This window comes from Muricoccus pecuniae, assembly GCF_014199205.1.
Lineage (GTDB): Bacteria > Pseudomonadota > Alphaproteobacteria > Acetobacterales > Acetobacteraceae > Roseomonas > Roseomonas pecuniae.
Genome location: NZ_JACIJD010000010.1, coordinates 54,717 through 165,851, shown reverse-complemented (window position 1 = coordinate 165,851; position 111,135 = coordinate 54,717). Strand labels below are relative to the sequence as shown.

At 68.6% G+C, this 111,135-nt stretch carries 119 protein-coding genes and 2 tRNA genes (2 of these 121 running past the window's edge); 47 read left to right on the top strand and 74 right to left on the bottom strand.

What is annotated here, in order from left to right; all coding sequences use genetic code 11:
* The 4 genes in view from FHS87_RS12710 to FHS87_RS12695 are tightly spaced (at most 42 nt apart) and all read right to left on the bottom strand, a layout consistent with a single transcriptional unit that may run on beyond the window.
* A protein-coding gene (locus tag FHS87_RS12710; RefSeq protein ID WP_184518739.1) for a GNAT family N-acetyltransferase crosses the window boundary here: on the bottom strand, positions 1–782 show its 5' portion. 370 nt of this gene lie to the left of the window's left edge; 782 of the gene's 1,152 nt are visible here — the first part of the coding sequence; its start codon is at positions 780–782; its stop codon lies beyond the left edge, outside the window.
* 42 nt (positions 783–824) lie between these two features.
* Complete coding sequence (locus tag FHS87_RS12705; protein ID WP_184518737.1) at positions 825–1,211, bottom strand: nuclear transport factor 2 family protein; 387 nt, start codon at positions 1,209–1,211, stop codon at positions 825–827.
* Positions 1,208–1,684: a RidA family protein gene (locus FHS87_RS12700; protein WP_184518734.1), complete on the bottom strand. Its 477-nt coding sequence runs from the start codon at positions 1,682–1,684 to the stop codon at positions 1,208–1,210. Before FHS87_RS12700 ends, FHS87_RS12705 begins: the two co-directional genes overlap by 4 nt.
* A 3-nt stretch (positions 1,685–1,687) precedes the next feature.
* Positions 1,688–3,211 (bottom strand): TSCPD domain-containing protein, encoded by a 1,524-nt coding sequence (locus FHS87_RS12695; RefSeq protein WP_184518731.1) that lies wholly within the window; start codon positions 3,209–3,211, stop codon positions 1,688–1,690.
* A 167-nt stretch (positions 3,212–3,378) separates the two neighbouring features.
* On the opposite strand from FHS87_RS12695, the gene FHS87_RS12690 reads away from it, so the two are divergent.
* The 6 genes from FHS87_RS12690 (at position 3,379) to FHS87_RS12665 (ending at position 7,557) form a co-directional block, all read left to right on the top strand.
* Positions 3,379–3,735, top strand: coding sequence for an NADH:ubiquinone oxidoreductase subunit NDUFA12 (locus FHS87_RS12690; protein WP_184518728.1), 357 nt, complete (start codon positions 3,379–3,381; stop codon positions 3,733–3,735).
* Positions 3,736–3,763: 28 nt separating this feature from the next.
* The gene (mlaD, locus tag FHS87_RS12685) at positions 3,764–4,351 is read left to right on the top strand and encodes an outer membrane lipid asymmetry maintenance protein MlaD (RefSeq protein ID WP_184518725.1); all 588 of its coding nucleotides are present in this window, start codon (positions 3,764–3,766) and stop codon (positions 4,349–4,351) included.
* Positions 4,348–4,575, top strand: a complete 228-nt coding sequence (locus FHS87_RS12680) for a hypothetical protein (protein ID WP_184518722.1) — start codon at positions 4,348–4,350, stop codon at positions 4,573–4,575. Before mlaD ends, FHS87_RS12680 begins: the two co-directional genes overlap by 4 nt.
* On the top strand, positions 4,572–4,982 hold the full coding sequence (locus FHS87_RS12675) for a DUF2155 domain-containing protein (RefSeq protein WP_184518719.1): 411 nt from the start codon (positions 4,572–4,574) through the stop codon (positions 4,980–4,982). Before FHS87_RS12680 ends, FHS87_RS12675 begins: the two co-directional genes overlap by 4 nt.
* A gap of 46 nt (positions 4,983–5,028) precedes the next feature.
* Positions 5,029–5,787: a trehalose-phosphatase gene (otsB, locus tag FHS87_RS12670; RefSeq protein WP_246418363.1), complete on the top strand. Its 759-nt coding sequence runs from the start codon at positions 5,029–5,031 to the stop codon at positions 5,785–5,787.
* A gap of 237 nt (positions 5,788–6,024) precedes the next feature.
* Positions 6,025–7,557 carry an alpha,alpha-trehalose-phosphate synthase (UDP-forming) gene (locus tag FHS87_RS12665; protein WP_184518716.1) on the top strand — a complete coding sequence of 511 codons (1,533 nt, stop codon included), beginning with the start codon at positions 6,025–6,027 and terminating at the stop codon, positions 7,555–7,557.
* Here FHS87_RS12665 and aat read toward each other — a convergent pair.
* The 4 genes from aat to aroQ all read right to left on the bottom strand — a co-directional run bounded on the left by aat (position 7,443) and on the right by aroQ (position 10,521).
* Entirely contained in the window at positions 7,443–8,111 is a 669-nt protein-coding gene (aat, locus tag FHS87_RS12660; RefSeq protein WP_184518714.1) for a leucyl/phenylalanyl-tRNA--protein transferase, read from the bottom strand. The two genes, FHS87_RS12665 and aat, sit on opposite strands and share 115 nt — an antisense overlap.
* Before the next feature lie 103 nt (positions 8,112–8,214).
* Positions 8,215–9,588, bottom strand: coding sequence for an acetyl-CoA carboxylase biotin carboxylase subunit (accC, locus tag FHS87_RS12655; protein WP_184518711.1), 1,374 nt, complete (start codon positions 9,586–9,588; stop codon positions 8,215–8,217).
* Between the two features lie 7 nt (positions 9,589–9,595).
* Positions 9,596–10,069, bottom strand: coding sequence for an acetyl-CoA carboxylase biotin carboxyl carrier protein (gene accB, locus FHS87_RS12650; protein ID WP_184518708.1), 474 nt, complete (start codon positions 10,067–10,069; stop codon positions 9,596–9,598).
* Positions 10,066–10,521, bottom strand: a complete 456-nt coding sequence (gene aroQ / locus FHS87_RS12645) for a type II 3-dehydroquinate dehydratase (RefSeq protein ID WP_184518705.1) — start codon at positions 10,519–10,521, stop codon at positions 10,066–10,068. Before aroQ ends, accB begins: the two co-directional genes overlap by 4 nt.
* A 162-nt stretch (positions 10,522–10,683) precedes the next feature.
* On the opposite strand from aroQ, the gene FHS87_RS12640 reads away from it, so the two are divergent.
* From FHS87_RS12640 to FHS87_RS12630, 3 genes are all read left to right on the top strand, one after another.
* The gene (locus FHS87_RS12640; protein WP_184518702.1) at positions 10,684–10,974 is read left to right on the top strand and encodes a hypothetical protein; all 291 of its coding nucleotides are present in this window, start codon (positions 10,684–10,686) and stop codon (positions 10,972–10,974) included.
* A gap of 100 nt (positions 10,975–11,074) precedes the next feature.
* Positions 11,075–11,287 carry a sulfur carrier protein ThiS gene (gene thiS, locus FHS87_RS12635; protein WP_246418362.1) on the top strand — a complete coding sequence of 71 codons (213 nt, stop codon included), beginning with the start codon at positions 11,075–11,077 and terminating at the stop codon, positions 11,285–11,287.
* A gap of 4 nt (positions 11,288–11,291) precedes the next feature.
* Positions 11,292–12,101 carry a thiazole synthase gene (locus FHS87_RS12630; RefSeq protein WP_184518695.1) on the top strand — a complete coding sequence of 270 codons (810 nt, stop codon included), beginning with the start codon at positions 11,292–11,294 and terminating at the stop codon, positions 12,099–12,101.
* A gap of 13 nt (positions 12,102–12,114) precedes the next feature.
* Here the strand turns inward: FHS87_RS12630 and FHS87_RS12625 are convergent, their stop codons facing one another.
* The 4 genes from FHS87_RS12625 to FHS87_RS12610 form a co-directional block, all read right to left on the bottom strand.
* A complete protein-coding gene (locus FHS87_RS12625) occupies positions 12,115–12,498 on the bottom strand; it encodes a hypothetical protein (RefSeq protein ID WP_184518692.1) in 384 nt (127 codons plus the stop codon).
* A gap of 70 nt (positions 12,499–12,568) precedes the next feature.
* Positions 12,569–13,867: a leucine-rich repeat-containing protein kinase family protein gene (locus FHS87_RS12620; protein WP_221299853.1), complete on the bottom strand. Its 1,299-nt coding sequence runs from the start codon at positions 13,865–13,867 to the stop codon at positions 12,569–12,571.
* Between the two features lie 88 nt (positions 13,868–13,955).
* Complete coding sequence (locus FHS87_RS12615; RefSeq protein ID WP_184518686.1) at positions 13,956–15,536, bottom strand: DHA2 family efflux MFS transporter permease subunit; 1,581 nt, start codon at positions 15,534–15,536, stop codon at positions 13,956–13,958.
* 11 nt (positions 15,537–15,547) lie between these two features.
* A complete protein-coding gene (locus tag FHS87_RS12610; RefSeq protein WP_184518683.1) occupies positions 15,548–16,693 on the bottom strand; it encodes an HlyD family secretion protein in 1,146 nt (381 codons plus the stop codon).
* A 117-nt stretch (positions 16,694–16,810) separates the two neighbouring features.
* Between FHS87_RS12610 and FHS87_RS12605 the strand changes: the two genes are divergently transcribed.
* From FHS87_RS12605 to FHS87_RS12590, 4 genes are all read left to right on the top strand, one after another.
* Positions 16,811–17,440 carry a TetR/AcrR family transcriptional regulator gene (locus tag FHS87_RS12605; RefSeq protein WP_246418361.1) on the top strand — a complete coding sequence of 210 codons (630 nt, stop codon included), beginning with the start codon at positions 16,811–16,813 and terminating at the stop codon, positions 17,438–17,440.
* Positions 17,441–17,786: 346 nt separating this feature from the next.
* Positions 17,787–18,917, top strand: a complete 1,131-nt coding sequence (locus tag FHS87_RS12600; RefSeq protein ID WP_184518680.1) for a type III PLP-dependent enzyme — start codon at positions 17,787–17,789, stop codon at positions 18,915–18,917.
* Positions 18,918–19,080: 163 nt separating this feature from the next.
* A complete protein-coding gene (locus FHS87_RS12595) occupies positions 19,081–19,650 on the top strand; it encodes a DedA family protein (protein ID WP_184518678.1) in 570 nt (189 codons plus the stop codon).
* 164 nt (positions 19,651–19,814) lie between these two features.
* Positions 19,815–20,279, top strand: coding sequence for an Lrp/AsnC family transcriptional regulator (locus FHS87_RS12590; RefSeq protein ID WP_184518675.1), 465 nt, complete (start codon positions 19,815–19,817; stop codon positions 20,277–20,279).
* Between the two features lie 39 nt (positions 20,280–20,318).
* Here FHS87_RS12590 and FHS87_RS12585 read toward each other — a convergent pair whose 3' ends face one another.
* On the bottom strand, positions 20,319–21,938 hold the full coding sequence (locus FHS87_RS12585) for an ABC transporter substrate-binding protein (RefSeq protein WP_312861982.1): 1,620 nt from the start codon (positions 21,936–21,938) through the stop codon (positions 20,319–20,321).
* A 107-nt stretch (positions 21,939–22,045) separates the two neighbouring features.
* Here FHS87_RS12585 and FHS87_RS12580 point away from each other — a divergent pair, with 107 nt between their 5' ends.
* From FHS87_RS12580 to FHS87_RS12555, 6 genes are all read left to right on the top strand, one after another.
* Positions 22,046–23,629: an ABC transporter substrate-binding protein gene (locus FHS87_RS12580; RefSeq protein ID WP_184518673.1), complete on the top strand. Its 1,584-nt coding sequence runs from the start codon at positions 22,046–22,048 to the stop codon at positions 23,627–23,629.
* A gap of 124 nt (positions 23,630–23,753) precedes the next feature.
* Positions 23,754–24,725 carry an ABC transporter permease gene (locus FHS87_RS12575; protein ID WP_184518670.1) on the top strand — a complete coding sequence of 324 codons (972 nt, stop codon included), beginning with the start codon at positions 23,754–23,756 and terminating at the stop codon, positions 24,723–24,725.
* Positions 24,725–25,645: an ABC transporter permease gene (locus FHS87_RS12570; protein ID WP_184518667.1), complete on the top strand. Its 921-nt coding sequence runs from the start codon at positions 24,725–24,727 to the stop codon at positions 25,643–25,645. The genes FHS87_RS12575 and FHS87_RS12570 overlap by 1 nt, the downstream gene beginning before the upstream one ends.
* A gap of 1 nt (position 25,646) precedes the next feature.
* A complete protein-coding gene (locus FHS87_RS12565) occupies positions 25,647–26,657 on the top strand; it encodes an ABC transporter ATP-binding protein (protein ID WP_184518665.1) in 1,011 nt (336 codons plus the stop codon).
* A gap of 50 nt (positions 26,658–26,707) precedes the next feature.
* Positions 26,708–27,715, top strand: a complete 1,008-nt coding sequence (locus tag FHS87_RS12560; RefSeq protein ID WP_184518793.1) for an ABC transporter ATP-binding protein — start codon at positions 26,708–26,710, stop codon at positions 27,713–27,715.
* Positions 27,716–27,838: 123 nt separating this feature from the next.
* On the top strand, positions 27,839–28,222 hold the full coding sequence (locus FHS87_RS12555; protein ID WP_184518662.1) for a VOC family protein: 384 nt from the start codon (positions 27,839–27,841) through the stop codon (positions 28,220–28,222).
* Positions 28,223–29,299: 1,077 nt separating this feature from the next.
* Here FHS87_RS12555 and FHS87_RS24475 read toward each other — a convergent pair.
* From FHS87_RS24475 to FHS87_RS12540, 3 genes are all read right to left on the bottom strand, one after another.
* Positions 29,300–30,589 (bottom strand): OmpA family protein, encoded by a 1,290-nt coding sequence (locus FHS87_RS24475; RefSeq protein ID WP_184518659.1) that lies wholly within the window; start codon positions 30,587–30,589, stop codon positions 29,300–29,302.
* Positions 30,552–31,610, bottom strand: a complete 1,059-nt coding sequence (locus tag FHS87_RS12545) for a hypothetical protein (RefSeq protein WP_184518656.1) — start codon at positions 31,608–31,610, stop codon at positions 30,552–30,554. The genes FHS87_RS24475 and FHS87_RS12545 overlap by 38 nt, the downstream gene beginning before the upstream one ends.
* Before the next feature lie 88 nt (positions 31,611–31,698).
* The gene (locus FHS87_RS12540) at positions 31,699–32,178 is read right to left on the bottom strand and encodes an Lrp/AsnC family transcriptional regulator (RefSeq protein WP_246418360.1); all 480 of its coding nucleotides are present in this window, start codon (positions 32,176–32,178) and stop codon (positions 31,699–31,701) included.
* 200 nt (positions 32,179–32,378) lie between these two features.
* Between FHS87_RS12540 and trxB the strand changes: the two genes are divergently transcribed.
* From trxB to FHS87_RS12525, 3 genes are all read left to right on the top strand, one after another.
* Positions 32,379–33,368, top strand: coding sequence for a thioredoxin-disulfide reductase (gene trxB / locus FHS87_RS12535; RefSeq protein WP_312861981.1), 990 nt, complete (start codon positions 32,379–32,381; stop codon positions 33,366–33,368).
* On the top strand, positions 33,368–34,258 hold the full coding sequence (locus FHS87_RS12530) for a LysR family transcriptional regulator (RefSeq protein WP_184518648.1): 891 nt from the start codon (positions 33,368–33,370) through the stop codon (positions 34,256–34,258). Before trxB ends, FHS87_RS12530 begins: the two co-directional genes overlap by 1 nt.
* A gap of 313 nt (positions 34,259–34,571) precedes the next feature.
* Complete coding sequence (locus FHS87_RS12525; protein ID WP_184518645.1) at positions 34,572–34,949, top strand: DUF6481 family protein; 378 nt, start codon at positions 34,572–34,574, stop codon at positions 34,947–34,949.
* A 193-nt stretch (positions 34,950–35,142) separates the two neighbouring features.
* On the opposite strand, the gene FHS87_RS12520 is transcribed toward FHS87_RS12525, so the two are convergent.
* Entirely contained in the window at positions 35,143–36,120 is a 978-nt protein-coding gene (locus FHS87_RS12520; RefSeq protein ID WP_184518642.1) for a Bug family tripartite tricarboxylate transporter substrate binding protein, read from the bottom strand.
* 148 nt (positions 36,121–36,268) lie between these two features.
* Here FHS87_RS12520 and FHS87_RS12515 point away from each other — a divergent pair, with 148 nt between their 5' ends.
* Complete coding sequence (locus FHS87_RS12515; RefSeq protein WP_184518639.1) at positions 36,269–37,153, top strand: alpha/beta fold hydrolase; 885 nt, start codon at positions 36,269–36,271, stop codon at positions 37,151–37,153.
* On the opposite strand, the gene FHS87_RS12510 is transcribed toward FHS87_RS12515, so the two are convergent.
* Positions 37,143–37,970, bottom strand: a complete 828-nt coding sequence (locus tag FHS87_RS12510) for an NAD kinase (protein WP_184518636.1) — start codon at positions 37,968–37,970, stop codon at positions 37,143–37,145. The genes FHS87_RS12515 and FHS87_RS12510 overlap by 11 nt on opposite strands.
* Complete coding sequence (locus FHS87_RS12505; RefSeq protein WP_184518633.1) at positions 37,967–38,839, bottom strand: carbon-nitrogen hydrolase family protein; 873 nt, start codon at positions 38,837–38,839, stop codon at positions 37,967–37,969. Before FHS87_RS12505 ends, FHS87_RS12510 begins: the two co-directional genes overlap by 4 nt.
* A 122-nt stretch (positions 38,840–38,961) precedes the next feature.
* On the opposite strand from FHS87_RS12505, the gene FHS87_RS12500 reads away from it, so the two are divergent.
* Positions 38,962–39,945 carry a Bug family tripartite tricarboxylate transporter substrate binding protein gene (locus FHS87_RS12500; protein ID WP_184518630.1) on the top strand — a complete coding sequence of 328 codons (984 nt, stop codon included), beginning with the start codon at positions 38,962–38,964 and terminating at the stop codon, positions 39,943–39,945.
* Between the two features lie 5 nt (positions 39,946–39,950).
* Here FHS87_RS12500 and FHS87_RS12495 read toward each other — a convergent pair whose 3' ends face one another.
* The 44 genes from FHS87_RS12495 to FHS87_RS12280 all read right to left on the bottom strand — a co-directional run bounded on the left by FHS87_RS12495 (position 39,951) and on the right by FHS87_RS12280 (position 72,904).
* On the bottom strand, positions 39,951–40,136 hold the full coding sequence (locus tag FHS87_RS12495; RefSeq protein WP_184518627.1) for a hypothetical protein: 186 nt from the start codon (positions 40,134–40,136) through the stop codon (positions 39,951–39,953).
* Positions 40,137–40,194: 58 nt separating this feature from the next.
* A complete protein-coding gene (locus FHS87_RS12490) occupies positions 40,195–40,560 on the bottom strand; it encodes a hypothetical protein (RefSeq protein ID WP_184518624.1) in 366 nt (121 codons plus the stop codon).
* Between the two features lie 113 nt (positions 40,561–40,673).
* Positions 40,674–41,099 (bottom strand): 50S ribosomal protein L17, encoded by a 426-nt coding sequence (gene rplQ, locus FHS87_RS12485; protein ID WP_184518620.1) that lies wholly within the window; start codon positions 41,097–41,099, stop codon positions 40,674–40,676.
* A 30-nt stretch (positions 41,100–41,129) separates the two neighbouring features.
* Complete coding sequence (locus tag FHS87_RS12480; protein WP_246418359.1) at positions 41,130–42,143, bottom strand: DNA-directed RNA polymerase subunit alpha; 1,014 nt, start codon at positions 42,141–42,143, stop codon at positions 41,130–41,132.
* A gap of 25 nt (positions 42,144–42,168) precedes the next feature.
* A complete protein-coding gene (gene rpsK / locus FHS87_RS12475; protein WP_043835425.1) occupies positions 42,169–42,567 on the bottom strand; it encodes a 30S ribosomal protein S11 in 399 nt (132 codons plus the stop codon).
* A gap of 1 nt (position 42,568) precedes the next feature.
* Positions 42,569–42,946, bottom strand: coding sequence for a 30S ribosomal protein S13 (gene rpsM, locus FHS87_RS12470; protein WP_184518614.1), 378 nt, complete (start codon positions 42,944–42,946; stop codon positions 42,569–42,571).
* A gap of 187 nt (positions 42,947–43,133) precedes the next feature.
* The gene (locus FHS87_RS12465; RefSeq protein ID WP_184518612.1) at positions 43,134–43,784 is read right to left on the bottom strand and encodes an adenylate kinase; all 651 of its coding nucleotides are present in this window, start codon (positions 43,782–43,784) and stop codon (positions 43,134–43,136) included.
* Positions 43,781–45,169, bottom strand: a complete 1,389-nt coding sequence (secY, locus tag FHS87_RS12460; protein ID WP_184518608.1) for a preprotein translocase subunit SecY — start codon at positions 45,167–45,169, stop codon at positions 43,781–43,783. The genes FHS87_RS12465 and secY overlap by 4 nt, the downstream gene beginning before the upstream one ends.
* Positions 45,170–45,263: 94 nt before the next feature.
* Positions 45,264–45,752 carry a 50S ribosomal protein L15 gene (rplO, locus tag FHS87_RS12455; protein WP_184518605.1) on the bottom strand — a complete coding sequence of 163 codons (489 nt, stop codon included), beginning with the start codon at positions 45,750–45,752 and terminating at the stop codon, positions 45,264–45,266.
* A gap of 4 nt (positions 45,753–45,756) precedes the next feature.
* Entirely contained in the window at positions 45,757–45,945 is a 189-nt protein-coding gene (gene rpmD, locus FHS87_RS12450) for a 50S ribosomal protein L30 (protein ID WP_184518602.1), read from the bottom strand.
* Entirely contained in the window at positions 45,938–46,585 is a 648-nt protein-coding gene (gene rpsE, locus FHS87_RS12445) for a 30S ribosomal protein S5 (protein ID WP_184518599.1), read from the bottom strand. The genes rpmD and rpsE overlap by 8 nt, the downstream gene beginning before the upstream one ends.
* 13 nt (positions 46,586–46,598) lie before the next feature.
* Positions 46,599–46,961, bottom strand: coding sequence for a 50S ribosomal protein L18 (gene rplR, locus FHS87_RS12440; RefSeq protein ID WP_184518596.1), 363 nt, complete (start codon positions 46,959–46,961; stop codon positions 46,599–46,601).
* Positions 46,961–47,494: a 50S ribosomal protein L6 gene (gene rplF, locus FHS87_RS12435; RefSeq protein WP_184518593.1), complete on the bottom strand. Its 534-nt coding sequence runs from the start codon at positions 47,492–47,494 to the stop codon at positions 46,961–46,963. The genes rplR and rplF overlap by 1 nt, the downstream gene beginning before the upstream one ends.
* A gap of 16 nt (positions 47,495–47,510) precedes the next feature.
* Positions 47,511–47,909 carry a 30S ribosomal protein S8 gene (gene rpsH / locus FHS87_RS12430; RefSeq protein ID WP_184518591.1) on the bottom strand — a complete coding sequence of 133 codons (399 nt, stop codon included), beginning with the start codon at positions 47,907–47,909 and terminating at the stop codon, positions 47,511–47,513.
* 11 nt (positions 47,910–47,920) lie between these two features.
* On the bottom strand, positions 47,921–48,226 hold the full coding sequence (gene rpsN, locus FHS87_RS12425) for a 30S ribosomal protein S14 (protein ID WP_073130852.1): 306 nt from the start codon (positions 48,224–48,226) through the stop codon (positions 47,921–47,923).
* A gap of 51 nt (positions 48,227–48,277) precedes the next feature.
* Positions 48,278–48,841: a 50S ribosomal protein L5 gene (gene rplE, locus FHS87_RS12420; protein WP_184518589.1), complete on the bottom strand. Its 564-nt coding sequence runs from the start codon at positions 48,839–48,841 to the stop codon at positions 48,278–48,280.
* Entirely contained in the window at positions 48,838–49,152 is a 315-nt protein-coding gene (gene rplX / locus FHS87_RS12415) for a 50S ribosomal protein L24 (protein ID WP_184518587.1), read from the bottom strand. Before rplX ends, rplE begins: the two co-directional genes overlap by 4 nt.
* Positions 49,152–49,520 carry a 50S ribosomal protein L14 gene (gene rplN / locus FHS87_RS12410; protein WP_073130847.1) on the bottom strand — a complete coding sequence of 123 codons (369 nt, stop codon included), beginning with the start codon at positions 49,518–49,520 and terminating at the stop codon, positions 49,152–49,154. Before rplN ends, rplX begins: the two co-directional genes overlap by 1 nt.
* Entirely contained in the window at positions 49,517–49,822 is a 306-nt protein-coding gene (gene rpsQ / locus FHS87_RS12405; protein WP_184518585.1) for a 30S ribosomal protein S17, read from the bottom strand. The genes rplN and rpsQ overlap by 4 nt, the downstream gene beginning before the upstream one ends.
* Positions 49,823–49,838: 16 nt before the next feature.
* The gene (gene rpmC, locus FHS87_RS12400; protein WP_073130843.1) at positions 49,839–50,045 is read right to left on the bottom strand and encodes a 50S ribosomal protein L29; all 207 of its coding nucleotides are present in this window, start codon (positions 50,043–50,045) and stop codon (positions 49,839–49,841) included.
* A 5-nt stretch (positions 50,046–50,050) separates the two neighbouring features.
* Entirely contained in the window at positions 50,051–50,473 is a 423-nt protein-coding gene (gene rplP / locus FHS87_RS12395; protein WP_073130842.1) for a 50S ribosomal protein L16, read from the bottom strand.
* Positions 50,474–50,497: 24 nt separating this feature from the next.
* On the bottom strand, positions 50,498–51,178 hold the full coding sequence (gene rpsC, locus FHS87_RS12390) for a 30S ribosomal protein S3 (protein ID WP_184518583.1): 681 nt from the start codon (positions 51,176–51,178) through the stop codon (positions 50,498–50,500).
* Between the two features lies 1 nt (position 51,179).
* Positions 51,180–51,578 (bottom strand): 50S ribosomal protein L22, encoded by a 399-nt coding sequence (rplV, locus tag FHS87_RS12385; RefSeq protein ID WP_073130838.1) that lies wholly within the window; start codon positions 51,576–51,578, stop codon positions 51,180–51,182.
* A gap of 4 nt (positions 51,579–51,582) precedes the next feature.
* Positions 51,583–51,861, bottom strand: a complete 279-nt coding sequence (gene rpsS, locus FHS87_RS12380) for a 30S ribosomal protein S19 (protein ID WP_073130835.1) — start codon at positions 51,859–51,861, stop codon at positions 51,583–51,585.
* 5 nt (positions 51,862–51,866) lie between these two features.
* Positions 51,867–52,703: a 50S ribosomal protein L2 gene (gene rplB, locus FHS87_RS12375; RefSeq protein ID WP_184518581.1), complete on the bottom strand. Its 837-nt coding sequence runs from the start codon at positions 52,701–52,703 to the stop codon at positions 51,867–51,869.
* Positions 52,704–52,706: 3 nt separating this feature from the next.
* Positions 52,707–53,003: a 50S ribosomal protein L23 gene (locus FHS87_RS12370; RefSeq protein WP_456306616.1), complete on the bottom strand. Its 297-nt coding sequence runs from the start codon at positions 53,001–53,003 to the stop codon at positions 52,707–52,709.
* A 26-nt stretch (positions 53,004–53,029) separates the two neighbouring features.
* Positions 53,030–53,650 (bottom strand): 50S ribosomal protein L4, encoded by a 621-nt coding sequence (gene rplD / locus FHS87_RS12365; protein ID WP_184518579.1) that lies wholly within the window; start codon positions 53,648–53,650, stop codon positions 53,030–53,032.
* Between the two features lie 10 nt (positions 53,651–53,660).
* Entirely contained in the window at positions 53,661–54,347 is a 687-nt protein-coding gene (gene rplC, locus FHS87_RS12360; protein ID WP_184518576.1) for a 50S ribosomal protein L3, read from the bottom strand.
* 20 nt (positions 54,348–54,367) lie between these two features.
* The gene (gene rpsJ, locus FHS87_RS12355; protein ID WP_043835383.1) at positions 54,368–54,682 is read right to left on the bottom strand and encodes a 30S ribosomal protein S10; all 315 of its coding nucleotides are present in this window, start codon (positions 54,680–54,682) and stop codon (positions 54,368–54,370) included.
* A gap of 5 nt (positions 54,683–54,687) precedes the next feature.
* Positions 54,688–55,875, bottom strand: a complete 1,188-nt coding sequence (gene tuf / locus FHS87_RS12350; RefSeq protein ID WP_184518542.1) for an elongation factor Tu — start codon at positions 55,873–55,875, stop codon at positions 54,688–54,690.
* 34 nt (positions 55,876–55,909) lie between these two features.
* A complete protein-coding gene (gene rpsG, locus FHS87_RS12345; RefSeq protein WP_184518573.1) occupies positions 55,910–56,386 on the bottom strand; it encodes a 30S ribosomal protein S7 in 477 nt (158 codons plus the stop codon).
* A gap of 11 nt (positions 56,387–56,397) precedes the next feature.
* Positions 56,398–56,769 carry a 30S ribosomal protein S12 gene (gene rpsL, locus FHS87_RS12340; RefSeq protein WP_073139794.1) on the bottom strand — a complete coding sequence of 124 codons (372 nt, stop codon included), beginning with the start codon at positions 56,767–56,769 and terminating at the stop codon, positions 56,398–56,400.
* Positions 56,770–57,123: 354 nt separating this feature from the next.
* Positions 57,124–61,362, bottom strand: coding sequence for a DNA-directed RNA polymerase subunit beta' (gene rpoC / locus FHS87_RS12335; protein WP_184518570.1), 4,239 nt, complete (start codon positions 61,360–61,362; stop codon positions 57,124–57,126).
* A gap of 100 nt (positions 61,363–61,462) precedes the next feature.
* Positions 61,463–65,656, bottom strand: a complete 4,194-nt coding sequence (rpoB, locus tag FHS87_RS12330) for a DNA-directed RNA polymerase subunit beta (protein ID WP_184518567.1) — start codon at positions 65,654–65,656, stop codon at positions 61,463–61,465.
* Between the two features lie 197 nt (positions 65,657–65,853).
* Positions 65,854–66,237 (bottom strand): 50S ribosomal protein L7/L12, encoded by a 384-nt coding sequence (gene rplL / locus FHS87_RS12325; protein WP_184518564.1) that lies wholly within the window; start codon positions 66,235–66,237, stop codon positions 65,854–65,856.
* 84 nt (positions 66,238–66,321) lie between these two features.
* Positions 66,322–66,873 (bottom strand): 50S ribosomal protein L10, encoded by a 552-nt coding sequence (gene rplJ, locus FHS87_RS12320; protein WP_184518561.1) that lies wholly within the window; start codon positions 66,871–66,873, stop codon positions 66,322–66,324.
* Positions 66,874–67,190: 317 nt separating this feature from the next.
* Entirely contained in the window at positions 67,191–67,886 is a 696-nt protein-coding gene (rplA, locus tag FHS87_RS12315; protein ID WP_184518558.1) for a 50S ribosomal protein L1, read from the bottom strand.
* Between the two features lie 3 nt (positions 67,887–67,889).
* On the bottom strand, positions 67,890–68,324 hold the full coding sequence (gene rplK / locus FHS87_RS12310; protein ID WP_184518556.1) for a 50S ribosomal protein L11: 435 nt from the start codon (positions 68,322–68,324) through the stop codon (positions 67,890–67,892).
* Positions 68,325–68,563: 239 nt separating this feature from the next.
* Positions 68,564–69,331: a (S)-ureidoglycine aminohydrolase gene (gene allE / locus FHS87_RS12305; RefSeq protein WP_184518554.1), complete on the bottom strand. Its 768-nt coding sequence runs from the start codon at positions 69,329–69,331 to the stop codon at positions 68,564–68,566.
* Between the two features lie 101 nt (positions 69,332–69,432).
* Positions 69,433–69,969 (bottom strand): transcription termination/antitermination protein NusG, encoded by a 537-nt coding sequence (gene nusG, locus FHS87_RS12300; protein WP_184518552.1) that lies wholly within the window; start codon positions 69,967–69,969, stop codon positions 69,433–69,435.
* 88 nt (positions 69,970–70,057) lie between these two features.
* Positions 70,058–70,252, bottom strand: coding sequence for a preprotein translocase subunit SecE (secE, locus tag FHS87_RS12295; protein ID WP_184518550.1), 195 nt, complete (start codon positions 70,250–70,252; stop codon positions 70,058–70,060).
* A gap of 105 nt (positions 70,253–70,357) precedes the next feature.
* A tRNA-Trp gene (locus FHS87_RS12290) sits at positions 70,358–70,434 on the bottom strand.
* A gap of 106 nt (positions 70,435–70,540) precedes the next feature.
* The gene (locus tag FHS87_RS12285; protein WP_184518548.1) at positions 70,541–70,972 is read right to left on the bottom strand and encodes an RDD family protein; all 432 of its coding nucleotides are present in this window, start codon (positions 70,970–70,972) and stop codon (positions 70,541–70,543) included.
* 84 nt (positions 70,973–71,056) lie between these two features.
* Positions 71,057–72,904: an ABC transporter ATP-binding protein gene (locus FHS87_RS12280; protein ID WP_184518546.1), complete on the bottom strand. Its 1,848-nt coding sequence runs from the start codon at positions 72,902–72,904 to the stop codon at positions 71,057–71,059.
* A 242-nt stretch (positions 72,905–73,146) separates the two neighbouring features.
* Between FHS87_RS12280 and FHS87_RS12275 the strand changes: the two genes are divergently transcribed.
* Complete coding sequence (locus FHS87_RS12275; RefSeq protein ID WP_184518544.1) at positions 73,147–74,208, top strand: glycosyltransferase family 4 protein; 1,062 nt, start codon at positions 73,147–73,149, stop codon at positions 74,206–74,208.
* 205 nt (positions 74,209–74,413) lie between these two features.
* On the opposite strand, the gene tuf (FHS87_RS12270) is transcribed toward FHS87_RS12275, so the two are convergent.
* Positions 74,414–75,601: an elongation factor Tu gene (tuf, locus tag FHS87_RS12270; RefSeq protein WP_184518542.1), complete on the bottom strand. Its 1,188-nt coding sequence runs from the start codon at positions 75,599–75,601 to the stop codon at positions 74,414–74,416.
* A gap of 390 nt (positions 75,602–75,991) precedes the next feature.
* Between tuf (FHS87_RS12270) and FHS87_RS12265 the strand changes: the two genes are divergently transcribed.
* A tRNA-Gly gene (locus tag FHS87_RS12265) sits at positions 75,992–76,066 on the top strand.
* Positions 76,067–77,812: 1,746 nt separating this feature from the next.
* Here FHS87_RS12265 and FHS87_RS12260 read toward each other — a convergent pair.
* Positions 77,813–78,118 (bottom strand): helix-turn-helix domain-containing protein, encoded by a 306-nt coding sequence (locus FHS87_RS12260; protein ID WP_184518540.1) that lies wholly within the window; start codon positions 78,116–78,118, stop codon positions 77,813–77,815.
* A 220-nt stretch (positions 78,119–78,338) separates the two neighbouring features.
* Here FHS87_RS12260 and FHS87_RS12255 point away from each other — a divergent pair, with 220 nt between their 5' ends.
* From FHS87_RS12255 to FHS87_RS12235, 5 genes are all read left to right on the top strand, one after another.
* Positions 78,339–78,818, top strand: coding sequence for a hypothetical protein (locus FHS87_RS12255; RefSeq protein WP_184518538.1), 480 nt, complete (start codon positions 78,339–78,341; stop codon positions 78,816–78,818).
* The gene (locus FHS87_RS12250; protein WP_184518537.1) at positions 78,818–80,107 is read left to right on the top strand and encodes a hypothetical protein; all 1,290 of its coding nucleotides are present in this window, start codon (positions 78,818–78,820) and stop codon (positions 80,105–80,107) included. The genes FHS87_RS12255 and FHS87_RS12250 overlap by 1 nt, the downstream gene beginning before the upstream one ends.
* A gap of 123 nt (positions 80,108–80,230) precedes the next feature.
* Positions 80,231–80,515: a hypothetical protein gene (locus tag FHS87_RS12245; protein ID WP_184518535.1), complete on the top strand. Its 285-nt coding sequence runs from the start codon at positions 80,231–80,233 to the stop codon at positions 80,513–80,515.
* A gap of 151 nt (positions 80,516–80,666) precedes the next feature.
* Positions 80,667–81,461 (top strand): HAD domain-containing protein, encoded by a 795-nt coding sequence (locus FHS87_RS12240; RefSeq protein ID WP_184518533.1) that lies wholly within the window; start codon positions 80,667–80,669, stop codon positions 81,459–81,461.
* The gene (locus tag FHS87_RS12235) at positions 81,458–81,817 is read left to right on the top strand and encodes a hypothetical protein (RefSeq protein ID WP_184518531.1); all 360 of its coding nucleotides are present in this window, start codon (positions 81,458–81,460) and stop codon (positions 81,815–81,817) included. The genes FHS87_RS12240 and FHS87_RS12235 overlap by 4 nt, the downstream gene beginning before the upstream one ends.
* A gap of 134 nt (positions 81,818–81,951) precedes the next feature.
* Here the strand turns inward: FHS87_RS12235 and FHS87_RS12230 are convergent, their stop codons facing one another.
* The gene (locus tag FHS87_RS12230; RefSeq protein WP_184518529.1) at positions 81,952–82,161 is read right to left on the bottom strand and encodes a hypothetical protein; all 210 of its coding nucleotides are present in this window, start codon (positions 82,159–82,161) and stop codon (positions 81,952–81,954) included.
* Positions 82,162–82,530: 369 nt separating this feature from the next.
* Between FHS87_RS12230 and FHS87_RS12225 the strand changes: the two genes are divergently transcribed.
* The 6 genes from FHS87_RS12225 (at position 82,531) to FHS87_RS12200 (ending at position 94,135) form a co-directional block, all read left to right on the top strand.
* The gene (locus FHS87_RS12225; RefSeq protein ID WP_184518527.1) at positions 82,531–84,624 is read left to right on the top strand and encodes a DUF2235 domain-containing protein; all 2,094 of its coding nucleotides are present in this window, start codon (positions 82,531–82,533) and stop codon (positions 84,622–84,624) included.
* A gap of 98 nt (positions 84,625–84,722) precedes the next feature.
* Positions 84,723–86,453 carry a class I SAM-dependent methyltransferase gene (locus FHS87_RS12220; RefSeq protein ID WP_184518524.1) on the top strand — a complete coding sequence of 577 codons (1,731 nt, stop codon included), beginning with the start codon at positions 84,723–84,725 and terminating at the stop codon, positions 86,451–86,453.
* A 297-nt stretch (positions 86,454–86,750) separates the two neighbouring features.
* A complete protein-coding gene (locus tag FHS87_RS12215; RefSeq protein ID WP_184518521.1) occupies positions 86,751–87,200 on the top strand; it encodes a hypothetical protein in 450 nt (149 codons plus the stop codon).
* A 1-nt stretch (position 87,201) separates the two neighbouring features.
* Positions 87,202–89,949 carry a KGGVGR-motif variant AAA ATPase gene (locus FHS87_RS12210; protein ID WP_184518518.1) on the top strand — a complete coding sequence of 916 codons (2,748 nt, stop codon included), beginning with the start codon at positions 87,202–87,204 and terminating at the stop codon, positions 89,947–89,949.
* A gap of 620 nt (positions 89,950–90,569) precedes the next feature.
* The gene (locus tag FHS87_RS12205) at positions 90,570–90,791 is read left to right on the top strand and encodes a hypothetical protein (protein ID WP_184518515.1); all 222 of its coding nucleotides are present in this window, start codon (positions 90,570–90,572) and stop codon (positions 90,789–90,791) included.
* On the top strand, positions 90,791–94,135 hold the full coding sequence (locus tag FHS87_RS12200; protein ID WP_184518512.1) for an error-prone DNA polymerase: 3,345 nt from the start codon (positions 90,791–90,793) through the stop codon (positions 94,133–94,135). Before FHS87_RS12205 ends, FHS87_RS12200 begins: the two co-directional genes overlap by 1 nt.
* Before the next feature lie 155 nt (positions 94,136–94,290).
* Here FHS87_RS12200 and FHS87_RS12195 read toward each other — a convergent pair whose 3' ends face one another.
* The 3 genes from FHS87_RS12195 to cueR form a co-directional block, all read right to left on the bottom strand.
* Complete coding sequence (locus FHS87_RS12195; protein ID WP_184518510.1) at positions 94,291–94,827, bottom strand: hypothetical protein; 537 nt, start codon at positions 94,825–94,827, stop codon at positions 94,291–94,293.
* Between the two features lie 248 nt (positions 94,828–95,075).
* Positions 95,076–95,543 (bottom strand): DUF411 domain-containing protein, encoded by a 468-nt coding sequence (locus FHS87_RS12190; protein WP_184518507.1) that lies wholly within the window; start codon positions 95,541–95,543, stop codon positions 95,076–95,078.
* Positions 95,540–96,028, bottom strand: a complete 489-nt coding sequence (gene cueR / locus FHS87_RS12185) for a Cu(I)-responsive transcriptional regulator (RefSeq protein WP_184518504.1) — start codon at positions 96,026–96,028, stop codon at positions 95,540–95,542. Before cueR ends, FHS87_RS12190 begins: the two co-directional genes overlap by 4 nt.
* A gap of 185 nt (positions 96,029–96,213) precedes the next feature.
* Here cueR and FHS87_RS12180 point away from each other — a divergent pair, with 185 nt between their 5' ends.
* Complete coding sequence (locus FHS87_RS12180; RefSeq protein ID WP_184518501.1) at positions 96,214–98,616, top strand: heavy metal translocating P-type ATPase; 2,403 nt, start codon at positions 96,214–96,216, stop codon at positions 98,614–98,616.
* A 65-nt stretch (positions 98,617–98,681) separates the two neighbouring features.
* Here FHS87_RS12180 and FHS87_RS12175 read toward each other — a convergent pair whose 3' ends face one another.
* A complete protein-coding gene (locus tag FHS87_RS12175) occupies positions 98,682–99,146 on the bottom strand; it encodes a hypothetical protein (protein ID WP_184518500.1) in 465 nt (154 codons plus the stop codon).
* Positions 99,147–99,372: 226 nt separating this feature from the next.
* Here FHS87_RS12175 and FHS87_RS23765 point away from each other — a divergent pair, with 226 nt between their 5' ends.
* The 4 genes from FHS87_RS23765 to FHS87_RS12155 are packed head-to-tail and all read left to right on the top strand — an operon-like array spanning position 99,373 to position 104,390.
* The gene (locus FHS87_RS23765) at positions 99,373–101,739 is read left to right on the top strand and encodes a multicopper oxidase domain-containing protein (protein ID WP_246418356.1); all 2,367 of its coding nucleotides are present in this window, start codon (positions 99,373–99,375) and stop codon (positions 101,737–101,739) included.
* 20 nt (positions 101,740–101,759) lie between these two features.
* Positions 101,760–102,533, top strand: a complete 774-nt coding sequence (locus FHS87_RS12165; RefSeq protein ID WP_312861979.1) for a copper resistance protein B — start codon at positions 101,760–101,762, stop codon at positions 102,531–102,533.
* A 58-nt stretch (positions 102,534–102,591) separates the two neighbouring features.
* A complete protein-coding gene (locus tag FHS87_RS12160; protein WP_312861978.1) occupies positions 102,592–103,071 on the top strand; it encodes a response regulator transcription factor in 480 nt (159 codons plus the stop codon).
* On the top strand, positions 103,068–104,390 hold the full coding sequence (locus FHS87_RS12155) for an ATP-binding protein (protein WP_312861977.1): 1,323 nt from the start codon (positions 103,068–103,070) through the stop codon (positions 104,388–104,390). The genes FHS87_RS12160 and FHS87_RS12155 overlap by 4 nt, the downstream gene beginning before the upstream one ends.
* A 371-nt stretch (positions 104,391–104,761) precedes the next feature.
* Here the strand turns inward: FHS87_RS12155 and chrA are convergent, their stop codons facing one another.
* Positions 104,762–106,141: a chromate efflux transporter gene (gene chrA / locus FHS87_RS12150; protein ID WP_184518491.1), complete on the bottom strand. Its 1,380-nt coding sequence runs from the start codon at positions 106,139–106,141 to the stop codon at positions 104,762–104,764.
* Positions 106,138–106,974 carry a chromate resistance protein ChrB domain-containing protein gene (locus FHS87_RS12145; RefSeq protein WP_184518488.1) on the bottom strand — a complete coding sequence of 279 codons (837 nt, stop codon included), beginning with the start codon at positions 106,972–106,974 and terminating at the stop codon, positions 106,138–106,140. Before FHS87_RS12145 ends, chrA begins: the two co-directional genes overlap by 4 nt.
* A 350-nt stretch (positions 106,975–107,324) precedes the next feature.
* Here FHS87_RS12145 and phaP point away from each other — a divergent pair, with 350 nt between their 5' ends.
* From phaP to FHS87_RS12120, 5 genes are all read left to right on the top strand, one after another.
* Positions 107,325–107,732 carry a phasin family protein gene (phaP, locus tag FHS87_RS12140; RefSeq protein WP_184518486.1) on the top strand — a complete coding sequence of 136 codons (408 nt, stop codon included), beginning with the start codon at positions 107,325–107,327 and terminating at the stop codon, positions 107,730–107,732.
* 331 nt (positions 107,733–108,063) lie between these two features.
* The gene (locus FHS87_RS12135) at positions 108,064–108,441 is read left to right on the top strand and encodes a response regulator transcription factor (protein WP_184518483.1); all 378 of its coding nucleotides are present in this window, start codon (positions 108,064–108,066) and stop codon (positions 108,439–108,441) included.
* Between the two features lie 266 nt (positions 108,442–108,707).
* A complete protein-coding gene (locus FHS87_RS12130) occupies positions 108,708–108,914 on the top strand; it encodes a heavy-metal-associated domain-containing protein (RefSeq protein ID WP_184518480.1) in 207 nt (68 codons plus the stop codon).
* Positions 108,915–109,058: 144 nt separating this feature from the next.
* Entirely contained in the window at positions 109,059–109,436 is a 378-nt protein-coding gene (locus FHS87_RS12125; RefSeq protein ID WP_184518477.1) for a copper resistance CopC family protein, read from the top strand.
* Entirely contained in the window at positions 109,433–110,320 is an 888-nt protein-coding gene (locus FHS87_RS12120; RefSeq protein ID WP_184518474.1) for a copper resistance D family protein, read from the top strand. The genes FHS87_RS12125 and FHS87_RS12120 overlap by 4 nt, the downstream gene beginning before the upstream one ends.
* Positions 110,321–110,413: 93 nt before the next feature.
* On the opposite strand, the gene FHS87_RS12115 is transcribed toward FHS87_RS12120, so the two are convergent.
* Both FHS87_RS12115 and FHS87_RS12110 read right to left on the bottom strand, forming a co-directional pair.
* Complete coding sequence (locus FHS87_RS12115; protein WP_184518471.1) at positions 110,414–110,935, bottom strand: hypothetical protein; 522 nt, start codon at positions 110,933–110,935, stop codon at positions 110,414–110,416.
* Positions 110,932–111,135: the end of a DUF3644 domain-containing protein gene (locus FHS87_RS12110; protein WP_184518469.1), read on the bottom strand. It continues 525 nt past the right edge of the window; 204 of the gene's 729 nt are visible here — the last part of the coding sequence; its start codon lies beyond the right edge, outside the window — the gene reads right to left on this strand; it ends in the stop codon at positions 110,932–110,934. Before FHS87_RS12110 ends, FHS87_RS12115 begins: the two co-directional genes overlap by 4 nt.

The following is a 111,135-nucleotide window of genomic DNA, read 5'->3' as shown; positions in this document are numbered from 1 at the left end:
ACGACGCGGTCGCCCATGCGCTCGCCCATCAGCGGCCAGAAGCGCGCGGTGAGATAGGCGCTGCCCCACTTGCGGTCGGTGGTGCTGCGATAGAACTTGTGGAAGCGCCGCCAGATCTCCGGCGTGATCTCGGCGCCGCGCAGGGTCCGCAGGGTCAGCCCCGCGGATTGCGCGTCCCGCCGCTCGCGACGGATGGCCTTGCGCTTGCGCGAGGCGAGGGCGCCGAGGAATTCGTCGAAGCTCTCATAGCCCTCGTTGGTCCAGTGGTACTGCACGCCCAGGCGCTGCAGCCAGCCGGCCTCGCCCAGCGCCTCCCACTCCTCCCGCGTGCAGAAGGTGACGTGGCAGGAGGAGAGCTTCAGCGCCTCCGTCGCCTGCGCCAGCCCTTGCGCGAGGGCGGAATGCGGCACGCCGGTTCCCGGGCGGACCATCAGCCGCGGGCCGGGCACGGGGGAGAAGGGCACGGCCACCTGGAATTTCGGGTAGTAGTCGCCGCCGGCATTCTCGAAGGCCCGCGCCCAGGCGTGGTCGAAGACGTACTCGCCGTAGGAATGGCCCTTCACATAGGCGGGCGCGACGGCGACCAGCGCGCCGGAGGCGTCGCGCAGCGCGAGGTGCTGCGGCAGCCAGCCCGTGCGCGGCCCCGTGCAGCCGGATTCCTCCAGCGCGAGGAGGAAGGCGTGGGAGGTGAAGGGATTCGCCGTCTCGTCGCAGGCGTCCCACTCCTCCGCAGGGATGTCCGCGATGCGGGGATGCAGCGAGAGAGTCAGCTCAGAAGGCATGGTGGCGCATGTGCGGCGCGCGGCGCGCGATGCAAGCGGTGCTCAGCCCTGCACCAGGGGCGCGAAGGCGCCGAAATCCGCCACGGCCTCGACCGCCGCGATGGCGCCGTCCCGCACGGTCCAGACATGGAGGAAGGGCACGCGGCCACTGCGGCCCGCAGCATCGCGCGCGTCATAGGCGCCGGAAGCGAGGAGCCGGCCATCCGTGAGCGGGACGAAGCCATCCACCGCGATCCGCCAGTGCGGGAAATGGCGGCGGAGAGTGGGGAAGAACTCCTTCTCCACCTCGGCTCGGCCGCGCCATTCCGTGCGCGGCACGGGGTAGCCGGGGGAGACGCGCCAGAATACGTCCTCGGCAAGGAGGGAGTGGTCGCCGCTCCCCATCCAGCGGCGGATGAGGGCCTCGGCCCCCTCCTCCCCCGCCGTCACGCGATCTCGAACACGGCCTCCACCTCCACCGCCGCGTCACCGGGCAGGGAGGGGACGCCGATGGTGCTGCGGGCGTGGCGGCCGGCATCGTCGAAGACGGCGACCGCCAGGTCGGAGGCGCCGTTCATCACCTGCGCGTGCTGGGTGAATTCCGGCACGGCGGCGATGAAGCCGCCGAGGCGCACCACGCGCGCCACGCGGTCGAGGCTGCCGAGCATCGCCTGGGCCTGGGCGAGGACGTTGATGAAGCAGAGCTGCGCGGCCCTCTGGCCGATCTCCACCTGCACCGTGGCGCCGAGCTTGCCGGTATAGGCGATCTTGCCCTCCCGCATCGGCACCTGGCCGGAGACGAAGAGGAGGTTCCCCGTGATCACGGCGGGCACGTAATTGGCGATGGGCTTCGCGGCCTCGGGCAGGGTCACGCCGAGTTCCGCCAGCCGGGCGGCGATCCGCCCCTGATCGGCCTGGGCCATGCGCTAGCCCACCAGCCTGAGCGCGCGGCGGCGCGCGGCGGGCGCCGGGGCCGAGGGAAGGTCCGGCAGGAGCGGGAGCTGCTGCGCGGCGGTGCCGAGATGGTCGGCGCCGCACTCCTCCTCCGTCGGGTCGGGCAGGACCCGGCCGCCCAGGTGATCCAGCGCGAGGCGGCGGAAAGCCCAGTCGAGCACGGAGGAGGCGCGGTGGATGGCCGGGTCGCCCTCCACGGTGCCGGCCGGGCCGAAGCGGGTATAGGCGAAGGACTGGACGTACTCGTCCAGCTTCACCCCGGCGGCGAGGCCGACCGTCACGGAATGGCAGAGCGCGTCCACCATCGCGCGGAAGGCAGCGCCGTCCTTGGTGAGGGAGAGGGAGATCTCCTCCAACCCAGAGGCGCCCTCCATCGTCCGCAGCGTCACGCGGTGGCCGCCGATCGTCACCTTCCATACGGCGCCGCGGCCGTGGCCGGGCTGGGCGACGGGGCGCGGCTTCGGCGCGGGGCGCGGGGCCTCGGCGGGCGCGGCCACGGCCGGGGCGGCGTGCAGCCAGGGGCGGAGGATCGACTCCATCCCCGCCCGGGCCTCCGGGCCGCGGGGGGCGAGGAGGCGGGCGGCATCCGGCCCTGCGCGCAGCGCGGCAAGGGTCGGCATCTCGGCCACCCCGCCATCCGGCGTCGAGACGAGGCGCGTGGGCGCGGGAGCCGGGGCGAATCCACCGGTCTCGGCACCGAGCAGCGCCTCCACCGCGTCCGGCGCGGAGATGGCAAGAATGGCGGTGTGGCGCAGGCCCGGCGCCCCGGCGGCGCCGTCCAGCGCGGCACGGGCGGCCTCGGCGAGGCCGGGCACGGGGGTCGATTCGGGGGGCTGCGGCCAGATGAGCGCGACGGGCTCGCGCGCCCCCAGGCTCTCCGCCAGGTCGCCCGAGGCGGCCTCGCCGGCGCCGCGCGTGAGGGCGGCGATGGCGGCGGCCACCGAGCGCGCCTCGGCGGATTCGTAGTCCAGGCCCAGCCCCGCGAGCAGCCCGGCGAGGTCGGCGAAGCCGAGTCGCAGCCGCGTCGCCTTCGCCCCGCCCATGATCTCCAGGGCCGCCACGCCAAGCCGAACCGCGGCGGCGTAGCCGGTCGAGTCGAAGCCGTCGCCGTCGAGGAAGGCGGGGAGGTTCAGGACGAAGCGGGACTCGGCCTTGGGGTCGTTCGCCCAGGTCCCAGCGCCCGGCGCGCCGCGGCGGGCGAGGAGAAGGGCACGCAGCGCCGCGGCGAATCGCTCGGCGGCCCCGGCATCGGCGAGCACGCCGAGCTTGCGGCCGCGCGCGGCGAGGCGGCGAATCCAGCCCTCGGCGAGGCGGGGCAGCGCCACCGGCCCCTCCCCCGGCGCCAGCGCGGCCAGGGCCTCGGCGGCCCCTTCGTCCCAGTCGGCGGGGAGCGCGACGGGGCGGGGATCGGCGTCGGGATCGGCGGCGGCGCGGGTGCGGCGCAGGGCCACATCCTCCCACACGGTGTTCCGGATCGTGCCGTCGCTGCGCGTCATGGGGCGAACATAAGCCCGGCCGGCCCGGGGGTGAAGCCGCCATGTGGTGGCCAGGGCCTTCCGGGGCCACAAGATCGGGTATCCGGCCCGGCGGCTTTCAAGCGCGGCCGGGGCGTGGCATATGCAGCCCCCAATTCCCTTCCGCCCGCATCGGCAGGAGCCCTTCCATGTCCGCCATGCAGCGCTGGCTCTCCGGCCTTTCCGGCCGCAGGATCGGCACCGATTCCTCCGGCAACGTCTATTTCGAGAGCCGGCGCGACTACATGAACTACGGCCGCAAGCGCCGCTGGGTCGTCTATGCCGGCGAGCCGGACCCGAGCGGGGTGCCGCCGGAATGGCATGGCTGGCTGCACTTCACCGTCGATTCCCCGCTGGAGGCCGGCAAGCGCCTGCCCTGGATGAAGCCGCACCAGGGCAACCTGACGGGCACGCCCAAGGCCTATCGCCCGCAGGGCCACGACCTCGCGGGCGGCCAGCGCATGCCGACGGCGGGCGACTACGAAGCCTGGACCCCCGGTTCCTGATGCGGGTCCATTTTCCGGGGCAGGTCGCGTGAGGGAACGCAGTATCGCGGAGATCGCGGCGGGGGCACTGGTGCTCGTCGCGGCCGTCATCTTCCTTGCCTATGCCGTGACGAATTCGGGCCGCTCGGGCGGCGGCAGCGGGCTGCGCCTGACCGCGCGCTTCGACCGGGTGGACGGGCTCGCGCAGGGCGCCGATGTCCGGATCGCCGGCGTGAAGGTGGGCAGCGTGACGGGGCAGCGGATCGACCCGCAGACCTTCCTCGCCGTGCTGACGATGGATGTCGATTCCACCCTGAAGCTGCCGGATGACAGCTCCGCCGAGATCACCTCGGAGAGTCTGCTGGGTGGGAAATACGTCGCCCTCGTGCCCGGCGGCAGCGACCGGAACCTGGCGAGCGGGGGGGAGGTGAAGATCACCCAGTCCGCCGTCAGCCTGGAGAGCCTGCTCGGCCGCTTCATCTTCTCCGTCACCGAGCTGGCGGGGAACAAGAGCAACGAGAACGCCACCTCCGCGCCCGCTACCGCATCCCCCGGCGGGCCGGCCGCCCCGCGCCCCGGCGCGGCGGCACCCCGGGCGCCCGCCCAGCCCGCCGCTCCGGCGGGCCGGCCGCGTTGAGCGGGGGCGACCTCGCCCCGCCCGAGCGCTGGCCGGGCGCGGACGGCCAGCCCGTCTCCTGCCGGGAGAAGCTGAAGATGCTGGCGGAGAACCATGCCGAGGTCGCGCAGGTGCTGCGCGACACCTTCGAGGACGCGGTGCTGATGGGGGTGGACGAGGCGGCGATGCGGCGCGTGCTGACCGACCTCGTCGCCGCCCTGCCGAGCCCGCGCCGCCCCTCATGAGGCGCCCCTTCCCCAACCGGCTGGCCCGGATCGCCCTGCTGGCGGCGCTGCTCCCCCTCCCCGCCCTCGCCCAGGCGCCCGGCCAGGACTCCGTGGGCGAGGCGGCCTGGGTGCGCAAGCGCACCGCCCAGCTCCAGGCGCTCGACAAGGTGACGGCCCGGATCACCGTGCTGGACGCGACGGTGAACCAGCCCGTGCGCTTCGGCAGCCTCACCATCACCGTGCTCGCCTGCAACGCCCGCCCGCCCGACGAGGTGCCGGACGCCGCCGCCTTCATCGAGGTGCGGGACACGGTCGGCTCGCCGAACGCGCCGCCCGCCTTCCGTGGCTGGATGCTGGCAAATGCGCCGGCCGCGCATATGCTGGAGCATCCGGTCTACGATCTCCGGATCCTCGATTGCCGCTGAGCGCGGCCGCGGGACCTGGTGGGACAGGGCGTGGAAAGGAGGCGCGATGACAGAGCTCCCCGATTCGGGCGTCGCCCTGGCCGGCCCGCCGGTGCCGGGCCCCGATGCCGCCTTCTTCCTCGACCTCGACGGCACGCTGCTGGAGATCGCGGCGCGCCCCGATGCGGTGGTGGTGCCGCCGGAGCTGCCGGAACTTCTCTCCCGCCTTCAGGAGGCGCTCGGCGGCGCCGTAGCGGTGGTGACGGGGCGCGGCCTGGCCATCGCGCGCGGCTATACGGGGGTGCCGAGCCTGCCCATCGGGGCGGAGCACGGCGCCGTGCTGGACCCTTCCCTGCCCGGGGCCGTGCCGCTTCCCGTGCCGCCGCCCGATTGGCGCCGCGCCGCCGACGAGTGGGCGGCCGCCCGCCCCGGCACGCTGGCAGAGCACAAGACGCACGGGCTGGTGCTGCATTTCCGCCAGCGCCCCGAGGCGCAGGCCGAAGCGCTCGCCCTGCTGGAGGAACTGCTGCGCGGGGACGGGCACGGCTTCCACATCGTCCCCGCCCATGCCGCGGCGGAGCTGCGCCCGGTGGGGGCGGACAAGGGTGGCGCCGTGCGGCGGCTGATGGCGGTGCCGCCCTTCGCCGGCCGCCGGCCGATCTTCATCGGCGACGACGTGACCGATGAGGACGGCATGGCGGCCTGCGCCGAGTATGGCGGCCACGGGCTGCGGGTGCCGGACGACTTCGCGGGGCGCCCGGCCCTCGTGCGCGCCTGGCTCTCGCGGGTGGCCGCCACCCTCTCGGACCGGGAGGGGCGACGCTGACGCGCCCCCCGGCCCGCGCGGGGCTCCGGCGGGAAACCGGCCGTGAGCCGGTGGGTTCTTCGATGATGGCAAAAGAGGGATGAGCCGGACCGGGGAAAGCGGCGACAAGGGAGCGAGCGGGCATCGGCCGCGGCCCGGCTTGTCCGCGGTTATTGCGGTCGAAAGCCCGCCCACGCCCCATATGGGGCGGGCGGGGCACGGCCGCGCAGCAGATCCGGCCAGCGGGGAGAGAGAGTAGTGGGTCGCCTCGTCATCGTATCGAACCGTGTCCCCGTACCGAAGCGGGGCGAGGCGCCGGCGGCGGGCGGGCTGGCCGTGGCGCTGAAGGACGCCTTCAGCAGCCGCGGCGGCCTCTGGTTCGGCTGGAGCGGAACCGCCTCGGAGGAGCCGGCGGACCTCGTGCGCCACGCGCGGCGGGCAGGCGTGGACTACGCCGTGATCGACCTCTCCAAGACGGCCTATGACGGCTTCTACGCCGGCTACGCCAATTCCGCGCTCTGGCCCATGTTCCACTTCCGCCTGGGGCTGCTGAGCTATGACCGCGACCAGGCGGAGTGCTACCGCATCGTCAACCGGCGCTATGCCGACAAGCTGATGCCGCTGCTGCGCCCGGACGACACGATCTGGGTGCATGACTACCAGATGATCCCGCTGGGGGCGGAGCTGCGCGCGCGCGGCTCGCGCCACCGTATCGGCTACTTCCACCACATCCCCTTCCCGCCCTGGGCCGTCTTCTCCGCCATGCCGGGCGCGGAGGACCTGATCCGCGACCTCCTCGCCTACGATCTCGTCGGCGTGCAGACGCATCGCGACCATGTCGGGCTGATGGACTGCATGGCCCAGGGCACGGGGATGAAGGTGCGGCCCGAGGGTGAGGTGCGGCTGCGCGGCCGGCGCATCAAGCTGCGCAGCTTCCCCATCGCCATCGCGACGGACGAGTTCGGCCAGCTCGCCGCGCGCAGCGTCTCCTCCCCCGAGGCGAAGCGCTTCGCCTCGAGCCTCGCCGGCCGGTCCCTCGTGATCGGGGCGGAGCGGCTGGACTACACCAAGGGCCTGCCCGAGCGGCTGCGGGCCTTCAGCGCGCTGCTGGAGCGCTTCCCCGAGCGCCGGAGCTGCGTGACCTACCTCCAGATCGCGGCCCGCTCGCGCGAGGACGTCGAGACCTACAAGGACCTCAAGCGCGAGATCGAGACGCTGGCCGGGCGGATCAACGGCGACTACTCCGAGGCCGACTGGACGCCGGTACGCTATGTCGGCCGCGCCGTGCCGCGCGACACCCTCGCGGGCTACTACCGCATGGCGCAGGTCGGGCTCGTGACGCCGCTGCGGGACGGGATGAACCTCGTGGCCAAGGAGTACGTGGCCGCCCAGGACCCCGCCGATCCCGGCGTGCTCGTCCTCTCCCGCTTCGCCGGCGCCGCGGAGGCAATGACCGAGGCGCTGCTGGTCAACCCGCTGGACGCGGTGGGCATGGCGGAGGCGATGGACACCGCCCTGGCCATGCCGCTGGAGGAGCGGCGGGAGCGCCACGGCGCCATGCTCCGGCGCCTGCGCGAGAACAGCGTCGAGGACTGGGCAAGGCGCTTCCTCGACGTGCTGGAGGGCAAGGAGGGGGCCGAGGTTCAGCCCTCCCGCGCCGCCGCCCTCGCGATCCCTCAGCCCCGGCTGATCTCGCGCAGCGCCTCCACCTCCTCCGAGAGCGCCTCGGGGGAGAGAACGGGCAGCCAGGTCGCCGCGCGGTCCACGGCCTGGGCGAGGCGCAGGCGGTAGTCGGCCTGGGGGATCTCCTCCGCGCCGAAGCGCGCGAGGTGGTCGTTCAGGAACTGGGTGTCGAGCAGGGTGAAGCCTCCACGCCGCAGCCGTGCGACGAGATGGACGAGCGCCACCTTCGAGGCGTCATCGGCGCGGGCGAACATGCTCTCCCCGAAGAAGGCAGCACCGATCCGGATGCCGTAGAGCCCGCCCACCAGTGCCCCCTCCCGCCGCACCTCGATGGAGTGGGCGTTGCCCATGCGGTGCAGCACGTTGAAGAGACCCTCGATCTCCTCGTTGATCCAGCTGTCCTCGCGCCCCGGGGCGGGGGCGGCGCAGGCGGCGAGCACGCCGGGGAAGTCGGTATCCGCCGTCACCTCGAAGGCGCCGGAGAGCACCGTGCGACGCAGGCGGCGCGGCAGGTGGAACCCGTCCAGCGGCAGCACCCCCCGCAGCTTCGGGTCCAGCCAGTAGAGCTGGCGGGAACGGCGGCCCTCGGCCATGGGGAAGAGGCCGGCGCGGTAGGCGCGGAGGACGAGGTCGGGAGTGATGGGCAGCGCGCGGCGGCTCATGCGGGGGCCGGCGGCGCGGGCAGGTTCGTGCAGATCCGCATGGGCGGAGGATAGGCCCATCCCCGGCGCGGCGCCAACCGGCGCCCCACCGGGGAGGCCGGCGTCACTCCGCCGGCAGGTGACGCGCGACGAAGCGCTCGAGCCAGTGGATGGTGTAGTCGCCCTCGCCGAACTCCGGATCGTCCATGATGAGCTGGTGCAGCGGGATGGTCGTGCGGATGCCGTCCACCACCATTTCCGTCAGCGCGCGGCGGCAGCGGGCGATGGCCTCGGCCCGGTTGGAACCGTGGACGATCAGCTTCGCGACGAGGCTGTCGTAGTGCGGCGGCACGGCGTATCCCGCGTAGAGCGCGCTGTCCACGCGCACGCCCAGCCCGCCCGGCGCGTGATAGGCGTTCACCCGGCCGGGGCTGGGCGCGAAGGTGACGGGGTCCTCGGCCGTGATGCGGCACTCGATGGCATGGCCGTTGAAGCGAATGTCGCCCTGCTCGTAGCCGAGCGGCTCGCCGGCGGCGACGCGGATCTGCTCGCGCACGAGGTCCACGCCGCAGACCATCTCCGTCACGGGATGCTCCACCTGCAGGCGGGTGTTCATCTCGATGAAGGCGAACTGCTCGTCCTGGTAGAGGAACTCCAGCGTGCCGGCGCCGCGGTAGCCGAGCTGCTTCAGCGCCTTGGTCACCGTCTCGCCCAGCGCGTCGCGCGCGGCGGCGGTCAGCACGGGGCTGCCGGCCTCCTCCACCAGCTTCTGGTGGCGGCGCTGGAGGGAGCAGTCGCGCTCGCCGAAATGCACGACGTTGCCGTGGGTGTCGGCCAGGACCTGCATCTCGATGTGGCGGGGCCGGTCGAGATACTTCTCCATGTAGACGCTGTCGTCGCCGAAGGCGGCCTTCGCCTCGGTGCGGGCGACGCGCCAGGCATCCTCCAGCTCGTCCGCGTTGTGGGCGACCTTCATGCCGCGCCCGCCGCCGCCGGCGGCGGCCTTGATGAGCACGGGGTACTTGATCCCCTCCGCGACCTCCCGCGCCTCCTCCAGCGAGGCGAGCGCGCCGGGCGAGCCGGGGACGAGGGGCACGCCGAGGCGGCGCATCGCGTCCTTGGCGGCGATCTTGTCGCCCATGATGCGGATGTGCTCGGCCGTCGGGCCGATGAAGGCGAGGCCGTGGGCCTCCACCATCTCCGCGAAGCGCGCGTTCTCCGAGAGGAAGCCGTAGCCGGGATGGATCGCCTCGGCGCCCGTGATCGTGGCGGCCGAGAGGATGGCGGCGGCGTTGAGGTAGGAATCGCGCGCCGAGGGCGGGCCGATGCAGACGGATTCGTCGGCCAGCCGCACATGCATCGCCGTGTCGTCGGCGGTGGAGTGCACGGCCACCGTGCGGATGCCCATCTCCTGGCAGGCCCGGTGGATGCGGAGCGCGATCTCGCCCCGGTTGGCGATCAGGACTTTGCTGAAGGCGGGCTTGCTGAAACCGGACACCGGGCGGCTACTCGATGACCAGCAGGGGTTCGCCGAACTCCACCGGCATCCCGCTGTCGACGAGGATGCGCGTGACCGTGCCGGCCTTGGGCGCCTTGATCTGGTTAAAGGTCTTCATCGCCTCGATGAGCAGCACCGTCTGGCCCTGGGCCACGCGGCCGCCGATGGTGATGAAGGGCGCCGCGCCCGGCTCGGGCGAGAGATAGGCGACGCCGACCATGGGCGAGGTGACCGCGCCGGGGGTGGCGGCGGTGACCTCGTCGCTCGCGGCCGGCGCGGCGGGAGCGGCCGCGGCCGGGACGGCGGCGGGCGCCACCGGGGCCGGGGCGGAGACGGCCTGCACCACCTGCTGCGCGGGCATGCTGCGGGCCACGCGGATGCGGCTCTCGTTCTCGACCAGCTCGATCTCGGTCAGGTCGGTTTCGCGAAGGATCTTGGCCAGGGCGCGGATCGCGTCCGGGTCGAAGGAGAGGCCACTCATGCCGTGTCGTCCTGACCGATGATGCCGGCGATCGCGCGCAGCGCCAGGGCATAGCCCCCGACCCCGAGCCCGCAGATCACGCCCACCGCCGCGCGGGAGACGTAGGAGAGATGCCGGAAGGCCTCCCGCCGGTGAATGTTGGTGATATGGACCTCGATCACCGGCAGGTCCACCGCCAGCAGCGCGTCCATCAGCGCGATGGAGGTGTGGGAGTATCCCGCCGGGTTGATGATGATGCCGGCGGCGCTGCCGCGTGCCTCCTGCACCCAGGAGATCAGCTCGCCCTCCAGGTTCGTCTGGCGGAAGTCGATCGCGAGCCCGAGTTCCTCGGCCGCCTCGGCGCAGAGGGCCTCGACGTCGTCCAGCGTCGCGGTGCCGTACTTCTCCGGCTCCCGCGTGCCGAGCAGGTTCAGGTTGGGGCCGTTGAAGACGGCGATCAGCGGGGGTTCCAAGGGCTCTGTTCCGGTCCGCCCGGGATCGGCCCGGGTTCCTGGCCGGGCGGGCTAGCATGGGCCGAGGCCCGCACGCAAACCCGCCCCTCCCCGTGCGCCTCTCCCGCCGCAACCCGCCCTCCGGCTGCCGGGTTCAAGACCGGAACCGGCGAGGAGGCAGCCATGACGAAGAAGACCGACCACGGGAGCGACGACGACCGCGTCACCGGCCGGGGCACGGTGAAGGGCCAGCACCTGGACCCCGACGCCAACGTGCCCGAGGGTGGCGAGGCCGAGGCGCCGAAGCACGGCCATAGCGCCATGAAGGGCGCGACCTCCACCGCCGAGGACGTGGCCGCGGGCACGGGCGGCACCAGCCATGCAACCGTCGGCAAGCGCGAGCAGGAACAGGCGGCGGCGGCCGGCGCGGAGAAGACGCAAACCGGCCGCGGGCACCGCAAGCACGAGGACTGAGGGGCGCGTCCCTCCGGCCCGGCCGGAGGGGCATCCCCTGGTCACCGTTGAGGGGGTGCCCCTTCAACCCGGCCCCGGTGCGTGCCACATGCGCCGGACCATGCATGGATCCATCCGCATCACCGTGAACGGGGAGGCCCGCGACCTGCCGGCCTCCCTTCCCCTGTCCGACTTCCTGGCCGGCGCCGGGCTCGATACGCGCAAGGTGGCGGTGGAGCGGAACGAGGAGATCGTTCCCCGCTCCGCCTATGCGACGACGCGGCTGGAGCCGGGGGACGCGCTGGAGATCGTGCATTTCATCGGGGGAGGCTGAGGCCATGGACGGGGCGATCACCGCCGGCGACGATTCCTGGGAGGTTGCCGGGCACCGCTTCCGCTCCCGCCTCGTGGTTGGGACCGGACGCTACAAGAGCCTGGAGGAGACGGCCGCGGCCATCGAGGCCTCGGGCGCGGAGATGGTGACGGTCGCGGTGCGGCGCGTGAACCTCTCCGATCCCGCCGCGCCGATGCTGCAGGATTTCGTGCCGCCCAGCCGATACACCTACCTGCCCAACACCGCCGGCTGCCACACGGCGCGGGACGCCGTGCGGACGCTCCGCCTCGCGCGCGAGGCCGGGGGATGGAACCTGGTGAAGCTGGAGGTCCTCGGCCCCCCGCCCTTCCTCTACCCCGACATGCCCGCGACCTTCGAGGCGGCGGAGGCCCTCATCAAGGACGGCTTCCAGGTGATGGTCTACTGCGCGGACGACCCGCTGGCGGCCAAGCGCCTGGAGGAGATGGGCTGCGTGGCGGTCATGCCGCTCGGCGCCCCGATCGGCTCCGGCCTCGGCCTGTCCAACCCCTTCATGCTGCGCTCCATCATCGAGAACGCGCGGGTTCCCGTGCTGGTGGATGCCGGAATCGGCACGGCGAGCGAGGCGGCGCAGGCAATGGAATTGGGCTGCACCGCGGTGCTGCTCAACTCCGCCATCGCCCATTCGAAGGACCCCGTCCGCATGGCCCGCGCCATGAGGGCGGGGGTGGAGGCGGGGCGGCACGCCTACCTTGCCGGCCGGATGCCGCGGAACTACGCGGCCGACGCATCCAGCCCGATGAGCGGGCTGATCCGCCCGGGGCCCGCGGCCTGACGGGAGGGAGCCCTCAGTCCCAGTAGGAGGGCAGGCCGCGATAGCGGCTCCTGCTCAGCCGGCTCGCGCAGAGGATGTCGAGGAGCGTCACCCCGGCCACCGCGGCGATGGCGAGCTTCACGTTCGCCCGCTCCTGCCGCCCGAAGGAGGGCGTGCCGATCAGCGTCGCGAGGTCCAGGGCATCGCCGCCGACCCGGGCCCAGAGGAGCGGGGCGGAGGTGGGGGCGGCGAGGATGGCGACGCCGTTCGCCACCTCCCTCACCCCGAAGGCCTGGAACAGCTTCGTGCGCCCGGTCATGCCGAGGTTCCGAGCAAGACCGCGGCCGGCGAGGATTTCCACCAGCCCGAGGCCGATGCTGAACACGCCCAGGAAACGGGCCAGGCGGATGGCACTCATTCGTCGATCCTCTCCCACGGCACTCGGCCGCCCGGGTTAACGCGCGAGAGAGGGGAATGGCTGGGCGCCGTCAGCCGGAGCCGCGGAGAACTTCCAGCACCTCCCCCATGAGGGGGCGTTCCGCCGGCGCAGCGGCGCAGCGGCGCTGCAGCTCGGCCAGCGCCACGGACGGTGCGCCGGCGCAGCGCTCCAGCAGCTCGCCGAGCAGCAGGCCCCAGGCCCGGACCTCGACGCGGCGGAATGCATTCCCCTCCGCGCCGGGGGGCAGAAAGGAGGCGGCGCCGAAATCCGACAGCACGCCGTCGCCGGCGCGGCCGTCCCACAGGATGTTGTGCGCGTAGAGATCGCCGTGCAGCAGCCCGCGCCCGTGCAGATGCGCGACCGCCCCGGCGATTCCGCCCGCCAGGCGAAGGGCGGCTTCGGGCTCCAGTCGCAGGGACGGGTCGTAAATGTCGCGGCTGCAGCTCTCGAGGCTCGGCGGGCCGGCGAGAACGCGCCAGTCCGGGGGCAGGAGCGGCATCAGCAGCCCGTCCAGCCCCTCGGGATGGCCGGACAGGCGGCCCAGTGCGCCGGTCAGTCCCGGATGCTCGCCGGCGGCGAGAAGCGCGGCCATCTCCCGCTCGGGCAGGCCGTCGCTCGTCATTGCGCCCTTGAAGAGCTTCAGCGCCACGGGCCGGGGTGTTGCACCGGAACCCCTCCGCCAGAGCGCCCGGTGAACGCGGCCCGAGGCCCCCTCCCCCAGCACGGGCCCGGCCTCCAGGGCTTCCCAGGGAACGGCTTCGGTCACCGGCGGGGCACCGGTGTCGAAGGGATTGCCGGACCAGGCGATCCAGGCGAGGCGGGGCAGCTCCGCCAGCCAGGGCGGCAGGCCGTCGAGGCCGTTCGCCGAGAGGCGGATGAGTTCGAGGCCACTCGCGCCGGCGAGGCTGGCGGGCAGCTCGCGCAACCGGTTGCCCGCCAGCATCAGCTTCTGAAGCAGCGGCCGCTCGCCCAGCGCGGCGGGCAGGCTCTCCAGCCGGTTGTCGGTCAGGGTGAGCCAGCGCAGGGCGGGGGGCAGGGCTTCGGCCGGAAGCTCGCGGAGCCCGCTGCCCCGGATGCCGATCTGCGAGAGGGCGGGCAGCTCCCCCAGCACCGGGGGCAGGCGCGCCATCGGGTTGCCGGAGAGGAAGAGGGCGCGCAGGCGGCGCAGGCGGCCGAGTTCCGGGTGAAGGTCGGACAGGGCGTTGCCGCCGAGGTCCAGCACCTCCAGCGTCTCCGCGAGGCCGAGGATCTCGGGTGGAAAGACTGTCAGGCCGAGGCCGGGGAGGCGCAGCTCGCGCAGCCCGGACAGCTCGCCCCGGCGGAGGGCGTCGAGGGTGGCGGCGCTCACGCCGGTCCGCGCGCGTGGCCAGGGATCGGGCGGGTCATGCGGCGGCATAGGGGCCCGACGCCCGGCGGCGCAAGGCCCCTGCCCGGCCCTAATGCGCCGCGCCGCCGCCTGCCCCGGGCTTCGGGGCCTTCACCAGCAGTACCAGCGGCACCGCCAGGGCGAAGAGCGCGGCGATCACCACGAGCACGTCGTTGTAGGAAAGGATCAGCGCCTCCCGCGCGATCAGGCCGGAGACGCGCGCCAGCGCCGCATGGTCCGCCGCCTCGCCCAGCCGGCCGGAGAGGGCGGAGGCCATGCCCTCGATCGTCTGCGAGACGCCGGGGCGCGCCCAGTTCGCCGCCTCGGCCAGGTGCAGCCGGTGCGCCGCGGAGCGCTCGATCACCAGCGTGTTGATCATGGCCAGCCCGACCGCGCCGCCGAGGTTGCGCATGAGGTTGAACAGGCCGGAGGCGTTCTTGATCATCGCCGGCGGCAGCGTGCCGAGCGCCACCTGGTTCACCGGCACCATGGCGAACATCGTGCCCACGCCACGCAGCGAGAGCGGCAGCCACAGCTCCGCGAAGGAGGACTGGGCCGTGAGGCGCGAGGTCATCCACATCGCGAGCGCCGTGGTCGCGAGGCCGAAGCCGAGCAGGATGCGGAGGTCCAGCACGCGGCTGAGCCGCCCCACCACGGGCGCGGCGAGGAACATGGCGAGGCCGGTGACGAACATCGTCTCGCCGATCTGCAGCGAGTTGTAGCCGCGGATGCGCCCGAGGAAGAGCGGCACGAGATAGACCGCGCCGTAGAGGCCGATGCCGACGAGGAAGGCAAAGACGCTGCCGAAGGCGAAGTTCGCGTTGCCGAAGGCGCGCAGCTCCACGATCGGGTCCTGCCGGCTGAAGGCGCGCCAGAAGAAGACGACGCCGCCGACGAGGCAGGCGGCGGCGAGGGTGGCGATGGTGGGGTCGTCCAGCCAGTCCCAGCGCGGCCCCTCCTCCATCACGTATTCCAGGCTGCCGAGGAAGACGGCCATGGCCACCAGCCCCCACCAGTCGAAGCGCGAGAAGAGGCGCGCGTCGCCGCGGTCGATGTCCATCGTGTTCCAGACGACGACCGCGATGAAGGCGCCGATCGGCACGTTGATGAGGAAGAGCCAGTGCCAGGACAGGCTCTCCGTCAGGTAGCCGCCCAGTGTCGGGCCGATGGTGGGCGCGAGCGTCGCGGTGAGGCCGATGAGAACGGAGACGCCCGCGCTGCGCGGCCCCTTGAACAGGAGGAAGGCGGTGGCGAAGACCGTCGGGATCATCGCGCCGCCGAGGAAGCCCTGCATCGCCCGCGCCGCGATCATCACCGGCAGGGAGGAGGCGGTGGCGCAAAGCAGCGAGAAGACGGTGAAGCCCGCGGCCGAGATGGTGAAAAGGACGCGGGTCGAGAGCAGGCGCGAGAGGAAGCCCGAGAGCGGGATCATGACGATCTCCGCGATCAGGTAGGAGGTCTGCACCCAGGAGGCCTCGTCCGGGCTGGCCGCGAGGCCGGCCTGGATGTCGGAGATGCTGGCCGAGACGATCTGGATGTCCAGGATCGCCATGAACATGCCGAGCACCATCGTCATGAAGCCGAGGAAGTGCTTCGTGGAGACGCCCTCCCCGGCGGCTGGCATGGCGGGGGCGGCCGTGCTGGCGGACATGGCGCCCCCGGTCAGCGGTGGCCCGCCATCGCGGCGGCGGCACCGAGGAGGGAGCGCGGGGCGTGCGGGTCGTCGCGCGTGTCCACCTCCGCCTCGACCGAGAGGCCGGGGCGCAGCCGGGCCACGTCCTGCCCGGCCTCGATGGCGATCCGCACGGGCACGCGCTGGACGATCTTGGTGAAGTTGCCCGTCGCGTTCTCCGGGGGCAGGAGGGAGAACTGGGCGCCGGTCGCGGGAGAGAGGCTCTCCACGCGGCCGTGCAGCACCCCGCCCGCATCGACCGAGAGCTCGACCGGCTGGCCCTCGCGGATCCGGCGGAGCTGCGTCTCCTTGAAGTTCGCGGTCACGTAGAGCCGGTCGGCCGTGGGGGAGACGGCGATGAGGTTCTGCCCGGCCCGGACATGCTGGCCGAGCTGCGCCGCGCGGTTGCCGGCGATGCCGGCGAAGGGCGCACGAATGACGGTGTGCTCGAGGTTGGACTCGGCCAGGGCGAGGCTCGCCCACGCCGAATCGCGCCGCGCCACGGCGGAGCGGGACTGGGCCACCAGCACGGGAAGGGCGCCGCGGGCCGATTCCAGCCCGGCCTGGGCGGCGGTGACGGCGGCCTCGGCCTTGCGGCGCGCGGCCAGGGTGCGGTCCACCGCCTCGCGCGTGCCGTAGCCGCCGGAGGCGAGGGTGCCCGCGCGCCCGGCATCGGCCACGGCGCGGACCCACTCGGCCTCGGCCTCGGCGATCCCTGCCTCGGCGGAGGCCACCTGGGCGCGTGCCTGGGCGGCCTGGGCCTCCAGGGTCGCGATATTCGCCTCGGCCTCGGCCAGGGCGGCGGCCGCGGCGTCGCGCCGGGCCTGCCAGTCGCGGCGGTCCAGCTCGATCAGCGGCTGCCCGGCTTCCACCACCTGGTTGTCGGCAACGAGGATGCGCTCGACATCGCCCTCGATCCGGGAGGAGAGCACGGCGATGTCGCCGCCGACATAAGCGTTATCAGTGGATTCCATGAAGCGGCCGACAGTCCAGTACCAGCCGCCGCCAACCGCGCCCCCGGCGAGGGCGAGCAGCGCGGCCAGGGGCAGGACGCGGCGGATGCGCGAGCGGCGGGGCTTGGCGGGGCCGCTGGCCCGCGTCTCGGTCTCGGGAATGGCTGGGGTCCGGGCGTTCATGCGTGACTGAACCGTTCAGTTCAGTCGCTAGATGGGGCGCTCTCTGCCGATTGTCCATGGAAAACTGAACCGTTCAGTATCAAATACAGGCGGTCATACCCGGAGCGCCGCAGAACCTTGTCCCTCGCCCTCTCCCCTTCCGAGACCTCGCCGAAGCGCGCCGCCATTCTTGCGGCAGGCGCGCGCCTGTTCATGGGCGTGGGCTATGCCAGCGTCTCGATGGACGCGGTCGCGAAGGAGGCCGGGGTCTCGAAGGCGACGGTCTACGCGCATTTCTCCGGCAAGGAGGCGCTGTTCGGCGCCATCGTGGGGGACCGCTGCGCCGCTATCGCAGGCCAGGCGGAGGAGCTGGCCGCCCATGCCAGTTCCACGGACGCCGCGCTGCGCGAGGTCGGGCGCCTCTGGATGCGCTTCCTGCTCCATCCCGACAGCATGGCCATCCACCGCACCGTGATCGCGGAATGCGCCCGCTTCCCCGACCTCGCCCGCGCCTTCTACGAGGCCGGCCCCGGCACGGGCCGTGCCTGGCTCGCCCGGCGCATGGGGGAGGAGCAGCGGCGAGGCCGGCTGCGGGCCGATGCCGATCCGCTGACTGCGGCGGACCACCTCTTGGGCCTCCTGCGGGGCGAGCTGTACCTCCGCACCGTGCTGGGCGGTCCCACGCCGGAGGAGGCGGCAATCGGGGCGGCGGTCGATCAGGCGGTGGACGTGTTCCTCCGGGCCTACCGCGAGCCCGCCGCGCCGTAATCCCCCCGGCGCCCAGGGGTTTCGGCCGCGCTTTCGGCGGGCTGGACCTCGCTTCCTCAGGCAGCTTTCCGGCCCTTTACAGAGCTCACGAAAAAAATCGGGGCCCGCCCCGCGATGGGCCTTGCACCCCCGGTTCGCGGGGGCTATCTGCCGCCTCAGACGCAGTACGCACGTGCCTCTGGCCCGCAAGGTTACGCAACGACGTCAAGCGTTCTGGCAACCCCTGACGGAGAGATCCGCTCAGGCCCTCACTTGGTCGCTGGTTCGTTCGACCGTTCGTCAACCTTGGCAGGGCCGCTCCGCTTGAGGCGGACGCCTTGCCGCCTCTTATGGGGAGGGTGGTGCGATGACCCCGAAGATCGCGCAGTTCCTGGCGGATGTGCAGCCGGCGACGCCGTGCCTGGTGCTCGACGTGGATCGCGTCGAGCAAAACTACCGGCGCTTGCAGTCGGCCCTGCCGCTCGCCCGCATCTACTACGCCGTGAAGGCGAACCCGGCTCCCCAGATCCTGGAGCGGCTGGTCGGCCTCGGCTCCTGCTTCGACGCGGCCTCCTGGGAGGAGGTCTCGGCGGTGCTCGATGCCGGCGCGGCGGCGGAAGCCGTCTCCTACGGCAACACGGTGAAGAAGGAGAGCGCCATCCGGGCCGCCTATGCGCGCGGCGTGCGGATGTTCGCCTTCGACTCCGAGGGAGAGCTGGAGAAGCTGGCGCGCTCCGCGCCGGGCAGCCGCGTCTACTGCCGCATCCTGGTGGGCAATGACGGCGCCGAGTGGCCGCTGTCGCGCAAGTTCGGCTGCGAGGTCGAGATGGCGCGGGAGCTGATGGTCAAGGCGGGCGAGATGGGCCTCGATCCCTTCGGCCTCTCCTTCCATGTCGGCAGCCAGCAGACCAACACGGCGGCCTACGAGGCGGCGATCGCGAAGGTCGGCATGCTCTTCACGGACCTCAAGGAGGCCGGGGTGAACGTGCGGATGGTCAATCTCGGCGGCGGCTATCCCGTGCGCTACCGCGCCGAGGTGCCGGAGATCGACGCCTTCGGCGACGCCATCATGGGCGCCATGGCGAAGCACTTCGGCAACGCCCTGCCCGACATCGTGGTGGAGCCCGGGCGCTTCATCGCGGCGGATGCGGCGGTGGTCTCGGCCGAGGTGGTGCTCGTCTCCCGCAAGGCGAAGGACGATCCGGTGCGCTGGGTGTACCTGGACATCGGGCGCTTCGGCGGGCTGGCGGAGACGGAGGGCGAGGCGATCAAGTACGCCTTCCGCACGCCGCATGACGGCGCCGAGGAGGGGCCGGTGACGATCGCGGGCCCGACCTGCGACAGCACCGACACCCTCTACGAGAAGTCGAACTACCGCCTGCCGGAGAAGCTCCAGCCCGGCGACCGGATCGAGATCCTCTCTGCCGGGGCCTATGTGACCACCTATGCCAGCCAGGGCTTCAACGGCTTCGCCCCTCTGGCCGAGCACTACATCTGACGCATGGACAGGGGGCGCTCCCGGGCGCCCCCTCTTTTTTTGCGCGAAACGTCGAGATCATTTTCCCTAATGGCGTGCATCTCCTATCCTGCAACGCAGAATCGATTTTTCTTTCTTAACCATGACCGCTCAGTAATACTGCCGCAAAAGACCGGGGGCTGGCGTGGCAGAGTTCTGGGCTGATTGGGGCGCGGCTGCCTATCTGCTGGCAGCCCTCTGGGCGTTCTTTGAGGGCGAAACCTTCGTGCTGGCCGCCTCGGCCATCGGGGCCATGACGGGCGCCGTGGATCCCTGGATCCTGATGGTGTCGGTCTGGGTCGGCTCCTTCCTGGGAGACCAGACCTGGTTCACCCTCGGCCGCCGCTACGGACCCCGGGTGATGAAGCGCTTCCCCCAGGCCGAGGCGAAGATGGCCAGCGCCACCGCCATGCTGCTCCAGTACGGCACGCTCTTCGTGCTGAGCTTCCGCTTCCTCTACGGCATCCGCAACGTGGCGGCCGCGGCCTGCGGGCTCGCCGGCATGGGGCGGCTGCGCTTCGCGGTTCTGAACTTCATCGCGGCGGGTGTATGGGCCGGCAGCTTCGTGGCCGCGGGCTGGTATCTCGGCGCGCTCATCGGGCCGGAGCGGCTGTTCCACGCCATCGCGGGCGGGGCGCTGCTGATCCTGGCGGTGGTGCTCTTCCGCCGCTTCTACCGCCGCCGTCGCCTGGCCCGGACGGTGCCGGTTCTCTAGCCTGTCCGGGCGCTGCGGGTCGGGTGGCCCGCCTCATGGGGGGGCCCTGCCCGGTGCCGGGTTCCCCGATCAAGATGCCCCCTTCCCTCTCCACCCCCGGGGCAGCGGGCGTTTTTCGCGCCGGGCCGATTTCGGCTCCGCGCGATCCGCTCTAGGCTGCATCCATGGACGAGATTGACCGCAATATCCTGATCGCCGTACAGCAGGACGGCGCGGCGGGGCTGTCGGAGCTGTCCAAGGTCGCCGGCCTCTCGGTATCCGCCACGGCCGAACGGGTGAAGCGGCTGGAGGAGCGGGGAACGATTCGCGGCTGGCACGCGGCCCTGGACCCTGCGGCGGTCGGCTGTGCCCTCCTGGCCTTCGTGATGGTGGGGCTGCGCCCCGGGCGCGACGACGGCGCCTTCCGCAAGGCCATGCGCCGCGCCGATGCCGTGCTGGAATGCCACGCCGTCAGCGGGCCCTGGGACTACATGCTCAAGCTGCGCCTGCCCGACCTGACCGGGCTGGAGCGCTTCGTGGCCGAGGAGATCCGGGGGCAGACCGGGGTCGAGCGCACCGAGGTCGTGGTCGCGCTCGCCTCCGCCAAGGAGACGATGATCCTCCCCGTCGCCGAGGCGGACGAGGAGTAGCCACCCCCGGGAGGCGCACCTCCCGGGGAGGGTGGTGCCTCAGGCGCCCGGCTTGGCTTCCATCGCCACGCTGCGCTCATCGGCACGGGCGTTGTAGTCGAGGCCGCGCCTCACGGCCCAGACATTGACGAGCTGCATGATGGGGATGAAGGCCAGGTCGTCCATGGACATCTTCACGCCCTGCTGGAGCAGCTTCTCGCGATCCCCATCGTCGAGGGTGGAGGTGGCGCGGGCGATCAGCTCGTCCAGCTGAGGGTTGGAGTAGCGGCCATTGTTGTTGGCCCCCAGCCGGTTCTGCGGATCGAAGGTGCTGAGGATGTTCACCAGCGTATATGCCGCCTCGCCGGTGGTGCTGGCCCAGCCGAGCAGGCGGATGTCGAACTCCTGCCGGGCGTTGCGGGCGGAGAAGCTGGCCCAGGGAGCCGCCTCGACCGAGGTCTGGACGCCGATGCGCGTCCACATCTGCCCGATCGCCTGGATGATCCGGGAGTCGTTGGGATAGCGGTCGTTCGGGCCATGCAGCGTGAGCTTCAGCCCCTGGGGGAAGCCGGCCTCGGCGAGCAAGGCCTTGGCGCGGTCAGGGTTGAAGGCCTCCGGCTTGACGTCCGGGTTGTAGCTGTAGGTGCCAGGGGCCAGCCACTGGCCCGTAGGCTGGGCCGTGCCTTCCATGACCTGGCGGCACAGCGCGTCGCGGTTGATGGCCATGGAGAGCGCCTGCCGGAAGCGCAGGTCGCGGAAGGGGTTCTTCGCCAGCTTCTGGCCGTTGAGGTCCGTCACGAAGTTCGGCGCACCATCCCGCGAGAAGTCGGGAAGGAGATAGATGACGCGCAGGCCCTGGACGTCCACCACCTTCACGCGGTTGTCGCGGCGCAGGCGGGCAATGTCACTGGTGGGAACCTGATCGATCATGTCGATGTCGCCAGCGAGCAGGGCCGCGACGCGGCCGCTGTCATTGCCGAGGAACCGGTAGGAAACCCGGGCCCAGGGCTGCTTGGGACCGAACCAGTCGTCGTTGCGGACGAGCTCGGTGCGGTCGCCGGGGGTGTAGGAGGCGAGCTTGTAGGGGCCGGTGCCGATGGCGGCCTTGCCGGAGTTGTAGTCCTCCGTCGCCGTGCCGTTCACGTGCTTGGCAATGATGGCGACCGCCGCGAGGTCGGTCGGGACCAGCGGGGCCGGGCGCTCGGTGTGGAAGCGGACCGTCAGGGGGTCCACGATCTCCACGCGCTTGATGGAGCGGACGAAACCGCCGAAGCCGCCGGGAGAGTTGGGGACGTTGGGGGTGCGCTCGATCGTGAAGGCAACGTCCTCGGCGGTGAAGTCGCGGCCGTCGTGCCACTTTACGCCGGGGCGGAGCTTGAACTCCCACACCGTCTCGGACACCGGGGTCCAGCTGGTGGCGAGGCCGGGCTGCAGGCGGGCCTGGGCGTCGCGCTCGACCAAGCGGTCGAAGATGTGCATCGCCAGGCCGTTGTTCGGCGAGGCATTGTAGAAATGCGGGTCGGCAGAGGTGACAGCCCCTCCGATGCCGATGCGAAGCGTCCCATCGGCCGGCACGGCGGCCGTCTGCGCCTCGGCGACGAGAGGGGCAAAGCCGCCGCTGATGGCCGCCATGGCGGCGGAAGCCGTCACGAAGAGGCGGCGGGTCGTGGACACAGTCACGTGAAACTCTCCCGTTTGTAATCCTGCTGCCGGGCAACCTAGCGATGGCGGGGGCAGACTGCTAGAAGGGGCCTGGGGAAGGCGCCATCGGGAAAACCGGGGGACGAATGAAGAAGCTTGTTTCGGCGGCCGCAACGGCTGCCTTTTCGGCGTTGATCGGGGCCGGGGCATTGCCCGCGGGCGCGCAGACCCTGAACCTCGCCGTGGGTGCGCCGGTCACCTCGCTAGACCCGCATTACCACGCGCTGTCGCCGAACTATGCCGTGGCTGACATGCTGTTCGACAGCCTCACCGCCTTCGATGCGCGGGCGCGGGTCCAGCCGCGGCTGGCCGAGAGCTGGAAGCCGGTGGGGGAGAATGTCTGGGAGTTCAAGCTCCGCCCCAACGTCACCTTCCACAACGGCAACGCCTTCACCGCCGAGGACGTGGCCTTCACCATCGCCCGCGTGCCGACGGTGCCGAACAGCCCCTCCTCCTACGGCATCTACACCCGCGCCATCCAGCGCGTGGAGGTGGTGGACCCGCTGACCGTGCGGTTCCACACGAACGGCGCCTACCCGCTCCTGCCCGTCGATCTCGGGCAGATCCAGATGCTCGACAGCGAGACCCATGCGAACCCGCTGACCGAGGAGTTCAACTCCGGCAAGCTGGCGATCGGCACCGGCCCCTTCCGCATGGTGAGCTACCGCAGCGGCGACCGCATCGAGTACGTGCGCAACGACGCCTATTTCGGTGACAAGCCGCACTGGCAGCGCGTGAACTACCGCATGATCACGAACGACGCCGCGCGCACCGCGGCGCTGCTCTCGGGCGATGTGGACTTCATCGACCAGGTGCCGACGAGCGACATCACCAAGCTGCGCGGCGACCAGCGCGTGCAGCTCAGCGAGGCGGACGGGCTGCGCCTCATCTTCCTGGCGCTCGACCACGCGCATGAGGGCAACTCGCCCCTCATCACCGACAATGACGGCAAGCCGCTCGGCCACAACCCGCTGCGCGACGTCCGGGTGCGCCGGGCGCTCTCCATGGCGATCGACCGGCAGGCCATCACCGACCGGGTGATGGAAGGCGCCTCCCTGCCTTCCGCGCAGCTCCTGCCGCCAACGGCCTTCGGTGCCCTGCCCGACCGCCAGGCCGGGCGCCCGGATCCCGAGGGCGCCAGGCGGCTGCTCGCGGCGGCCGGCTATCCGCAGGGCTTCCGGATCCAGCTCAACGGCCCCAACGACCGCTACATGAACGATGCCCGGATCATCCAGGCGATCGGGCAGATGTGGACGCGCATCGGGGTTCGTACGGCAGTGGAGGGGCAGCCCTGGGCGACCTTCGTGGGGCGTGCCGGGCGGCAGGAGCTCTCGGCGATGCTGGTGGGCTGGGGAACCTCCTCCGGCGAGCCGACCAGCCCGCTGCGCTCGCTGCTGGCGACCGTGACCCCGGCGCGGGGCTGGGGCGGCTCCAACCGCGGCCGCTACAGCAACCCCGCCATGGACGCGAAGCTGGACGAGGGGCTGCGAACGCTGGACGATGCCAAGCGCGAGGCGCTGCTGCGCGAGGCGACCACCATTGCCATGGACGATGTCGGGATCATCCCGATCCACATCCAGAAGAATATCTGGGCCATGCGCCGCGGCCTGCAGCACGAGGCCCGTGCGGACGAGCTGACGCGGGCGCAGGACATCCGGCCGGCGCCTTGAGCGCCGGCATCACGGTCCGAAGGCAGGGGAGAGCCATGAGGTTGCCGCTGCCGGCCGTCGCCCCCGTATCCAATGTCCAGCCACGGCGCCGCGTGATTGGCGTCGCGGCTGAGGGAACTGAGAGATGAGCGTCTATCTTCTGCGCCGCCTGATCCAGGCGGCCCTGGTCATGCTGGCCATGTCGGTGATCGTCTTCATCGGGGTCTACGCCATCGGCGACCCCGTGGAGATCCTCATCTCCCCCGATGCCGACCAGGCGGAGCGCGCCCGCGCCATCGCCGCGCTCGGCCTGGATAAGCCGCTCTGGGAGCAGTACCTCTCCTTCCTCGGCAACGCGCTGCGCGGCGACCTCGGCCGCTCCTTCGTGTTCAACGAGCCCGCGCTGAAGCTCATCGGCCAGCGCGCGCCCGCCACGCTGGAACTCGCCTTCGCGGCGATGATCCTGGCGATCCTCATCGGCCTGCCGCTCGGCCTTTATGCCGGGCTGCGGCCGGACGGCTTCGGGGCGAAGGCGATCATGGCCGGCTCCATTCTCGGCTTCTCCCTGCCGACCTTCTGGGTGGGGCTGATGCTCATCATGGTCTTCGCCGTGCAGCTGGGCTGGCTGCCCAGCACCGGGCGCGGCGAGACGGTGGATATCCTCGGCCTCCGCTGGTCCTTCCTCACGGCGGACGGGCTGGCGCATATGGCCATGCCGGCGCTGAACCTCGCCCTGTTCAAGATCAGCCTCGTCATCCGCCTCACCCGCGCCGGGGTGCGCGAGACGATGCTGATGGACTTCGTGAAGTTCGCGCGCGCCAAGGGGCTGGCGCCCAGCCGCATCATCGGCGTCCATGTCTTCAAGAACATCCTCATCCCCGTGGTGACAGTGACGGGGCTGGAGCTTGGCTCGACGATTGCATTCTCGGTGGTGACGGAGAGCGTCTTCGCCTGGCCGGGGATGGGCAAGCTGATCATCGACAGCATCAACGTGCTCGACCGGCCCGTGATCGTCGCCTACCTCATGAGCATCGTGCTGATGTTCATCGTCATCAACCTCGTCGTGGACCTCCTCTACTCCGTCCTCGATCCCCGCGTGCGGCTGGAGAGCAAGTGATGAGCGTCACCACCGCCACCCCCACGCCCGACAAGGCGCCGCGCGTCGAGACGCCGCTGCAGCGCTTCATCTCGGAATTCGCCGAGAGCAAGCTCGCGCTGGGCGCCCTCATCGTCTTTCTCTGCATCGTGCTGATCGCGCTCTTCGCGCCGCTCATCGCGCCGCAGAACCCCTATGACCTCGCCCAGCTCGACATCATGGACGGGCGGCTGGAGCCGGGCTCGCGCAACGGCGACGACACCATGACCTTCTGGCTCGGCACGGACGACCAGGGGCGCGACATGCTCTCGGGCATCATGTACGGGCTGCGGATCAGCCTGATGGTGGGCGCGGGCTCGGCCATCGTCGCGGCGGTCGTGGGCGCCTCGCTCGGCATGCTCGCCGCCTATGCCGGCGGGAAGACCGACACGGTCATCATGCGGCTGGTGGACCTCCAGCTCTCCTTCCCGACCATCCTCTCGGCGCTGATGATCCTCGCCTTCCTCGGCAAGGGGATCATGAACGTCGTCATCGCGCTGATCGTCGTGGAATGGGCCTACTACGCTCGCACCGTGCGAGGCACGGCGCTGGTGGAGCGCAGGCGGGAGTATATCGAGGCCGCCCAGTGCCTCGCCCTGCCGACGCGGCGGATCATCTTCCGCCACCTCCTGCCGAACTGCATGCCGCCGCTGATCGTGGTGGCGACCATCCAGATCGCGCGCGCCATCGCGCTGGAGGCCACCCTCTCCTTCCTCGGCCTTGGCGTGCCGATCACGGAGCCCTCCCTCGGCCTGCTGATCGCGAATGGCTACGAGTACATGCTCTCGGGCAAGTACTGGATCTCCTTCTATCCCGGCATCGCGCTGCTGGTGACCATCGTGTCGATCAATCTGGTGGGCGACCACCTGCGCGACGTCCTCAACCCGCGGCTGAAGAAGTAACGTGGAACCGAGCATCCCCGCCTCGGCGGCACCCCCCACCCTGCAGGTGCGGAACCTGCAGACGAGCTTCTTCACCCGCGCCGGCGTGGTGAAGGCGGTCAACGACGTCTCCTTCAACGTGGGCCGCGGCAAGGTGCTGGGGCTGGTGGGGGAGTCCGGCTCAGGCAAGACCGTGACGGGCTTCTCCATCATGCGCCTGGTGGACGAGCCCGGCCGGATCACCGGCGGCGAGATCCTGTTCGGCGGACGGGACCTCGTGAAGGCGTCCGAGGAGGAGATGCGCGACCTCCGGGGCAACCGGATCGCCATGATCTTCCAGGACCCGATGATGACGCTGAACCCGGTCCTGCGCATCGACACGCAGATGATCGAGACGATGCAGGCGCACCGGAGGATCAGCCACGAGGACGCCCGCCAGCGCGCCCGCGACACGCTGGGCATGGTGGGCATCCCCTCTCCCGACGAGCGGCTGAAGGCCTATCCGCACCAGTTCTCCGGCGGCATGCGGCAGCGCGTGGCCATCGCCATCGCCCTGCTGCACGAGCCCGAGCTGATCGTGGCGGACGAGCCGACCACGGCGCTCGACGTGACGATCCAGGGGCAGATCCTGGCCGAGGTGCAGAAGCTGGCGGCAAACACGGGCACCTCGATCATCTGGATCACCCACGACCTCTCGGTGGTGGCCGGCCTCGCGGACGACATCGCCGTGATGTATGCGGGCCGCATCGCCGAGTACGGCTCGGTGGCCGACGTGCTGGACCACCCGCTGCATCCCTACACCGTCGGGCTGCTGGGCTCCGTGCCCAGCCGCAACAGGCGGGGCGAGCCGCTGCGGCAGATCCCGGGGATGACGCCCTCCCTCCTCAGCCTGCCGCCGGGATGCCCGTTCCAGAACCGCTGCCCCCGCTCGGCCGATGTCTGCCGGCAGGACCCACCCATGGCCGAGATCATGCCCGCCCATGAGGCGCGCTGCTTCCGGCCGCATCTCGAGAAGGCGGAGGTGGCCGCGTGAGCGCGACGATCGAGAAGCCCGCGGTGCCCGCGCAGGCGGCCGGCGAGAAGATGATCGAGGTGGTGGGGGTCTCCCGCCGCTTTTCCAAGAAGCTGGACATCGCCGGCAAGATCCTCGCCAAGCTCGGCGCGCCCATCCGTGAGGAGGTGGTGCATGCCGTGGACAAGGTGGACCTGACGATCCGCAAGGGCGAGGTCGTCGGGCTGGTCGGTGAGTCCGGCTGTGGCAAGTCCACGCTGGGCCGGATGGTGGCGGGCATCCTGCCGCCCTCCGACGGCACGATCCTGTGGAAGGGCAAGGACCGCACCGGCATGGGCGGGAAGGAGGCGCGGGCGGCGATGCTGCAGGCGCAGATGATCTTCCAGGACCCCATGTCCTCCCTCAACCCGCGGCTGAAGGTGGCCGAGATCATCGGCGAGGCGCCGCTGGTCCACGGGCTGACCTCCCGCGCCGAGCTGGCCCGCTACGTGGACGAGCAGATGCGGCGCGCCGGGCTCGATCCGGCCTTCAAGGCCCGCTACCCCCACCAGTTCTCGGGCGGGCAGCGGCAGCGCATCGGCATCGCGCGGGCGCTGGCCGTGCAGCCGGAATTCCTCGTCTGCGACGAGTCCGTCGCGGCGCTCGACGTGTCGATCCAGGCGCAGATCCTGAACCTGTTCATGGCGCTGCGGCGGGAGCTGAACCTCACCTACCTCTTCATCTCGCACGACCTCGGCGTGGTGGAGCATCTCAGCGACCGCGTCGTGATCATGTATCTCGGCCGCGTGGTGGAGGAGGCGCCGACGGAAACCGTCTTTGCCCGCGCCAACCATCCCTACACGCAGTCGCTGCTGGCCGCGGTGCCGCGGATCGAGGCGCGGAAGAAGGCCTTCGCCACGGTGAAGGGGGAGATCCCCTCCCCCCTCAACCCGCCCTCGGGCTGCCACTTCCACCCCCGCTGCCCCCACGCCTTCGACCGCTGCCGGGTTGAGATCCCGGCGCTGCAGGAGGTGGCGCCGGGGCACAAGAGCCGGTGCCACCTGAACGACCTGCCGAACCACGGGGGACAGCCGGTATGACGAGGTTGGCGCTGGCCGTGGCCGCGCTCCTCGCCCTCGCGGCCTGCGAGAGGGCGGAGGGCTCGCGCGGGGTTTATGTGGGTGGTAGTGGCGGGGTGAACGTCACTCGCTGAGAGGCCATCCGTGACCCGATTCGCCTTCGACCACGTGCATCTCCGCAGCCCCGATCCGGACGCGACCGGGGCCTGGTTCGTGGACCATTTCGAGGCGAAGCACCTCCGCCGCCAGGAGGGGCCGGCGAGCCTGCGCGTGGTGGTGGATCTCGGCGGGCTGCACCTGTTCATCGACCGCGTGCCGGAGAGCACCCCATCCGTTCCCCCCGCGCCCTTTCAGGGGATCGAGCACCTGGCGCTGGCGGTGACGGGAATCGACGCAATCGTCGAGGAGCTGCGCGGCAAGGGCGTGCGGATCGTGATGGAGCCGAACAACCCGAACCCGACGACGCGCATCGCCTTCGTCGAGGGCCCGGAGAATGTCCGGGTGGAGCTGCTGGAGCGCTCCACTTAGAGTTCGGGATGCTTTGTTGAGATGCTCACGAAGGTTCGGCGAGGAGCGTGAGGTTGTATGATCGCCAAGGGCGGTATCGACCGCAACTAGAGCGGCGGCTTGGCGCGTAGCCGGTGCGAAACCGGGGAGTCCTGGCTGGGTCTGAGGCACGGCGCCGAGCCCGGGGTGCGAGCGGGTGTGGAGCACCACGGTCAGCTCGGGCCAGGCACGCTGACGGTGCCCCTCTCCCTTGGCCCGACGCTGGCCGAAATGGGCGCTGACGTGCCGGGTTCTCGAGGCCGGTCGCATCCACGGCCGTCACCGGTGCAGCATCGGTCCGGCCGCAGGCCCGGACATGCCGGACCATAGCGGCCTGAACTCCGAGTAAAGCCCCCTAGCCTCAGCATGGGCCAGGGACGAATAGTGCGGCACCTTGGTCAGCACTAGGGTACGTCCCAGCCCCAACCACTCGGTGACGAGCGCTACCACGCCCCGGTAGTCTGTCCGCAGGAACTGCCGCAGGACCAGGAGTGCGAAGAGCTTCGGCTGGGTGTAGTCCTTCGGCGAGTACTGTGAATCCCATAACCCGGCAGCGCTGCCCGGCCCGCAGACAGGGCTCCCGCACCGCCCGCACGGCCGACTTCGGCATCCTCCTTATCGACTATATGCGGGCACGCATCGAAAAGCGTCCGAACACGTTACGGCTCGTCAGGGTTTTAACAGAGCAAAGTGGGCTCTAATCGGGCGGACGGGCCTCCCGGGCGCATACGGACAGGCGGCCCGATCGGGCTCCGGAGGCAGGAAAAGGGCCGCCCTGGGGACACCGGTACCGGGCCCAGGCCTGGACTCGGTGACCCGATCGTCGAGGCTGGTGGTGCAGGCTCCGGAAGAGTTAGCCCGGCGGACACTCGGGCGAGGCAGATCTGTGGCAGGCTTTCACCGGCGCGATTTCGATCTGCCTGGGCAGCCGGCATTCCTACCCGTCCGCGCAGCAACGCGGGGCGAGCAGGAGTTATCGTGCCGAAGCTGTAGCGTGGCGGGGAGACCTGCCGCAGCGCGTTATCCCGGGTGCGCGGCGCGATCTCCCGCGCCGGTGGATCAGAGTCGGTCCGCCACCCTCATGGGGCAAGCCGAGGGCTCGAACTCCACGCGGCGGTCCAGCGCGTCCGTCACGTCGTCCTTGCCCGTGCCGATCAGTGGCCGGGAGGCGCCCAGCCCGGCCGCCTCCGTGCGCGGGCGCAGGACGGCGCGCTCGGCCACCAGCCCGCTGCGCACGGCCTCGGCCCGCCCGGCCGAGAGGCGCTGGTTGACCGACGAGGCGCCCGTCGGGCTCGCATGGCCGGTGATGGCGAGGCAGACGTCGCGCGGCGCGGCGCGGCGGGCGATCTGGCGGATCCACATGGGATAGTCGCCGCTGATGTCCCTGCTCGGCGCGAAGCGTGTCGTGCCCGGCTGGAAGAGAAACTTCACTGCCAGCTTGCCGCGGTCCAGCCCGTGATCGACGACGGCGCCGAAGGCCTCCTCCGCCTCCCGGCGCCGGCCAAGCGCCCGGTTGCTGAGATAGAGGCCGTTCCGCACGCGGAGCTGGTCCCCGCCGGGCCGGCGGGAAGCGGCGTCGTAGGAGGCGAGGGCCATGGGGTAGTTCCCCTCCTCATAGGCCCTCGTCCCGTCGGAGATCAGTGCCTGGGCCTCCAGCGCGGCGAGATAGGCGGGGTCGATCGGATCGCCCGGATTGCCCGCGCAGGTCCTGAGATAGGCGGCGGTGACGCCGTCCGATGTCCAGGCCGGGCTGTCGGCGTAGAAAGGGGCCGGGGTCGTGTCGATCTCCGGCCCGCGCACCCAGGCCGTCTCATGCGCCACCACCTTCCCCGTGCGGAGATCGCCCAGCACCGCCCAGATCCGGTAGGTCTGCGGCCGCGGCTCCCGCGCGGGCGGGATGATCCCGGCGCCGTCCACCCCCGTGATCGAGCCCAGCAGGATGAGGGGCCTCTCCTCGAGGGCGGCCGTGTTGAAGGGCCGCAGCCGGAACTCGGGGTAGCGCTCCCGCACCACCGCCCCGATCCGCTGCTCCATGCGGCGGGTCGTGGCGGACTGCTCCCCCGTCGCGCGGTCGATCAGCGGATCGACGACGAGGGAGTAGCCGCCCGGGCCCTCCGGCGGCGCGATGCGCGCGCGGTCGAAGAGCGCGACCGTCATGCTCAGCACGGCCTCGTCGAGGCTCTGCGCCGTGCGCGGCGGCTCCGGCGCGCCCGCCACCCGCATGGGAAGGGAGGCAGCATCCTGCGGCCCCTGCGGGCCGGAACAGCCGGCCAGGACGAGCAAGAAGCCGATGGCCGCCGCGGCGGCGCCCTTAGCGGCAGCCATCGCGGAGAAAGCGTTGATCGGCACGGGATGGCTCCTCGCCAAGCTGGATGCGGAGGGTGATGATCTGGCAGCGGCGCTGGGCCACAGCGGCCGCGGCGGCCTGGCGGATATTCGGCGAGCCGCGCGCGGGGGCGGCTTCCTGCGCCTCGCGCGTGGCCTGGGCGGGGGCGCGCTGCGCCGGCGCTGCGGGCGGAGAAGCCGGCACGGCCGCGCGGCCGGCCGGCGCCAGGGCGGCGAGCGTCTCGTTTGCCGGTGCCTGCGGAGCAATCGGCATGGCGCCTGCCGGCGGGGCCGGCGGCGGCAGAGGCAGGGCGGCGAGGATGCCGGGGAGGGCCACGCCTTCCGGGGGTGCGGGCGGCGGCAAGGGAAGCGAGGCCGAAGGACCGGCGATCACCTCCCCCGTAGGCGGCGCGGGAGATGGCCTGAGCAGGGCGGCGAGTGTGCCGGCGGGCACGGCCCCCTCCGGCGGTGCGGGCGGCGGCATGGGCAAGGCGGCGAGCGGACCGGTGGGCACCGCTCCCTCCGGCGGAGCGGGCGGCGGTATGGGAAGGGCAGCAAGCAGCCCGCTGGGTGCCGCGCCCTCCGGCGGAGCGGGGGGCGGCAGGGGAAGCGCCGCGATGAGGGGCAGGTCTTCGGAGGACGGCCCCTCCTGCGCCTCCTGCTCGGCCCTCTGCCGGGCGGAGGCGCGGAGCTGGGCCTCCAGCCGGTCCAGCTCCGCATCCAGCTCCGCGGCCTTGCGGAGCAGGCTGTCCACGTCGTCACCGGAGGTGGGCACCTCCTCCAGGAAGGCTTCCGCGGGCGCGGCGGGAGGTGGGAGGGCCTCGGCCATGACCGCTGCCGGCGGCGCGGCGGCGGTGCGCTCGGCCGGCGCCTCGCCCGATGCCACCTGCTGGCGCAGGACGCGGCTCTCCAGCGCGGGCTGCACGGCGGTCCAGGCAGCAACGCCCAGCGTCGCGGCCAGGCCGAGGGCCAGGCCGGGCAGGATCACGCGCTGTGTCACGCCCCGCAGGTTGGGCGTTTCATGGTCCGGCAGGCCGGCGGACATTCGTTCCCCTCCTGGGAATGACCGGCCCTAAGTGTTTATCCGCTCTCCCGCATGCAGCCGCTTCACGAAACAGTTTACCGGGGAAGCGCTACCCCTCGACCGGCACGCCCGCCTCGTCCTTGGAGGTCCGGATGGTCTGGAGGGTACGGACATGCATGACCGTCGCGGCGCCCGTCAGGCGGTTCGTCAATTCGTTCTCATGCGCGGGGTTCCGGGCGACGAGGCGCAGCAGGAAGTCCCCGCCGCCGCGGATCATGTGGCACTCCCGCACCTCCGGCCAGTCGCGCACCATGGCCTCGAAGGCCTCCAGCACGGGGAGCTTCTGGCTTTCCAGCCCGACCACGGCGAAGAAGGTGATCTCCCAGCCCAGGGCAGTGGGATCCACATCGGCGTGGTAGCCGCGGATCACCCCGGTCTCCTCCAGCCGGCGCACGCGGCGGAGGCAGGGCGGCGCGGAGAGGCCGACGCGGGCCGCCAGCGCCACGTTCGTCATGCGCCCATCGGCCTGTAGCTCGCGCAGGATATCCCGATCGGTCGCGTCGAGGGCGGCGGGGCCGAGGTCTTTCAAGGTCTGGTCTTCTCTCGGGCCATTCGCGGCCGGCCCCCCTGGCGTGCCGGTCCATCCCCCGCCACTATCCCCGTCCGTGCTGCCCTCATCAAGGGCTGCCCGCCGGGCCCTCCTCTGGCCCTGCTTCCGGGGGTGGTGCATCCGGTCCAATGCACCGATATGGTGTGCCGGCGATTCTGCACTGCACTCAGGACATGGACGTGGCCGAGACCCACCGCACGCGACTGCTGATCCTCGGGGCCGGACCGGCCGGCTACACCGCCGCCATCTATGCGGCCCGCGCAGGGCTCGAGCCAATCCTCGTTGCCGGGCTGCAGCCGGGAGGGCAGCTCACCATCACCACCGATGTGGAGAACTACCCCGGCTTCGCCAGCGCGGTGCAGGGGCCGTGGCTGATGGACCAGATGCGCGCCCAGGCCGAGCATGTCGGCACCCGCATCATCGGGGACGTCATCACCTCCGTGGAACTCGGCGCGCGGCCCTTCCGCGCCCTGGGCGATTCGGGGGACAGCTACGAGGCTTCCGCCATGGTGATCGCCACCGGCGCCCAGGCGCGCTGGCTCGGCATCCCCGGGGAGAAGGAGCTCTCGGGCTTCGGCGTCTCCGCCTGCGCCACCTGCGACGGCTTCTTCTTCCGGGGCAAGGAGGTGGCGGTGATCGGCGGCGGCAACTCGGCAGTGGAGGAGGCCCTCTACCTCGCCGGGCTGGCGAGCAAGGTGACGTTGATCCACCGGCGGGACAGCCTGCGGGCCGAGCGCATCATGCAGGAGCGGCTGTTCGGGCACCCCAAGGTCTCGATCATCTGGAACACGGTGGTGGAGGAGGCGCTGGCGACCGAGGGGCAGTTCCGCTCGCTCCGCGCGCTGAAGCTGCGGGACCTCGTGGGGGGCGGCCATTACGAGATGCCGGTTGACGGCATGTTCGTCGCCATCGGCCACGACCCCGCCACCGCCCTCTTCCGCGACCAGCTCGCCACCGACGAGGACGGCTACATCGTGACGGAGCCGGGATCGGCGCGCACCAGCATCCCCGGGATCTTCGCCGCGGGGGACGTGCAGGACCGGATCTACCGCCAGGCCGTCACGGCGGCCGGCTCCGGCTGCATGGCCGCGCTGGACGCGGAGAAGTGGCTCGCCCACATCCCGGACGATGCCCCCTCCCCCGCCGCCTATGACGCGGTGAGCGTCTGATGCCGCTCGACTGGGACAAGCTTCGCGTCTTCCACGCGGTGGCCGAGGCGGGGTCCTTCACCCATGCCGGCGACACGCTGAACCTCAGCCAATCCGCCGTCTCCCGCCAGATCCAGGCGCTGGAGGAGAGCCTCGCGGTGCCGCTCTTCCACCGCCACGCCCGGGGTCTGATCCTGACGGAGCAGGGCGAGACGCTGAACAAGACCGTGCGCGAAGTCTTCGCCAAGCTCGCCATGACCGAGGCGCTGCTGACCGAGAGCCGGGAGCGCGCGGCCGGCCGGCTGAAGGTGACGACGACGACCGGCTTCGGCTCCACCTGGCTCGCCCCTCGGCTGGAGCGGTTCCTCGCCCTGCACCCCGAGGTGACCGTCACCCTCCTGCTGGACGACACGGAGCTGGACCTCGCCATGCGCGAGGCCGACCTCGCCATCCGCATGCACCCGCCCCGCCAGCCGGACCTGATCCAGCGCCACATCGCGACCTTCGGCTGGAAGGTGGTGGGATCGGCGGACTACCTCCGCAACGCGGGCATCCCGCAGCGGGCGGAGGACCTGGATGCCCACCGGCTGATCATCTACGGCGACTACCACCCGCCCGTGGAGGACATAAATTGGCTCGTCGAGGCCGGCCGGCGCCCGGGTTCGCCGCGGCGAGCGGCTGTGGAGGTGAACTCCCTGCCGGCCATGCTGCGCGCGGTGCGCTCAGGCCTCGGGCTGGCCGCGCTGCCGGACTATATGGGCGAGGACCTGAACGAATTGGTCACCGTCCTGCCTGAGCTAAACACCCCCAAGATCGAGGCCTTCTTCGTCTATCCCGAGGAGATGCGGAGCTCGAAGCGCGTGGCGGTGTTCCGCGACTTCCTCGTGGCGGAACTCGCCGGGGGCGGCTAATCGCCTGGGAGAGCCGATCCATGCGGGTGCTGCATGGCGGATGGATGTTCTTGGCACGCCGCGCGCGGCGGGGCCGGGCTACCCTCCGTTTCGTTCGGTGATTCACTGGATGGGGTCCCAGGATCCCGCGTCTCCCAGACGTGAAGCCTCCCTGTAAGCACTTGCCCGGAAGGCCTGCGGCATGAGGCCGTGGCTTTCCGGGCTTTCTTTTTCGCCCGGGCGGTGCCACCTGACGCCCATCGCGTGACGCGGCCCGCCCCGGATTCCCAGCGACCGGAACAGGACCGGTACCGGACCCCAGCAGAGAGCAACGATGCGAACCCTCAAGGGCACCGACTTCAACGACCGCAGCAAGAATTCCCTGGAAGCGAAGAAGGCTCTCCTCGAGCGCTTCAAGTCGCGCCCGGCCTCCGATGACCCGACCGTGGTCGCCCGCCAGGAGGAGCGCCGCCAGATCATCCAGGCCCGGGAGGCCCGCGAGGCCGAGCGCCGGCGCCTCAAGGAGGAGGAGAAGGCGCGCCAGGAAGCCGAGCGCCTGCGCCTCATCGCCGAGGAGGAGGCCCGCCAGGCCGAGCTCGCCCGCCAGGCCGCCGAGGCTGCCGAGCGCGCCAAGCAGGAACTGATCGAAGCGAAGCTGGAGCGCGACCGCCGCTACGCCGCCCGCAAGGCCCGGACGAAGGGGCGCAAGTAGCCCTTTCCAGCCCTCCGGCCTTCTGAGCGCCGTCGGTTCCGCGAGGGACCGGCGGCGTTCGCGTTTCCGGGCCCCTGGCCCCTGCCCTGCGCGCCGGAACGGAGGGCGGCAGCGCGTTTCGGTGCAGCCCCGCCCCGGAGATCGCCCCTGCGTCTCGCGGTCGGAGCCATGCCCGGGAGGGACCTGTCCGCCCCTACTCGGCCTTCACCTTCGCGACGCGGATCACCTCGGCCCAGCGCTCGATGTCCTGGCGCAGGAAGGCGCCCATGGTCTCGGCATCCCGAAGGTTCACCGTCATCCCGACCTCGGTGGTCCTGGCCCGCACCGGCTCCCGCGCCATGGCGGCGAGGGCGAGCTCCCGCAACCGGGCCAGGGCGGGCGGGGGCACGGCGGCTGGGGCGAAGAGGCCGAACCAGGCATCCGCCTCCACCCCGGCCACCCCGGCCTCGGCCAGGGTCGGCAGCTCCGGCAGATGGGGCGAGCGGTTCGGGGAGGCGACGGCCAGGGCGCGCAGCCCGCCCGACTGCACCTGGGACAGGATCGTCGGGGCCGTAGCGAAGCTCGCCTGCACATGGCCGCCCAGCAGGTCGTTCAGCATGGGCGAGGAACCTCGATAGGGCACATGCACCATCTCCACGCCCGTCCTCGCGCGGAACAGCTCCAGCGTCAGATGCGAGGCCGAGCCCTGGCCGGTGGAGGCGCAGGTGATGGAGCCCGGCCGGGCGCGGAGCAGCGCGAGCAGCTCCGGCACGCTGGCGGCCGGAACATCGGGGCGCAGGACGAGGATGTGCTGCAGGTCGGCCAGTCCCGCGACCGGCGCGAAGTCCCGCACGGGGTGGTAGCCGCCGCCATCGGGGAGAAGCGAGATGTTGGTGGCGTGGGTCTGGTTGGAGGCGAGCACGATCTGCGTGCCATCCGCCGGCCCCGTCGCCACGCGGCGCGCCCCGATCGACCCTCCCCCACCCGCGACATTCTCCACCACGACGGGGGAGTTGAGGTCCCTGGCCATCTCGCCCGCCACCAGCCGCGCGAGCACGTCGGTCGGCCCGCCGGCGGGATAGGGCACCACGAGGACGATCGGGCGGCCGGGAGACCAGGGCGCCTGGGCCCGCGCGGCGAGAGGCGCGGCCAGGGCGGCTGGCAGGGCGAGCGCGTGGCGGCGCGTGATCATGCGATGGACCTCCCTTCCCCTTCACGGCGGCAGCCCGCGCTGGGAAGCTTCAGGGATGCCACGGATCTGCCGTCCGAGGAATGGCGGGCGGGCTGACGGATGCCGCGCCGCGTCGCAGAGTGGCGGCGGCAAGGGAACGGGAGCGAGCATGTTCTTCGAGGGCTTCACGCTGGAAACCCGGGAGGCGAACGGGGTGGCGCTGCGCCTCCGCCGCGCCGGGAGCGGCCCGCCCCTTCTGCTTCTCCACGGGAACCCGCAAACCCATGCGATGTGGCACCGCGTGGCCCCATCCCTCGCGCGCCGCTTCACCGTGATCCTGCCGGATCTCCGCGGCTACGGCTTCAGCGGCAAGCCGGGCGTCTCGCCGGGAAGCGAGGCCTTCAGCAAGCGAGCCATGGCGGCGGACATGGCCGCGCTGATGGAGGGGCTGGGCTATGCGCGCTTCGGCGTGGTCAGCCACGACCGTGGGGCACGCGTGGCGCACCGGCTGGCCCTCGATCACGCGGAGCGGGTGGAACGGCTCTGCGTGATGGACATCGTGCCCACCCTCGCCCATTTCGATCGGACGGATACCGCCTTCGCCCTGGGCTACTATCACTGGTTCCTCCTGGCCCAGCCCTATCCCCTCCCCGAGCGGCTGATCCGGCGGGACGTGGAGGACTGGTTCCGGTTGCACACCGCGCGCGAGCCGAAGGATGACGGGTTCTTCCACCCCGAGGCCCGCGCCGACTACATCGCCGCCCTGCACCAGGACGGCACGGTGGAGTCCATCTGCGAGGACTACCGGGCGGCGGCGGGAATCGACCTAGAGCACGACCGCGCCTCCCGCCGCGCCGGGGAGCGCCTGCGCTGCCCGTTGCTCGTCCTCTGGGGTTCAAAGGGGAAGATCGGAAAGTGGTACGAGCCGCTCACCCTCTGGCGCGACTACGCGGACGGCACCATCGCGGGCGGTCCGGTGAACAGCGGCCACTACCTCGCCGAGGAAGCGCCGGAGGAGGTGCTGGCGGCGCTGGAGGGCTTTCTCACACCGTGAACTGCTCGGCGAGGATGCGCTCGGGCAGGCCGTGGTCGGGATCGAAGAGCATGGTCAGCCGGAGGCGCCGGCTCTCGCAGATCTCCACGCGGCGGACGTCGCGCACCTCCGTGTAGTCCGCCACGGCGGCAACGGGGCGCTTCGCGGCCTCCAGGATCTCGAAGGCGACGGCGGCGTTGCCCGGCAGCAGCGCGCCGCGCCAGCGCCGGGGGCGGAAGGCGGAGATCGGCGTCATCGCCAGGAGATTGGTGCCGAGCGGGATGATCGGCCCGTGGGCGGAGAGGTTATAGGCCGTGCTCCCCGCCGGGGTGGCGACGAGGATGCCGTCGCAGACCAGCTCCGCCATCCGCTCCTTGCCGTCCACGAGGATGCGGATCTTGGCGGCCTGCCGCGTCTCGCGCAGGAGCGAGACCTCGTTGATGGCCAGCGCCTCGTGCACCTGCCCCGCCGCGTCGGTGGCGCGCATCAGCAGGGGCTGTAGCAGCGCGGCCTGGGCGGAGCGCAGCCGTTCCGGCAGCCCTTCCTCCCGATAGGCATTCATCAGGAAGCCGACGCTGCCCCGGTTCATCCCGTAGATCGGCAGGTTGCGGCCGAGGAAGCGGTGCTGGGTCTCCAGCATCGCCCCGTCGCCGCCGAGCGCCACGATGACGGCCGCCTCATCCTCGGGCGCGTCGCCATAGAGGGAGACGAGGCGCGCGCGGGCCGCGCCGGCCTCCTCGGTCGTGGCGGCCACGAAGCTGATGCGGCCGGCGAGATCCTCCGGCAGCTCGCGCACGGCGTCCGGGTCGGGCGCACTGCCGAGAAGAGCGGCTGTCATGCCGGCACCCGGCCGCCCGCGGGCGTGTCGCCGGCGAAGGGCAGGCGGCGGTGCTCCAGCACGGGCATGTCCCGGCGCACGCGCTCGGTGACCGCCCGGTCGATGCGCGCGCTCGCCCAGCCCGTGCCGTCCGAGCACCTGGCCACGACATGCCCCCAGGGATCGCAGATGAGGGAATGGCCATAGGTGTGGCGCGGCCCCTTCGGCTCCATGTGCTGGCCCCAGCAGGCGGGGGCGGCGAACCAGCACTGGGTCTCGATCGCGCGGGCGCGGATCAGCACTTCCCAGTGGTCCTTCCCGGTCTGGAGGGTGAAGGCGGCGGGCAGGAAGATCAGCTCCGCCCCGGCCTGGCGAAGGGAGAGGAAGAGCTCGGGAAAGCGGACATCGTAGCAGATGGCGAGGCCGGACACCGTCTCTCCCGTGCGGGCGGTGACGATCGCGCTCCCGCCGTCATAAGTGGCACTCTCGCGATAGCCCGTGCCGTCGGGCGCCGTGATGTCGAACAGGTGGATCTTGCTGTAGCGGGCCAGCTCCCGCCCGTCCGGGGCGAAGAGAAGGCTCGTGTTGCGCAACCGCTCTCCCGCCAGCTCCCCGATGCTGCCGCCATGGACATGGACCCGGTTGGCCACCGCCATGGAGCGGAGCATCTCATAGGCCTCGCCCCCGTGCGCGTTCGACCCCGGCTCGGGCAGCCTCTCCGCCGCCGCGACCTTCGTGGCGCGGTCCCCGCCGAGGCAGGTCCATATCTCGGGGAAGGCGATGATGTCGGGGCGGTCGGAAGCGAGAGCGGCTTCCGCCAGCCGCGTGGCCTGGGCGATGTTGGCGGCCTTGTCGGCACCGGGGTTCATCTGCACGACAGTGACGCGCATTCGGGGCTCCGGGACTGGGGCGTGCATCAAGCGCTTCCCGGGGGAAGGCCGCAAGCGCGGGCCTTGACGAGGCGGGCGGCGGGCGGCCTCCATCCGGCAACGGAACCGGGGAGGGTCGGCCGATGCTTCATCGTCGCGCAGTGCTGGGAGGGGCGGGGCTGGGAATCGCGGGCGCGCTCGCCGCGCCGGGCATCTCGCGGGCCCAGGGAGGCTGGCCCAGCCGCCCGATCCGGCTGATCGTCGCCTTCGCGGCCGGCGGCGCCGCGGACAGCGTCGCCCGCGTGGTGGCCCCGCGCCTGGGCGAGCGGCTCGGGCAGAACGTGGTGGTGGAGAACCGCACGGGTGGCAGCGGCTCCAATGGCGGGGCCGCCGTGGCCCAGGCAGCGCCCGACGGCCACACCCTGCTTTGGGACGCCTCCTCCCACGTGGTGAATCCAAGCCTCCTGCGCGGCCTCTCCTTCGACTACGCGACCGCCTTCCTGCCCGTCACCCTCGCCGCGACCTTCCCGCAGGTGCTGGCCGTGAAGTCCGAGAGCCCGGCGCGCAGCCTGGCCGAGTTCATCGCCATGGCGAAGGCGCAGCCCGGCGCGCTGAACATCGGCACGCAGGGCAACGCCACGGCCGGCCATCTCGCCCTCGCCCAGTTCGGGCGGCTTGCCGGGATCGAGCTGACCCACGCGCCCTATCGCGGCGGGGCGGATGCCGCCCGCGATCTCGCCGCCGGCGTGCTGGACGGCGCCTTCATCACCGCCCTGTCGGCCGGACCGGTCGCGGATGGCGGGCGGGCGCGTCTGCTCGCGGTGGCGACCGAGACGCGGATCGCCTCCCGCCCCGGCCTGCCGACCTTCGCCGAGGCCGGTCTCCCCGGGCTGACCATCACCGAGTGGTGCGCCCTTTTCGCTCCCGCGGGGACGCCGGCAAGCGTCGCCGAGCGGCTGCACGGTGCGATGTCCGCCACCCTCGCCGAGCCAGAGGTCAAGGCACGGCTGGACCAGCTCGTTGCCCTCCCTGTCGGCTCCGCGCCGGATGAGTTCGCGCGCTTTATCCGCGACGGGCGCGCGACCATGGCCACCCTGGTGCGGGAGGCGAATATCCGGGTGGAATAGGCGGGTCAGGCCCGGCCGTCCGGCGGGCCGCCCCCGAGCCCCGCCCTCCCCAGCACGGCCGTGACGATCGCGGCCAGGAGCGCCAGACCCGCAACCACGATGAGGGCCAGAGAGAAGCCGAGTTGCAGCACCCGCGCCAGCAGCGCGAGCAGGGCAAAGAGAACGGCAAGGCCGAGCGCCCAGCGCATCATCACGGAGTTCCTCCCGGTTCAGGCGGCAAACGGCGGGAGAACGGGGGCGTTGCGGGCGCTACTCGGCTCGGAATGAGCGAAGGTCGGGCTTCACGGCGAGCACCGCCCGGGCCAGCGGGCCGGGCCAGGGAGCGCCGCGGGTGGGAACGGTGAGGCTCGCGACACCCTCATCCAGCAGGAGAAGGTAGAAGCGCTCGGTCTCGCTGTCATAGCCAAGGAACAGGCCGTCCCGCGCGCAATCCGCCCCGTCGCAGGTCCAGCCATAGACGTAACGATCCTCCGCGACCTGGAGCGACCCCGGATCAGCGGCGCGGAGATGCCGCAACACATAGGTCTGCCGGCCGCGCGTGACAGACCGGAAGCCGATCGACAGGTCCGGATGCCTCGCGAGCGTCGCGACGGACTGCCCCGCCAGGGTCAGCACAGAGGGCTCTGCCGGCGCCTGCGCCCGGGCCGGCGAGACGATGAGGGCCACGAAAAGCAGAAGGGCGAGTGGTCTCCCACCCGCCCTTCTCCGATCGCTACGACCAGGCGTGATCACGCCTCAGCCGTCTCGGCCTCCGCAACCTCGGGCTTGGGCCCGCTGTCGAGACCCTTGGCCGCCACATCGCGCTCGACCAGCTCGATCACCGCCATCTGCGCCGCATCGCCGTAGCGGATGCCGGCGCGGAGTACGCGGGTGTAGCCGCCGGTGCGCGCGGCGTAGCGCGGCGCCAGCGTGTCGAACAGCTTGCGGACCACCGCCTCGTCGCGGATCTGCGCGGCCGCCTGACGGCGGGCATGCAGGTCACCGCGCTTGCCGAGCGTGATGATGCGCTCGACATAAGGGCGAAGCTCCTTCGCCTTCGGCAGCGTGGTCGTGATCTGCTCGTGCTTGAGCAGGCTGGTCGCCATGTTGCGGAACATGGAGATCCGGTGGGCGGAGGTGACGCCGAGCTTCCGGCCCGAAACCCCGTGACGCATCTGACTACTCGTCCTTCCTTACGCAGCCGCTCAGAACGGCTCGTCGACCTTGCGGGCCAGGTCCTCGATGTTCTCGGGCGGCCAGCCCGGGACGTTCATGCCGAGCTGAAGACCCATGGAGGTGAGGACCTCCTTGATCTCGTTCAGCGACTTGCGGCCGAAATTCGGCGTGCGCAGCATCTCCTGCTCGGACTTCTGAACGAGATCGCCGATATAGACGATGTTGTCGTTCTTCAGGCAGTTCGCCGAGCGGACGGAGAGCTCGAGCTCGTCCACCTTGCGGAGCAGGTTGCGGTTGAACGGCAGGTCGTCCTCGACCTCGGCGGCACGCGCCTCGCGCGGCTCGTCGAAGTTGATGAAGAGCTGGAGCTGGTCCTGCAGGATGCGGGCGGCCAGGGCCACCGCGTCATCCGGCGTGACCGTGCCGTCCGTCTCCACCGTGAGCACGAGCTTGTCGTAGTCCGTGCGCTGGCCGACGCGGGTGGGCTCCACCCGATAGGCCACGCGGCGCACGGGGGAGTAGATCGCGTCGACGGGGATGAGGCCGATTGGCGCATCCTCGGGACGGTTCTCCGCCGCGGGGACATAGCCCTTGCCGGTCGCCACCGTCAGCTCAGCATTCAGCCGCGCGCCGTCATCCAGCGTGCAGATGACCAGCTCCGGGTTCGCGATCTCGATATCGCCCGTCACCTGGATCTGGCCAGCCGTCACCTCGCCAGGGCCGGTCGCGGTGAGGGAGAGGCGCTTGGAGCCCTCGCCCTGCATCCGGATAGCCAGGCGCTTGATGTTCAGGACGATGTCCGTCACGTCCTCGCGCACGCCAGGAAGGCTGCTGAACTCGTGCAGCGCGCCGTCGATCTGCACAGCCGTCACTGCCGCGCCCTGAAGGGAGGACAGCAGGATGCGGCGCAGGGCGTTGCCGAGCGTCATGCCGAAGCCGCGCTCCAGCGGCTCCGCGACGATCGTCGCGGTACGGGAGGGGTCGTTGCCCCCCTCCACGTCCAGACGCTCGGGCTTGATGAGGGAACGCCAGTTGCGATCCATCGCGCCACTCATGGTGGGGTACCCCTCAGACGCGGCGCCGCTTGCGAGGGCGGCAGCCATTATGCGGGATCGGCGTCACGTCCTTGATCGCGGTGACGTAGAAGCCGACGGCCTGCAGGGCACGAAGCGCGCTCTCGCGGCCCGAGCCGGGACCGGAGACCATGATCTCCAGCGTCTCCATGCCGTGCTCGCGCGCCTTCTTGCCCGCATCCTCCGCCGCAACCTGCGCGGCGTAGGGGGTGGACTTGCGGCTGCCCTTGAAGCCCTGGGAGCCGGAGGACGACCAGGCGATCGCGTTGCCCTGGCTGTCCGTGATCGTGACGATCGTGTTGTTGAAGGAGGCGAGGACGTGCGCCACGCCGGAAGAGATGTTCTTCCGCTCCTTCTTGCGGGGGCGGGAGCCCGCGTTCGGCTGACGCGCCATCTTACTTCGTCACCTTCTTCTTGCCGGCGATCGCCACGGCCTTGCCCTTGCGGGTGCGCGCGTTCGTGTGGGTGCGCTGGCCGCGAACCGGCAGGCCACGGCGATGACGCAGGCCGCGGTAGCAGGCCATGTCCATCAGCCGCTTGATGTTCATCGCCACCTCGCGGCGGAGATCACCCTCCACGCGGTAGTCGCGGTCCATCATCTCGCGGAGGCGGAGCAGCTCATCCTCGGAGAGCTGATTCACCCGACGCTCCTCGGGGATGCCCAGGGAGGCGCAGATGTCGGCCGCGTTCTTCGGGCCGATTCCATAGATGTAGCGCAGCGAGATGTGCACGCGCTTGTTGTCGGGGATGTTCACGCCGGCGATGCGCGCCACGTCTCTCTCCTGGAGCTCTGGGCTCCGTTCGGGCCGGTCGGCGAAGCCGCCCGGCGAGGTGATCCTGTCCCCGCCTGATCAGCGAGGCCAATGCGGCCCTGGCACCTCGGCGCCAGTGCAAGCGGAATTGCGGCAGAGCGAGGCCCAGCCGCGAAGATGGGCGATTTACGGACCGGTGACCCGAGAGTCAAGCCCCATCGAGGATGGCCTCGATCTGGCCGGAGACGGTCGCCATGTCGGCCATGCCGTCCACTCCCTTCAGCTTGCCCTGCGCCTCGTAATAGGGAAGCAAAGGCGCCGTTTGCCGATGATAGGCGTCCAGCCGGGCCGCTACGGTCTCGGCCTTGTCGTCGGCCCGCCGCGTGAAATCGTGGCTGCCGCAGACGTCGCAAACGCCCGGGATCTGGGTCGGCTTGAAGCGGTCGTGGTAGCCCGCCCCGCAAGCGGAACAGGTGAAGCGCCCGGCGATCCGCTCGACGAGCGCAGTGTCGTCCACCTTCAGCTCGATTACGTGGTTCAGGGCCAGTCCCATCTCCTCGAGCATGACGTCCAGCGCCTCCGCCTGGGGCACCGTGCGGGGGAAGCCATCCAGGATGAAGCCCCGGGCGCAGTCAGGCTTCTGCACACGGATCGCCAGCATCGCCGTGATGATCGCATCAGGAACGAGCTCGCCCCGCTCCATGATCGCCTTCGCCTCGTTCCCGATCTCGGAGCCCGACTTGACCTCGGCCCGCAGCATGTCGCCAGTGGAAATCTGCGCGATGCCGTGGCGATCCTGGAGGATCTTGGCCTGGGTCCCCTTCCCCGCCCCAGGCGGCCCCAGAAGGATTAGGTTCATCGACGGGAGCTCCCTCCGCGCGGGGTGACGGGCGCAGGACCGGCTCCCCGGCCACCGACCCGGGCCTTCCGAATCAGGCCTTCGTACTGATGCGCGAAGAGATGGGACTGCACCTGGGCGACCGTGTCCATGGTCACCGAGACGATGATGAGCAGGCTGGTACCGCCGAAGTAGAAGGGCACCCCGTACTGGCTGATCAGGAACTCGGGGATCAGGCACACGATGCAGAGATAGACGGCACCGACGAGGGTCAGCCTGGTGAGCACCCGGTCGAAATATTCCGCCGTGGCCGCGCCGGGGCGAATTCCCGGCACGAAGCCACCGTACTTCTTCAGGTTGTCCGCCGTCTCCTGGGGGTTGAAGACAACCGCCGTGTAGAAGAAAGCGAAGAAGATGATGAGCGCGACATAGAGGCCCATGTAGAGGGGCTGGCCATGGGCAAGCATGGCGGCGGCGCGGCTCAGCCAGGTGTCCTCTCCCTGTGTCGCGGCGAAGCCCGAGAAGGTCGCGGGTAGCAGGAGCAGCGAGGAGGCGAAGATCGGCGGGATGACACCGGCCGTATTCAGCTTCAGGGGCAGGTGAGTGGAGTCGCCCCCGAACATCCGGTTTCCGACCTGCCGCTTGGGGTACTGCACCGGGATCTTGCGCTGGGCGCGCTCCATGAACACCACGAAGGCGATCACGGCCAGCGCCATGACGAGGAAGAAGATGATGAAGAAGGCGGACAAGGCCCCCGTTCGCCCGAGCTCCAACGTGCTCACCAGCGCATGGGGTAGATTAGCCACGATGCCCGCGAAGATAATCAGGGAAATCCCATTGCCGACGCCTCGGGCCGTAATCTGCTCGCCCAGCCACATCAGGAACATGGTCCCGCCCACCAGGGTCGTCACACATGACACCCGGAAGAACAGGCCGGGGTCCAGAACAGCGGCGCCGAAATTCCCCCGCATTCCCTCCAGCCCCACTGCGATCCCATAGGCCTGGAAGAAGGCGATCAGCACCGTCAGGTATCGCGTGTACTGGTTGAGCTTCTTCCGCCCGGACTCCCCTTCCTTCTTCAGGGTCTCCCAGGCCGGGATGGCCGCCGACATCAGCTGCACGATGATCGAGGCCGAGATGTACGGCATGATATTGAGGGCGAAGACCGTCATCCGGCCGAGCGCCCCGCCCGTGAACATATCGAACATGCCGAGGATGCCGCCGCCATGCTGGGACAGGATCTCGGCCATGACCGCGGCATCGACGCCGGGCACAGGAATGTAGGTGCCCAGACGGTACACAATCAGCGCACCGAGGGTGAACCAGAGCCGATTCTTAAGCTCGGTCGCGCGGGAGAGCACACCGAGGTTGAGATTGGCCGCGAGCTGCTCGGCGGCGGAAGCCATGGGATGCCTCTTTCTCACGACTGCGGCGCCGAGGGAGATCCCGCGGCGCCGCAGCACACTACATCATTTCAGGTCGGGGCCGCAGTAGCGCCGGTCAAGCCGCCGGCGCTTCCTCAGTCGCCGCGTCCCGCACCGTGACGCTGCCACCAGCGGCCTGGACAGCCGCGATCGCCGCTGCAGAGGCGCCGGCAACGGAAACAGTCACAGCTCGCTTGATCTCGCCCTTGGCGAGAAGGCGCACGCCGGCCTTGCCGTTGAGCCGGACCAGACCAGCCTTGGACAGGGCAGCCTCGTCCACTGTCTCGCCAGCTTGAAGGACACCAGCCTCCAGTGCCTTGTCGAGCGCGCCGAGGTTGAGGACCGCATACTCCCGGCGGAACGGGTTCTTGAACCCGCGCTTGGGCAGGCGGCGATACAGCGGCAGCTGACCGCCCTCGAACCCGTTGAGCGACACGCCAGTACGGGCCTTCTGGCCCTTGACGCCGCGCCCACCCGTCTTGCCCTTGCCGGAGCCAATGCCCCGGCCGATGCGCTTGAACTTCGGGCGGGCACCCTCGTTGTCGCGCAGCTCATTGAGCTTCATTGGATCAGCCCACCTTAACCAGATGCGCAACCTTGCGGATCATCCCCTGCACGGCAGGGGTGTCCTCGAGCTCGCGCGAGCGGTGCATCTTGTTCAGGCCGAGGCCGATCAGCGTCTCACGCTGACCAGGCTTGCGGCCGATCGGCGACCCGATCTGGGTCACCTTCACCGTCTTCTTCGTCACGTCAGACACCGGCGGCCTCCGTCGCGGGCGCCTCGCCGGCGCGCGAATTGGGCAGGAGGTCGGCGACCTTCTTGCCGCGCCGCGCCGCTACCGCCCGGGGGGAGGAGCAACGGGCGAGACCGGCGAAGGTCGCCTTGACCATGTTGTGCGGGTTCGTGGTGCCCGTGCACTTCGCGACAACGTCGCCCATGCCCAGAACCTCGAACACGGCACGCATCGGGCCACCCGCGATGATGCCAGTACCGGCCGGGGCCGCGCGCAGGATCACTCGCCCGGCGCCGAACTCACCGATCACATCGTGATGAAGCGTCCGGCCCTCGCGCATCGGCACGCGGATCAGGCCGCGCTTGGCCCGCTCAGTCGCCTTGCGGATCGCCTCCGGCACCTCGCGCGCCTTGCCGGCGCCCCAGCCGACCCGGCCCTTCTCATCGCCCACGACCACGAGGGCCGCGAAGGAGAAGCGCCGGCCGCCCTTCACGACCTTGGCGACGCGGTTGATGGTAACGAGCTTGTCCTTGAACTCGTCCTGCTCGCGATCCTGGCGGGGATCGCGATTGTCGTCACGACGGCCGCGGCCGCGGCGGCGGTCGCCGTCGCCGGCGCCCTCACCACCAGGACGCGGCGCGTTGGAACGCGGTGCGTATGCCATTCTTATCGGCTCCTCAGAACGACAGCCCGCCCTCGCGGGCGCCGTCCGCCAGGGCCTTGACCCGGCCGTGGTAGAGATAGGGACCGCGGTCGAAGACCACCTCGGTCACGCCAGCCGCGAGCGCGCGCTCGGCCACCAGCTTGCCGATTGCCGCCGCCGCATCGGTGTCGGCGCCCGTCTTGCTGCCCTCGCGGACGGCCTTCTCGAGCGTGGACGCCGAGGCGAGGGTGCGACCCTGCGTGTCGTCGATGACCTGGGCGTAGATGTGCCGCCCCGAGCGATGGACGGAGAGGCGTACCCGCCCCGCGCCCTTCAGCTTGATCTGGTAGCGCGTGCGCGAACGCCGGCGCTGCGTCAGTGCGAGCTTGTTCGCCATTACTTCTTCTTACCCTCCTTCCGGAGGATCGTCTCGTTGTCGTACTTGATCCCCTTGCCCTTGTAGGGCTCGGGACCACGATACGCCCGGATCTCCGCCGCGACCTGGCCGACACGCTGCTTGTCCGCGCCCTCAACCCGGATGGCCGTGGGACGCTCAGTCGTGATCTTGATCCCGTCGGGGATCGGATACCGGATCTCGTGGGAGTAGCCGAGGTTGAGCACGAGCTCCTTCCCCTGCACCGCCGCACGGTAGCCGGTGCCCGTGATCTCCATCGACTTGGAGAAGCCGGTGGAGACACCGGTCACCATGCCGTTGATGAGGGAGCGCGTGGTGCCCCACATCGTCCGAGCAGCGCGGTCATCCCCTCGCGGGGCCACCGCCACCTCACCGTCTGCAACGGTGACATCAACCTTGTCGGTCAGCGGCAGGCGAAGCTCGCCGAGCTTGCCCTTGGCGACAACGACATTGTCCTGAACGGTGAGGGTTACGCCAGATGGCACCTTCACCGGATACTTGCCTACGCGAGACATCTTCCTCTGCCCTCCGTCAGAACACGCGGCAGAGAACCTCGCCGCCGACATTGGCAGCGCGGGCCTCGAGGTCGCTCATCACGCCACGGGGCGTGGAGAGGATGGAGATGCCGAGACCATTATAGAACTTCGGCAGTTCCTTGATCTTGGAGTACACCCGCCGCCCCGGCTTGGACACGCGCGTGATCTCCTTGATGGCGGGCTCGCCCTCAGCGTACTTCAGCTCGATGTCGAGCACGCGGATACCCGGGCGAAGCTCCTCGCCGCGGTAGCCACGGATGTAGCCCTCGCGCTTGAGGACCTCGAGGACATCCGAACGAAGACGGGATGCGGGGGAAACGACGCGCGCCTGACGAGCGCGCTGGCCGTTGCGGATACGGGTGAGCATGTCACCCAGCGGATCGGAGAGCTGCATGGCCCCTTACCTTACCAGGAGGCCTTGACCAGCCCCGGGATCTGACCGTTCGAGGCCAGCTCCCGGAGCATGTTCCGGCTCAGCTTGAACTTGCGGTAGTTGCCGCGCGGACGCCCGGTCAGCTCGCAACGCAGGCGGATGCGGTTCTTCGCCCCGTTCCGCGGCAGCTGCGCCAGCTTGATCGTCGCTTCGAAGCGGTCCTCAACGGGCAGCTCGCGATCCATCACCGTCTTCTTCAGAGCGGCGCGCTTCGCGGCATGCGCCTTGGCCAGGTGCATACGATGCTTATTCTTCTCGACTGACGAAGTCTTGGCCATTCGATCAGTGTCCTCCGGAACCTGCCCGGGTTGCCGGGCGGTTTTCCAAGATCAATTGATGAAGGGAAGCTGGAAGCCCTTGAGCAGGGCCTTCGCTTCCTTGTCCGTCTTCGCCGTGGTGACGAAGACGATGTCCATGCCGCGGATCGCGTCGACCTTGTCGTAGGCGATCTCGGGGAAGATGATCTGCTCCTTCAGGCCCATGGCGTAATTGCCACGTCCATCGAAGCCCTTGCCCGATACGCCGCGGAAGTCACGCACGCGGGGAAGCGCGATCGTCACCAGACGGTCCAGGAACTCGTACATCCGGGCGCGCCGCAGCGTCACCTTCGTGCCGATTGCCTGACCCTCTCGGATCTTGAAGCCGGCGATCGCCTTCTTGGCCTTGGTCTTCACCGGCTTCTGGCCGGCGATGACAGTCAGCTCAGCCACGGCTGCATCCAGCTTCTTCTGGTCGCCCGCCGCTTCGCCAACACCCATGTTGATGACGATCTTCTCCAGCTTCGGAACCTCCATCGGGTTCTTATAGCCGAACTCCTCCGCCAGGGCCTTGCGGACCTGCTCAAGGTACTGCTGCTGCAGGCGCGGCAGCTCCTTCGTGCTCGCGTCGCTCATGCGATCACCTCGCCGGAGGCCTTTGCCACCCGGACCTTCTTGTCACCGTCAAGGCGGAAGCCGACGCGGGTCGGCTTGTCGCTCTTCGGGTCGATCAGCGCCAGGTTGGAGAGGTGGATCGGCGCCTCCTTCTCCTGGATGCCACCGGGCTGGTTCATGCCCTGCGGCTTGGCGTGGCGCTTCACGATGTTGACGCCCTGCACCACGGCCCGGTTCTCGGTCGGGGAGACCGAGAGAACCTCGCCGCGCTTGCCCTTATCCTTGCCGGCGAGGACCTGGACGCGATCGCCCTTCTTGATCTTCGCAGCCATCACAGCACCTCCGGAGCCAGGGAGATGATCTTCATGTACTTGCGGGCACGCAGCTCACGCACCACCGGACCGAAGATGCGGGTCCCGATAGGCTCGTTCTGCTTATTGATCAGCACGGCCGCGTTGTTGTCGAATCGAATGGCGGTGCCGTCCTGACGGCGCACGGCATAAGCCGTCCGCACGATCACGGCGCGATGCACTTCGCCCTTCTTCACCTTGGCGCGGGGAATGGCGTCCTTGACCGACACCACAATGATGTCACCGACCGACGCCGTCTTGCGCTTGGAGCCGCCCAGCACCTTGATGCACTGAACGCGACGGGCGCCGGAGTTATCAGCGACGTCGAGATTGGACTCAACCTGGATCACGCCGACACCTCGTCGCCGAGCTCGATGTTCTCGAGCAGCTCATAGGCCGCGGGACGCGCGACGGTCTCGCCATTACGCTGGACGACAAGCCAAGACTTGCGCTTGGAGATCGGCCGGCACTCCTCGATCGACACCATGTCGCCCTCGCGGCACAGGTTCGTCTCGTCATGCGCGGCGTACTTCTTCGAGCGCCGGATGAATTTCTTATAGAGCGGGTGCATCACGCGACGCTCGACCAAGACCGTTACGGTCTTGTCCTGCTTGTCGCTCGTCACCCGCCCGCTGAGGACGCGCTTCGGCATATGCCGCGGTCTCCTCTCAGGACTTCTGGGATTGGCGGGCCTGCTGGCCCAGGACGGTCTTTACACGAGCGATGTCGCGCCGAACAGCACGAATTCGCCCAACAGCCTCAAGCTGCCCGGTCGCCCGCTGGAAGCGCAGGTTGAACTGCTCCTTCCGCAGGTCGAGCAACATCGTCTTCAGCTCGTCCGCGGTCTTGCCGCGGACATCCGCGATCTTCGTCATTGCCTTCAGGCCTCCGCCGCGCCCAGGCGGGCCACGACCTTCGTCTTGATCGGCAGCTTGGCGGCACCCAGAGCCAGCGCCTCACGCGCCGTCTCCTGGCTCACGCCGTCGATCTCGAACATGATACGACCCGGCTTGATGCGGGCCACCCAGTACTCGGGGGCACCCTTACCGGAGCCCATGCGGACCTCGGCAGGCTTGGTGGAAACGGGCAGGTCCGGGAAGATCCGGATCCACACGCGGCCCTGGCGCTTCATCGCGCGGGTGATCGCGCGGCGAGCCGCCTCGATCTGCCGGGCGGTAACCCGCTCCGGCTCCAGCGCCTTCAGGCCGTAACCGCCGAAGGACAGGGTGAACCCGCCCTTGGCCACGCCCTTGATGCGGCCCTTATGGGCCTTACGGTACGTCGTGCGCTTCGGCGACAACATGATACGTGTTCCTCAGCCTGTCGCTCAGCGCTGCGGCGCCTGCTCGGCGGCGCGCTTGTCCTGCGCCATCGGGTCGTGCGCCATGACCTCGCCCTTGAAGATCCACACCTTCACACCGCAGGTGCCGTAGGTGGTCTTCGCGGTCGCCACGCCGAAGTCGATATCGGCGCGGAGGGTGTGCAGAGGAACGCGGCCCTCGCGATACCACTCCATGCGCGCGATCTCGGCCCCACCGAGACGGCCGGAGCAGTTGATGCGAATTCCGCCGGCGCCAAGGCGCATGGCGGACTGCACGGCGCGCTTCATCGCGCGGCGAAAGGCCACGCGACGCTCGAGCTGCTGCGCGATGCTCTCGGCCACCAGGGTGGCATCCAGCTCCGGCTTGCGGATCTCGACGATATTAAGCGCCACCTCGGCCCCGGCCATCTTCGCCAGGTCCTTGCGCAGCACCTCGATATCGGCACCCTTCTTCCCGATGACAACCCCGGGCCGGGCGGCGTGGATGGTCACGCGCGGCTTCTTGGCCGGGCGCTCGATCACCACCTTGGCGACGCCGGCGCCCTTCAGGCGCTCGCGCAGCTTGTTCCGCAGCTTCAGGTCGTCATGGAGCAGGCCGGAGTAGTCGGCGTCGCCGGCGTACCAGCGGCTGTCCCAGGTGCGGTTGATGCCGAGCCGAAGCCCGATCGGATTGACTTTATGACCCATCTTACGCGGCCTCCTCGGCCACCGGCGCCGGCTGCTGCTCGGCGACGACGATCTTCAGGTGGCTGAACCACTTCTCCACGCGGGCGGCCTTGCCGCGGCCGCGTGCCTGGAAGCGCTTCATAACGATCGAACGACCCACTTCGACCCGAGCAACCACCAGCTTGTCCACATCCAGGCTGTGATTGTTCTCGGCGTTCGCGATGGCGCTCTCGAGCGTCTTCTTCACCGTGTCAGAAATACGACGCTTGCTGAAGGTCAGCACGGCGACCGCGTCGGACGCGGCGCGCCCGCGGATCAGGCCGGCGGCCAAGTTCAGCTTGCGCGGTGACACCCGGATGTTCCGGGTGACGGCCTGAGCCTCGGTCTCGGCGAGGCTGCGCTCGTGCTTCGGCTTGCTCATCGGATCAGCCCCGCTTGGCCTTCTTGTCCGAGGAGTGCCCGGTGAAGGTGCGCGTCGGCGAGAACTCGCCGAACTTGTGGCCCACCATGTTCTCGGACACCTGGACGGGGATGAACTTCTTGCCGTTGTAGACGCCGAAGGTCAGGCCCACGAACTGCGGGAGGATCGTGCTGCGACGCGACCAGATCTTAATGATCTCGTTGCGCGTGGAGCTACGAGCCGCCTCCGCCTTGTTGAGCAGGTAGCCGTCGACAAACGGCCCCTTCCATACGCTGCGCGACATGGCGATCAGCCCTTCTTCGCGGTGCGGCGACGGACGATGAGACGGTCCGTGCGCTTGTTGGTGCGGGTCTTGTAGCCCTTGGTCGGCTTGCCCCAGGGCGTGACCGGATGACGTCCGCCCGAGGTCCGGCCCTCACCACCACCGTGCGGGTGGTCGACCGGGTTCATGACGACACCGCGGTTATGCGGACGGAAGCCCATCCAGCGGCGACGCCCGGCCTTGCCGAGCTGCTGGTTGGAGTTGTCCGGGTTCGACACGGCCCCGATTGAGGCCAGGCACTCAGCGCGGAGCAGCCGCACCTCACCCGACATCAGCTTCACCTGCGCGTAGCCTGCATCCTTGCCGACCAGCTGGCAGTAGGTGCCGGCCGATCGGGCGATCTTGGCGCCGGCGCCCGGCTTCATCTCCAGCGCGTGCACGATCGTGCCCACGGGGATAGAAGCCAGCGGCATGGCGTTGCCCGGCTTGATGTCGACGCGGTCGCCGGCGATCACCGTATCACCCGCTTTCAGGCGCTGCGGGGCAATGATGTAGGACAGTTCGCCGTCCTGATACTTGATCAATGCGATCCAGGCGGTGCGGTTCGGATCGTACTCCAGCCGCTCGACCGTCGCGGGCACATTGAACTTCGTGCGGCGCTTGAAGTCGACATACCGGTAGGACTGCTTGTGTCCACCGCCCCGGAACCGGACCGTCGTGCGACCATGATTATTGCGGCCGCCCGTGTGGTTCTTGCCCTCGGTCAGCTGCTTGACGGGCTTCCCCTTCCACAGCTCCGAACGATCGACCAGCACTGTGCCGCGGAGGCTCGGCGTGACCGGATTGAATTGCTTCAGCGCCATGGCTTACGCGAGCCCCGTCGTCAGATCGATGCTCTGGCCTTCGGCCAGGCTGACGATCGCCTTCTTCCAATCCGACCGCTGGCCAGGACGACCGCGGAAGCGCTTGGACTTGCCCTTCACCACAACCGTGTTGACGGCCGTAACGTTCACGCCGAACAGGCCCTCGACCGCGGCCTTGATTTCAGGCTTCGTCGCATCCGAAGCGACCTTGAAGGTCACCTGGCCCACCTCGTTCAGGACCGTCGCCTTCTCCGTAATCACGGGAGAAACGATCAGCTGGTACATCCGCTCCTGCGAGATGACCGGCTTCTTCGCCTTGGTCTCGCTCACGATAGGCGCTCCTTCAGCGCTTCGACGCCGGCGCGGGTCACGACGAGCACGTCGTGGCGCACGATGTCGTAAACATTGGCGCCGACCGTCGGCAGCACCTGGATCCTCGGAATATTCCGCGCCGCACGCAGCAGCCCGGCATCGGGCGTCGCGTCGAAAAACAGGGCACTGTTCCAGCCGAACGCCTTCACCTGGGCGGCGAGGGTCTTGGTCTTAGCTGCTTCGCCGGGAGCAGCGGCATCAAGCACCACCAGCTTCCCATTGGCAGCCTTCTCGCTGAGCGCGCTGATCAGGCCCAGACGACGAACCTTCTTCGGCAAGCTGTACTCGTGGCTGCGCACCACGGGGCCATGGACCACGCCACCGGTGCGGAACTGCGGGGCACGCAGCGATCCCTGACGGGCATTGCCGGTACCCTTCTGGCGATACGGCTTCTTGGTGGTCCCGGAGACCTCACCCATGCCCTTAACCTTGTGCGTTCCGGCGCGGCGCTTGGCCAGCTGCCAGTGCACGACCCGCGCCATAATATCCGCGCGCGGCTCGGCCCCGAACACTTCTGCGGGGAGCTCGATCTCGCCGGCCTCGGCGTTGTCGAGCGTGATGACTTTCACCTGCATCACCCGATCCTCAGGCCGTTGCCGCCGGATACGGCGCGTCGGCGTGGCGCTTCCGCTTCACAGCGTCGCGCACCATGACGTAGCTGTTCTCGGCGCCCGGAACAGCACCCTTCACGAAGAGCAGGCCCTTCTCCACGTCCACGCCCGCCACCTCCAGATTCTGGGTGGTGATGCGCTCGACGCCGAGGTGGCCGGCCATCTTCTTGTTCTTGAAGGTCTTACCCGGGTCCTGACGATTACCGGTCGAGCCGTGCGAACGGTGGCTGATCGAGACGCCGTGCGATGCCTCGAGGCCAGCGAAGTTCCAGCGCTTCATCGCACCGGCGAAGCCCTTGCCCTTGCTGACGCCGGTGACGTCGATCTTCTGCCCCTTAACGAAGTGTGCGGGGCTGAGCTTCGCGCCAGCCTCAAGCACCGCATCCGAAGCAGTGCGGAACTCGACAACCTTCGCAGGCGCCTCAACGCCCGACTTAGCGAAGTGCGCCCGGTTCGGCTTGGACACGTTCTTCGCCTTCGCGTGCCCGATGCCGAGTTGCACGGCGGTGTAGCCGTCCTTGTCGGCGGAGCGCACCGCCACGACGCGAACGTCATCCACGTGCAGCAGCGTCACCGGCACGGTGGAGCCGTCCTCGTTGAACAGCCGGGACATGCCCAGCTTCCGGGCGATCAGGCCAGTGCGGCCATCTTTCGCGGCCATGGTGTATGCGCCCCTCAGACCTAGATCTTGATCTCGACATCCACACCGGAGGCCAGGTCGAGCTTCATCAGCGCGTCCACGGTCTGCGGGGTGGGGTCGACGATGTCCAGAAGACGACGATGCGTCCGAATCTCGAACTGCTCGCGCGACTTCTTATCGACGTGCGGGGAGCGGTTCACGGTGAACCGCTCGATGTGGGTCGGAAGCGGGATAGGACCCCGCACCCGAGCACCGGTCCGCTTCGCGGTGTTCACGATCTCCCGCGTGCTGCCATCCAGCACGCGGTGGTCGAACGCCTTGAGGCGGATCCGGATATTTTGTGCGTCAGCGGCCATCTGAATTACTTCTCGATGCTGGCCACGACGCCGGCGCCGACGGTGCGGCCGCCCTCGCGGATGGCGAAGCGCAGGCCCTGGTCCATGGCGATGGGGGCGATCAGCTCGACCGTCATCGCCACGTTGTCGCCCGGCATCACCATCTCCACGCCCTCGGGCAGCTGCACCACGCCCGTCACGTCGGTCGTGCGGAAGTAGAACTGCGGCCGGTAGTTCGTGAAGAACGGCGTGTGGCGGCCACCCTCCTCCTTGGTGAGGATGTAGGCCTCGGCCTTGAACTGCGTGTGCGGCGTGATCGAGCCGGGCTTGCTCAGCACCTGCCCGCGCTCGACGTCCTCGCGCTTGGTGCCGCGCAGCAGCGCGCCGATGTTGTCGCCCGCCATCCCGCTGTCCAGCAGCTTGCGGAACATCTCGACGCCCGTCACCGTCGTCTTCACGGTGTCCTTCAGGCCGACGATCTCGACTTCCTCGCCAACCTTGACGATGCCGCGCTCGACGCGACCGGTCACCACCGTGCCGCGGCCGGAGATCGAGAACACGTCCTCGACCGGCATCAGGAACGGCAGGTCCACCGCGCGCTCCGGCTGCGGGATGTAGGCGTCCACCGCCTCCATCAGCTTCAGGATCGCCTGCTCGCCGATCTCGGGCTGCTTGTCCTCGAGCGCCATCAGCGCCGAGCCGTGGATGATCGGGATGTCGTCGCCCGGGAACTGGTAGGACGACAGCAGCTCGCGCACCTCCATCTCGACCAGCTCCAGCAGGTCGGGGTCGGCCATGTCGACCTTGTTCAGGAATACGACCAGCGCCGGCACGCCGACCTGGCGGGCGAGCAGGATGTGCTCGCGCGTCTGCGGCATTGGGCCGTCGGCGGCCGACACCACCAGGATCGCGCCGTCCATCTGCGCCGCGCCCGTGATCATGTTCTTCACGTAGTCGGCGTGGCCGGGGCAGTCCACATGCGCGTAGTGGCGGTTGGCCGTCTCGTACTCGACGTGGGCCGTCGAGATCGTGATGCCGCGCGCCCGCTCCTCCGGAGCCTTGTCGATCTGGTCGTAGGCCGTGAAGGACGCACCGCCCGACTTCGCCAGAACCTTCGTGATCGCAGCCGTCAGCGACGTCTTGCCGTGGTCAACATGGCCAATCGTGCCAATGTTGCAGTGCGGCTTGGTCCGCTCGAACTTCGCCTTCGCCATTTTCGTGCCTCTGCCCGGATGGGTCTTCTATGGGTTACCAGCGGTAGTGGCTGAAGGCCTTGTTGGCCTCTGCCATCCGGTGCGTGTCTTCGCGCTTCTTCACGGCCGCGCCGCGGTTGTTAGCCGCATCCATCAGCTCGGCCGAGAGGCGATCCTCCATCGTGTGCTCGCCACGCTTGCGGGCAGACTCGATGATCCAACGGATCGCAAGGGCCTGGCGCCGTTCGGGACGAACCTCGACCGGCACCTGGTAGGTGGCACCACCGACGCGGCGCGAACGCACCTCGACGGCCGGCTTCACGTTGTCCATGGCTTCATGGAACAGGCGCAGCGGGTCGCTGTTCGCGCCGCCACGACGCTTCAGCGTGTCCATGGCACCGTACACGATACCCTCGGCGGTGCTCTTCTTCCCGTCATACATCAGCACGTTCATGAAACGGCTGAGGACGACGTCCCCGAACTTCGGATCCGGGAGAACCTCACGCTTCTCTGCGCGATGGCGACGCGACATCTCTCAGTTCCTCACTTCGGCCGCTTGGCGCCGTACAGCGAACGGCGCTGGCGACGCTTGGCAATGCCCTGCGTATCGAGCACGCCGCGCAGGATGTGGTAGCGAACGCCCGGAAGGTCCTTCACGCGGCCGCCGCGGATCAGGACAACCGAGTGCTCCTGGAGGTTATGACCCTCACCCGGAATATAGCTCACCACCTCGTAGCCGTTCGTCAGGCGCACCTTGGCGACCTTACGAAGAGCGGAGTTCGGCTTCTTCGGCGTGGTGGTGTAGACGCGCGTGCAAACACCGCGCTTCTGGGGGCAGCTCTGCAGGGCCGGCACCTTGTTGCGGCTCGGCTTCGGCTCGCGCCCCTGCGCGATAAGCTGGTTGATCGTCGGCATGACGCCCCTTCGTGACCCTTCTGTGTCCGACCGCATCCAAGCGAAGGCGCCCGCAAAGCCGCATGTGCGGCCCGGCGGGCTACTCTCTCGTCCCCGGCCTGACCCGCCCACCGAACCCAGGGCAAGCCTGGCGTTCAATCAGGGGCGGAGGCGTCGGCGACGCTGAATTGGTCGTCCAAACTCGTTCGAACCCTTGGCGCTGCCGATGGGGCCCGGTGAGGGGCGGACACCTACCCCCCCTACCCCCTTGAGTCAAGCGATTTAGGTCCAGTGGATGAGGGCGGCGCGGCAGAAATCGGTCCCGCGCCGCCCCCGGTTGATCGGAGCCCCGATGCGGGGCTCCTGCAGGTAAACCTACTCGGCCGCCTGTTGCTCACCGCCGGGCAAGGCAGGCTGAGAGGCCGGGAGGCGCCCCTTGTCCCGCTGCGCGGCCAGGGACCGCAGACGGTTCATGACCGAGCCCGTGCCCGCCGGGATCAGGCGCCCGACGATCACGTTCTCCTTGAGGCCCTCCAGCCTGTCCACCTTGCCGGCTACGGCCGCCTCAGTGAGCACACGGGTGGTCTCCTGGAACGAGGCGGCCGAGATGAAGGAGTTGGTCTGCAGGCTGGCCTTGGTGATGCCCTGGAGGACCGGCTCGGCCCGCGCAGGCCGCTCCTTCGCCGCGATCCGCTTCTCGTTCTCGATGTCGAACTCGATTCGGTCCACCTGCTCGCCGATCAGGTACGTCGTGTCCCCTGGCTCAAGGATCTCGACCTTCTGCAGCATCTGGCGAACGATCACCTCGATGTGCTTGTCGTTGATCTTCACGCCCTGCAGTCGATAGACGTCCTGGATCTCGTTCACGAGGTAGTTCGCGAGAGCCTCGACGCCCAGAACGCGTAGGATGTCGTGCGGCACGCGCGGGCCGTCCACCAGCGGGTCGCCGGCGCGGACATAGTCGCCCTCCTGGACGGAGACGTGCTTGCCCTTGGGCACCAGGTACTCGCGGGAAGCCGGCTGCTCGTCGCCGACGGCGTCCGGCACGACCACGATGCGGCGCTTGGCCTTATAGTCCTTGCCGAACTCCACCCGGCCGTCGATGTCGCTGATGATGGCGGCATCCTTCGGCCGGCGCGCCTCGAACAGCTCCGCCACGCGCGGCAGGCCGCCCGTGATGTCGCGGGTCTTGGACGATTCGCGCGGCAGGCGGGCGATGATGTCACCGGCATGGACCGTCGCGCCATTCTCCACGTTCAGGATGGAGGAGGGCTGCAGCGCGAACTGTGCCACAACCTTCCCGCCTTCACGCAGCACGACACTGGGACGCAGGTTGGCGTTCTTCGCCCGTTCGACCGGCTCGCGCACCACCTTGGAAGACAGGCCCGTCACCGGGTCCGTCTCCTCATACAGGTTAAAGCCGTCGATGAGGTCGGTATACTCAACCGTGCCCGCACGATCGATGATGATCGGCAGAGTAAAGGGATCCCACTCAGCCAGTTTCTGGGCGCGCGTTACCTCCGCCGTATCCCCGATCAGGAGCCGGGCACCGTAGGGCACGCGGTACCGCGCCCGCTCACGGCCCTGCGCGTCGCTCAACACGATCTCGCAGTTCCGGCTCAGAACGATGGTGACGCCCTCGGAGTTCGTCACGACCTGCTTGTTCACGACCTTCGCCGTGCCGTCGCTCGTCGCTTCGACATGCGCCTGCTCAGCCGACCGCTGCGCCGCACCACCGATGTGGAAGGTACGCATCGTCAGCTGCGTGCCCGGCTCGCCGATGGACTGGGCGGCGATGACGCCGACAGCCTCGCCAGTGTTCACCGGCGTGCCACGGGCAAGGTCGCGCCCATAGCACATGCCACAGACGCCCTGCCTCGCGTCGCAGGTCAGCACAGAGCGGATATAGACCTCCTCCGCACCTGACTGCTCGACCGCGTCGGCGGCAACCTCGTCCACCAATGTGCCGCGCGCAGCGACGATCTCACCGGTCTCCGGGTTGGCCACATCGCGCTGCACGGTACGGCCCAGGATCCGCTCGGAAAGAGAGGAGACGACCTCGCCGCCGTCCATCACGGCGCGAACCGTGATGCCGCGCTCCGTGCCGCAGTCGTTGTCAACGATGATGCAGTCCTGCGCCACGTCCACGAGACGGCGGGTCAGGTAGCCCGAGTTGGCGGTCTTCAGCGCCGTATCTGCGAGGCCCTTACGGGCACCGTGGGTGGAGTTGAAGTACTCGAGGACCGTCAGGCCTTCCTTGAAGTTCGAGATGATGGGCTGCTCGATGATCTCGCCCGAGGGCTTGGCCATCAGGCCGCGCATGCCGGCAAGCTGGCGCATCTGCGCCGGCGACCCACGCGCACCGGAGTGGGACATCATCCAAACCGAGTTGGTCGGCTTGCCGGCCTCCTGCTTGGAGATCTCCTTCATCATGGCGCCGGCGACCTCCTCGGTCGCGCGCGACCAGGCGTCCACCACCTTGTTGTAGCGCTCGCCCGCGGTGATCAGGCCGTCGAGATACTGCTGCTCGAACTCCTTCACCTCGTTCTTCGTGCGATCGATCATCTCGGCCTTGGAGGCCGGGATCATCATGTCGTTCTTGCCGAAGGAGATGCCGGCCTTCGCCGCGTTGCGGAAGCCCAGTCCCATCAGGCGGTCAGCGAAGATCACCGACTCCTTCTGGCCGCAGTGACGGTACACCGCGTCGATCACGTCCGAGATGCTGCGCTTGGTCAGCTGCCGGTTGATGATCGAGTAGGGCACGTTCGGATGATGAGGCAGCAATGTGCCCATCATCAGGCGGCCCGGCGTGGTGATGACGGTCTCACGCGCAGGCTGGTCACCCTTGAAGCCCGGCACGGCGGCGAGGATCGCCGTGTGCAGGTTCACGGTACCCGTGGCCAGCGCTTGCTCCACTTCCCCCAGCCCGTCGAACACGGTCGGGCGGAAGGAGAGCGCCTGCTTCTCCTCATCCGTGAGCTGCTCGGCCTTCTTGCCCGAGGTGGCGGCGATCAGCGCGCGCGTGGCCTCGATCTTCTCCTTGTCCGTACGGAACTCCGGCGTCTCAAGGCTGAGGTAGTAGAGGCCCAGGACAATGTCCTGGCTCGGCACGATAATCGGCTTGCCGTTCGCCGGGCTGAGGATGTTATTGGTCGACATCATCAGCACGCGCGCCTCCAGCTGAGCCTCAAGGCTCAACGGGACGTGCACGGCCATCTGGTCACCGTCGAAGTCCGCGTTGAAGGCGGTGCAGACCAGCGGATGTAGCTGGATCGCCTTGCCCTCGACAAGAATCGGCTCGAAGGCCTGGATGCCCAGGCGATGCAGCGTGGGCGCCCGGTTCAGCATCACCGGGTGCTCGCGAATCACCTCCTCGAGGATGTCCCACACCTCGGGACGCTCCTTCTCCACCATCCGCTTCGCGGCCTTGATGGTGGTGGCGTGGCCGTACTTCTCGAGCTTGCTGTAGATGAAGGGCTTGAACAGCTCGAGCGCCATCTTCTTCGGCAGGCCGCACTGGTGCAGCTTCAGCTCGGGACCGACGACGATCACCGAACGGCCGGAGTAGTCGACGCGCTTGCCGAGCAGATTCTGGCGGAACCGGCCCTGCTTGCCCTTCAGCATGTCGGAGAGCGACTTGAGGGGACGCTTGTTGGCGCCCGTGATCGCGCGGCCGCGGCGGCCGTTGTCGAACAGCGCGTCAACGGCCTCCTGCAGCATGCGCTTCTCGTTGCGGACGATGATGTCCGGCGCGCGCAGCTCGATCAGCCGCTTGAGGCGGTTATTGCGGTTGATGACGCGGCGATAGAGGTCGTTCAGGTCGGAGGTCGCGAAGCGACCGCCGTCCAGCGGAACCAGCGGGCGCAGCTCGGGCGGAATCACCGGGACGACGTCCAGGATCATCCACTCCGGGCGCGCGCCGCCTTCAGCGAAGGCCTCGATCAGCTTCAGCCGCTTCACCAGCTTCTTGCGCTTGGCCTCGGAGGTCGTCTCCTTCAGCTCGGCGCGCAGCCGGGCGCTCTCCTTGCCCAGGTCGATGCCGGTCAGCATCTGCTTCACCGCCTCGGCGCCGATGCCAACCGTGAACGCGTCCTCGCCGAACTCGTCCATCTTGGTCTGGTAGGCGTCCTCGGTCAGCAGCTGGTGCAGCTTAAGGTCCGTCAGGCCGGGCTCGAGAACCACGTAGCTCTCGAAGTATAGGACCTTCTCGAGCTCCTTCAGCGACATGTCGACCATCAGGCCGACGCGGCTGGGCAGGGACTTCATGAACCAGATATGCGCGACCGGAGAGGCGAGCTCGATATGGCCCATGCGCTCGCGGCGCACCTTGGCCAGCGTCACCTCAACGCCGCACTTCTCGCAGATGATGCCGCGGAACTTCATCCGCTTGTACTTGCCGCAAAGGCACTCGTAGTCCTTGATCGGACCGAAGATGCGCGCGCAGAAAAGCCCATCCCGCTCCGGCTTGAAGGTGCGGTAGTTGATCGTCTCGGGCTTCTTGATCTCGCCGTAAGACCAGGAGCGGATCTGCTCCGGCGAGGCGATGGTGATCTTGATCTGATCGAAGGTGACGGCCTGGCCGGTCTGGCCAAGGATCTTCATCAGCTCGTTCATGGGGCCTTCCTTCTAAGTCCAGCCTGCCGTGCCGTGGCACGGCGAAATCAGCGGCCGGCCCCGCTGGGAAGGGGCCGGCGCGATCCTTGTCAGTGTCTGATCAGCTGCCGCGGTTCTCGAGATCCACGTTCAGGCCAAGGCTCTTCAGCTCCTTGGTGAGAACGTTGAAGCTCTCGGGAATGCCGGCCTCGAAGCTGTCCTGGTCGCGGACGATCGCCTCGTAGACCTTGGTGCGGCCGGACACGTCGTCCGACTTCACCGTCAGCATCTCCTGCAGCGTGTAGGCGGCACCGTAGGCTTCCAGCGCCCAGACCTCCATCTCGCCGAAGCGCTGGCCGCCGAACTGCGCCTTGCCACCCAGCGGCTGCTGCGTGACGAGCGAGTAGGGCCCGATGGAGCGGGCGTGGATCTTGTCGTCGACGAGGTGGTGCAGCTTGAGCATGTAGATGTAGCCCACCGTCACCTTGCGCTCGAATAGGTCGCCCGTGCGGCCATCGACGAGCTGGACCTGGCCGGAGGTGTCGAGCCCCGCCTTGGTCAGCATCCCCTCGATGTCCGAGATGCGCGCACCGTCGAAGACAGGCGTCGCGATCGGCACGCCGCGCTTCAGGTTCTCGCCGAGCTCGAGCAACTGGTCCTCGCTCATGTTGACGATGTCACGGTCGGTGATCTCGTCCCCATAGACGTCGCGCAGCTTGTCGATCAGCGCGTCCCGGGCAGCGCCGGCGCGGCGGTAATCCTCGACCACCTCGCCGATCTGCTTGCCGAGCGTCGCGCAGGCCCAGCCGAGATGCGTTTCGAGGATCTGTCCGATGTTCATGCGCGAGGGCACGCCCAGCGGGTTCAGCACGAGGTCCACCGGCGTGCCGTCCTCGAGGAACGGCATGTCCTCGATGGGCACCACGCGGGAGACGACACCCTTGTTGCCGTGACGGCCGGCCATCTTGTCGCCCGGCTGCAGCTTGCGCTTCACCGCCACGAAGACCTTGACCTGCTTCATCACGCCCGGCGGCAGCTCGTCGCCGCGCTGCAGCTTCTCGACCTTGCTCTCGAACCGCTTCTGCAGGCGCTCGACCGCAGCGTCGAACTCCCGCTTCAGGGCCTCGAGCTGGGCCTGGGCCGCATCGTCCGAGACGCCGATCTGGCGCCAGGTCATGCGGTTGAACTCGTTCAGCACCTCGTCGGTGATGACCGTTCCCTGCTTGACCCCCTTGAAGCCGCCCGCGGCCTTGCGGTTGAGCAGCACCTCGCGGAGGCGGCCCGTGAAGGAACGCTCCTGGATGGCCCGCTCGTCGTCGCGGTCCTTGGCCAGACGCTCGATCTCGGCGCGCTCGATCGCCATGGCGCGCTCGTCCTTGTCCACGCCACGGCGGGAGAAGACGCGAACGTCCACGATCGTGCCGGCGACGCCGGGCGGCAGGCGCAGCGACGTGTCGCGCACGTCGGAGGCCTTCTCGCCGAAGATGGCGCGGAGAAGCTTCTCCTCCGGCGTCATCGGGCTCTCGCCCTTCGGCGTCACCTTGCCGACCAGGATGTCGCCCGGCTGCACCTCGGCGCCGATGTAGACGATGCCGGCCTCGTCGAGGTTCCGCAGCGCCTCCTCACCGACATTCGGGATGTCGCGGGTGATCTCCTCCTGGCCCAGCTTCGTGTCGCGGGCACTGACCTCGAACTCGTCGATATGGATCGAGGTGAAGACGTCGTCCTGGGCGATCCGCTCGCTGATCAGGATGGAGTCCTCGAAGTTGTAGCCGTTCCAGGGCATGAAAGCGCAGAGCGCGTTTCGGCCCAGGGCCAGCTCGCCCAGTTCCGTGGAGGGACCGTCGGCGATGATGTCCCCGGCCCGCACCTCGTCACCCACGCGCACCAGCGGGCGCTGGTTGATGCAGGTGGATTGGTTCGAGCGCTGGAACTTGCGCAGGCGGTAGATGTCCACGCCCTGGGTCGTGCCGTCCTCGCCGGTCGCGCGCACCACGATGCGCGAGCCGTCGATGCTGTCCACCACGCCGTCGCGGCGGGCCACAATGGAGGCACCGGAGTCCCGCGCGACCGCGGCCTCCATCCCCGTGCCGACCAGCGGCGCGTCGGACTTCACCAGCGGCACCGCCTGGCGCTGCATGTTGGAGCCCATGAGCGCGCGGTTCGCGTCGTCGTTCTCGAGGAACGGGATGAGCGCGGCGGCGACGGAGACGAGCTGCTTCGGCGACACGTCGATCGCCGTCACCTCCTCCGGCTTCACCAGGCGGAAGTCGCCGGACTGACGGACGGAGACCAGCTCGGAGCGGAACTCGCCCGTGCCGCGGTCCACGTCGGCGTCCGCCTGCGCGACCACCAGACGCTCCTCCTCCATGGCGGAGAGGTAGCGCGGCTCGCCCACAATCTTGCCGTCGCGCACCATCTGGTACGGCGTCTCGATGAAGCCGTACTTGTTCACCTTCGCGAAGGTGGCGAGGCTGTTGATCAGGCCGATGTTCGGGCCTTCCGGCGTCTCGATCGGGCAAATGCGGCCGTAATGCGTGGGGTGCACGTCGCGCACCTCGAAGCCGGCGCGCTCGCGGGTCAGGCCTCCCGGGCCAAGCGCCGAGAGGCGGCGCTTATGCGTCACCTCGGACAGCGGGTTGGTCTGGTCCATGAACTGCGAGAGCTGGGACGAGCCGAAGAACTCGCGCACTGCGGCCGCAGCCGGCTTGGCGTTGATAAGGTCCGTCGGCATCACGGTATCGATGTCGACCGAGCCCATTCGCTCCTTGATGGCGCGCTCCATGCGGAGCAGGCCGACGCGGTACTGGTTCTCCATCAGCTCGCCGACCGAGCGCACCCGGCGATTGCCGAGGTTGTCGATGTCGTCGATCTGGCCCTTGCCGTCCTTCAGCTCGAGCAAGGTCTTCACCGTCGCCAGGATGTCCTGCTTACGCAGAGTCCGCAGCGTGTCGGGCGCCTGCTCGAGCGTGAAGCCCAGGCGCATGTTCATCTTCACGCGGCCGACGGCCGAGAGGTCATAGCGCTCGGGATCGAAGAACAGGCCGCGGAACAGCGTCTCGGCCGTCTCCGGCGTGGGCGGCTCGCCCGGGCGCATGACGCGGTAGATGTCCATCAGCGCATCGTCGCGGTTGGAGTTCTTGTCCACCGCGAGCGTGTTGCGCATCCAGGGGCCGACCGTCGCATCGATGGCGAGCGTCGGCAGCCGGTCGTAGCCGGCAGCCTCAATGGCGGCGAGCTTCGCCTCGGTCAGCTCCTCGCCGGCCTCGGCATGGATCTCGCCCGTGGACATGTCCACGAGATCCTCGGCCACGAAGCGGCCCAGCAGGTCGGCGCGGCCGACGAGCACCTCCTTCGTGCCCTCCTCCGCGATCTTGCGGGCGGCGCGCGGGTTCAGCTTCGTGTCCTTGGCGGCCACGACCTGCCCGGTCGCGGCATCAACGAGGTCCTCGGTCAGCTTCAGGCCACGGAAGGCCTCGGGCTCATAGGGACGGGACCAACCCTGCTTGCCGCGGGAGAAGACGACCTGGCCGTAGAAGGTCGCCAGGATCTCCTGCGCGTCCATGCCGCGCACCTCGCCCGGTTCCAGCGGCGTGTCGCGCTCGGCGCGCCTCGCCTGGGTCTCCGCCGAATCGAGGGCGTAGAGCAGCGTCGAGGCCGGCAGCTTGCGCTTCCGGTCGATGCGGACATAGCAGATGTCCTTGGCGTCGAACTCGAAGTCGAGCCAGGAGCCGCGATAGGGGATCACGCGGGCAGCGAAGAGGTACTTGCCCGAGGAGTGCGTCTTGCCCTTGTCGTGGTCGAAGAACACGCCGGGGGAGCGGTGCATCTGGGAGACGATGACGCGCTCGGTCCCGTTGACGATGAAGGTGCCATTGTCCGTCATGAGCGGGATATCGCCCATGTAGACGCCCTGCTCCTTGATGTCGCGGATCGAGCGGGACCCGGTGTCCTCGTCGATGTCCCAGACGATCAGGCGCAGATGGGCCTTCAGCGGGGCGGCATAGGTCAGCCCGCGCTGGATGCACTCCTCCACGTCGTACTTGGCCTCCTCGAACTCGTAGCGCACGAATTCCAGGCTGCCGCGGCCGGCGAAGTCGTTAATCGGGAAAACGCCCTTGAAGACCTCCTGGAGGCCGGCATTCGCCCGCATCTCGGGCGCCACCTCCATCTGCAGGAAGGCTTCGTAGGACGCGCGCTGCACGTCGATGAGGTTCGGCATCGGCGCCACCTCGGGCAGCCGTCCGAAGGACTTGCGGATGCGCTTGCGCCCGGTGAAGCCCTTGCCCTCGAAACCCTTCGAGATCGCGTTCATGCCAGCCCTGCGTCCTCTCACCACCCGGGAAGCAGAGGGCACCGCCACGTGCCCCGCCCCTCCCGAAGACCCACCGGATGGCACCCCCCATCCGGCGAAAAGCGGGCGCGGGCGGAAACCCGTAGGTCTCCGCCCGGCCCTATCAAACCACTCGGTTCCCCCGGCCAACCGGGCCGGGGGAGAAGTCGATCAAGGTCTTACTTGACCTCAACCTTGGCGCCGTTCTCCTCGAGGACCTTGCGGATCTTCTCCGCCTCGTCCTTGGAGACGCCTTCCTTCACGGTCTTCGGAGCGCCCTCGACCAGGTCCTTGGCCTCCTTCAGGCCCAGGCCGGTGATCGTGCGGATCTCCTTGATGACGTTGATCTTCTTGTCACCGCCAGCGGCGAGGATGACGGTGAACTCCGTCTGCTCCTCGGCCGGAGCGGCGGCAGCGCCACCGCCGGCAGCCGGAGCGGCAGCCACGGCGACAGGCGCCGCGGCGGAGACGCCCCACTTCTCCTCGAGCATCTTGGAGAGCTCGGCGGCCTCCAGGACGGTGAGGGAGGACAGCTCGTCAACGAGCTTCGCGAGATCGGCCATGATTATGTCCTTCGATCTAATGACTTGGCTTGAAGTTTGCAACCCCGGCTGTCACCCTTTCAGGCCGCCCAGAGTCGCGGGATATCAGGCGGCTTCCGCGCCCTCGGCAGACCCATCGCCGCTCTTTTCAGAAGCGTCGGCATAGGCCTTGAACACCCGCGCCAGCTGCCCGGCCGGAGCCTGCAGCACGCCCGCGATGCGCGTCGCCGGGGTCTGAATCAGACCCAGCAGCTGCGCCCGCAGCGTCTCGAGCGAGGGCAACTCGGACAGAGCCTTGACGCCATTGACGTCCAGGGTCTGCGTTCCGATCGCCCCGCCCAGGATCACGAACTTGTCGTTACCCCTGGCGAACTCCACGGCGGTCTTCGCCACAGCCACCGGATCCTTCGACCACGCGAGCGCGGTCGGACCCTTCAGCAGCGGCGAAATGCCCTGGAAGCGGGTGCCGTCGAGGGCGAGAGTGGCCAGCCGGTTCTTAGCGACCTTGTACGTCGCACCAGCCGCCCGCATCCGGCGACGCAGATCATCCACCGCCGCGACCGTCAGCCCATTGTTCTGGGCGACGAGCACGAAGGAGGTGTCGGCGAACACCGAACCGAGGGTGGCGACGAACTCGCGCTTCTCCGTACGGTCCATTCCCGTCTCCTACGAATAACCGGCCCCTGGTGGAGGGGAGCCGGCCGGTTCACGCAGAGGCAGCCTCTCATGGAGAGGCCACCTCGGTTCGCCTGTCAGAAATAAGCCGGAAGCCAAGCCAAGCCCGCCGAGGAACCGGCGGATCATCGTCTCTGGCACCCCGTCTCCCCGTTGCGGGCTCTCGCCCATCAAGCCCCGATCATTGCGAAAGGGGCACACCAGGTCTCGGACAGGTCAGGCGGGTTTCCCCGCCCTGCCCGCCTGCCCCTGGGGGCAGGCGTATCTCGTGCCCCGGGCCGAGGCCCGGGGCGACAAACTCAGGCCGTGAGGCTCGCCACGTCCACCTTGATGCCGGGGCCCATGGAGGAGGACACGGCCACCTTCTTCACATAGGTGCCCTTGGCACCGGTCGGGCGGGCACGCTGGATGGCGTCCACGAAGGCGCGGGCGTTCTCGAGCAGCTTGTCGGCCTCGAAGCTCGCCTTCCCAATGCCGGCATGCACGATGCCGGCCTTCTCGGCGCGGAACTCCACCTGGCCGGCCTTGGCCGCCGTCACGGCGCCGCGGACATCCATGGTGACGGTGCCGAGCTTAGGGTTCGGCATCAGGCCGCGCGGGCCGAGGATCTTACCCAGGCGGCCGACGATGCCCATCATGTCCGGGGTCGCGATGCAGCGGTCGAAGTCGATCGTCCCACCCTGCACGGCCTCCAGCAGGTCCTCGGCGCCCACCACGTCGGCACCGGCGGCGCGGGCCTCATCGGCCTTCGGGCCGCGGGCGAAGACGCCCACGCGGACGGTCTTGCCCGTGCCGTTCGGCAGGCCGACCACGCCGCGAACCATCTGGTCGGCGTGGCGGGGATCGATGCCGAGGTTCATCGAGATCTCGATCGTCTCGTCAAACTTGGCGTTGGCACTGGACTTGGCCGTCGCGATGGCCTCGGCCAGCGGGAGGTTCTTCTCGAGGTCCAGGCCCTCGGCAATCTTGCGGAGACGCTTGCCCTGCTTAGCCATCGATCAGCCCTCCACCACGCTCATGCCCATGGCGCGGGCGGAGCCGGCCAGCATGCGAACCGCGGCCTCTTCGGTGTCGCAGTTCATGTCCTTCATCTTCACCTTGGCGATCTCGGCGAGCTGCGACTTCGTCACGCGCCCGACCACGCCGCCCTTGCCCGGGGTCTGGCTGCCCTTCTCGAGCTTGGCTGCCTTGAGCAGGAAGTAGGTGTTGGGCGGGGTCTTCGTGATGAAGGAGAAGGTGCGGTCCGAATAGGCGGTGATGACCACCGGCGTCGGGGTCCCGGGCTCCATGCCCTGGGTGGCCGCGTTGAACTCCTTGACGAACTGCATGATGTTCAGGCCGCGCTGACCCAGCGCGGGACCGACCGGCGGCGACGGGTTCGCCTTGGCGGCCGGGATCTGCAGCTTGATGTAGCCGACGATCTTCTTCGCCATGCTCTGTTGCTCTCCTCAAATCGGAGGCCCGCGGTGGTGGCGGCCCGGCATCCCCGATGGTCTGGGGCCGGACCTCCCGCGTTCCTGAAACGCGCGGCGGCCGGGCGGGGAAGCCCCCAGCCCGGCCGGCGCGGGGGCCGCATATAGAGGGCGCTGACCGCAGAGTCCAGCGAAATAGGACCAACCTCACCCGGGGCGGGCGAAACGGTTGCCCCATGCCCCACCGCCGCCCTGGATGGTCAGATCACGTCCCGGTTCACGTCCTTGTAGAGCAGGTACTCGCAGGTCTCGCCCCCCGTCGCGTAGATCTGCTGGGGAACATAGGGCCCCATCCAGACGAAATCGTCGGTCCAGAGCTCGTGCCAGTCGCGCCCGAGAAGCTGCAGCGCCTGGCCCTGCAGCATGACCATCCCGTGCTCCATCACATGCGTCTCGACGCACCAGAAATGGGCGCCGGGCGCGTAGCACATGATGTTCATCTCGAAATCCATCGGCATCTCGCGAAGGCCGAGAAGGCAGAAGCGCCAGCGGGGCCCGCTGTCCTCTCGCATGGCCGTGTCGCGATGCCCCAGGATCACTTTCGGAGCCGGCACGCTGGCGGCGGGCTGGTAGGGCTTGCGCACCCAGATGGCCCGCGCCTCCTCGGCCCCGGCATTCCGCACGACGTAGGGGGTGCCCTGGGGGACGTAGACGTAGCCGCCTGGCGGCAAGGCGTGGGTTTCACCCCCTACCGTCACCTCGAGCGTCCCGGACCGGACATAGAGGAAGGCCTGCACCCCGTCATCGACCGGCCCCGTGCTCCCGGCCCCGGCGGGGAGGATGAGCAGGGCCTGGGCGAAGCTCGCGCCCATCTGCCGACTGGTCTGGAACCGCACGATGCAGCCCGGCCAGTTCGGCAGGAGGCTGTCCATGATTCCTTCGGCCGGGAAGACGCAGTAGTTGGGCGTCAGCATCGTCCTGTTGTGGCCGATGATGCCGGGCGGTGGATTCGGGGTGGGAACGCGCATGGGCCTGCCTTGGTGCGGAAGCGGCGTCCGCACCACGGCCCCGGGGGATAGTCAAGCTGGCCGCGGGCCACCCTCGCCGACGGAGGGCAGCCCCGCCGGGCTCAGGCCTTCTCGACCTGCCCGTATTCCAGTTCCACGGGCGTCGCGCGGCCGAAGATGGAGACGGAGACCTTCACCCGGCCCTTCTCCTCGTCCACCTCCTCGATCACGCCGTTGAAGGAGGTGAAGGGGCCGTCGGCCACGCGGACATTCTCGCCCACCTCGAAGGTGATGGAGGGGCGGCGGGGCTTCTCGGCGTTGTCCTGGACCTGCTGGAGCATCCGCATCGCCTCGCGCTCCGGGATCGGGCTGGGCTTGTTGCGGGCGCCGAGGAAGCCGGTGACCTTCGGCGTATCCTTCACGAGGTGCCAGGCGTCGTCGGTCATCTCCATCTTCACGAGCACATAGCCCGGGAAGAACTTGCGCTCGGAGTTCACCTTCTGGCCGCGGCGCACCTCGACCACCTCCTCGGAGGGGACGAGCACGTCCTCGATCTTGTCGGCCAGGCCCTTCTGGGCAGCCTGCTCCTTGATCTGGCCGGCGATCTTCTTCTCGAAGCCGGAATAGACGTGGACAACGTACCACTTCTTGTCGGCCATGGCCGCGAAGCTCCCGATCTGTGGCGCCCCGCCTCCGGCCCGGGCAGTTCGCCCGGCCTCCGGCGGCGCGCCGAATAACCCTCTGTCTTCAGGCGAATCCGAAGAGGAGGCGCATGAGGAGCTGGATGACCCAGTCCGTCACCAGGAAGAAGACCGCCGCCAGCGCCGAGAGCGCCAGCACCAGCCCGGTGGTGATCAGGGTTTCCTTGCGGCTGGGCCAGGTGACCCGGCCGATCTCCTGCCGAACGTCTCGCAGATAGCCTGCGGGGTTGAAACCGGCCACGTCAGGCCCCTCCCGGCTGCCCAGGGCCCAGTTACGCCCCGCTGCGGGACCGCCCTGGACCACCAGGGCGCGTTGCCCGTGAAAATGGTCATGCGCGGCCCGCCCTGGCAGGGGCGGAGGGTCTCGAACCCCCAACCTCCGGTTTTGGAGACCGGCGCTCTAGCCAATTGAGCTACGCCCCTAGCGGGCCGCGCAGGGGGCGTGCCTTACGGCAAGGCGCGGCGGCTGTCGAGAGGCCGCGCGCGGCGAGGTTGCGCCTCCCCGCCGGAAATATCGCGCAGGGGCGCTTCAGCCCCCCTGGGGAGGGTCCTGAACCACCAGGGTGCGGGCGATTCGGTCGTGCCAGCACTGCTTGCGGGGATCCCAGAGCATCCAGAGATACCCGAGGCCCAGGGGCAGGCCCGAGACGATGTAGCCGAGATAGCGCGCCACGAGCCGCGGCCAGGGCGGGGTCGTCCCGTTCTCCGCGTCCACCACGCGGAGCCGCAGCAGGATCTTGCCCGGCGTGGCCTGCCGCGCGGCCCAGAAGATGAGGATGATCAGGGCGGAGATGAACTGGAGAAGGACGTCCGCCCCGGGCGAGAGGCCCCGCCCGCCCTGCACGAACTCGCCGACCATGACGAAGCCGATTCCCAGGGGCAGCATCCAGGCCGCGTCCAGGAACTGCGCGGCCAGCCGCGTCCAGAAGCCGGCCAATCGAATCCTATCGCGCTCGGCCATGCCGCGTCTCATTGGGGCTGTGACAGGCCGGTTGTCCTTTCAGCGGCAGCGCTTGTCCAGCCCGGTGGCGCCGGCGGCGAGGGATCAGGCCGCGGCGCTGAGGCCCTGTCCCTCCAGGAGATCGCGATAGAGGCCGGGCTGGGAGGCCAGCTCGGCCGGGGAGCCCTGCTCCCGAACCTGCCCCTCCCCCACCACCACGATGCGGTCGAAGCCCCTCAGGGTGCCCAGGCGATGGGCGATGGCGATGACGGTGCGGCCGCGCATCAGCCGCTCCAGCGCCGCCTGCACGGCCATCTCCGATTCGGTGTCCAGCGCCGAGGTGGCCTCGTCCAGCAGCAGGATCGGGGCGTCCTTCAGCAGGGCGCGGGCGATAGCCAGGCGCTGCCGCTGCCCGCCGGAGAGGCGGGCGCCGCGCTGGCCGACCTCGGTGTCAAAGCCCTGCGGCAGGGCCTCGATGAACTCGCGGCAATGGGCGGCCTCGGCGGCGCGCATCACCTCGGCGTCGGTCGCGTCCGGGCGGCCGTAGCGGATGTTCTCCATCACCGAGCGCTGGAAGAGCGACACGTCCTGCGGGACCACCGCCATCATCGCGGCGAGGCTCGCCTGGGTGGTGCCGGCGATGTCCTGCCCGTCGATCAGGATCCGGCCGGACTGCGGCGAGGCGAGGCGCTGGAGCAGGGCGAGAGCCGTGGACTTGCCGGAGCCGGAGCGCCCGACCAGCCCCACCCGCTCCCCCGGCGCGATGGAGAGGTCGAAGTGGCGCAGGACATGGCCGGTGCCGGGATAGGCGAAGGAGACATTCTGGAAGGCCACGGCGCCGCCGCGGGGCCGGAGGGGGGCGGCATCCGCCCGGTCCGGCAGGGCATGCGGCACGAGCAGCGCCCGCACGGCCTCGGAGAGCCGGGCAACGTGCTGGATCAGGTCCACCAGCGCCACGGCGAGGTCGCGCGTGCCGTGCAGGATGGTGAAGCCCAGGCCGCAGGTCATCACGATGTCGCCCGTGGTGGCCCGCCCGGCCTGCCAGAGCATCAGCGCCCAGCAGAGCAGCCCGACCGTCAGCAGCGCGGTCATCACCGCATGGGCGAGCCGCAGCTTCTCCAGGTAGCGCAGGCTGCGGCGGCGGGAGGCGACCTCGCTCCCCACGGTGGCGCCGAAGCGCTGCCTTTCCCGGATGGTCGCGCCGAAGGCGCGGACGAGGCCGATGTTCTGGACGACGTCCACCAGCTCGCCATCCACCGCGGCGGCCTTGGCCGCGTAGTCCTGGTGCAGGTCGCGCCCGCGCCCGGCCATCCAGGTCAGGAGGACCGCCATGGCGCTCGCGATGGCGAAGAGCACCCCCGCCATCACCGGGTCCACCGTGGCCAGGAAGGTGATGGCGACGAGCACCGCGACCGTCGGGGGGAGCGCGTTCCAGGTCATCGTGGAGAGCACGGTCCAGGCCGCGTTCGAGGTCGCGCTGATGCGGCCCGCCATGAGGCCGGGCGAGCGGTCCGCGAAATAATCGGGCGAGTGGCCGGAGAGGTGATGGAACAGGTCGGCCCGGAGGTCCCCCGTCACGCGGGTGAAGCTGTCCGCCGAGATCCAGCCGGCCACGCGCCAGAGCAGGTTGTCGCCGGCGATGATGGCGGCGAGCAGCGCGAGCGCCACCCAGGCCGCGTTTCCGCTCCCCGGCCCGGCCGAGAGCACGTCCACGAGGTGCTTCACGGCATATTGCGAGCCGACCGAGCATCCCACCGCTGCCAGGACCGCCAGCAGCACCACCGTATGGGCTAGGCGGTGCAGCAGCACGTAGCGGAGGAGGAAGGCGATGGGGCGCTCGGCGTAGCGGACGAGGCTCTCGCGCTCCTGCCCGGCAACCCCGGCCGGCGGGCTGGAAAGCAGGGCGGGGCTGGGACGCGGATCGCGTGAAACGCCGAAAACAGTCGCCGACATGAACTTTCCTTCTCGCCCGGACCAGCGGCCCGATCGTTCGTGCGTCGGTGTGGTCCCCCCTGCCGCGGCGAAGAATGCCGCGGGGCCGTGCGGGCCTCGGCGGGCCACGTCACAGCAGCAGAACGCATGGGATCGCGCGGGTTTCTGGCCAAATCTGGGTGCCGCTGCCCCTTTGCTGCCCCAATCACCGCGTTGCTTGCGAGCAAATGACGCCGGGAGGAAAGGCGCTGAAGGAGAAACCGATGCGAATTGCGCAGGTCGCGCCGCTCTACGAGGCGGTGCCCCCCAAGCTCTATGGTGGAACGGAGCGGATCGTCTCCTTCCTCACCGAAGCCCTGGTGGAGCGGGGCCACGACGTCACCCTCTTCGCGACGGGCGACGCCGAGACGAAGGCGAAGCTCGTGCCGGTGCGGGAGCGCGCCCTGCGGCTCGACCCGACGGTGCGCGACCCCGGGGCGCCCCACACCCTCCTGCTTGAGACGGTGCTGCGGCGTGCGCACGAGTTCGACGTGATCCACCTCCACCTGGACTACCTGCCCTTCCCCTCCTTCAGCCGGCAGTCGGTCCCCTGGGTGACCACGCTGCACGGGCGGCTGGACCTGCCGGAGCTGGAGCCGGTCTTCGACGCCTTCCCCGAGGCGAAGGTGATCTCCATCTCCGACGCTCAGCGCCGGCCCCTGCCCCGCGCCAACTGGGCCGCGACCATTCATCACGGCCTCCCGCGCGACCTCCTGACGTCCCAGGCTGACGGCTCGGACGGCTACCTCGCCTTCCTCGGGCGCATCGCGCCGGAGAAGCGCCCTGACCGCGCGATCAAGATCGCCGGCATGGCGGGCGTGCCGCTGAAGATCGCCGCCAAGGTGGACCGGGCGGATGCGGAATACTTCGCCCAGGAGATCCAGCCCCTGCTGGGCGGGGCCCATGTCGATTTCATCGGCGAGATCTGCGACCGGCAGAAGCCCGGCTTCCTCTCCAACGCCCGCGCCCTGCTGGTGCCGATTGATTGGCCCGAGCCCTTCGGCCTCGTGATGATCGAGGCCATGGCCTGCGGCACGCCCGTGATCGCCTACCCCGCCGGCTCCGTGCCGGAGGTGGTGGAGGACGGGCTGACCGGCTTCATCGTCCGCAACGAGGAGGAGGCCGCGGCGGCGGTGGCGCGACTGGGCGAACTGGACCGCGGCCGCATCCGGGCGCGCTTCGAGGAGCGCTTCACGGCGGACCGCATGGCGGCCGACTACGAGGCGCTCTTCGCCCGCATGGCCGCGTCCGCCCGGCCGAGGCTTCGCCTGGCGGCGGGAGACTAGGACCCGCGGGCAGGCCGCTGGCCCCGCCGAAGGGCCGGGCTTGCCGGTACATGGCTGCCCTCTCGGGCCCGACCCGGCCAGGATAGGACGGGGCGCTCCGTCCCAGCCCTGCGCACGAACGAAAAAGCCCGGCTGCCGCCCTTATCGGGCAGCAGCCGGGCTTTCAGCCATTCGCCCCTCCGGGAGAGGAGGGGCGAGCGGCCTCTTACTTCTCGATGCTGGCCACGACGCCGGCGCCGACGGTGCGGCCGCCCTCGCGGATGGCGAAGCGCAGGCCCTGGTCCATGGCGATGGGGGCGATCAGCTCGACCGTCATCGCCACGTTGTCGCCCGGCATCACCATCTCCACGCCCTCGGGCAGCTGCACCACGCCCGTCACGTCGGTCGTGCGGAAGTAGAACTGCGGCCGGTAGTTCGTGAAGAACGGCGTGTGGCGGCCACCCTCCTCCTTGGTGAGGATGTAGGCCTCGGCCTTGAACTGCGTGTGCGGCGTGATCGAGCCGGGCTTGCTCAGCACCTGCCCGCGCTCGACGTCCTCGCGCTTGGTGCCGCGCAGCAGCGCGCCGATGTTGTCGCCCGCCATCCCGCTGTCCAGCAGCTTGCGGAACATCTCGACGCCCGTCACCGTCGTCTTCACGGTGTCCTTCAGGCCGACGATCTCGACTTCCTCGCCAACCTTGACGATGCCGCGCTCGACGCGACCGGTCACCACCGTGCCGCGGCCGGAGATCGAGAACACGTCCTCGACCGGCATCAGGAACGGCAGGTCCACCGCGCGCTCCGGCTGCGGGATGTAGGCGTCCACCGCCTCCATCAGCTTCAGGATCGCCTGCTCGCCGATCTCGGGCTGCTTGTCCTCGAGCGCCATCAGCGCCGAGCCGTGGATGATCGGGATGTCGTCGCCCGGGAACTGGTAGGACGACAGCAGCTCGCGCACCTCCATCTCGACCAGCTCCAGCAGGTCGGGGTCGGCCATGTCGACCTTGTTCAGGAATACGACCAGCGCCGGCACGCCGACCTGGCGGGCGAGCAGGATGTGCTCGCGCGTCTGCGGCATTGGGCCGTCGGCGGCCGACACCACCAGGATCGCGCCGTCCATCTGCGCCGCGCCCGTGATCATGTTCTTCACGTAGTCGGCGTGGCCGGGGCAGTCCACATGCGCGTAGTGGCGGTTGGCCGTCTCGTACTCGACGTGGGCCGTCGAGATCGTGATGCCGCGCGCCCGCTCCTCCGGAGCCTTGTCGATCTGGTCGTAGGCCGTGAAGGACGCACCGCCCGACTTCGCCAGAACCTTCGTGATCGCAGCCGTCAGCGACGTCTTGCCGTGGTCAACATGGCCAATCGTGCCAATGTTGCAGTGCGGCTTGGTCCGCTCGAACTTCGCCTTCGCCATTCGCGTCCAGTCCTGTCCCATCCAGGGGCCATGGGCCCCCTGCCCGTCCGTGCAGGCTTTGTTGATCGCTATATGGTGTCGGAAGCAGATTTCAGGGTGCGAAACCGCTTGGCGCGGCTGGAGCGGGTGACGGGAATCGAACCCGCACAGCCAGCTTGGAAAGACGTAATGCGCCCCGAAAACGTCCAAGCCCCCGGTCCACCTGGCTCGACAGGAACTTGAACGTTCTACCGTCCAACACGGCCACAACCCCGCCAGCTCCGCCCTACCGTCGGATGTCTACATGAACGCCAAGGCCAGAGACAACACGCCCAACTCGCCTCTTGCCCAGCGGACGACGGGCCTCTATCAGGGGCACCATCTCGGGTCAACGGCCCCCTACCGAGAGATGCGGACGTAGCTCAGGGGTAGAGCTTCTGCCTTCCAAGCAGAATGTCGCGAGTTCGAATCTCGTCGTCCGCTCCACTTTCACAGATTGCTCCCTCCCGCAGGGGGCTCTGCCCCCGCCGCCGAAGACGGCGGCTCCCCCGGGATACAGAGCACAGAAACGGCGTTTTTGGTCCCAAGTATCAGTTTGCATCGCCCTTCTCGCGTCGGCGGCCGCACGGTCCGCGCTCCTCTCCAACCATTCACAGCGGCAATTGGGCCAAGTTCCCTTTCTTTGTCGCGGCATCCGGTCATATCGGGGCCCCAGTTTCCTCGTTTCTGTGCCCTATATCCCGGGGAGCCGCCGTCTGCGGCGGCGGGGCGGAGCCCCTTCGGTCGCGGGTCTGCAGAAGCGGTTCGTCTTTTCAGGTGAGCAGCTTTCAGCGCCGCCGATCATAATCGATGGTTTTTCCCGTTTGCGTTCCAGGAGTGGGCGCCGTATCTCGCGGCTGCTCCGCATTTCTATTTCTCGCAGCCTCGGAACTCCGTCGCCCGCCCCCGTAGGCAAACGTCGGCCCGTTTCTCGCTACCCCGGTTTTCGAGGGCGCTTGACCGGGTAGTGAGGCCCGCCCCACTGGGGCATGGCCCCGAGGGCTACAACCGCAAGGAGTTCCTCCCCGCCCTCACGCTTTCAAGGTAGGTTTGGCTCTGCCCGACTAAGGCATGACGTGGATTATCTTGGCCATCTTCGACGTGCAGAAAACGGAGAAGTTTAGGGCTTACAAGCTGAAGCAGCCACCCAGCTTGGTTTGGACGAGCGCTCTGATTTTGTGTTTAGCTAGCGGCTCTCCGCCCCCCAAAAGCATCGCGCTCGGTATGACGCGAAGAAATCAGGCCAGAAAGATAACCTGTCTGGATTAGAGTGCACACCATCGCCGGATCAGCCAGACTGGGAAGCGGCTTGCAACGATCCGCGGCGCCGCAACGCCTGAATTCGTGACTATCGGCGCATTACGTCCGCGTTGACCAGCAACTAGGACCTGGTCCATGTTTTCCGCGCGGACCCCGGGGACGGATAGGCCGCGCACGGAAACGGGGCACCGCCGGGTCATCCGGCGGCGCTTCGTTCCCATCGATCTTTTCGTTAAATCAGAGCCGCATTTTGTCCGGTGTCTGCCTCAAGCTTCAAGGGTACTTAGCTTGTCAGGTGACCTTTTCGGGGTCGGAGGATCAACGGCTTCGGCGCGTGTGAGCCACCGGGTCACTCGTGGCCTGTGCGGTGCTGCGGTTCTCCGGCTCCTCTGCAATACCTTGCTCGTAAAACGCAGCTTCGCTTCCATTGCCTTGTGGTCTTCTCTGGTGAGCAAGACGCCCAAAGTCCCACCTTCGTCGGCGATGAAGCGAATTCTCGGACGGCGGAGAGCGGTTACCCGAGCCTGGAGAGTGTCCATCCTCAGGGAAGCGTCTCCTGTCTCGTATCGACGCAGCGATGTGACTGCGGTGCCTGCCTAGGCGGCGAACTCCCGTTGAAGGAGGTCCACCATCACGCACTGGGCTTCAGTTCTGGGGCGTAGGGCGGCCGGAAGAAGAGGCTGACATTGGCGGGCCGATGAGGTGCTCCGCGATGTGTCAGCCCGCGCCGTCGAGCATGAGGGCGGGGTGGACATGCTGCGGCAGGAGATGACGGCGAAGTGGTAGGGGAAGGCCTGCATCGCGGGGCGCCCACTTAGGTGAGCACGAGCGCCAGGGCTTGATCAGTGCCGTGGCATACAGCGCGATAAATCGTTGCTGCTGATTCTCCTTTATTCTCTCCACTTCGGGCAACTTGAGGCGTTCTTAATCTGATTACGTGCTGCTGTTCTTGGTCGCCGAGATGCCTCGAGCGATCTCCGCTTCGAGCTCGCGATCAACCTCCGTCTCCTTGAGGATCTGAACGCCACCGCGGATGCGTCCGTCGCTACCGGCCAACACCACTCCGCGCCGTTCCAAGGATTTCAGCAGGGTCGCGACGGTTCCGATGCTCGCGCCCGGATCACCCTTCTCAAGCCTCTGAACCGTCCTCTCCGAGACACCCGACGCCTGCGACAACTCCGTCTGGCTCCATCCTGCCAGAACGCGAGCAGCCGCTATGAGACGGCCATAAGGAATCATGGAGGCGCCAAGTGGGTCGAGATCATGCTTGCTATTCTGGCGACCCCGGTGAAGTGAGCCAGCCTGATCGCCAAGTAATCCTTGGGACGACGTATCCGGCGTTCGAGGCGCCAAATATGGCGTCTATCCCGCCATAAAACTTGCTCTTGGAGCATCTGGGCGGTAGAAGCTGCGCCAGAGGGCTAAACGTCGGATGCGACTCGGGGGCAAGGAACCAAGCATGACCCTCCCGGACAACGGCTGGACGTCGAATGCTCGGGTGGACCCCTGGTGCCTCGTCGAACTCGGCGACGGCTCCGAGGCCCTGTTCGGCTTCGCGGTCGAGCACGCCGGGACCGGTGGCCTGTCATGGGTCTTGAGTACGCCGGTCGTCTGGCTCGATGCGGCAGTTGGGCGAGCCGAGACCGCGAGCGGGAGGCGGTACGCGCTGGGCCGCGAGGTCACCGCCGACACCTTGCCGACCATCGAGGCAAGGATTGCGTTCGCCTTCCTGATATCGCCTCACAGCCCGGCTGCCATCCCGCTGCCGCCGGTCTCAACAGACCTGATCACGGCCGCGATGTGGTTGTCGGCGTGCAAGATGGCCCGGCACCTCAGGCTTGAGGCGCCGCCGCTCGAGGACTCGGCCGCGGTCACGCATTTCCTTGAGACCAACATCGAGCAGTACCGATTGCTGCGCGACGGGCGGGGGGCATCCTGATGCGACCGGAACTCGAGCAACTCCTTCGATCGCGGTTTCCAATCCTCTATGAGCATCCCCTTGGGCGCCCCGAAGAGGATTCGACTCCCTTCAAACCCGAGATCGGCGACGGCTGGTTTGCCATTCTCCTGGCGCTCTCTGGCGTGCTCGATCGGCACGTCAGCGCGGCCGGTCTGGACCGCCTCCAGGTAGTGCGGATCCAGTCGCTCCCACGTGGTGGCCTGCATTGCTATGTCATCGGCCAGGACAATTTCGTGCGCGGGGCGGTGAACGCCGCCTTTCACATGAGCCTTGCCGTGAGCTCTCTTTCGGGCAGGCCTGGCAGGCCGATGGTCAACAGTGATGGTGAGACCTTCATCCTCGCTCCCGACGAGGTGGATGGCCATAAGCCTGCTCCGGCCCGCTTCCTCGAACCTTATCGTGCGCCCATCGGCGCGGGCCGCCCGCAAGCGCTCACCCTGCTTGGGCGCCGGTGGAGCTGCCTCGTGAGCAAGGATATTGACGTCCCCGCAGGGTGGGTAGACGTGGCCGACGTCGTCCTCTCGGCCTTCATCGACAAGCCCGAGCAGTTTGACCGCCTTGAGGCGTGGCGTGACGGTGCCGTGGGCCAGCTTGTCGTCGGCTGGGATTCCGTGAGGGGAGCGGCATCGCAGGCTGGCGCCGTCGCCTTCGCGGTCAGCATGGCCGCGCTCGTCGATCCGGTCACGGGCGCCAGTGGACCGGTCGACGACGCGGGGACGCCCGAATGGTGGCGGCGCTCGAACGGCGCCAGCGCCGCGCCGCCTGTCCCTTGGGGAATCTACGACAGTGATGGCGGCTGGCACTCGCGCGAGGATCTGGTCGCGGGACCCACTGAACGGCATCCGTCAATAGGCGCCCTGGTCAGCGCCACCCATGGGGAAATCGGCGGGCTCCAGATCAGCCTGAAGCCCTGCGTTGCCCAGGTGATGCGCCAAATGGCTAGTGAGGGCGGCTCTGACGGATGCGCGGACATGCTTGCCAAGTTCCTCGGGATATCATCCGCCATGCCGAGGCAAGCGATCGTGGACGACCGCAACGGTGACACGCAAGCAGTGGACCGTGGACCTGAAGCCATCAACGCTGAAGCCAACGAAACTATCCGCATGCACGCGTCGGCGGCGCGTGCCCAGCTCACCACAGCAGCGGCAGCCGCCCGCGGCACCGGGCGTGAGGAGGGCTTGCGAGCTGCTTGCTGGGCCGTGAGCGCGGTTTTGGACAGCCTCGGCGCCGAGGCGGCATCTGCCGACCGCTCTACCTCGGACGACTAGCATGGCGATGCGGGTCCGCCGGGTCCGGGTCACCGACATCGGTAAGGAGGCTACCGACCAGCGCGCGGCATTGCCGCCATTCACCTTGGATACAGTCGTGTGGCCGTCAATGCGGAGGCGTGTATGGTCGCCATCAAGCCATGGGTCGGCCCATCAATGATCGTGCGCATGACCGCCGCGGCTCTTGCTGGCCTGGGCGCAGGCGGCGCTGCCATCAAACACGCCATGTCATCGTTTGATGGCACGACGGTCAGCGGCCGGTCCCTTCCGGTTATTCTCCTCTTGTGGGCAGCTGGGGTCGTGACGACGGGCTTCGGCGTCAGCGGCGTCACCTTCTACGGGCTTGGGCTGGCTGAACTCTGGTGGCGAGACGTGCGGCGCCGCCGGGGAGGAAGGGCCCCACTATGAAGCCCGCCTGGTGCAATCCGAGTGAGGCTCCCAGACGCGAACTTGCATGCTCCGCTCTGGGCGCCGTGGACAACTTGGTAAGGCGAGCCCTCTCGGTTCGCTGTCGTGCCTACCTGCCACTGCCGCGCGCTGAAAGCTGGGAGCGGGTGCGATGACTCCGCCTGTCCTCTTCCTCGACATCGACGGCGTGCTGCTCTCCAGCCGCGCTTGGCTCCTGCCCGCCAACCAGGATCTGCAGGCCATGAGTGCGGGCTTGCCGAGGTGGCAGTCGCTGCAGCTGGTCGGACACGAAGTAGTCTTTGATCCCTGCGCTGTCGCTCTGGTCGGCCGCATCTGCGAAGCAACTGGTGCGCAGGTCGTGGTTGCCAGCTTCTGGCGGTACACCGTCGGCCCTGAGCTGACCCGCACCAAGCTCCTGGACCAGGGTTTGCCGGGCGCCCTGCTCCATGAGGATTGGGCTTGCCCCATGGTCCGCCATGGATCACCGGACAAAAACGCTGACATCTCCTACTGGCTCGAGGAGCACGGTATAGCGCATTACGGCACCTGGCTCGTGCTCGATGACGAGAACGTCGTGCCAGGCGCGACCCTGAGGACCGACGGCCTGGACGGGCTCGGGGCACGAGACGCAGCAGCCGCCGTACGGTTCTTCGGCAGCGTCGATGCAAGGCTTGGCGTTGGCCCTCTAACGGAGGACGACATGAAGCAGGTCGTCCAGGCTTTTGGAGGAGATCGGGTCGAGGCATGCCGCTGGCTGGAGGGCGCCGGTGACCGGGAGCCACGGCGCCAACGACCCTCGGCCCTGTTCAGCCAGGGCGAGCGCGAAGAAGCACTACGCCGCCTGACGTCTGCGGCCGCCGATCACGCCGAGCGCAAGCGCGCGAGGGACCACTCCCTTCACGTACTGCTCGGCCGTGACGCGGCGGAGGAGGGAGAGGCTTCATGACGCTCGAAGAAGCGGTGGGGTCCGTCGGAGCGGCGTGCCTGCGTGACTTCGCCAGTGCGGCCGCGAAGGCGTTCCCCGGCCAGATCGAACAAGTCGTGCTCCTCCTGCCAGTGCACCCGGCTTCGGACTTCCCTCATCAGGTCGCGGTCATCCTGCAGTTGGAGCCACGCGTGCAAGAGGATGAGAAAGCCCTCCTCAGAAAGGCGCACGCTGCGTTCGATCGGGCGGCGCTGCCCGTAACCATGGAGGGCCACGCGCTCACGGTGTACGTTGTCCCAAGCTACGCTCAGGATTGGGTGTCCCAGCACTTTCCGGACCGCGCCGTTGCTGTCGAGGTTCCGCAGGGGAACCGCTGAGAGGAGAGTGGCAGAACGCACCTGCGCACGGCGCCGGTTGATGTTGGTGACCATGTGCGCCCACCGCGCTAGCCGAAAGGAGGGCAGCGGCGATCAGCTGCCGCCCCCCCTGTCGGTCTCAGGTCACACCGAGTTCAGTGCTTGAACCCGACCCAGCTCGCAGTCGTGTTCAGCACGTGATTGTAGTCGCCGGACAACGCTTCCTTCATGTAGGTCTCGATCTCCGCTGGCGGAGCACCAGCCTTCTGCAACGCCTTGCGTGCGGCGTTGACGACGCCGAACGCGCTGCTGTCCGTCTTGCTGATCTTCAGGGCGACCTTCGCGTACTTGGGAGTGCCGTTCATGATGTTTCCTATCTCTCAGGTGTGCTCCTACACCGAGGATACCATTTCGTATCGTAAGCCAAAGAAGATCTTCGACGTGAACCTGATTGCGAATGCACTTTCTGCACTTCTCTGTTCGCGTCCTGCCGCACCCGGCAGAGCTGAGTGATGCTGGGCCCGCGGGCCGCAAGGCAAGTCTTGCGCGTCATGCTTCACTGCACGCTGGGCTCTGACATGCATAACCGCAGTCGCGTGGTAGCAAGACGATGATGGTCGAACTGCAGCGCATGACGCCGCCGACCTAACGCTGGTCAGGGTGACACTTGAAACGGTGTTTGCGGGTAGCTGTGAGTATCACTACCGTCAGCCACGGTTTGACGGAGTTAGGTCATGTTCGCTGCCCTGGACCTCGCAAGCCGCGCTGCGATCGGCGCGGGGTTGGTCCTGGCCTCCGCCTGGTTGGCGACGCAGTCCCTCGAGGTCGTCCTGCGCCGCCGGGGCTCGATCTGGCAGATCCCCGCCTCGCGACGGAACCGGCGCGTTTTCGAGGCATACGCGATCGCCGTCGTACTGGCCCTTCTCGCCGCAGCACTCGCCGGTTCGCTCGGCACGATCCTCGGCGTGCCTTTTTGGCTTGGAACGGCCGTAGCCGCAGCCGCGTCACTATTGGCCACGCTGAGGGTAGCGAAGGTGTTCCGGCAGGTGCGGGAGATGGGCGAGGTCTTGACCGCTGGTGGCGTAACGGAGGTGGCCCTGCCCCCCCTACCGGCCGCCCCTCCATCGGATGGCCGCCGCATCGTCATCCTGTGTGATGGGACCCGCAACCGCCCACCGGACGCCGACGACCCTGCCGCAACGAATATCTGGAAGCTCGGGCAGGCGCTGGTCGAGGATGAGACCCAAACGATCTGGTACGATCCGGGCGTCGGCACGGGCACGTCGCGCGCAGCCCGGGCAGGCGCCGCCTTGGAGCGGTGGGCGGGGTGGTTGTGGCTGTCTCCACTGGCAACAGCGCTCGGCATAGCCGGGCGGCTCCGGCAGGCGTGGGAAGGCCTGACCGGCACGGGCATTAGCGAGAATATCCTGGACGGCTACGCCGAGATTGTCCGCCAGTACCGTCCTGGCGACCGCATCTACATCTTTGGCTTCTCCCGCGGTGCCTATACAGCGCGCGCGATCGCCGGGGTGATCCGCACCTGCGGCCTCCTGAAGGCGTCCAACCTTCGCTGCGCGCCTGCCTTGGTGTCGCTCTACTCAGCCCGCCGGGGCCGGATAGGGCACAGCCGCAGCACGGGCGTACCCGTCCAGGACGAGTTCGTTTGGCAAAACGTCCCCATAGAGATGCTGGGCGTGTTCGACACAGTCGCCTCCCTGGGCGCGCCGCTCTGGGGATGGTGGTTCAAGCCCCAGGGATTCGAGAGCCGGGCACTCAACACCAGCCCTATGCCGAACTGCCGCCATGTCTACCACGCGCTCGCCATGGACGAGCGTCGGGCCACCTTCTTTCCAACCCTGTTCTGGAAGGCTGGGGGCACCCGCTCCGGGTGGACGCAGACCCTGGAGCAGGTCTGGTTCCGGGGCGCGCACGCCGACATCGGGGGCGGATACCCGGAGACTGGCCTGTCCGACATCACCCTCGGATGGATGCTCGAGCGGGCCATGAGGCACAACCTGGCTGTCAGGCCCGGTACTCTCGCGGCATTGAAGCCCGATCCGATGGCACGCCTCCACGACGAGACGTCGCGTCGCCCATCCTGGAGCTGGCTAGGCACCTGGCCGCGCTGGGCCCAAGTCCTTGATGGGCCCCCAACCACTGGTGCGGGCATCTCGGTCCACAGGAGTGTCTTCGAGCGAGCCCAAAGGGTTCACGCGAAGACGGGACGCCACGATCTCCATGATCTTCGTCCCGGAGAGACGGTGGCCTTCCGCGCCGAGGCACACCGGCAGTGGGACCGGACGGGACTCATCCTTCGGGGCGATCCCGATCGGCCGATCTACTACCGGCTGCGGTGGGTCGGCGGCCTGTGGCGCGACGCCAGTTGCCCGCCATGCGGACCTGCGGGCAACGTCGCCGGGGAGCGGCCGGGTGACCCACGGTGGCGCGCGCGCTGGCGCAGGCGTGTTCGGGGCGCACCCTGGATGGCCCTTTGCGCCACGATTGCCGGGCCGCGGCGATGGCCGCTTCGTGAACTGCCGCTCGGCTTGGCCTTTGCCTACCTGCTCAAGCGCGACCCCAGGCTCTTGCTGAACCAGTTGGCGCCGGTTGGGCAGAGCCTGACGATGCAAGGAAACAGCGTCCTCATCCGGAGCGAGCGCCCGGCGGGCATGCTCTACCTGTTCGCCAACGACCTCTGGCAGACCTACCTCAACAACTCGGGCGAGCTCGAGCTGGAGCTGACCCGCCTCGATGAGGAACCCGGCCTGGATGGGGCGGTCTGGGTGCTTCCAAAGACTGGCCCTTGGCGCCTTGTGCCGCTTGGCTGAGCTGCCGCGCCCGATTGAGAAGGAAATGCCACCTTTCGGCTGCTCATTGTAACGCTCCCTATGGACCTCGCGGATCCTATCCTTGCTACGGTGCCCGGGTGCAGGCTCCTGTAATCTCCTGGTACGACGCGAATGCTTCCCGGCTGGCGGTTGCCTATGAGGCGGTCCCGCCGACGATCACCCGCGACTGGCTGGCTGACCTGCTGCCAGCACCTCCTGCGGTAATTATCGATGTCGGTGCGGGCACTGGCCGTGACGCGGGCGCCTACGCCGGGGCTGGATACGAGGTCATCGCCATCGAGCCCTCGACCGCGATGCGGGCCGAGGCCGAGGCACGGTACCCTTCGCCGAGGATTCGCTGGCTCACGGACAGCCTGCCCACCCTGACGACGGCGTCCCGCTCGGGTGTCGCGGCCGACGTGGTTTCCTTGAGCGCGGTCTGGCAGCACGTCGCCCCCGCAGATCGGCCACGTGCCTTCCGGAAGCTGGTAGGCCTCCTGAGGTCGGGCGGGCTGCTCGTCATGACCCTGCGCCACGGACCTGACGATGGGCGCGGCGGACACCAAGTCGGTCTCGCCGAGGTCGAGACCCTGGCTCGGAACCACGGCATGCAGATGGTCCGGGCTGTGCCATCTCCCGACCTCCAGGGGCGCCCTAACATCTCCTGGACGGCCGTGGTCCTCCGCCTGCCAGACGACGGGACCGGCGCCCTGCCACTGCTGCGGCACCTCATCCTGCAGGATGCCAAGAGCGCGACCTACAAGCTCGGCCTCCTCAGGGCCCTGTGCCGCGCGGCCGATGGCTCGGCGGGGCTGGCCGAGGACGACGGCGACGACCACATCCGGCTGCCGTTGGGGCTGGTCGCTTTGAACTGGCTCCGGCTCTACCTGCCACTCGTGAAGGCGGGTCTGCCCCAAACGCCAACCAATCACCGCGGGTCCGAAGGCCTGGGCTTCGCGGGGCCGGGCTGGCTGGCGCTCGCAGCCGGTGCCCTGTCGCCGCTCGACTTACGCCCCGGCGCCGTGCTTGGCGAGGCGCCTAACCAGGTACTCCACGAGGCGCTGCGCGAGGCTACGGACCACATCGTCCGAATGCCCGCGAACTACCTGAAATTCCCGGGCGGGGCGCAAATCCTTGAGACGACCCGCGCTCGAGCGAGCCATCGGTCGGGCAGCCTCGTGGTAGACGGCATCTATCTCTCCGCTTTCGGCACCATGCGGGTTCCGCGTCACCTATGGACGGCGATGCAGCGCTTTGCGGTCTGGGTAGAGCCCGCGCTCATCTCCGAATGGATGCGCCTCACGCAGGGTTACGCTGCTACCCAGGGGAGGACGGTCGACACGGGCGCCTTGGCGGCGGCGATGACCTGGTCCGGTCCGGTGCGCGACGTTGCCCTGCCGCGTGCTCGAGCGTTGGCGCTCATGGAAAGCAGGACAGCCGTCCATTGCGTCTGGAGCGGCAAGCGGCTGGCGCCAGACACATTGGATGTCGACCACTGCCTCCCGTGGTCGGCGTGGCCTTGCAGTGATCTCTGGAACCTGATGCCTGCACACCGGCGGGTGAACCAGCACAGCAAGCGCGAGCGGCTGCCTTCCGCCGAGGCTCTCCAGCAGGCGGGAGCGGCAATCGCAGACTGGTGGGCGGCAGCCTACCTGCAACCAGAGGACCAAGTGCTGCCGATCAGGTTTGCCTCCGAGGCGCGCGCCAGCCTGCCTGGACTCTCAGGAGCTGGGGCGGTCCGCGAGCCGGACGTGCGGGTGGCGATGGCGCTCCAGCGGACTAGGCTGCGTCAGGATCAAGGAGTGCCAGAGTGGATGTGGCACTCCTGAAGCACGCGAGAGCGGAAGCCACTCCTCCAGTGTCGCAAAATGCTGCCCGTCCTAAGGACCGCCTGATCAAGGTGGACCGCCCACATTGAACTTCTGGCCTGCGCCCGTTGCGAACATACGCCGGGCCGAACCGGCCCGCTCGGAAGCGGACATCCTGACCCTTGCCCTCGTGTGTAGGTGACCTGAGCATCCGCGTAGCCGACAATGATCTCTCTTGTTGAAGAGATGCTTGTATGTTCAAGCAGGAACGCAGGGCAGCTTTGGATGCGCAGTGAAGTTCAGCTCTAGCGGGGTGGCATGATGCAGGTTCCATCTGATTCGCTTGATATCAAGCGCGCATTCCAGCGGCACCGGTCCAGCTTCCAACTCGCGGAGCTTCCACGCCGCCCAAAGCTGGTTTCGCTGTTTTACGCCGCCGAGTGCGGCTTGAAGTACCTCATTATGATGTCACGGTCCTTGGCCACAACCGCTGACCTGAGAGGCTCCCTCGTTGCCACGCTTGGCCTCCCAAGGGTCGATCTTCATAACATCGAGCAGCTTTGCCTCGCTGCCAACCTTCTGCCCGTGGATGTTGGTCCTGCCCCCGCCTCGTTTCAAATCAACGGCACTGATTTTCCTCCTTACAAAATGCATGAAGCAGCTCGTTATGGTGTGAAAATCCCCGAGTCTTACGTAAGTGGTGTCGAGGGATGGCTCGAGAAAGTCGTAGCAGAGGTCGAGGCGCGACTAGCCGCGCAGGGGATTTAAGATGAGTGAATATTACACCTACCTTGACGTCTTGGATACACTCCGCAGTCCCGAGGCGCATCGCTCCGCTCCAGCGGAGCTGCTTAGGGCCCAACCGCTTCCGTCGCGCCTTTCCCTGTCTCTCAGAAGCCAAGCAGAGATCGAGCCCGTAAAAAGATGGCTTGGGGCGCTATTCGGCCCTCGCTACCTAGAGGACCGTTTCGCGATCGCGCTCGAGTCCACGAGCAACGATTCACCTCGCCTTTTGCCGATAGACATCGAGCGTGTGGAAGACGAGACCGAGTCACAGCCTCGCGTACGACTGCGTCCTACGCTTATTTCTGGCAGTGCAGTGGTCTACAATGCCACCTACGAAGTCGGTACGGTCGAGCAACTTCTCGAATGCCCCCCTGTCCTGACCTTCCACTCCTTCAAAGGAGGGATGGGTCGGACCACTCTCGCCTTGTCCTTGGCGTTGGCGTTGGGTGCTGCCAATCGGCGCGTCCTGTTCATTGATGCTGATTTCGAGGCGCCAGGAGTATCCACCCTTCTGAAGCAAGTGATGCCCAACCCACGCATCGCTTTTGCTGACCTGCTCACCATCGCACACGCTTCTACTGACCCGCAGGCTAACGACGCTATTGAGTTGGTTGCAAGTCGGCTTGGCGATCAGGAAGTAGGTAGCTTGATGATCCTCCCCTGCACGCGTGATCTTGGGCTGCCTAACATCTCGCCGGACAGTCTGACCTTATCGAGTAAAAGGTCTCCTTTTTTCGTCGGCTCTTTGGTGGCGAGGCTTGGTCGGGCAGCAGGGGCAGAGTTGGTAATTGTTGATCTTCGCGCTGGCTTATCGGAGCTGGTCGCTTCCTTGTTCTTGGACCCGCGGCTTCAGCATGCACTGGTAACAACCCTGAACGGTCAAGCTATCGATGGCACAATTATGCTCTTGGAGCGCATGCGGGAGATGGGAGCCAAGTGGCAACTAGCCTCGGGCTCTCAGCTGGATGCTACGCTGCCGACGGTCATCATAAATCAAGTCCCATTTGGTCCTGGTGAAGGCCATGCGGGACACGAGAGCGCGTCGGCAGCGATGAGTATTCTAGAGGAAGAACTTCGGCTCTTTCACGATCAAGCCAATTTTTTTTCCTTGCAGCAGGAAGAGTCACCAAATCCCTTTCAAGAAGCAACCATCACCACCACGACAATCGAAGCCGATCCTACGGCTGCAATCCTGCCGCGCGGTTTGCGAGATGTACAGCGGACGCTGCTTAGGTCCGCTCTGCCTGAGAAAATGCTTGCCGCGTTTGGTTCCATCATCCCTGCAAGTCCGACGCCTGTGCAACCAGTAGATAGCAAAATAACTAGACGCGAAAAGCTGGCTGACTATGCCCGAAAGAGTATTTTTGCCGAAAGTCAGCCTCAGGTGGAAATTTTTCCAACAGCGTCCCTCGTCAACTTGGCTGAACGGCATCAAGCGACACTTCCCGCCGTTGCGGTGGTGGGGGAGAAGGGAGCGGGGAAATCCTATACATTCATGTCATTAGCTCTCTCGAAGACTTGGGGGGCGTTTTCTCAGCGCTTGGGGATAACTGATAGCGCAGGCTCAAGGGTTTCCGCAGCGCTGATTCTTCCAGTCACGCCACCAAAGGACTTGGACAGCGATGCGAAGGTTGCAGAGCGTAGTGTCACGTCCGCGGCCGCCAGAGCAGTGTCTAATCATGAACCGCTCAGCGATCAGTTCATCACGGATGTGATAGAACATCAAATTCGATCGCCTGATGCAAATAGCGCAGTCGGATGGCGCAAATTTTGGCTGGATTTGATTGCTTGGAGGGCTGGTTTTACCCCTCGGACGCGGGGAGCATTCGAAGTGCTTGCAACATCCATGCCCAAAGATACGTCAATAATAGCCATATTCGATGGTATCGAAACCTTGTTCTCGCGTTTGCGAACCAGCGAGGTTGAGCAGGCTGCCGTCGAGGCGCTTCTGAGGCATGTGCCAGACTGGCTTTCGCAACTGCCACGGCGAAACGTCGGATGCGTTATCTTCATTCGCGAGGATCTCGCCCGCTATGCCCTGATCAATAACTTCAAGCAGTTCGAGGACAGATACTCGGCGTACTCACTTCGGTGGAACTGGGCCGAAGCGTCCGCGCTGGCCCTGTGGATCGCTCAGAAGTCAGAAAGCCTGCCTGTGGACAAAGCACCAGAGGAACTGGTGCTATTGGATGAGGAAGCACGCAGTCAGGCACTCGCAGACTTGTGGGGCTGGAAAATGGGGCCAACCACCTCGCGTGAAGCGCGATCGCTGGAGTGGACGATGTCCTCACTATCCGACTTCAACCGGCGGATTAAGGCGCGAGACCTAGTTCGTTTCCTAGCGGAGGCAGCACGCAACTCGAGTCCTGAGGATGCCTACTATGATGATAGGCTGTTGAGCCCTCGCGCCATGCGAGAAGCCATCGGCCCGTGTAGCGCTGAACGCGTGTTCGAGACCGGGGAGGAGAATGCTGACCTCAAGCGGATTTTCCAGAAAGTGCAGGGTCTTACAGGTCGCGAGCGTGAGTTGCCGTGGTCCTATAGCCAAGCGCACAATCTAATTGGTGCGGACGACACTAAAATACTTGAGGACAATGGAGTGCTGTTTAGGAGTGGTGATGAATTCTTTCTGCCCGAGCTTTATCGGAGCGGGCTCAATCTCTATTATGCTGGACGCGCTCGGCGTAAGGTAGTGACCCTGATGAGACAGGCTGCTCGTCGGGTTTCCTAAGACCCAAACATGACGATGACGCTTCCGATTCTCCGCAAGAGCCACTCGGGAGCGAACTGTCCGCTAACGGCCGCTTCCGCTCTTGGCAACTCAGCGGCCAAGTCAGATGTCTAGCTGCGAATGGTTAACGTCTAGGGTATATGGACCTAAAATCGCGATGTCAGAAACCCCGTTTACCCGAGGCTGCGGTGTACCCCGGCGGCACCCTCGCAGGGGCGCACCTTGACAAAGCGGAGCAACCTAAAGGGGCAGTGATGCGACCTGCGCCGTCACAACAAAAATCCACTGCGTATCCAAGGCAGATCCACGTGCTAAGATCCACCAGCGGAGCGCAGCCATATGAGCCGCTCCCCACCGACATCTCGACATCATCATTTACTGCGGCTGATGACAGCGGCGAATCTTTCCATTTATTGTTCTTGATTTGTTCGCGCGCGTCCGACAGCTTCGGCGCATGCGCGAATCGCCTCCATCCCCTGCCAGAATCCCAGCTGAACCCCGGTTCTCTCCGGCCCGGGTGGCTGGATCGTCCGCGCCTGCCGAGGACGACGACACGCCGCTGCGGGATGAGAGGCAACTCGAGTTTCCGGGCCTCTTCCCCACCGGCCAGGGGACACGTCATGGCGGATGAGCCCTCGGGGCCGCCTCTGATTCCTGCCTCTGGCGACGAGGTGGCCGAGGTGCTCGCCTATGCGCTCCGGCACGACGAGCGTGGCAAGCCACGTCGCGGCGCGGCCTGGGAGGTTGCGGCCGCCGTCCTCGCGGAGCAGCTCGCCGCCCAGCTCGACCGCGCCAACCTGATGGTGGTCAAGAAACCGCCTCGCCCGCCCCACAGCACCTGATGCCTACCCAGGTCGACCGGTCTGCGCTGGATCGGCGTGCCGACGCCTCACAGGCCTTCGCGGAGCTCGGGGCCAAGTCCAACTTCTCCTTCCTGGACGGGGCATCGCACCCTTCCGAGCTGGTCGCGACCGCCAAGATGCTGGGCTACTCGGGCATCGGGATCTGCGACACTAACACCCTAGCCGGGGTCGTCCGCGGGCATGTGGCCGCCAAGGAAGCGGGCATCCCCTTCGTGGTAGGGTGCCGCCTCTCCCTTGAGGACGGCGCCGAGTACCTGGTATGGCCAACCTGCCGGGCTTCCTACGGCCGCCTGACCGCGCTGCTGTCCGCCGCACGCCTCACCTCGCCCAAGGACGAAGTCCGGCTCGGCCGCGGCGCCCTGATCGAGGCCGCCGAGGGATGGGCCATGGCCACGGTTCCCCCACCTCGGGCTGACAAGGATTTCGCCGACCGCGTTCGGCGCGACGCCGCCGACCTCCGGCGCCTTGCGCTGCCCCTGATGGTGGCGGGTTCCAGCACCCTCGGCGGCGGTGACGTCCGCAAGCTCGACCTGCTCGCCGACGTCGCCCGCGGCGCCGGTGGGCGGCTCCTGGCCACCGGTGACGTCCGCTACCATGTCGCCGGGCGCCGCCGCCTTGTCGACGTGCTCACCGCCATCCGCACCGGCCGCACCATCGACCAGATCGGCTTCGACGCCGAGCTGAATGCCGAGCGCCGTCCCAAGTCCCTCCAGGAAATCGGCGCCCGCTTCAGGCGTCACCCGGATGCCATCGCCAACACCCTGCGAGTCCTTGAGGCCGCCCGCGGCTTCAACCTCGACCAGCTCCGCTACGAGTACCCGGACGAGGTGCTGGAGCCCGGTCGCACGGCCATAGAGACGCTCAGGGCACGGGTAGACCAAGCCCTGGCTGAGCGCTGGACCATCGTGCCCGAGGAGATCTCAGGCCGGGTTGAGCACGAGCTCGGCCTGATCGACCAACTCGGCTATGCGCCCTACTTCCTGACCGTCCACGAGATCGTCCGCTTCGCCCGCGAGCGGGGCATCCTCTGCCAGGGCCGGGGATCCGCCGCGAACTCGGCGGTCTGCTACGTCCTCGGCGTCACCGCGGTCGACCCCGGCAAGCACGACCTCCTCTTCGAGCGCTTCGTCTCCGCCTCTCGCGGCGAGCCGCCCGACATCGACATCGACTTCGAGCACGAGCGCCGCGAGGAGGTCATCCAGCACATCTACGAGCGCTACGGCCGCGAGCGGGCCGCCATCTGCGGCACGGTCATCCGCTATCGCGGCCGGTCGGCCATCCGCGAGGTCGGCAAGGCCATGGGCCTTTCCGAGGACGTTACCGGCCGCCTTTCCAAGGCGAGCTGGGGGCCGGGCTCGGACAAGGACCTTGCCGAGCTGGCGGCCAGCGAAGGGCTGGACCTCTCCGACCCGCGGCTTGCGATGACCATGGAGCTTGCCCAGGAGATCCAGGACTTCCCTCGGCACACTGCCACCCATGTCGGCGGCTTCGTCATCACCCGCGGACCACTGATCGAGCTGGCGGTGGTTGGCAACGCTGCCATGGACGGCAGGACTGTCCTGGAGTGGGACAAGGACGACATCGACGCCCTCGGCATCCTGAAGGTGGATGTCCTGGCGCTCGGAATGCTGTCCTGCCTCCGGCGGAGCTTTGACCTGCTTCGACGCCACGGCGGGCCGGACCACGACCTGGCCACGCTACCCCGTGAGTGCCCGGAAACCTACGCCATGCTGCGCCGGGCTGACAGCGTCGGCGTCTTCCAGGTGGAGAGCCGGGCGCAGATGAACATGCTGCCCCGTCTCAGGCCGGAGAAGTTCTACGACCTGGTCGTGGAGGTCGCGATCGTCCGCCCTGGTCCGATCGCCGGTGACATGGTGCACCCCTACCTGCGCCGGAAGGCGGGCAAGGAGCCGGTCACCTTCCCATCGCCAGCCCTGGAGCACGGGCCTGCCGACGAGCTGGAGCGGGTGCTGGGCAAGACGCTCGGCGTGCCGCTCTTCCAGGAGCAGGTGATGCGGATCGCCATCGTCGCGGCCAAATTCACGCCGGACGAGGCCGACCAGCTCCGCCGCGCCATGGCGACGTTCAAGATCACCGGCGGCGTGGCGGCCTACCGCGAGCGCCTGGTCGCCGGGATGGTCCGGCGCGGATACCAGCAGGAGTTCGCGGAGCAGGTCTTCGCCCAGATTGAGGGCTTCGGCAGCTACGGCTTCCCCGAGAGCCACGCGGCAAGCTTCGCGCAGCTCGTCTACTCGAGCGCCTGGGTGAAGTGCCACCACCCGGCTGTTTTCACCTGCGCGCTGCTGAACAGCCAGCCGATGGGGTTCTACGCGCCCGCCCAGCTCGTGCGGGACGCGCGGGAGCACGGCGTCGTCGTGCACGAGGTGGACGTCAACCTGTCGGACTGGGACAGCGGCCTGGAACCCGAGGCCGCCAGCCGCGGCGGGCTCGCCATCCGGCTCGGGCTGCGGTTGATCAGCGGGCTGCGGGAGGAGGAGGCCAAGCACCTCCTAAAGGCCCGGCGTTCTAGGAATGGGGCGCCCTTTGCGAGCGTGGGGGACGCCGCCATGCGGGCACAGGTCGGACGCCGCACGCTGGAGGCGCTGGCGGCGGCCAACGCCTTTCGTTCGACCGGGGTCAGCCGGAGGCGGGCTTCATGGGACGCCGGGGTGGCCGCGTCCGGACCACAGAACCTGCCGCTATTCGCCGTAGTGCGGGACACGGCTGAAGCCGCTATGGCCGAGATACCTCTGATGACGGAACCCGAGGCGGCCCTGCCACACCAGCGCGAGGGCGAGCACGTAGTCGAGGACTACCGCTCGACCGGCCTGACCTTAGGGCGCCATCCGCTGGCCTTGCTGCGGCCCGTGCTGGACCGGCTGGGGTTGGATGACACCCGAAGCCTGACCACGCTCCGCCACGGCGCAAGGATTCGGCTGCCCGGCATCGTGCTGATGCGCCAGCGCCCGGGCAGTTCAAAAGGCGTCATCTTCATGACCGTCGAGGACGAGCACGGCGTCGGCAACCTCGTCATCTTCGCCAAGGTGGCTGAGGAGAACCGGCGCGCACTGGTCGGCGCCCGCCTCATCGTGGCCGAGGGCCGCGTCGAGCGCCTTGAAGAGCACGTCGAGGTGGCAGTGAACCACCTCATCGTCGGCAAGCTGGAGGACCGCTCGGACCTTCTCGACGGCCTGTCGCTGGCAGACCAGGGGGGCGAGTGGGCGGAGCGCATCCTGGGACGGGCTGACGAGGTCCGAAGACCGGAGCCGGGAAGCAGGCGCCAGCCGCCGACGAAGCTGCCGCCGAGCAGGAATTTCAGGTAGGATGTCAGTCCGGGTCAGTGACGTCTGGATCTTGCAGCGCACTGCCTGCTCGAAAAACAACCCGAGCCCGGCCCGCTGCTCGTCGACGTAGGACGTCCGACCTCCCGCCCTTGCCTCAATTGCACACCCACCCCGGCCGGGCAAAAGGGTGCTCACTAGGCGGCGGAGCCCATTCGCTCCGTGAGCTCAACCATGATGGCGAGATCCAACTCCGCCGGTTCCTCGTGACCAGGCGGCCGCCCGTGTTCGGGGTCGTCCCCGAACACCCGCGGCTGGTCAAGGCGGGCCCACTCGGTCCTGGCGTCGCCCTCACCGAGGCTGAGGGTCACCGCCTCCTCCGTGAGCGAGAGCAGGAAGACGCGCCCGTCCGGCGCCTGGATTTCGGCCTCGCCGTCCCCAGGGAGGAAAGTGTCCGCCAGGTCGTCGGGCAGTTCTGGTGGTTCCTCGGCCTCGTAGGCGTCAGCCGCGAACCTAGCGTCCCCGACGGAGGCGAACTCGCCGATGGTCAGCGGCGCGACCCGGAGTCCGCCCTCATCGTCAAAGGGGGCGTATCGGAGCTCAGCCCGGCCGCCGGGCCGAAGCTCCGACACCGCCCACACGCCGTGCGGAGCGTTGAGCGTCCACGGGGCGCCCTTGGTCACCGCACGGCGCCACGCTGACCAGGGGCGATTGAATCGTTGCTTGATCAGCAAGCCACAGGTCGCGTGACGGACGTTCGTCGGCCAAGGCCTGCTGGTGAGCCAAAACGGTGTAGAGCTGGATCAACTGCCCCTCTATGGCCGTGGGCAACGGCCCGCGCCCTCCGATGCATGCAGTGCGCTTCTCTGAAGCCAGCAAACTGTTCCTCGTCCCGCCGATGGCGCCGCGTCGCGTAGATTACCCAGGCAGAACGGCCTTGCTTTACCTGGTTCCTGCTGCTGCGGGCTGCCCAACGCCATGCTCAGTGCCGCGCCCAGAGCCGATCGCCACCGGGCCCACCGAACAGGACGACCTCGTAGGGCGTGCCCGGCATGTCCATTCCCGGCGAAGAGGGCGGCATCCCAGGAGCTGCCAGCCCCCTGGCCCGGGGACGCTCAGCCAGCAGGCGGCGCACGTCGGCGGCGGGGACGTGCCCCTCGACCACGTAGCCGCCCACGGTCGCTGTGTGGCAGGAGTGGAGCGCGTCCGGCACGCCGTTGGCCGCCTTGATGGCCTGCAGGTTGGCCACGTCGTGGACGCTTGCCTCGAAGCCCGCCGCGCGCAGGTGACGGACCCAGCCCTCGCAGCAGCCGCAGCTCGGATCCTTCCAGACCTCCACCCGCACAGCCTGTGCCGCCGAGGCCATGCCGACCGGCAGCACCGCCGCGGCCAGCCCGATGCGCAGAACGGATCGCCTGCCCGCCGGGAGCTGAAGGGAATTGTCGCTCATCGCATGGCTCCTTGGATGGCCCGGTGCGCTCCGGCGCCCGGCGCCTCGCGCCTCGTCCCTAACCTCTTGGACCCGTTCGGGGCGGCTTCTGCCTGGCCGCCCCGAGCGATGTCGTCGAGGATCGGGCACTCCGGACGGTGGTCGCCGTGGCAGGCCGCGGCCATGCCCTCCAGCGCCTCGCACATCTGGGTCAGTTCGGCGATCTTGGTCCGGAGTTCGGCCGCGTGCTCGGTCGCGATGCGCTTCACGTCCGCGCTCGCCCGGTCGTCGTCCTGCCAGAGGCCGATCAAAAGCTTGATGCGCTCCAGCGAGAGCCCGAGATCCCGCGCCCGTCGAACGAAGCGCAGCGTGCGGACGTCGGCGTCCGAGTAGACCCGGTAGCCCGCCTCGGTCCGGCCCGCCTGCGCGAGAAGGCCGATACTCTCGTAGTACCGAAGCATCTTCGCCGAGACGCCGGATGCCTTGGCCGCCTGCCCGATGTTCATGGTGAACCTCCGTCCCGGACCGCCCGTGCCTGGACCTGACTGGAACATGGGGCTTCCCACAATGGGAAGGTCAAGCCCAGCGACGGGCCCGCGAATGACCTTGACCTTCCCATGATGGGAAACCCCACCTTCCGGGCCTCGCAACAGCGACCCGCACCATGTGGGCCGCACCAGGGGCGGCGAAGATGAAGGGTCAGCACTCCGGTCACGGGCATGCACACGGCCACCAGCACGGGCCCGGCTGCCACCACGGCCACGACCACAGCCACGGCGCCATGGCCGCCGATGATAGGAAGGTTACCGATCCCGTCTGCGGAATGAAGGTGGATCCGGCCACCTCCAATCACCGCCTGGAGCATGGTGGGACCACCTTCCACTTCTGCTCGGCTGGCTGTCGGACCAAGTTCGAGGCCGACCCGGAAAAGTACCTCGCGCCCAAGGTGGCGACGGCGCCGTCCGCTGCCCCGAAGGGAACCATCTACACCTGCCCGATGCACCCTCAGGTCCGGCAGGAGGGACCGGGCAACTGTCCCATCTGCGGGATGGCCCTCGAGCCCCTCGAGGTGACGGCCGACGCCGGGCCGAACCACGAGTTGATCGACATGACCCGGCGGATGTGGATCGGGCTGGCCCTGACGATCCCGGTGGTTATCTTGGAAATGGGCGCCCACATTCCCGGGCTCGGGCTGCACCACCTGGTCTCGCCGACGACGTCGACCTGGACCCAGTTCCTGCTGGCGACGCCGGTCGTCCTCTGGGCGGGTTGGCCCTTCTTCCTGCGCGGCTGGCAGTCGGTGGTGAACCGCAGCCTAAACATGTTCTCGTTGATCGCCCTCGGAACCGGGGCCGCCTACCTCTACAGCCTCGTCGCGACCTTCGCGCCCGGCGTCTTCCCCGAAGGCTTCCGCGGCATGGATGGGACGGTAGCTGTCTACTACGAGGCGGCGGCCGTCATCACCGTGCTCGTCCTGCTCGGGCAGGTGCTGGAGCTGCGTGCCCGGGAGCAGACGGGCGGCGCCATCCGCGCCTTGCTGGACCTCGCGCCCAAGGCCGCCCGCCGCATCCGGCCGGACGGGACGGACGAGGAGGTCAACCTGGCCGAGGTGCAAGTGGGTGACCGCTTGAGGGTCCGGCCCGGCGAGGGCGTGCCGGTGGACGGCGAGGTGCTCGAGGGCGGCGGCTCGGTGGACGAGTCCATGGTCACCGGCGAGTCCCTGCCCGTCGAGAAGGCGCCCGGCTCCAAGGTCATTGGCGGCACCGTGAACGGCACCGGCTCCCTGGTGATGCGCGCCGACAAGGTCGGCTCCGACACCATGCTGTCCCGCATCGTCGGCATGGTGGCGGAGGCCCAGCGCAGCCGGGCGCCGATCCAGCGCATGGCCGACCAGGTGTCCGGCTACTTCGTCCCGGCGGTCATCGCCGTCGCGGTCATGGCCTTCGTCGCCTGGGCCGTCTCGGGCCCGTCCCCGGCACTCTCCTACGGGCTGATCGCGGCGGTGTCGGTGCTCATCATCGCCTGCCCATGCGCGCTCGGCCTGGCCACCCCGATGTCGATTATGGTTGGCGTGGGCAAGGGTGCCGGTGCGGGCGTCCTCATCAGGTCAGCCGAGGCGCTCGAGCGCATGGAGAAGGTCGACACCCTGGTGGTGGACAAGACCGGCACGCTGACCGAGGGCAAGCCCAAGGTCGTGGCAGTGGTCACGGCGCCGGGACTGACCGAGGCCGATGTGCTCCCGCTCGCCGCCAGCCTGGAGCGATCGAGCGAGCACCCGCTCGCCGCCGCCGTCGTCGCCGCGGCCAAGGAACGCGGCATGGCCTTCTGGGAACCGGTAGACTTCGCTTCCGTCACCGGGAGGGGTGTCACCGGCATGGTCGACGGCCGCCGGGTCGCGCTGGGGAACTCGCGGCTCATGGCCGACCTCGGCGTGGACCTGGGCGACCTCTCGGCCAGGGCAGACGAGCTGCGGCGTGAGGGCGGCACAGCGCTGTTCCTCGCCGTGGATGGCAAGCCCGGCGGCGTCATCGCGGTGGCCGACCCCGTCAAGCAGACCACGCCCGCCGCCCTGGAGAGCCTGCGCGCCGAGGGCATCCGCATAATCATGCTGACCGGCGACAACGCGACCACGGCCGAAGCCGTCGCGCGGAGGCTCGGGATCGACGAGTTCCAAGGCGACGTCCTACCAGAGGACAAGCACCGCATCGTCCGGGAACTCCGCGCGAAGGGAAAGGTCGTCGCCATGGCGGGCGACGGCGTGAACGACGCACCGGCCCTGGCGGAGGCCGACGTTGGCGTCGCCATGGGGACGGGCACGGACGTCGCCATGCAGAGCGCGGGCGTCACCTTGGTGAAGGGTGACCTCGCGGGCATTGCGCGGGCACGCACCCTGAGCCGCGCGACCATGCGGAACATCCGGCAGAACCTGTTCCTGGCCTTTGTCTACAACGCGCTCGGGGTGCCGCTCGCCGCGGGTGTGCTCTACCCGGTCTTTGGCATCCTGCTCAGCCCGATCGCCGCCGCGCTGGCCATGGCGCTGAGTTCGGTGTCCGTCATCGGCAACGCTCTGCGCCTGCAGTCGGTCCGGCTTTGAAAATGCCGATGGAGGAGGCATTCAGGACGCGGTGGCGGCTTGTCGAGCCGCCACCGCAAGTAGGCTCAGCGGGCCCTGGTGCCGCCCTGCCCCTGCATCCCAGTGGAGCCACCCATCTGGCTGCAGTGCTGCATCATGGCCTGCATGTCCGGGCTCATGGTGGCGCCCGGCCGCGCCTGCTGACGCATCTCGGCGCAGTGGGCCATCATCTGCTGCATGTTCATACCGGACATGTTGTGGCCCTGCATGCCGCCACCCTGCGCACTGCTTCCCCTCATGCCAGGCATGTTCGAGTGATCCATACCCTGCATGTGGGACCCGCTCATGCCCGGCATCCGGGAATGGTCCATCCCCTGCATGCTCGTGGCGGGCGTCGCGGTCGACCGGCCCGCGGGCTGGATCGACAGGTCGGCAGCGGAGGGTGCCGAAGCCTGGGGCGCGGTTTGCTGCGCGCAAGCGGCGGCCCCGAGCGCAAGAGTCAGCCCGAGAACCAGGCGCGTATTCCGAAATCCGTGCGAAGCGACGGTCATGCTTCCTCCTTTGGGCGACGCCACGCCGGACCGGGCTGGCCAAAGCATTGGAAGTCCCGTGTCCGGCGGGACGGAACCATCCGCGGCTGGCATGGCCCACCGGCCGTGACAGCACACGCGCCGCGCGCAAGCGCGCCGCGACGGCAGGCTACGGGATCTCAACGCGGCCGTCCCCGATCCGGCACCCCGGCAAATCTTACGTTTTATTGCCGGACCCCCGCAGTGATTGCCGCGCCGGGCCCAAGCCTTGATATCGGGAGCCGCGGGTTGCGCGCCGCGTCCAAGCGTCTCCGGACGCAGTTCGAGTGGAAAGGAGTGTTCCAGCATGGCTGAGATTTCCGTGTCGCGGCGCAGCATGCTGGCCGGTGGCATCGCAGCCATCGCCGCTCCAGCCCTGCCTGGAACCGGGCTCGCGCAGCCAGGGCTCGGGCGGGCCCTGCCGCGCGAGTTCAACCTCGCCATCGAGCACGTCACCCTGAACATCACGGGCAGGCCGCGTCCGGCAATCGCCATCAACCGGCAGGTTCCCGGCCCCGTCCTGAAGTTCCGCGAAGGCGAGGAGGTGCTCATCAACGTGGCCAACCGGCTGCGGGAAGAGACCTCGATCCATTGGCACGGCCTCATCCTCCCAAGTGGCCAGGACGGCGTGCCGGGCATCAGCGACGGCTTCCAGGGCATCGCGGCTGGCCAGACGCACCAGTATCGCTTCCCGCTCGTACAGTCCGGCACCTACTGGTACCACAGCCACTCGGGCACGCAGGAGCAGGCCGGGTTCTACGGCCCGCTGATTATCGAGCCGACCCGCCCCGATCCGTTCGGCTACGACCGCGACTACATCATCCAACTCTCCGATTGGACCGACGAGAACCCGCATCGCGTCATCCAGAATCTCAAGCGTGATCCTGGATACTACAACTACAACAAGCGCACAGCGGCGAGCCTCGCGGCCGAGTTGGCGCGCGCGCCGAATGCGGCAGCCCGCGAGGCCATCATCCGTGACCGGATGATGTGGGGTCAGATGCGGATGGACCCGACCGACATCGAGGACGTCACCGGTTACACCTTCCTCGTCAACGGGCGGACGCCGCAGCAGAACTTCACCGCGGTGTACCGGCCAGGGGAGACCGTCCGCCTGCGCTTCATCAACTCTGGCGCCATGAGCCACTTCGACGTCCGCATCCCCGGTCTGGAGATGACGGTGGTCCAAGCACACGGCAACAACGTGCAGCCGGTGACCATCGACGAGTTCCGCATTGCACCCGCCGAGACCTTCGACGTCCTCGTGCGTCCCACCAACGCGCGACAGTTCCAGATCCTCGCGGAGTCCATGGGGCGCCAGGGATTCGCCAGTGCGAGCATCGCCACTCAGGAAGGCCTGCCGATGCTGGCCCTGCCGCCGCACCGTGAGCGGCCGCTTCTGACGATGGCCGACATGGGTGGCGACTACGGGCCGAAGGGCCTGGACCGCGGCACGCTGCGCCCGGAGACCGACCGGCCCGGCCAGATCGCTCCCATGGACATGGGCTCCATGGGTGGGATGGATCACTCCGGCATGACTGGTGGCGGCGCCGGAGGCGGCATGCAGGGAATGGATCACTCCAACATGCCTGGGATGAACCACGGCACCTCTGCCCCCTCGGTCGGACGTGGGCGGGGGAGCATGGCTCCCTCGAGCGCTCCGGCCGTGGACCACTCCAACATGCCAGGTATGGATCACTCCACGATGCCCGGCATGGGTCGGAGGTCCTCCCTGGCCAGTGACCCTGGGTTCCGCTTGGCTTCCGCGAGCCTGCCGACGGCATCCGTGCCCGGGGCGGGTGGCTTCACCCTGGTCCAAGCCCGCCAAGGCCAGGGGAGCATGCAGGGCATGGATCACTCGAACATGCCGGGCATGGACCACTCCAACATGCCTGGCATGGGCCAGCAGACGGCGCCGAGCAGGCCGCAGGGACGGCAAAACCAGCAGCCAGCCCCCCGGCGCGATCAGCGCAGCGCGGCTCCGGCAGCCCAGGACCACTCGGCCATGGGCCACGGCGCCCCAGGCACGGGGCAGGTCGGCCAGGTCGATATGTCGGCCGCCAATGCCCATGCCGGTCACGGCGGGATGGCGCCGCCTGACCCGTTCGCCGTGAACACAGGGGCGCCTCCTGGCACCCGGGTGCTCACCTACCGGCACCTCAAGGCACTCTCGAACCCCTATCCCGTGCGGGAGCCGAACCGGATCATTGAGGTTCGCCTCACCGGCAACATGGAGCGGTACTTCTGGGCCATCAACGGCAACCGCTTCAGCGAGGCCCAGCCAATCGTCCTGACCCTCGGCGAGCGCGTGCGGATGCGCTTCATCAATGAGACCATGATGAGCCACCCGATGCACCTGCACGGGGTCTGGATGCAGCCGCAGGTCGGAAACGGCGCTCAGAACCCGCTGCTGCACACCGTCAGCGTCAGGCCGGGCAGCACGCTCGACGTGGACGTGGAGGCGGACGCCGAGGGAGGCTGGGCCTTTCACTGCCACATGCTGATGCACATGGAGACGGGAATGATGCGGAAGGTCGAGATCCGGCGGCAGCCGCGCGTCGCGTCCGCCGGTTGATGGTCGTGGAGCAAGCACCGGTGCGTCTCTCGTCCGCCTCCCTGCTGCCCGTCCTCACCCTTCTCGGTGCGCTCTGGGCCGTTGACGCCGGGGCGCAGCAGGCCGCCTCGCAGAACGCGGCCCACGACCCCGGAGCCCACGCGGCGTCGTCGCACGAGCTGTATTACGGCGCGGTGCTCTTCGAGAAGCTGGAGTGGGGCGTCGGCCTGGACGGCTCGCCGAACGTCGCGCGCTGGGACGGGCAGGCGTGGTACGGCACGGACTACGACAAGATCTGGCTCAAGACGCAGGGCGAGGTCGAGCGTGGCCGCCGGGCCGAGAACGCCGAGGTGCAACTGCTTTACTCGCACCTCATCGGCTACTACTGGGACTTCCAGGCGGGCATCCGCTACGACCCGCGCCCACGTCCGGACCGCACCTACGGCGTGATCGGCATCCAGGGACTGGCGCCTGGCCTCTTCGAGGTCGACCTGCAGGGCTTCGTCAGTGAACGGGGCGACGTCTCGGCACGCCTCGAGCTGTCCTACGACATCTACGTCACCCAGCGGCTCGTGCTTCAGCCGAATGCCGAGATCAACGTCGCGCTGCAGAAGGTCCCCGAGCTCGGCGTCGGCAGTGGCTTCAACGACATCGAGGCGGGCCTGCGCCTGCGCTACGAGTTCACCCGCGAGGTCGCGCCCTACATCGGCGTGAACTACACGCGCCGCTTCGCTGACACGGCCCGCTATGCAAGGCGGGAGAACGAGCGCGTGGCATCGGTGGAGTTCCTGACCGGCGTCCGGCTCTACTTCTGAGCGCGAGGGTGCGCATGGGCCGCCGTCGCGCCGTCCGCCCCGCTATCGGTGTGTCGCGGTGACCAACTGCCTCGGCGACAGCGGCCCCCGGCGGGGGGCGGACGACTTCGTCGTGAAGCCAGCCGACCCGCGCGAGCTGGTCGCCCGGATACGCGCCGTCCTCCGCCGCGTGGCTGGCGCCGAGGGCGCGCCGGGAAGCGAAGGCCAGGAGGTGGCGCGTTTCGCCGGTTGGTCCCTAGACACCCGCCGTCGTGAATTGCTCCGGCCCGACGGCGTTGCGGTTGAGCTGACCAGCGGCGAGTACGACCTCCTGCTGGCCTTCGTGGAGCGGCCGCAACGCGTCTTGACGCGCGACCAGCTCCTGGACCTCGCCCGCAACCGCCCCTACGGGGGACTGGACCGTTCGATGGACGTTCAGATCAGCCGCCTGCGCGCCAAGCTGGGTTCGAGGCGCCACGGGGACGGGGAGCCGGGCCTCATCAAGACGATCCGCGGAATCGGTTACCTGCTCTCCAGCCCTGTGGAGTGGTCGGGGTGAAGCGTTTCCTTCCCCAATCCCTCGCCGCCCGGACCTTGGCGGCTCTCACCATCGGCTTTGCCGTCCTGTTCGCTGCCATGGTCGGCGTCCATGACCTCCTGCTGCGGCAGGCGGTGGAGCGCGGGAGCGAGGAACTGCTGGCCCAACGACTGGCGACCTTGGTGGACGCCGTGGCCGCGGCGCCCGAGGCCGATCGGGACCGGGTGGCCCACGCCCTGTCTCGCCCGGATCTCGAGGTCCACTGGACGTGGGACCGGGCGCCCACGCCCGAGCACCCTTCTGCCGGGGAGTGGCCTACAGTCGCGGCCAGGACGAGGGCGCTGAGCGGCCTCGCGAGCGAGGTGCACGTGCGCCCCGGACGCCACGACGCCGCATCAGACCGCATCGTCGGCATCGGCGCCGTGGCGCGCCTCGCGGACGGCTCGTGGCTCAACGTGGAGATCGCCTCCTTCAACACGCTGTCCGCCGACCAGAGCGTGCTGCACTCCTACGCGGCGGCGATCGGCCTGGCCCTTCTCCTCGCGGTGGGGTTCGCGGCGCGCTCGGTCTCGGCGCCGGTCGCCGCCCTGGCGAGAACCGTTTCCCGGTTCGACCCCGAGCAGGATCTTCCGCCGCTTCCCGCCTCCGGCCCGCGCGAGGTGCGGCAGCTGGCCGAGGCGTTGAACGACATGGCCGCCCGCACCCGCGACGCCTTCCGCCAGAGAACCCTGGCGCTGGGCGCCCTCTCGCACGACCTGATGTCGCCGATCGCACGCCTCAAGCTGCGCGCCGAGGATCTCCCGCACGAGGACAGGGAGCCGATCCGCCGGGACCTGGCGGAGATGGAGACGATGGTGTCCGACGTCCTCGCCTACCTGCGCGGCGGCCATGCTGGCGAGGCCGTCCAGCCGGTGGCCGTCGCCGCGCTCGTGCGCACCGTGGTGGACGAGTTCGCCAACGGGGGGACGCCCGTCCGTGAGGGCCGGATGGACGAGGACGCGGTTGCCCCGGCTCGCCGGGTCGCCATCAAGCGCGCCGTGACGAACCTGGTTGCCAACGCGCTCCGGCATGGGCGCGACCCCTGGGTCGAGGTCGGATGCACGTCCGACGAGGTGCTGGTGCGCGTGAGCGACTGCGGAACCGGCATCTCACCCGAGGACCTGCCGCGGGTGACGGAGCCGTTCTTCAGGGGTGATCGGGCACGAACGGCGGGTGGCGGCAGCGGTCTTGGGCTATCGACCGCACGGGCCATTGTGGAAGCTCACGGCGGCAGCCTGGAAATCGGGAGCGCGCCCGGCCGAGGAACGTCGGCCACTATTCGGCTTCCGCGCACGCGGTAGGAGGCAGGCGGCCGCACCGCTGTAGACAGATTGATGTAGCCTGCCCCTGCTTGGGGCCGCGATCCTTTTCCAGCAATCAGGCAAGTTGACCGGATGTCTAGACTTGGCCGGAAGCGGACTGGCCGCTTTCCAGCGGACATCTGGAAAAGCGACCATTGGGCGAAAGGCCAGGCTCGGCAGCTCTCGGCTAACAACGGCCCTCGCCGCAGCGGGACAGGTTTGCGGAAACGGAAACCCATCTCTTGCCTGGACCTCACTTCTATTCCGCAGACGGAGGTTTTCGGAACGGATGGAGCGGAACCGGTCAGGAATGGCCGACATGAGTGGGCTCCCTGCCTTTGTTCGCCTATCGGGCCGCATGGCCCCTGCCCTCAGCCCAAGGCGAGCTTGGCCACCAGCCCTACCGCGGCGGTAATACCGAGCGTCCGCAGCAGCCCGAGCTTGAGGCCGAACAGGCAGACCGCGGCGAGTGCGGCGAGCGCAAGGGCGAGCGGATCCAGGCTGCCGAGAACCGGCGCGTCCAGGGCGGCCGGGCCGACCTCCACGCGTCGCACCTCGGCGAAGAGCACCCGCAGACCGAACCAGAGGGCGAGATTGGCGATGACGCCCACCACCGCCGCCGTGACCGCCGCCAAGGCGCTGGTCAGCTCCCGGTTAGAGTGCAGCCGCTCGACGTAGGGCGCGCCGAGAAAGATAAAGGCGAAGCATGGCGCGAAGGTGACCCACACCGTCAGCACCGAGGCCAGCACGCCCCAGGCAAGCCCGCCCTGGCCGTAGCCCGCCAGGAAGCCCACGAATTGCAGCACCAAAATGAGGGGGCCGGGCGTCGTTTCGGCAAGGCCGAGCCCGACCAGCATCTGGTCGGGTGTCAGCCAGCCGTATCCCTGCACCGCCTCCTGCGCGACGTAGGCGAGCACGGCGTAGGCGCCGCCCACCGTGACCACCGCCATCTTCGAGAAAAACCAGGCGACGTCGGCGAAGACGCCACGCTCGAACAGCATGAGCGCCGCCACGGGAAGCAGCCAGAGCGCGACCCCGACCCAGCCCGCCTGCCATGCCTTTTCCGCGAGCCGCGCCGGGCGGCCCGGATCCGCCGCGAGCACTGCGTCCAGCACGGCGAGCGGGCCATCCTTTGCTTCGCCGTGGCTGCCGCCCTTGAAGGCGCCCGGCGCGAAGTAGCCGATCAGCGCGGCCGCCAGCACCACGGCGGGAAAAGGAACCCCGAATGCGTAGAGCGCGACAAAGGCGGCCGCGGCCAGCGCCCAGGCGGCCCTGGTCTTCAGCGCGCGTCGAGCAACGCGCAGCAGCGCCTCGACGACCAGCACCAGCACGGCGCACTTCAGGCCGAAGAACAGGGCGGCGACGACCGGCACCTCGCCGAGCGTGGCGTAGAGGATGGAGAGGCCGAGCATCACCGCCATGCCCGGCAGGACGAACAGGACCCCGGCCGCAATGCCGCCGCGAACGCCGTGCAGCAGCCAGCCCAGGTACGTGGCGAGTTGCTGTGCCTCAGGACCGGGCAGCAGGGTGCAGAAGTTCAGCGCGTGCAGGAAGCGGGCGTCGGAGACCCAACGACGGTCATCGACCACCTCGCGGTGCAGGAGCGCTATCTGCCCGGCTGGGCCGCCGAAAGAGAGCAGGCCGATCCTCAGCCAGACCCGCAACGCCTCGGCGAAGGATGGCAGGCGCGGCTTGTCCTCGGCAGACACGCCGGGCGGGGTGGTGGTTACCCCGAGTGCGACTTCGCTCATGCGACCGTCTCCGAACGGGTGTTCATGGTGGCCGCGGGCCAGTCATGCGTCTCCGCAACCGCGTCACGGCTCCAGCGGAAGAAGGCATCATACAGGCCCATTGCGGCGTCCAGCTGGGCCAGGTCATCCCGGTACATGCGCGACAGGCCGAGCGACGCGGCCAACAGGCCTGCCGACTGGGGCGTGAGATCGGGCCGATCGGTGTCGGCACCACGAACAATCAGGGCGAGGCGGGAGAGCGCCTCGGACTTCAGGCCGAACTCCTCGACCATGGCGTCAAAGGTGCAGCCCTCTCCGCGGTGGCTCCAGAAGACGTCCTCGACGTCGAACGGGGTCGCAGTGAAGCGTTCAGCGACCGCCCGCACCTCGGAGGGCGCGACGAACAGGAACACAGCCTTTGGATCGACGAAGCGGCGGATGAGCCATGGGCAGGCAATGCGGTCGATCTTTGGCCGGGACCGTGTGACCCAGACCGTGCGGCCCTGAGGGTCAAGGCTCGGGATGTGGTCAGGCCGGAGCAGCATCCCATTGCCCGCTACCCAGCCCTCGAAGCCACCTTCCAGTACTTCAGCCTTGGCACCGGCATGACGCAGCCAGGCGGCGACACCCTGGCTGAGTTTCAGGCCGCGCTCGCAGATGACGACGACGGAGTTGCCGACGAACTCGGCAGCCCAATCGGGCGCAGAGGCCGCGTCGCGCAGGACCGATGTCGGGATGAGTCGCGGGTCGGACGAGTAGTCCTGCTTGGTGCGGACATCCAAGAGGACCGGTGCATCGGGCAGACCGATGAGGCGAGAAAGCTGAACGGCAGTGATGGTGTCGGGCGCAGGCATGGGGCGTCCTCTCCCTTCGGCGCGGGATTGCGGACGCGATACTTCAGCCGAAGCCTCACGGGGCGATCGCGGTTCCCCTTGCCAGAACAGTGGCTCCTTGCGGCTACGGGCGTCAAGTCGTCCTGCTGGCGCTTTCCAGGCAGAGACTATCGTTACTGACCGGGAGCGGAATGGCCGCTTCATAGCATCGAGGGACTGCAGATCAGTACCGCCGTTCGCAGGCCTGCCGCATGCTGCACTGCACAATTGTCTTGCGAACGCTCGGTCGGCGAGCCTAGACGTCTCTATGTTGCGCCGCAGCAAGGTGGGCACCAGCTCCCCAGCGGCGCAGGCAGACGAAGGAAACAACCATGTTCATGCAGAACGGCGTACCCCAGGCGAATGAGATGATGGCCCGTCTGTCCAAGGCCGCTACCGACGCAAGCGCATTCAACCGTGCCAGCCTCGAGGCCGCCACCCGTTCGGTCCAGCTCTGGACCACAGGCCTGCAGGACATCAGCCAGCGCTACCTCACGATGTACCAGGGCATGGCCGAGGGCTTCGTCGCTGGCGCCAAGGCAATGACCTCCGCGAAGTCCCCGCAGGAGGCCGCCGCGATCCAGACCTCCTACTTCAAGACGGCCCAGGAGCGGGTGACCGGCCAGGCCAGCCAGATTGGGGAGGTGACCGCCCAGCTGTTCAAGCAGGCGTCCGCGCCGATGGTCGAGCAGGCCGCGGCCGCCTCTACGATGATGGCACCGCACAAGCTCGCCGCCTGACATCCGCGACCCGGCCAGCCGGTGGATTCGTCCACCGGCTGGCCGAGACCCGGGTATGATTGCCCTGGGCCAGTGGGGCGAGGTTCCGCCTGGCATGCCGTTGCAGCGGCACCAGCGCGCACGGCAGATGTTCCGCAGCGACGTCAATCCTGCTCCCCTTTTCGGCCCGCCTGCCTTCCTACGATGGCGCACCGGCGCCCGTTCCAAGCGGCCCCGAGGCCTCTGATGTCCGATCCAGGAAGCGCAGTTCCGTAGGCCAACGGGCCGCTCTTTTTTGGCGCTCCTGGTCGCGGCTTCCCCACCGTCTCCGAAAGCCCGGCAGAAGTTGAGCATGAGTGTTGTTGTCCTGATCGAGGACCACCTACCCGCCACAGATCGCCTGGTCACCGTCCTCGGTGCGGCGGGCATCGAAGTGCTGAAGGCTGACTGTCCCCGCAGCGCCGTCAGCCTCGCCAACTCGGCCCCCGCCTGCACGGCGATCGTCTCCGACAGGGATCTGAGCGTCAGCGCAAATAGCGGGGATGCCGCGGGGCAGGCGCTGCAGTCCGCCGCCAACCTGCCGCTCGTCCTAATCGACGGTGGCGACGAGCACTGGTACAGGCGGGAAGCGGCGAGATGGAAGCGTTCTATCAGCAAGCCGTTCGACCCGGAGCAGCTCGTGCAGGCCCTCCGTGAACTGGCGCGTCCGGGGAAGCAGCCCCGCCTCTAAGGACACAGTCGAGCGCTGGCTCGGCGAGAACCAGCCATCTGTTTGGGTGGTGCTACGTCCACTTATGGGGAGCTCTAGGCGGTGCCAGAATGGCGGAAACGGGCGCTGAGCAGACATCTGGTGCGCCAGCCCTCCACAGCCCGCGCCGTCGCGGAGATTACCAGCCTCCTGCTCTCCGTTCTGGAACGGCGGACTCCGCGTCGCCCCTTGACCTTGCCAGCGTGGGAAACCCCACCTCTCAGCGCGCCAGCAAGGAGGAAGGCGAGATGGTCCGCTTCGTGATCGAGAACATGAACTGTGGCGGCTGCGCCAAGGGGGTGACCGCAACCGTGAGAGCGGTGGACCCTTCGGCGCAGGTCGAAGTGGATCTCGACAGGAAGGCGGTGACGGTGATCGGTGGTCACGTCGAGGGCGCCGCCCTGACGCGGGCCCTGCAAGCAGCTGGGTGGAAGGCGGAACACTCCGCCGCCTGAGGCCAGGCTTCCACGCGGAGCGGGTGGGCGGCAGCAACAAATTGGTGCGCGTTCGCGACTGCGGAGCGCGGGCCGCCCGTCTAAACCATGGCGCGCGGGCTCGCCCCAACCCGTTCCGCGGAAGGACCGCGCACAGGAGATGTCATGTTCTCACGATACGCCTTCGTCAGGCACGGCCTCTTTGCCGCCGCCCTGGCCACTCTGGTGCCGAGCGTCGCGTCCGCCCACGCAATGCTGCACTCCTCGGATCCTGCGGACGGCGCGGCCCTGGCCACGTCGCCGCGCGCCCTGAACCTGACCTTCACCGAGGACTGCCGTGTCACCGCGCTTCGCCTGCTCGACGAGGGCGGTCGCGAGCACCAGCTGCGCCGCGAGGGTGGGAGGGCACCGTCCAGCAAGGCGACGGCCACCGTGGCGGCGCCGCTGCCGCCGGGCGCCTACCGTCTCGAGTGGCGGGCCATGGGCGACGACGGGCACGTCATGAGTGGGGCGGTGCGCTTCGCCGTGAACGCCGCCCGGTGATCCTGGAACTGCTGCGTCCGGAGCCGGAGTGGCTCCGGTTCGCCTCCTCGGGCCTGCGCGTCGCCTACTACGTGGCATGCCTCGGGACGGCCGGGCTGGTCCTGTTCGCCATTGGGTTCGGGCGGCGGCAGATCCGACAGGACGTCGCCGCCTGCCGCCGCATGACTGTCGCAATGGCGCTCGCTGGGCTGGCGTTCAGCCTCGCTTGGCTGGCCGCCCAGGTTGCCCTGGCATCGGGCGGGGACCCGTTCGACACCGAAGTCTGGGACATGATGCTGATGTCCCGCCCCGGCGTCTCCGTCCTGATCACCTGGGCGGGTCTGGCTGCCATGGCCTGTGCCGCATGGTTCGGGCGAGCAGCCGCCGTTGTCGGCGTGGCTGGCGTTCTAACGGTCGCTGCGAGCTTCACCGCCGTCGGCCACACCACCCAGCACCAGCCCCGGCTCCTACTCGCGGCCGCTCTGGTGCTGCACCTCGGCGGGGTTTCGTTCTGGGCGGGAAGCCTGTGGCCGCTCGCCTTGGCCTCGAAGCGCGGCGGCCCGGAGGCCGCCCGTCTTGTAGAGGCATGGGCGAGGGTCGCCGCCTGGGCCGTGGGTGGCCTCGTTGTGGCGGGGGCGCTGCTCGCGTGGCTCCTTGTCGGGCGTCTAGAGGTGCTCGTGGGCACGGCCTACGGATGGGCCTTGCTGGCGAAGGTGTCGCTCGTGGGCGCCTTGCTCGGCTTCGCAGCCTGGCACCGGTTCCGGCTTACCCCAGCGCTCGCCGCGAACGCGCCTGGATCGGGGGCGCGTCTGGCCGCATCCATTCGGTGGGAGATTGTCGTGATGGTGCTGGTCTTCTGGGCCGTGGCGGAGATGACCTCGACCAGCCCTCAAGGCGGAGATTGACGCGCACGTCGCACCAAGCGGTGGACGTGTTGGCGTACCGAGAACGCGGGCGTGCCCGCAGCGGTCATGGCGGACCGCCCGGGTGACGAGGGCTCATCCCGAAAGGCCCGGTAGCTCTGCGAGCATCTTGGCCGCCTGGTCGGGGTCGAGTTGACCGGCCGCGTAGAGAGCGATCACCGTTGTCGCCGATGCCAAGATCCCGTCCAGGGCGGCCTCCACCGGTGCATCGGCATCCAACTTCGCGGCATCCAACCGGTCCAGGCGACGATCGCGGACGGTGTCGTAGTTCGCCGCCTCCACAGCCAGCATGAAGCGCTTCGCGAGGAGATCCGCCGGGGTGCTGCGTTCCAGGGCAAGAGCCCGGATATCCTGCGCGGCGGAGAGTTCGCCGGTGGACAACTGGCTGTCGGGCAGGAAGGTTGTGAGATCCGCGCAGAGGTGAAAACGCCCCCCGATGCTTACGAGCCGGAGGTGTCCGAGGAAGGCGCCGCCATTCGTTGGCGCCACAATGGCGAACTGGCCACCAACGGAGATGATCAGGTCTCGAACCCGGGGGGTGATCGCAACGGCCCGGATGAAATTGACGTGCAGCACTGCCTCGGACATCGCAGTCATTGCGTCATCATGGGACGCGGACTTGGTTCGCTCGAACCACCTGCCCACCGCATGCCAGCCGAACCAAGCCGTGAGGGCCGCCACGATGTTGTTGACGCGTTTTCCGGCGACAGCGATTGCGGTTTCGAACGCCGGGTCATCTGGTGCTCGACCTCGTGCCGGATCGCGATGAGGAAGCGCAGGTTCGTCCTCACGGCCTC

Coding starts and splice junctions, on each gene's coding strand:
- rpsJ (WP_043835383.1), bottom strand. CDS start 54,682: ATGGCCGCTGACGCACAAAATATCCGGATCCGCCTCAAGGCGTTCGAC.
- FHS87_RS12145 (WP_184518488.1), bottom strand. CDS start 106,974: ATGCCTGCGCCCGACACCATCACTGCCGTTCAGCTTTCTCGCCTCATC.
- rplL (WP_184518564.1), bottom strand. CDS start 66,237: ATGGCCGATCTCGCGAAGCTCGTTGACGAGCTGTCCTCCCTCACCGTC.
- FHS87_RS12205 (WP_184518515.1), top strand. CDS start 90,570: ATGGCGGATGAGCCCTCGGGGCCGCCTCTGATTCCTGCCTCTGGCGAC.
- rplC (WP_184518576.1), bottom strand. CDS start 54,347: ATGGCCGCGAAAGATGGCCGCACTGGCCTGATCGCCCGGAAGCTGGGC.
- FHS87_RS12600 (WP_184518680.1), top strand. CDS start 17,787: ATGACCCCGAAGATCGCGCAGTTCCTGGCGGATGTGCAGCCGGCGACG.
- cueR (WP_184518504.1), bottom strand. CDS start 96,028: ATGAACATCGGGCAGGCGGCCAAGGCATCCGGCGTCTCGGCGAAGATG.
- FHS87_RS12505 (WP_184518633.1), bottom strand. CDS start 38,839: ATGCGCGTCACTGTCGTGCAGATGAACCCCGGTGCCGACAAGGCCGCC.
- rplR (WP_184518596.1), bottom strand. CDS start 46,961: ATGGCGAACAAGCTCGCACTGACGCAGCGCCGGCGTTCGCGCACGCGC.
- FHS87_RS12125 (WP_184518477.1), top strand. CDS start 109,059: ATGTTCTCACGATACGCCTTCGTCAGGCACGGCCTCTTTGCCGCCGCC.
- rpsH (WP_184518591.1), bottom strand. CDS start 47,909: ATGCAGCTCTCCGATCCGCTGGGTGACATGCTCACCCGTATCCGCAAC.
- FHS87_RS12115 (WP_184518471.1), bottom strand. CDS start 110,935: ATGACTGCGATGTCCGAGGCAGTGCTGCACGTCAATTTCATCCGGGCC.
- rpsS (WP_073130835.1), bottom strand. CDS start 51,861: ATGTCGCGCAGCGTATGGAAGGGGCCGTTTGTCGACGGCTACCTGCTC.
- rplP (WP_073130842.1), bottom strand. CDS start 50,473: ATGTTGTCGCCGAAGCGCACGACGTACCGTAAGGCCCATAAGGGCCGC.
- rplO (WP_184518605.1), bottom strand. CDS start 45,752: ATGAAGCTCAATGAGCTGCGCGACAACGAGGGTGCCCGCCCGAAGTTC.
- FHS87_RS12285 (WP_184518548.1), bottom strand. CDS start 70,972: ATGGCCGAGCGCGATAGGATTCGATTGGCCGGCTTCTGGACGCGGCTG.
- rplA (WP_184518558.1), bottom strand. CDS start 67,886: ATGGCTAAGCAGGGCAAGCGTCTCCGCAAGATTGCCGAGGGCCTGGAC.
- FHS87_RS12255 (WP_184518538.1), top strand. CDS start 78,339: ATGACCCTCCCGGACAACGGCTGGACGTCGAATGCTCGGGTGGACCCC.
- rplQ (WP_184518620.1), bottom strand. CDS start 41,099: ATGCGTCACGGGGTTTCGGGCCGGAAGCTCGGCGTCACCTCCGCCCAC.
- rplJ (WP_184518561.1), bottom strand. CDS start 66,873: ATGGACCGTACGGAGAAGCGCGAGTTCGTCGCCACCCTCGGTTCGGTG.
- FHS87_RS12545 (WP_184518656.1), bottom strand. CDS start 31,610: ATGTCCGCCGGCCTGCCGGACCATGAAACGCCCAACCTGCGGGGCGTG.
- FHS87_RS12570 (WP_184518667.1), top strand. CDS start 24,725: ATGAGCGTCACCACCGCCACCCCCACGCCCGACAAGGCGCCGCGCGTC.
- FHS87_RS12500 (WP_184518630.1), top strand. CDS start 38,962: ATGCTTCATCGTCGCGCAGTGCTGGGAGGGGCGGGGCTGGGAATCGCG.
- FHS87_RS12510 (WP_184518636.1), bottom strand. CDS start 37,970: ATGACAGCCGCTCTTCTCGGCAGTGCGCCCGACCCGGACGCCGTGCGC.
- thiS (WP_246418362.1), top strand. CDS start 11,075: ATGCATGGATCCATCCGCATCACCGTGAACGGGGAGGCCCGCGACCTG.
- FHS87_RS12615 (WP_184518686.1), bottom strand. CDS start 15,536: ATGTCCGCCAGCACGGCCGCCCCCGCCATGCCAGCCGCCGGGGAGGGC.
- FHS87_RS12575 (WP_184518670.1), top strand. CDS start 23,754: ATGAGCGTCTATCTTCTGCGCCGCCTGATCCAGGCGGCCCTGGTCATG.
- rpsQ (WP_184518585.1), bottom strand. CDS start 49,822: ATGCCGAAGCGCGTCCTCAGCGGGCGGGTGACGAGCGACAAGCAGGAC.
- rplB (WP_184518581.1), bottom strand. CDS start 52,703: ATGGCGCTGAAGCAATTCAATCCGGTCACGCCGAGCCTCCGCGGCACA.
- FHS87_RS12700 (WP_184518734.1), bottom strand. CDS start 1,684: ATGGCCCAGGCCGATCAGGGGCGGATCGCCGCCCGGCTGGCGGAACTC.
- FHS87_RS12465 (WP_184518612.1), bottom strand. CDS start 43,784: ATGAACCTAATCCTTCTGGGGCCGCCTGGGGCGGGGAAGGGGACCCAG.
- FHS87_RS12625 (WP_184518692.1), bottom strand. CDS start 12,498: ATGAGTGCCATCCGCCTGGCCCGTTTCCTGGGCGTGTTCAGCATCGGC.
- FHS87_RS12630 (WP_184518695.1), top strand. CDS start 11,292: ATGGACGGGGCGATCACCGCCGGCGACGATTCCTGGGAGGTTGCCGGG.
- rpsK (WP_043835425.1), bottom strand. CDS start 42,567: ATGGCGCGTCAGCCGAACGCGGGCTCCCGCCCCCGCAAGAAGGAGCGG.
- FHS87_RS12245 (WP_184518535.1), top strand. CDS start 80,231: ATGGTCGCCATCAAGCCATGGGTCGGCCCATCAATGATCGTGCGCATG.
- FHS87_RS12240 (WP_184518533.1), top strand. CDS start 80,667: ATGACTCCGCCTGTCCTCTTCCTCGACATCGACGGCGTGCTGCTCTCC.
- accB (WP_184518708.1), bottom strand. CDS start 10,069: ATGAGTGGCCTCTCCTTCGACCCGGACGCGATCCGCGCCCTGGCCAAG.
- FHS87_RS12590 (WP_184518675.1), top strand. CDS start 19,815: ATGGACGAGATTGACCGCAATATCCTGATCGCCGTACAGCAGGACGGC.
- FHS87_RS12690 (WP_184518728.1), top strand. CDS start 3,379: ATGTCCGCCATGCAGCGCTGGCTCTCCGGCCTTTCCGGCCGCAGGATC.
- rplE (WP_184518589.1), bottom strand. CDS start 48,841: ATGAGCGACGCGAGCACGAAGGAGCTGCCGCGCCTGCAGCAGCAGTAC.
- FHS87_RS12250 (WP_184518537.1), top strand. CDS start 78,818: ATGCGACCGGAACTCGAGCAACTCCTTCGATCGCGGTTTCCAATCCTC.
- rpoB (WP_184518567.1), bottom strand. CDS start 65,656: ATGAACGCGATCTCGAAGGGTTTCGAGGGCAAGGGCTTCACCGGGCGC.
- FHS87_RS12695 (WP_184518731.1), bottom strand. CDS start 3,211: ATGACGCGCAGCGACGGCACGATCCGGAACACCGTGTGGGAGGATGTG.
- rpsL (WP_073139794.1), bottom strand. CDS start 56,769: ATGCCGACGATCAACCAGCTTATCGCGCAGGGGCGCGAGCCGAAGCCG.
- aat (WP_184518714.1), bottom strand. CDS start 8,111: ATGAGCCGCCGCGCGCTGCCCATCACTCCCGACCTCGTCCTCCGCGCC.
- FHS87_RS12215 (WP_184518521.1), top strand. CDS start 86,751: ATGATGCAGGTTCCATCTGATTCGCTTGATATCAAGCGCGCATTCCAG.
- FHS87_RS12235 (WP_184518531.1), top strand. CDS start 81,458: ATGACGCTCGAAGAAGCGGTGGGGTCCGTCGGAGCGGCGTGCCTGCGT.
- FHS87_RS12190 (WP_184518507.1), bottom strand. CDS start 95,543: ATGAGCGACAATTCCCTTCAGCTCCCGGCGGGCAGGCGATCCGTTCTG.
- nusG (WP_184518552.1), bottom strand. CDS start 69,969: ATGGCCGACAAGAAGTGGTACGTTGTCCACGTCTATTCCGGCTTCGAG.
- FHS87_RS12180 (WP_184518501.1), top strand. CDS start 96,214: ATGAAGGGTCAGCACTCCGGTCACGGGCATGCACACGGCCACCAGCAC.
- FHS87_RS12260 (WP_184518540.1), bottom strand. CDS start 78,118: ATGATTCCTTATGGCCGTCTCATAGCGGCTGCTCGCGTTCTGGCAGGA.
- FHS87_RS12280 (WP_184518546.1), bottom strand. CDS start 72,904: ATGTCGGCGACTGTTTTCGGCGTTTCACGCGATCCGCGTCCCAGCCCC.
- FHS87_RS12130 (WP_184518480.1), top strand. CDS start 108,708: ATGGTCCGCTTCGTGATCGAGAACATGAACTGTGGCGGCTGCGCCAAG.
- phaP (WP_184518486.1), top strand. CDS start 107,325: ATGTTCATGCAGAACGGCGTACCCCAGGCGAATGAGATGATGGCCCGT.
- FHS87_RS12640 (WP_184518702.1), top strand. CDS start 10,684: ATGACGAAGAAGACCGACCACGGGAGCGACGACGACCGCGTCACCGGC.
- FHS87_RS12480 (WP_246418359.1), bottom strand. CDS start 42,143: ATGGATCGCAACTGGCGTTCCCTCATCAAGCCCGAGCGTCTGGACGTG.
- rpsE (WP_184518599.1), bottom strand. CDS start 46,585: ATGGCATACGCACCGCGTTCCAACGCGCCGCGTCCTGGTGGTGAGGGC.
- allE (WP_184518554.1), bottom strand. CDS start 69,331: ATGCGCGTTCCCACCCCGAATCCACCGCCCGGCATCATCGGCCACAAC.
- FHS87_RS12135 (WP_184518483.1), top strand. CDS start 108,064: ATGAGTGTTGTTGTCCTGATCGAGGACCACCTACCCGCCACAGATCGC.
- rpsG (WP_184518573.1), bottom strand. CDS start 56,386: ATGTCGCGTCGCCATCGCGCAGAGAAGCGTGAGGTTCTCCCGGATCCG.
- FHS87_RS12210 (WP_184518518.1), top strand. CDS start 87,202: ATGAGTGAATATTACACCTACCTTGACGTCTTGGATACACTCCGCAGT.
- rplF (WP_184518593.1), bottom strand. CDS start 47,494: ATGTCTCGCGTAGGCAAGTATCCGGTGAAGGTGCCATCTGGCGTAACC.
- FHS87_RS12225 (WP_184518527.1), top strand. CDS start 82,531: ATGTTCGCTGCCCTGGACCTCGCAAGCCGCGCTGCGATCGGCGCGGGG.
- tuf (WP_184518542.1), bottom strand. CDS start 75,601: ATGGCGAAGGCGAAGTTCGAGCGGACCAAGCCGCACTGCAACATTGGC.
- FHS87_RS12495 (WP_184518627.1), bottom strand. CDS start 40,136: ATGATGCGCTGGGCGCTCGGCCTTGCCGTTCTCTTTGCCCTGCTCGCG.
- tuf (WP_184518542.1), bottom strand. CDS start 55,875: ATGGCGAAGGCGAAGTTCGAGCGGACCAAGCCGCACTGCAACATTGGC.
- FHS87_RS12230 (WP_184518529.1), bottom strand. CDS start 82,161: ATGAACGGCACTCCCAAGTACGCGAAGGTCGCCCTGAAGATCAGCAAG.
- secY (WP_184518608.1), bottom strand. CDS start 45,169: ATGGCTTCCGCCGCCGAGCAGCTCGCGGCCAATCTCAACCTCGGTGTG.
- rplK (WP_184518556.1), bottom strand. CDS start 68,324: ATGGCGAAGAAGATCGTCGGCTACATCAAGCTGCAGATCCCGGCCGCC.
- rpsN (WP_073130852.1), bottom strand. CDS start 48,226: ATGGCCAAGACTTCGTCAGTCGAGAAGAATAAGCATCGTATGCACCTG.
- rplD (WP_184518579.1), bottom strand. CDS start 53,650: ATGCAGGTGAAAGTCATCACGCTCGACAACGCCGAGGCCGGCGAGATC.
- FHS87_RS12275 (WP_184518544.1), top strand. CDS start 73,147: ATGCGAATTGCGCAGGTCGCGCCGCTCTACGAGGCGGTGCCCCCCAAG.
- FHS87_RS12200 (WP_184518512.1), top strand. CDS start 90,791: ATGCCTACCCAGGTCGACCGGTCTGCGCTGGATCGGCGTGCCGACGCC.
- FHS87_RS12530 (WP_184518648.1), top strand. CDS start 33,368: ATGCCGCTCGACTGGGACAAGCTTCGCGTCTTCCACGCGGTGGCCGAG.
- rpmC (WP_073130843.1), bottom strand. CDS start 50,045: ATGACGAAGATCGCGGATGTCCGCGGCAAGACCGCGGACGAGCTGAAG.
- FHS87_RS12515 (WP_184518639.1), top strand. CDS start 36,269: ATGTTCTTCGAGGGCTTCACGCTGGAAACCCGGGAGGCGAACGGGGTG.
- FHS87_RS12525 (WP_184518645.1), top strand. CDS start 34,572: ATGCGAACCCTCAAGGGCACCGACTTCAACGACCGCAGCAAGAATTCC.
- FHS87_RS12580 (WP_184518673.1), top strand. CDS start 22,046: ATGAAGAAGCTTGTTTCGGCGGCCGCAACGGCTGCCTTTTCGGCGTTG.
- FHS87_RS12610 (WP_184518683.1), bottom strand. CDS start 16,693: ATGAACGCCCGGACCCCAGCCATTCCCGAGACCGAGACGCGGGCCAGC.
- FHS87_RS12675 (WP_184518719.1), top strand. CDS start 4,572: ATGAGGCGCCCCTTCCCCAACCGGCTGGCCCGGATCGCCCTGCTGGCG.
- rpsC (WP_184518583.1), bottom strand. CDS start 51,178: ATGGGTCATAAAGTCAATCCGATCGGGCTTCGGCTCGGCATCAACCGC.
- rpoC (WP_184518570.1), bottom strand. CDS start 61,362: ATGAACGAGCTGATGAAGATCCTTGGCCAGACCGGCCAGGCCGTCACC.
- rplV (WP_073130838.1), bottom strand. CDS start 51,578: ATGAGCAAGCCGAAGCACGAGCGCAGCCTCGCCGAGACCGAGGCTCAG.
- rplX (WP_184518587.1), bottom strand. CDS start 49,152: ATGGCTGCGAAGATCAAGAAGGGCGATCGCGTCCAGGTCCTCGCCGGC.
- FHS87_RS12520 (WP_184518642.1), bottom strand. CDS start 36,120: ATGATCACGCGCCGCCACGCGCTCGCCCTGCCAGCCGCCCTGGCCGCG.
- otsB (WP_246418363.1), top strand. CDS start 5,029: ATGACAGAGCTCCCCGATTCGGGCGTCGCCCTGGCCGGCCCGCCGGTG.
- chrA (WP_184518491.1), bottom strand. CDS start 106,141: ATGAGCGAAGTCGCACTCGGGGTAACCACCACCCCGCCCGGCGTGTCT.
- FHS87_RS12175 (WP_184518500.1), bottom strand. CDS start 99,146: ATGACCGTCGCTTCGCACGGATTTCGGAATACGCGCCTGGTTCTCGGG.
- FHS87_RS12560 (WP_184518793.1), top strand. CDS start 26,708: ATGATCGAGGTGGTGGGGGTCTCCCGCCGCTTTTCCAAGAAGCTGGAC.